78 protein-coding genes, 1 pseudogene and 1 riboswitch (1 of these 80 cut by a window edge) are annotated in these 92,509 nt (G+C 66.1%); of the genes and pseudogenes, 41 read left to right on the top strand and 38 right to left on the bottom strand.

Annotated elements, in window-relative coordinates; translation table 11 throughout:
- Nucleotides 1-287: the beginning of a phospholipase C, phosphocholine-specific gene (locus HWX03_RS25570; RefSeq protein WP_175873131.1), read on the bottom strand. The gene continues 2,113 nt to the left of window position 1, outside the view; only the first 287 of its 2,400 coding nucleotides appear in the window; it begins with the start codon at nucleotides 285-287; its stop codon lies off the left edge, out of view.
- A 591-nt stretch (nucleotides 288-878) separates the two neighbouring features.
- Here HWX03_RS25570 and HWX03_RS25575 point away from each other — a divergent pair.
- Both HWX03_RS25575 and HWX03_RS25580 read left to right on the top strand, forming a co-directional pair.
- Entirely contained in the window at nucleotides 879-1,379 is a 501-nt protein-coding gene (locus HWX03_RS25575) for a GNAT family N-acetyltransferase (RefSeq protein ID WP_175873132.1), read from the top strand.
- Nucleotides 1,380-1,646: 267 nt separating this feature from the next.
- Complete coding sequence (locus HWX03_RS25580; protein WP_175873133.1) at nucleotides 1,647-3,242, top strand: thioredoxin family protein; 1,596 nt, start codon at nucleotides 1,647-1,649, stop codon at nucleotides 3,240-3,242.
- A 38-nt stretch (nucleotides 3,243-3,280) separates the two neighbouring features.
- Here the strand turns inward: HWX03_RS25580 and HWX03_RS25585 are convergent, their stop codons facing one another.
- Nucleotides 3,281-3,532, bottom strand: coding sequence for a DUF4148 domain-containing protein (locus HWX03_RS25585; RefSeq protein ID WP_174434516.1), 252 nt, complete (start codon nucleotides 3,530-3,532; stop codon nucleotides 3,281-3,283).
- Nucleotides 3,533-3,893: 361 nt separating this feature from the next.
- Nucleotides 3,894-5,297, bottom strand: a complete 1,404-nt coding sequence (locus HWX03_RS25590) for a GntP family permease (protein ID WP_174434517.1) — start codon at nucleotides 5,295-5,297, stop codon at nucleotides 3,894-3,896.
- 316 nt (nucleotides 5,298-5,613) lie between these two features.
- On the opposite strand from HWX03_RS25590, the gene HWX03_RS25595 reads away from it, so the two are divergent.
- The 5 genes from HWX03_RS25595 to HWX03_RS25615 all read left to right on the top strand — a co-directional run bounded on the left by HWX03_RS25595 (nucleotide 5,614) and on the right by HWX03_RS25615 (nucleotide 11,365).
- A complete protein-coding gene (locus HWX03_RS25595) occupies nucleotides 5,614-7,101 on the top strand; it encodes a sigma 54-interacting transcriptional regulator (protein WP_175873134.1) in 1,488 nt (495 codons plus the stop codon).
- A 54-nt stretch (nucleotides 7,102-7,155) separates the two neighbouring features.
- The gene (locus tag HWX03_RS25600; protein ID WP_175873135.1) at nucleotides 7,156-7,683 is read left to right on the top strand and encodes a BON domain-containing protein; all 528 of its coding nucleotides are present in this window, start codon (nucleotides 7,156-7,158) and stop codon (nucleotides 7,681-7,683) included.
- A 61-nt stretch (nucleotides 7,684-7,744) separates the two neighbouring features.
- Nucleotides 7,745-8,017, top strand: a complete 273-nt coding sequence (locus HWX03_RS25605) for a hypothetical protein (protein WP_082741903.1) — start codon at nucleotides 7,745-7,747, stop codon at nucleotides 8,015-8,017.
- Nucleotides 8,018-8,120: 103 nt separating this feature from the next.
- Nucleotides 8,121-8,426 carry an H-NS histone family protein gene (locus tag HWX03_RS25610; RefSeq protein WP_175823749.1) on the top strand — a complete coding sequence of 102 codons (306 nt, stop codon included), beginning with the start codon at nucleotides 8,121-8,123 and terminating at the stop codon, nucleotides 8,424-8,426.
- Nucleotides 8,427-9,007: 581 nt separating this feature from the next.
- Nucleotides 9,008-11,365 (top strand): GNAT family N-acetyltransferase, encoded by a 2,358-nt coding sequence (locus HWX03_RS25615; protein WP_175873136.1) that lies wholly within the window; start codon nucleotides 9,008-9,010, stop codon nucleotides 11,363-11,365.
- Between the two features lie 655 nt (nucleotides 11,366-12,020).
- Here the strand turns inward: HWX03_RS25615 and HWX03_RS25620 are convergent.
- On the bottom strand, nucleotides 12,021-12,572 hold the full coding sequence (locus HWX03_RS25620; protein ID WP_006480314.1) for a hypothetical protein: 552 nt from the start codon (nucleotides 12,570-12,572) through the stop codon (nucleotides 12,021-12,023).
- A gap of 176 nt (nucleotides 12,573-12,748) precedes the next feature.
- Nucleotides 12,749-13,570 (bottom strand): IclR family transcriptional regulator, encoded by an 822-nt coding sequence (locus HWX03_RS25625; protein WP_175823751.1) that lies wholly within the window; start codon nucleotides 13,568-13,570, stop codon nucleotides 12,749-12,751.
- Nucleotides 13,571-14,238: 668 nt separating this feature from the next.
- Between HWX03_RS25625 and HWX03_RS25630 the strand changes: the two genes are divergently transcribed.
- Nucleotides 14,239-15,087, top strand: coding sequence for an ureidoglycolate lyase (locus tag HWX03_RS25630; protein WP_174434521.1), 849 nt, complete (start codon nucleotides 14,239-14,241; stop codon nucleotides 15,085-15,087).
- 189 nt (nucleotides 15,088-15,276) lie between these two features.
- Here HWX03_RS25630 and HWX03_RS25635 read toward each other — a convergent pair whose 3' ends face one another.
- Nucleotides 15,277-15,660 carry a VOC family protein gene (locus HWX03_RS25635; protein ID WP_175823753.1) on the bottom strand — a complete coding sequence of 128 codons (384 nt, stop codon included), beginning with the start codon at nucleotides 15,658-15,660 and terminating at the stop codon, nucleotides 15,277-15,279.
- Between the two features lie 278 nt (nucleotides 15,661-15,938).
- Between HWX03_RS25635 and HWX03_RS25640 the strand changes: the two genes are divergently transcribed.
- Nucleotides 15,939-16,574: an ABATE domain-containing protein gene (locus HWX03_RS25640; protein ID WP_175873137.1), complete on the top strand. Its 636-nt coding sequence runs from the start codon at nucleotides 15,939-15,941 to the stop codon at nucleotides 16,572-16,574.
- 15 nt (nucleotides 16,575-16,589) lie between these two features.
- Here HWX03_RS25640 and prpR read toward each other — a convergent pair whose 3' ends face one another.
- Nucleotides 16,590-18,572 (bottom strand): propionate catabolism operon regulatory protein PrpR, encoded by a 1,983-nt coding sequence (prpR, locus tag HWX03_RS25645; protein ID WP_175873138.1) that lies wholly within the window; start codon nucleotides 18,570-18,572, stop codon nucleotides 16,590-16,592.
- A 169-nt stretch (nucleotides 18,573-18,741) separates the two neighbouring features.
- Between prpR and prpB the strand changes: the two genes are divergently transcribed.
- The 4 genes from prpB to prpF all read left to right on the top strand — a co-directional run bounded on the left by prpB (nucleotide 18,742) and on the right by prpF (nucleotide 24,739).
- A complete protein-coding gene (prpB, locus tag HWX03_RS25650; protein WP_175873139.1) occupies nucleotides 18,742-19,635 on the top strand; it encodes a methylisocitrate lyase in 894 nt (297 codons plus the stop codon).
- Nucleotides 19,636-19,674: 39 nt separating this feature from the next.
- Complete coding sequence (gene prpC, locus HWX03_RS25655) at nucleotides 19,675-20,847, top strand: 2-methylcitrate synthase (RefSeq protein WP_174434525.1); 1,173 nt, start codon at nucleotides 19,675-19,677, stop codon at nucleotides 20,845-20,847.
- A gap of 82 nt (nucleotides 20,848-20,929) precedes the next feature.
- Nucleotides 20,930-23,524 (top strand): Fe/S-dependent 2-methylisocitrate dehydratase AcnD, encoded by a 2,595-nt coding sequence (acnD, locus tag HWX03_RS25660; RefSeq protein WP_175873140.1) that lies wholly within the window; start codon nucleotides 20,930-20,932, stop codon nucleotides 23,522-23,524.
- A gap of 24 nt (nucleotides 23,525-23,548) precedes the next feature.
- Nucleotides 23,549-24,739 (top strand): 2-methylaconitate cis-trans isomerase PrpF, encoded by a 1,191-nt coding sequence (gene prpF, locus HWX03_RS25665; protein WP_175873141.1) that lies wholly within the window; start codon nucleotides 23,549-23,551, stop codon nucleotides 24,737-24,739.
- Between the two features lie 58 nt (nucleotides 24,740-24,797).
- On the opposite strand, the gene HWX03_RS25670 is transcribed toward prpF, so the two are convergent.
- The 7 genes from HWX03_RS25670 to HWX03_RS25700 form a co-directional block, all read right to left on the bottom strand.
- A complete protein-coding gene (locus tag HWX03_RS25670; protein WP_175873142.1) occupies nucleotides 24,798-25,736 on the bottom strand; it encodes an alpha/beta hydrolase in 939 nt (312 codons plus the stop codon).
- Between the two features lie 38 nt (nucleotides 25,737-25,774).
- Nucleotides 25,775-26,929, bottom strand: coding sequence for an acyl-CoA dehydrogenase (locus HWX03_RS25675; protein ID WP_175873143.1), 1,155 nt, complete (start codon nucleotides 26,927-26,929; stop codon nucleotides 25,775-25,777).
- A gap of 41 nt (nucleotides 26,930-26,970) precedes the next feature.
- Nucleotides 26,971-28,293 carry an MFS transporter gene (locus tag HWX03_RS25680; RefSeq protein WP_175873144.1) on the bottom strand — a complete coding sequence of 441 codons (1,323 nt, stop codon included), beginning with the start codon at nucleotides 28,291-28,293 and terminating at the stop codon, nucleotides 26,971-26,973.
- 10 nt (nucleotides 28,294-28,303) lie between these two features.
- Nucleotides 28,304-29,356, bottom strand: coding sequence for a porin (locus HWX03_RS25685; RefSeq protein WP_175873145.1), 1,053 nt, complete (start codon nucleotides 29,354-29,356; stop codon nucleotides 28,304-28,306).
- Nucleotides 29,357-29,438: 82 nt separating this feature from the next.
- Entirely contained in the window at nucleotides 29,439-30,239 is an 801-nt protein-coding gene (locus HWX03_RS25690; RefSeq protein WP_175873146.1) for an enoyl-CoA hydratase-related protein, read from the bottom strand.
- On the bottom strand, nucleotides 30,236-31,456 hold the full coding sequence (locus tag HWX03_RS25695; protein ID WP_175873147.1) for a CoA transferase: 1,221 nt from the start codon (nucleotides 31,454-31,456) through the stop codon (nucleotides 30,236-30,238). The genes HWX03_RS25690 and HWX03_RS25695 overlap by 4 nt, the downstream gene beginning before the upstream one ends.
- A gap of 80 nt (nucleotides 31,457-31,536) precedes the next feature.
- Nucleotides 31,537-32,319 (bottom strand): crotonase/enoyl-CoA hydratase family protein, encoded by a 783-nt coding sequence (locus HWX03_RS25700; RefSeq protein WP_175873148.1) that lies wholly within the window; start codon nucleotides 32,317-32,319, stop codon nucleotides 31,537-31,539.
- Between the two features lie 134 nt (nucleotides 32,320-32,453).
- Between HWX03_RS25700 and HWX03_RS25705 the strand changes: the two genes are divergently transcribed.
- The 4 genes from HWX03_RS25705 to HWX03_RS25720 all read left to right on the top strand — a co-directional run bounded on the left by HWX03_RS25705 (nucleotide 32,454) and on the right by HWX03_RS25720 (nucleotide 35,061).
- Nucleotides 32,454-33,218: a helix-turn-helix domain-containing protein gene (locus HWX03_RS25705; RefSeq protein ID WP_175873149.1), complete on the top strand. Its 765-nt coding sequence runs from the start codon at nucleotides 32,454-32,456 to the stop codon at nucleotides 33,216-33,218.
- 149 nt (nucleotides 33,219-33,367) lie between these two features.
- Complete coding sequence (locus HWX03_RS25710) at nucleotides 33,368-34,420, top strand: CaiB/BaiF CoA-transferase family protein (protein ID WP_175873150.1); 1,053 nt, start codon at nucleotides 33,368-33,370, stop codon at nucleotides 34,418-34,420.
- A 121-nt stretch (nucleotides 34,421-34,541) separates the two neighbouring features.
- On the top strand, nucleotides 34,542-34,790 hold the full coding sequence (locus HWX03_RS25715; RefSeq protein WP_048023838.1) for a type II toxin-antitoxin system Phd/YefM family antitoxin: 249 nt from the start codon (nucleotides 34,542-34,544) through the stop codon (nucleotides 34,788-34,790).
- A complete protein-coding gene (locus HWX03_RS25720; RefSeq protein WP_175873151.1) occupies nucleotides 34,780-35,061 on the top strand; it encodes a type II toxin-antitoxin system RelE/ParE family toxin in 282 nt (93 codons plus the stop codon). The genes HWX03_RS25715 and HWX03_RS25720 overlap by 11 nt, the downstream gene beginning before the upstream one ends.
- Before the next feature lie 40 nt (nucleotides 35,062-35,101).
- Here the strand turns inward: HWX03_RS25720 and HWX03_RS25725 are convergent, their stop codons facing one another.
- Complete coding sequence (locus HWX03_RS25725; protein WP_174434468.1) at nucleotides 35,102-35,545, bottom strand: PaaI family thioesterase; 444 nt, start codon at nucleotides 35,543-35,545, stop codon at nucleotides 35,102-35,104.
- A gap of 281 nt (nucleotides 35,546-35,826) precedes the next feature.
- Between HWX03_RS25725 and HWX03_RS25730 the strand changes: the two genes are divergently transcribed.
- Nucleotides 35,827-37,446, top strand: a complete 1,620-nt coding sequence (locus HWX03_RS25730; RefSeq protein ID WP_175873152.1) for a methyl-accepting chemotaxis protein — start codon at nucleotides 35,827-35,829, stop codon at nucleotides 37,444-37,446.
- On the opposite strand, the gene HWX03_RS25735 is transcribed toward HWX03_RS25730, so the two are convergent.
- Nucleotides 37,419-38,540, bottom strand: coding sequence for an AGE family epimerase/isomerase (locus HWX03_RS25735; RefSeq protein WP_175873153.1), 1,122 nt, complete (start codon nucleotides 38,538-38,540; stop codon nucleotides 37,419-37,421). The two genes, HWX03_RS25730 and HWX03_RS25735, sit on opposite strands and share 28 nt — an antisense overlap.
- Before the next feature lie 115 nt (nucleotides 38,541-38,655).
- Here HWX03_RS25735 and HWX03_RS25740 point away from each other — a divergent pair, with 115 nt between their 5' ends.
- From HWX03_RS25740 to HWX03_RS25750, 3 genes are all read left to right on the top strand, one after another.
- The gene (locus HWX03_RS25740; protein WP_175873154.1) at nucleotides 38,656-39,354 is read left to right on the top strand and encodes an MgtC/SapB family protein; all 699 of its coding nucleotides are present in this window, start codon (nucleotides 38,656-38,658) and stop codon (nucleotides 39,352-39,354) included.
- A gap of 90 nt (nucleotides 39,355-39,444) precedes the next feature.
- Nucleotides 39,445-39,529: riboswitch (ZMP/ZTP riboswitch) on the top strand.
- 226 nt (nucleotides 39,530-39,755) lie between these two features.
- Nucleotides 39,756-40,952, top strand: coding sequence for an aminodeoxychorismate synthase component I (gene pabB, locus HWX03_RS25745; protein ID WP_175873155.1), 1,197 nt, complete (start codon nucleotides 39,756-39,758; stop codon nucleotides 40,950-40,952).
- Nucleotides 40,953-41,074: 122 nt separating this feature from the next.
- Nucleotides 41,075-41,353: a hypothetical protein gene (locus HWX03_RS25750; RefSeq protein WP_175823772.1), complete on the top strand. Its 279-nt coding sequence runs from the start codon at nucleotides 41,075-41,077 to the stop codon at nucleotides 41,351-41,353.
- 32 nt (nucleotides 41,354-41,385) lie between these two features.
- Here the strand turns inward: HWX03_RS25750 and HWX03_RS25755 are convergent, their stop codons facing one another.
- Nucleotides 41,386-41,736 (bottom strand): LysR family transcriptional regulator, encoded by a 351-nt coding sequence (locus HWX03_RS25755; RefSeq protein WP_175873156.1) that lies wholly within the window; start codon nucleotides 41,734-41,736, stop codon nucleotides 41,386-41,388.
- 620 nt (nucleotides 41,737-42,356) lie between these two features.
- Nucleotides 42,357-42,626 (bottom strand): hypothetical protein, encoded by a 270-nt coding sequence (locus tag HWX03_RS25760; RefSeq protein ID WP_175823774.1) that lies wholly within the window; start codon nucleotides 42,624-42,626, stop codon nucleotides 42,357-42,359.
- Between the two features lie 119 nt (nucleotides 42,627-42,745).
- Between HWX03_RS25760 and HWX03_RS25765 the strand changes: the two genes are divergently transcribed.
- The 5 genes from HWX03_RS25765 to HWX03_RS37260 all read left to right on the top strand — a co-directional run bounded on the left by HWX03_RS25765 (nucleotide 42,746) and on the right by HWX03_RS37260 (nucleotide 50,473).
- The gene (locus HWX03_RS25765) at nucleotides 42,746-43,408 is read left to right on the top strand and encodes an EamA family transporter (protein WP_175873157.1); all 663 of its coding nucleotides are present in this window, start codon (nucleotides 42,746-42,748) and stop codon (nucleotides 43,406-43,408) included.
- A 321-nt stretch (nucleotides 43,409-43,729) separates the two neighbouring features.
- Nucleotides 43,730-45,016, top strand: coding sequence for an efflux RND transporter periplasmic adaptor subunit (locus tag HWX03_RS25770; protein ID WP_175873158.1), 1,287 nt, complete (start codon nucleotides 43,730-43,732; stop codon nucleotides 45,014-45,016).
- A 15-nt stretch (nucleotides 45,017-45,031) separates the two neighbouring features.
- The gene (locus tag HWX03_RS25775) at nucleotides 45,032-48,235 is read left to right on the top strand and encodes an efflux RND transporter permease subunit (protein ID WP_175873159.1); all 3,204 of its coding nucleotides are present in this window, start codon (nucleotides 45,032-45,034) and stop codon (nucleotides 48,233-48,235) included.
- The gene (locus HWX03_RS25780; protein ID WP_175873160.1) at nucleotides 48,235-49,785 is read left to right on the top strand and encodes an efflux transporter outer membrane subunit; all 1,551 of its coding nucleotides are present in this window, start codon (nucleotides 48,235-48,237) and stop codon (nucleotides 49,783-49,785) included. Before HWX03_RS25775 ends, HWX03_RS25780 begins: the two co-directional genes overlap by 1 nt.
- A 7-nt stretch (nucleotides 49,786-49,792) precedes the next feature.
- Nucleotides 49,793-50,473: a TetR family transcriptional regulator gene (locus HWX03_RS37260; RefSeq protein WP_175823624.1), complete on the top strand. Its 681-nt coding sequence runs from the start codon at nucleotides 49,793-49,795 to the stop codon at nucleotides 50,471-50,473.
- A 29-nt stretch (nucleotides 50,474-50,502) separates the two neighbouring features.
- Here the strand turns inward: HWX03_RS37260 and HWX03_RS25790 are convergent.
- Nucleotides 50,503-50,685: pseudogene (locus HWX03_RS25790) on the bottom strand (hypothetical protein); the annotation flags it as partial.
- Nucleotides 50,686-50,705: 20 nt separating this feature from the next.
- Nucleotides 50,706-52,214 (bottom strand): PLP-dependent aminotransferase family protein, encoded by a 1,509-nt coding sequence (locus HWX03_RS25795; RefSeq protein WP_175873161.1) that lies wholly within the window; start codon nucleotides 52,212-52,214, stop codon nucleotides 50,706-50,708.
- Between the two features lie 102 nt (nucleotides 52,215-52,316).
- On the opposite strand from HWX03_RS25795, the gene HWX03_RS25800 reads away from it, so the two are divergent.
- Complete coding sequence (locus HWX03_RS25800) at nucleotides 52,317-53,741, top strand: MFS transporter (protein WP_175873162.1); 1,425 nt, start codon at nucleotides 52,317-52,319, stop codon at nucleotides 53,739-53,741.
- 30 nt (nucleotides 53,742-53,771) lie between these two features.
- On the opposite strand, the gene HWX03_RS25805 is transcribed toward HWX03_RS25800, so the two are convergent.
- The gene (locus HWX03_RS25805; RefSeq protein WP_175873163.1) at nucleotides 53,772-54,635 is read right to left on the bottom strand and encodes a LysR family transcriptional regulator; all 864 of its coding nucleotides are present in this window, start codon (nucleotides 54,633-54,635) and stop codon (nucleotides 53,772-53,774) included.
- A 618-nt stretch (nucleotides 54,636-55,253) separates the two neighbouring features.
- Between HWX03_RS25805 and HWX03_RS25810 the strand changes: the two genes are divergently transcribed.
- The 7 genes from HWX03_RS25810 (at nucleotide 55,254) to HWX03_RS25840 (ending at nucleotide 61,700) form a co-directional block, all read left to right on the top strand.
- Nucleotides 55,254-56,339, top strand: coding sequence for a 3-deoxy-7-phosphoheptulonate synthase (locus tag HWX03_RS25810; RefSeq protein WP_279612246.1), 1,086 nt, complete (start codon nucleotides 55,254-55,256; stop codon nucleotides 56,337-56,339).
- A gap of 90 nt (nucleotides 56,340-56,429) precedes the next feature.
- Nucleotides 56,430-57,593, top strand: a complete 1,164-nt coding sequence (locus tag HWX03_RS25815; RefSeq protein ID WP_175873165.1) for a bifunctional chorismate mutase/prephenate dehydratase — start codon at nucleotides 56,430-56,432, stop codon at nucleotides 57,591-57,593.
- Entirely contained in the window at nucleotides 57,590-58,363 is a 774-nt protein-coding gene (locus tag HWX03_RS25820) for a hypothetical protein (RefSeq protein ID WP_175873166.1), read from the top strand. The genes HWX03_RS25815 and HWX03_RS25820 overlap by 4 nt, the downstream gene beginning before the upstream one ends.
- A gap of 88 nt (nucleotides 58,364-58,451) precedes the next feature.
- Complete coding sequence (locus HWX03_RS25825) at nucleotides 58,452-59,645, top strand: acyl-CoA dehydrogenase family protein (RefSeq protein ID WP_175873167.1); 1,194 nt, start codon at nucleotides 58,452-58,454, stop codon at nucleotides 59,643-59,645.
- Nucleotides 59,646-59,685: 40 nt separating this feature from the next.
- Nucleotides 59,686-60,462, top strand: coding sequence for an enoyl-CoA hydratase-related protein (locus tag HWX03_RS25830; protein ID WP_175823616.1), 777 nt, complete (start codon nucleotides 59,686-59,688; stop codon nucleotides 60,460-60,462).
- 42 nt (nucleotides 60,463-60,504) lie between these two features.
- Nucleotides 60,505-60,921, top strand: a complete 417-nt coding sequence (locus tag HWX03_RS25835; protein ID WP_175873168.1) for a thioesterase family protein — start codon at nucleotides 60,505-60,507, stop codon at nucleotides 60,919-60,921.
- A 143-nt stretch (nucleotides 60,922-61,064) separates the two neighbouring features.
- Complete coding sequence (locus HWX03_RS25840; protein WP_175873169.1) at nucleotides 61,065-61,700, top strand: shikimate kinase; 636 nt, start codon at nucleotides 61,065-61,067, stop codon at nucleotides 61,698-61,700.
- Between the two features lie 206 nt (nucleotides 61,701-61,906).
- On the opposite strand, the gene HWX03_RS25845 is transcribed toward HWX03_RS25840, so the two are convergent.
- Both HWX03_RS25845 and HWX03_RS37045 read right to left on the bottom strand, forming a co-directional pair.
- The gene (locus HWX03_RS25845; protein WP_175823612.1) at nucleotides 61,907-62,050 is read right to left on the bottom strand and encodes a DUF4102 domain-containing protein; all 144 of its coding nucleotides are present in this window, start codon (nucleotides 62,048-62,050) and stop codon (nucleotides 61,907-61,909) included.
- 33 nt (nucleotides 62,051-62,083) lie between these two features.
- Entirely contained in the window at nucleotides 62,084-62,503 is a 420-nt protein-coding gene (locus HWX03_RS37045) for a hypothetical protein (protein ID WP_244132784.1), read from the bottom strand.
- Here HWX03_RS37045 and HWX03_RS25850 point away from each other — a divergent pair.
- The 3 genes from HWX03_RS25850 to HWX03_RS25860 all read left to right on the top strand — a co-directional run bounded on the left by HWX03_RS25850 (nucleotide 62,412) and on the right by HWX03_RS25860 (nucleotide 64,547).
- Nucleotides 62,412-63,569: a flagellar hook-length control protein FliK gene (locus HWX03_RS25850; RefSeq protein ID WP_244132779.1), complete on the top strand. Its 1,158-nt coding sequence runs from the start codon at nucleotides 62,412-62,414 to the stop codon at nucleotides 63,567-63,569. The genes HWX03_RS37045 and HWX03_RS25850 overlap by 92 nt on opposite strands.
- Before the next feature lie 175 nt (nucleotides 63,570-63,744).
- Nucleotides 63,745-63,900: a hypothetical protein gene (locus HWX03_RS25855; protein ID WP_006480339.1), complete on the top strand. Its 156-nt coding sequence runs from the start codon at nucleotides 63,745-63,747 to the stop codon at nucleotides 63,898-63,900.
- 167 nt (nucleotides 63,901-64,067) lie between these two features.
- Nucleotides 64,068-64,547 carry a GNAT family N-acetyltransferase gene (locus HWX03_RS25860; RefSeq protein WP_174431183.1) on the top strand — a complete coding sequence of 160 codons (480 nt, stop codon included), beginning with the start codon at nucleotides 64,068-64,070 and terminating at the stop codon, nucleotides 64,545-64,547.
- Between the two features lie 199 nt (nucleotides 64,548-64,746).
- Here the strand turns inward: HWX03_RS25860 and HWX03_RS25865 are convergent, their stop codons facing one another.
- From HWX03_RS25865 to HWX03_RS25875, 3 genes are all read right to left on the bottom strand, one after another.
- Nucleotides 64,747-67,800, bottom strand: coding sequence for a heavy metal translocating P-type ATPase (locus HWX03_RS25865; RefSeq protein WP_175873171.1), 3,054 nt, complete (start codon nucleotides 67,798-67,800; stop codon nucleotides 64,747-64,749).
- Nucleotides 67,801-67,991: 191 nt separating this feature from the next.
- The gene (locus HWX03_RS25870) at nucleotides 67,992-68,315 is read right to left on the bottom strand and encodes a toxin-antitoxin system HicB family antitoxin (RefSeq protein WP_174385618.1); all 324 of its coding nucleotides are present in this window, start codon (nucleotides 68,313-68,315) and stop codon (nucleotides 67,992-67,994) included.
- Nucleotides 68,316-68,400: 85 nt separating this feature from the next.
- The gene (locus tag HWX03_RS25875) at nucleotides 68,401-68,589 is read right to left on the bottom strand and encodes a hypothetical protein (protein ID WP_244132771.1); all 189 of its coding nucleotides are present in this window, start codon (nucleotides 68,587-68,589) and stop codon (nucleotides 68,401-68,403) included.
- Between the two features lie 299 nt (nucleotides 68,590-68,888).
- On the opposite strand from HWX03_RS25875, the gene HWX03_RS25880 reads away from it, so the two are divergent.
- Complete coding sequence (locus HWX03_RS25880) at nucleotides 68,889-70,325, top strand: DUF1254 domain-containing protein (protein ID WP_175873172.1); 1,437 nt, start codon at nucleotides 68,889-68,891, stop codon at nucleotides 70,323-70,325.
- Nucleotides 70,326-70,476: 151 nt separating this feature from the next.
- Entirely contained in the window at nucleotides 70,477-74,304 is a 3,828-nt protein-coding gene (locus tag HWX03_RS25885; RefSeq protein WP_175873173.1) for a DUF748 domain-containing protein, read from the top strand.
- A 53-nt stretch (nucleotides 74,305-74,357) separates the two neighbouring features.
- Here the strand turns inward: HWX03_RS25885 and HWX03_RS25890 are convergent, their stop codons facing one another.
- The gene (locus HWX03_RS25890; RefSeq protein ID WP_174431187.1) at nucleotides 74,358-74,579 is read right to left on the bottom strand and encodes a hypothetical protein; all 222 of its coding nucleotides are present in this window, start codon (nucleotides 74,577-74,579) and stop codon (nucleotides 74,358-74,360) included.
- A gap of 251 nt (nucleotides 74,580-74,830) precedes the next feature.
- Between HWX03_RS25890 and HWX03_RS25895 the strand changes: the two genes are divergently transcribed.
- Complete coding sequence (locus HWX03_RS25895; RefSeq protein ID WP_175873174.1) at nucleotides 74,831-76,507, top strand: alkaline phosphatase family protein; 1,677 nt, start codon at nucleotides 74,831-74,833, stop codon at nucleotides 76,505-76,507.
- Between the two features lie 261 nt (nucleotides 76,508-76,768).
- On the opposite strand, the gene HWX03_RS25900 is transcribed toward HWX03_RS25895, so the two are convergent.
- Genes HWX03_RS25900 through gspG form a run of 11 tightly spaced genes read right to left on the bottom strand, consistent with a single transcriptional unit; the run spans nucleotide 76,769 to nucleotide 86,484 of the window.
- Entirely contained in the window at nucleotides 76,769-77,263 is a 495-nt protein-coding gene (locus HWX03_RS25900; RefSeq protein ID WP_175873175.1) for a hypothetical protein, read from the bottom strand.
- Nucleotides 77,257-77,637 carry a prepilin-type N-terminal cleavage/methylation domain-containing protein gene (locus HWX03_RS25905; protein ID WP_175873176.1) on the bottom strand — a complete coding sequence of 127 codons (381 nt, stop codon included), beginning with the start codon at nucleotides 77,635-77,637 and terminating at the stop codon, nucleotides 77,257-77,259. The genes HWX03_RS25900 and HWX03_RS25905 overlap by 7 nt, the downstream gene beginning before the upstream one ends.
- A gap of 2 nt (nucleotides 77,638-77,639) precedes the next feature.
- A complete protein-coding gene (locus tag HWX03_RS25910) occupies nucleotides 77,640-78,119 on the bottom strand; it encodes a type II secretion system protein (RefSeq protein ID WP_175873177.1) in 480 nt (159 codons plus the stop codon).
- 1 nt (nucleotide 78,120) lies between these two features.
- Entirely contained in the window at nucleotides 78,121-80,484 is a 2,364-nt protein-coding gene (locus tag HWX03_RS25915; protein WP_175873178.1) for a tetratricopeptide repeat protein, read from the bottom strand.
- Between the two features lie 11 nt (nucleotides 80,485-80,495).
- Nucleotides 80,496-81,140, bottom strand: coding sequence for a hypothetical protein (locus HWX03_RS25920; protein ID WP_175873179.1), 645 nt, complete (start codon nucleotides 81,138-81,140; stop codon nucleotides 80,496-80,498).
- The gene (locus tag HWX03_RS25925; RefSeq protein WP_175873180.1) at nucleotides 81,137-81,703 is read right to left on the bottom strand and encodes a hypothetical protein; all 567 of its coding nucleotides are present in this window, start codon (nucleotides 81,701-81,703) and stop codon (nucleotides 81,137-81,139) included. Before HWX03_RS25925 ends, HWX03_RS25920 begins: the two co-directional genes overlap by 4 nt.
- The gene (locus tag HWX03_RS25930) at nucleotides 81,700-82,266 is read right to left on the bottom strand and encodes a PilN domain-containing protein (RefSeq protein ID WP_175873181.1); all 567 of its coding nucleotides are present in this window, start codon (nucleotides 82,264-82,266) and stop codon (nucleotides 81,700-81,702) included. The genes HWX03_RS25925 and HWX03_RS25930 overlap by 4 nt, the downstream gene beginning before the upstream one ends.
- Nucleotides 82,267-83,091 (bottom strand): hypothetical protein, encoded by an 825-nt coding sequence (locus tag HWX03_RS25935; RefSeq protein WP_175873182.1) that lies wholly within the window; start codon nucleotides 83,089-83,091, stop codon nucleotides 82,267-82,269.
- On the bottom strand, nucleotides 83,072-84,739 hold the full coding sequence (locus HWX03_RS25940) for a GspE/PulE family protein (RefSeq protein ID WP_175873183.1): 1,668 nt from the start codon (nucleotides 84,737-84,739) through the stop codon (nucleotides 83,072-83,074). Before HWX03_RS25940 ends, HWX03_RS25935 begins: the two co-directional genes overlap by 20 nt.
- Complete coding sequence (locus HWX03_RS25945; protein ID WP_175873184.1) at nucleotides 84,736-85,992, bottom strand: type II secretion system F family protein; 1,257 nt, start codon at nucleotides 85,990-85,992, stop codon at nucleotides 84,736-84,738. Before HWX03_RS25945 ends, HWX03_RS25940 begins: the two co-directional genes overlap by 4 nt.
- 48 nt (nucleotides 85,993-86,040) lie before the next feature.
- Entirely contained in the window at nucleotides 86,041-86,484 is a 444-nt protein-coding gene (gene gspG / locus HWX03_RS25950; protein WP_175873185.1) for a type II secretion system major pseudopilin GspG, read from the bottom strand.
- 838 nt (nucleotides 86,485-87,322) lie between these two features.
- On the opposite strand from gspG, the gene HWX03_RS25960 reads away from it, so the two are divergent.
- Nucleotides 87,323-92,509: DUF6531 domain-containing protein (locus HWX03_RS25960; RefSeq protein WP_175873187.1), on the top strand; the 5,187-nt coding region annotated here is incomplete at its 3' end.

Consider the following 92,509-nt stretch of genomic DNA (forward strand, 5'->3'; position numbering starts at 1 on the left):
GGCGTCGCCTTCGTGTACGCCTGATAGAACACGTCGCGGCCGTTCGGCGACGGCACCGCGAAGCGGTCGCCATAGCCGCGCACGCCCTTGAACGTGCCGAAGTAGCTGTCGAACGCGCGGTTCTCCATCATCAGCAGCACGACGTGCTTGACGTCCTGGATGGTCCCCGTTTCGTGGAAGGCGGGAATGGCGAGCGCGCGGCGGATGCTCGGCGGAAACGCGGACAGCGCGGCGGCGGCGAGGCCGGAGCCGGCGGTCTGCTGAAGGAATTTGCGGCGTGACGTCATGGCGTTCGGATCCTGTGAAGGTGGGCGCGTTCGTGAGTGCGTCTGGCGGTGCCCGGGCGTCGTCCCGCCCCGGGACGATTCGCGATGCGTGCGCGTTCGGGGGCATCGGCCGCGCGTCGCGGCGGTGCGCGTATCGCGCCTGACGCGCGACGCGCGACATCGAGCGGATGCTGCGGCCGTCGCCGCGATCCTGCGCGCCGCACGCTCGTGATGCGCGGGGCAGGTATCGGCACGCACCGGCCCGGCGCATGCCGGGCTGGGGCGGCGCCCAGTCTAGGGAGGCGACATGACGTCGACGTGATGAAGAAATGACATCGCGTGTCGCGCGCGTGACGTTGCGTGCGCAACGATTAGTTCAAGCGCGATGCGAGGGTGAAATCGGTAAGAAATTACCGATCGTCGCAGGCGTGACCGGTCAGAATTTTCCGGATTTTGTGGAGATGGCGCGAGCGCGTTTCGTTGCGGATGCAACCTGACGGGCGACGGCGTGACACCCGTGTTTCAAATGCGTGAAATCGGCTAAGCTCGATGCGTTGCTGCGCGCCTGCGCAGTCCGCGCCTTCGGCGCGATTTTTCGGAACCGGCCCACCCATGACCGATATCAGAGTCCGGCACAGCGAGACGCACGACGTCGACGCGATCCGGCAGATCGCCGCGCATCCCGCGGTGTACATGAATACGTTGCAGCAGCCGTTTCCGTCGCTCGAAAAATGGCAGAAGCGGCTCGACACCGTGCGCGAGCACGGCGTGAGCCTCGTCGCCGAAATCGACGGCACGGTGGTCGGCCATCTCGGCCTGCATCCCGAGCCGAATCCGCGCCGGCGCCACGCGGCGGCGCTCGGCATGATGGTCGACGCGGCCCGTCACGGGCGCGGCATCGGCGGCCGGCTGCTCGCGGCCGCGATCGATCTCGCGGAGAACTGGCTGAACATCACGCGTCTCGAGCTGACCGTGTTCACCGACAACCGCGCGGCGATCGCGCTCTACGAGAAACACGGTTTCCGCATCGAAGGCGAATCGCCGGATTACGCGTTGCGCGACGGCGTGCATGCGTCCGTGTATCACATGGCCAGGCTCAAGGCGCGGCAATGAAGGGCCGGCCGTCGTGGACGTGACGGCACACGCAGCGCTTGCTGCCGCGCGTCATGCGTCATATTCAATCGAGAATTCGTTCGTTTTCCTTCGGCTGTACCCGTCGTATCGTCAAGCGATTTGCCGGTCGCTGCGGCCGGCTTCGTTTTTCCGTATCGATGCATGCGCGACGCTGCATGTCGGCCGGCCTCATCGTCATCGCTTCACGGCCCTGGTTGCGTGCGCGGCATCGCCCTGAAACCGTCTCTTTCAACGGAACCCGCTTCGATGAAAACCGTTCTCCGCAATCTCACCGCCGCCTGCCTGTTCGCTGCCGCCGGTGCGGCGCTGGCCGCTGCCGCGCCCGCGGGCGCCCCGGTGGCGAGCGCATCGCCCGACGGTGCGCATCTGCCGCCCGGCATCGCGTGGCAACACGGCGACGTCGATGCCGCGTTCGCGCTCGCGAAGCGCGAGGGCAAGCCGCTGCTGCTGTACTGGGGCGCGGTATGGTGCCCGTCGTGCAACCAGGTGAAGTCAACGATCTTCAGCCAGCAGGCATTCAAGACGCGTTCGTCGTTCTTCGTGCCCGTGTATCTCGACGGCGATACCGAAAGCGCGCAGAAGCTCGGCGAGCGTTTCAAGGTGCACGGCTATCCGACGATGATCCTGTTCCGCCCCGACGGCACCGAAGTGACGCGGCTGCCCGGCGAAGCCGATCTCGACCGCTACATGCAGGCGCTGTCGCTCGGGATGACGGCCGCGCATCCGGTGCGGCAGACGCTTGCGACGGCGCTGAAGAACGGCGCTGCGCTGACGCCGGACGAATGGCGCCTGCTGGCCGACTATTCATGGGATACCGACGGCGCGCTGCCGGTGCCGGCCGATCGCGTCGCCGAGACGCTGCAGTCGCTCGCGCAACGCGCGCGGGCAGCCGGTGCGAAAGCCGAATCGGCGCGTTTCGCGCTGAAGTCGGCGGTGGTCGCCGCGTCGGACGACCCGACGCAGGCCGGTGCGCTCGACAAGGCCGCGCTTGCCGATTCGCTGCGCACGGTGCTGCACGATCCCGCGCTGTCGCGGGCCGATTCGGACGTGCTGGTCGCGGCGCCCGCGCGCGTGGTCGCGTATCTCGGCGGCGACGACGCGCAGCGCACGAAGTTGCGCGGCGCGTACGACACGGCGCTGGCGCGCCTGTCGACCGACGGCACGCTGTCGTCGATCGACCGGCTGATGGCGCTGCACGGCCGCGTGCTGCTCGCACGCGGCGGCGTGCGCACCGGCGCACCGCCCGTCGCATTGGCGCTGGCCGACACCGCGCGCAAGCAGATCGCCACGTCGGTGCAGAGCGCGGCGAACGCGTACGAGCGGCAGGCGCTCGTCAGCGAAGGCGCGGACATGCTGACCGACGCGGGGCTGTACGACGAATCGGATGCGTTGCTGAAGGCCGAGCTGCCGCGTTCGTCCACGCCGTACTACTTCATGTCGGGGCTGGCCGCGAACGCGAAGGCGCGCGGCGACAAGGCCGCTGCGCTCGACTGGTATCGCAAGGCGTACGACGCGGCGAGCGGGCCGGCGACGAAGCTGCGCTGGGGCGCGACTTACTTTGCGAATGCGGTTGAACTGGCGCCGAACGATTCGGCGCGCATCGAAGGGATTGCCGCCAGTGTGCTCGCGCAGGCCGACAAGACCCGGGACGCGTTCTACGGCGCGAACCTGCGCGCGCTGACCAAGGTCGTCACGCAACTGAACCGCTGGCGCGGCAGCGGCGCGCACGATGCGTCGGTCAGGTCGGTCGTGAAGCAGTTCGACGGCGTGTGCGGGAAGCTGCCGGCGGGCGATCCGCAGGCGGCGGCGTGCGCGAAGCTGATCCAGCCCGTGAAGGCGTAACGACGCGGGGAGGGATCGTCGAGCGGGCCGACGATGGATTACCGGCCCGACTCCGACGACGCGCCGCGCTCGCTGCCGTATCCGGCGTCGTGCTGGCGGGCGATCTTCGCTTCGGCGGATACGATGCTGGCCGGATAGAACCAGTCGCTCGACTGGAAGCCGGCCTGCTTGAGCGCCTTGACTTCGGCGTGGACCTGCGCGCGCGTGAGCGGCTGGTTCGACTGGGCCTGCGCGGCGAACGGGGCCGAGACGGCCAGGGCGATGGCAACGGCTTGGATCAGGCGCTTCATGATCGGGACCTCCACGATTCCGGTGAATCGCGGCGCTTCGTTCGTCGAAGCGCCGTGCGACGTTGAAACCAGTGTAGGCCGGGGCGGGCGCGCGAAAAATGCGATCGCGCCCAACGCAGTGTTTTGCTGCGGGTAACAATGGGTTGGATCAAATCCACACCGCCGCGCTTGCACGCACGTGGGCCTGCCCGGGCCGCGTGGGCCCGCCCGGACCATTACGCGGCCTCCGCCCCTTGATTCGGCGGGCAGGGAAATGAAATCGGACCGGATGCGCATTCCGGAATCCGTTCCGGTGCGCATGCGGTCCGATCTTGAAAGACGGGAAGGCGGCTTGTACGAAACGCCGCCCTGATGCCAAGGCTTACACGAGCCCCGTCGCGTAGTACACGGCGATCACGAAGAACACTGCGAGCGTCTTGATGATGGTGACCGCGAAGATGTCGCGATACGACTCGCGGTGCGTGAGGCCCGTGACCGCGAGCAGCGTGATGACCGCGCCGTTGTGCGGCAGCGTATCCATGCCGCCGCTCGCCATCGCGACGACCCGGTGCAATACGTCCATCGGGATGTTGGCGGCCTGCGCGCCCTTGATGAACACGTCCGACATCGCGGCGAGCGCGATGCTCATGCCGCCCGACGCCGAGCCCGTGATGCCGGCGAGCGAGCTGACCGACACGGCTGCGTTGACGAGCGGGTTCGGGATGCTCTTCAGCGCATCGCCGACGACGAGAAAGCCGGGCAGTGCTGCGATCACGCCACCGAAGCCGTATTCCGACGCGGTGTTCATCGCGGCGAGCAGCGCGCCGCCGACGGCGGCTTTCGAGCCGGCCGCGAAGCGGTCGCTGACGCGCTTGAACGCGGTCAGCACGACCAGCACGATGCCGAGCAGCAGCGCGGCCTCGACCGACCAGATCGCGACGACGGTCTTGATCGACGTCGTCACCGGCGTGTGCACGCCCGGCAGCACGTCCGGCGCGACCGTGTACGACGCGGCGCCGTACCACTGCGGGACCAGCTTCGTGAACGCGAAGTTCGACACGCCGACGAGGACCAGCGGCAGGATCGCCAGCGCCGGGTGCGGCAGCGACGTCGCCTCGACGCGCTCCGGCTCGTTGACGAGCGACGTGCCGTAGCCTTCGCCCTTCGCCATTGCCGAGCGGCGGCGCCATTCCAGATACGTGAGGCCAACGACGACGATGAACAGCGAGCCGATCGTGCCGAGCACGGGCGCGGCCCAGGCGGTCGTCTTGAAGAACGTGGTCGGGATGATGTTCTGGATCTGCGGCGTGCCGGGCAGCGAATCCATCGTGAACGAGAACGCGCCGAGCGCGATCGCGCCGGGCATCAGCCGTTTCGGGATGTTGCTCTGGCGATAGAGTTCGGCCGCGAACGGATAGACCGCGAACACCACGACGAACAGCGACACGCCGCCATAGGTGAGCAGCGCGCACACCGCGACGATCACCGCATTCGCGCGCGAGCGGCCGATGTAGCGGATCGCCGCATGGACGATCGACTCGGAGAAACCGGACAGTTCGATCACCTTGCCGAACACGGCGCCAAGCATGAAGACCGGGAAATACAGTTTGACGAAGCCGACCATCTTCTCCATGAAGATGCCGGAGAAGACCGGTGCGACGGCGGCGGGTTCGGTCAGGAGCACCGCGCCCAGCGCGGCGATGGGCGCGAACAGGATCACGCTGTAGCCGCGATACGCGGCGTACATCAGGAACGCCAGCGCGGCGAGGACGATCACGAAAGACAAGGGAGTCTCCTAATGGCTTTGGTTGTTGTTCGATCGCGCGGCGCGCCGCGGACCAGCTCAGGTTCGTGCAGGTTTCGTGCCATCGGCCGGATTGCGCCGCCGGACATGGGTCCGCCGGCGGCCGGCGGGCCTGCGCCGGGGTAGGTCTGACGATTCTACATAAAACGTCTCCATCCGGAGACGTTTTGGCCATCCGGCCAACCCTCGAAATCGTGCAGGGCTTTCCCGGACAACGCATTGCGGCGCGTCTCCAGAGTGAGATAATCCGTCTCGTTCCGGAGACATCCGGCCGACGATACACGGAGACGACGACACGATGATGAACGACTGGGCCCGCCTGCCCGTCAACTACGGCGACGTGCTGCGGCGCGCCGCCGAGTCGCTGTTCCGGACCTTCGAGGATTCGAGTGCGGGCACGGTGGTCGTCGATCGCGACGCGCGCGTCGTGTGGATGAACGAGCGTTACGCGGCACGCTTCGGTTTCGCCGATCCGCAGCAGGCCGTCGGCCTCGATTGCGAGGCCGTGATCCCGAACAGCCTGATGCGCGAGGTCGTGTCGACCGGGCAGCCGATCCTGCTCGACATCATGGAGACGGGCCGCGAGCCGCTCGTCGTCACGCGCCTGCCGTTGAAGAACGAGGCCGGCGAGACGGTCGGCGCGATCGGCTTCGCGCTGTTCGACCAGCTGAAGACGCTCACGCCGATTTTTTCCCGCTACGCGCAGCTTCAGCAGCAACTGATCGCGACGCAGCGCTCGCTCGCGCAGGCGCGCCGCGCGAAATACACGTTCGCGAGCTTCGTCGGCACGAGTGCCGCGAGCCTCGAGACCAAGCGCCAGGCGCGCCGCGCGGCGCAGGTCGATTCGCCGGTGCTGCTGCTCGGCGAGACGGGCACCGGCAAGGAGCTGCTCGCCCATGCGATTCACGCGGCGTCGGCGCGTGCGCTTCAGCCGCTCGTGACCGTCAACGTCGCCGCGATTCCCGACACGCTGCTCGAAACCGAATTCTTCGGCGCGGCGCCCGGCGCGTACACCGGTGCCGATCGCAAGGGGCGCGTCGGCAAATTCGAGCTGGCCGATCGCGGCACGCTGTTTCTCGACGAGATCGGCGACATGCCGCTGCCGTTGCAGGGCAAGCTGCTGCGTGTGCTGCAGGACAAGGAGTTCGAGCCGGTCGGCTCGAACCGGATCGTGCGCGCAGACGTGCGCATCATCGCCGCCACGTCGGCCGACCTGCCGGCGCTCGTGGCGGCCGGGCGGTTTCGCGCGGATCTCTATTACCGGCTGAACGTGCTGACGATCCATGCGCCGCCGCTGCGCGAGCGCGCATCCGACATCGCGGCGCTCGTCTACGCGACGCTCGAGGAGCTGGCGGCGCAGCACGGGCGCGCCGCGCACTGCGAGCTGACCGACGATGCGCTGCGGATGCTGTGCGCGTATCCGTGGCCCGGCAACGTGCGCGAGTTGCGCAATACGCTCGAACGCGCGCTGATGCTGTCGGACCGTTCGGTGATCGATGCGCGCGCGCTCGCGCCGTTTCTCGGGCCGGTGCGCATCTCGCCGGACGGTGCGGCGCCGGCGCAGCGGGTTGCCGCGGTGCCGGCCGAGCAGCGCGCGGGCGATGCGTTGACGGCATCCGGTGCGCCGGCCGCCTCGTATGCCGATGCACTGGCGGCGTGGGAGCGCCAGTTCCTGACCGATGCGCTGGCGGCCTGTGACGGGAAGGTCGTTGAAGCGGCCGCGCGTATCGGCATCGGCCGCGCGACGCTGTACAAGAAACTGGCGGCGCTCGGTATCGACCGGTAGGCCGATCGGCGATGCCGATGCGGCTCGATGTAACGCATCGAACAGGAGATCACGATGAAGCGGATCGGCATCGCAGGATGGCTGACCCTGTTGCTGGCGAACGCCGCACTCGCGCAGGCCGGCGACGCCGCTGCGCCCGAGGCGCGGCGCAACTGGTACAACGATCCGTTCGTCGCGCTGTCGCAGGATGTTGCCGAATGCCCGTTGCCGCTCGGCCCGTGGATGACGCGCGCCGAGATGACGGACGATGCGCACTACCGCGCCGAACGCGGCACGACCTGCTGGCTCGCCCATCGCTGCACGAAGCCGAACTCGTATATGTATGACGCGTCGATCGCCGATGCGGCGAAGGCGCACTTCGCCGGCTCCGATCACCTGCGCGGCACGAGCCTGTGGATCACCGTGCAGCGACGGTTCATCTACGTCGAAGGATGCGCGGATACGACGTTCGATCGCCAGGCGCTGCAACGCGAATTCGAGGCGCTTCCGGACGTCGAGCAGGTATTCGTTCGCATCACCGACGATCCGCGCAAGCGCTTGCCGTACAAGGCGCGCGGGCAACCCGACCGCACGCCGGACTGACGGCCGAAGGGCTACCCATGGCATACTCGCGACATTCAAAAAAAGGTTGACGGGAAGAATAATGAAACACATGCTTGCGTCGGTCTGTCGGTGGCCTCGGGCGGCCGTGATGTTGGCTCTGGTTGCAGGGCTCGGCGGGTGCGGTGGCAGTGCTCCGCTGTTCACTTCGGACGGGCGCCCGACCACTCAGGTGCAATGCACCGGCAGCGACTGGAGCAATTGCACGGACAATGCCCGGGCCATGTGCAACGGAGATTTCGACGTGATCCAGCAATCGACGGATGACGCCGTGCGAAATCTTCTCTTCGCATGCAAGAAGAAGAGCGGTTATTGATCCCGACATGACCGGCTGACGAGACCACGATCGGGCGAAGCGCTTTTCTGTTTGCTTTGAGTCACTTGTTTTTCACGAATAACACTCACGGAGTCCCATCCATATGGCGACCTACAGGCAACTGAACGCGCAGCTCGAACGGCTTCAGCAAAAGATCGACAAGGAACGTGAAAAGGCGATTGCCGACGCGATTGCGCATATCCGCGCGAAAATCGACGAATACGACATTACGCCGGAAGAGCTCGGTTTTCGCCCGGCAGGATCGGCTGCCGCCGCTACCGCCGCGAAGCCCAGGCGAACCTTGCCGCCGAAGTACCTGAACCCGAAGACGGGCGAAACCTGGAGTGGCCGCGGGCGGGCGCCGGCATGGCTCGGCAAGAATCGCGGACGTTTCCTGATCAAGGACTGACTCCCGAAAATCCTCACCTTTCGTGTGTCGACTGACGGTGCGAACGGCCACGCGGCCTTCGCACCGTTTTGTTTTGGCGCAGTCGTCATGCGATTTTCCGTGACGAATTGGAGTGCAATGCTCCGCAATTAACGGATCCCGTTTTGCGAATTCGCCGCGATTCGCCTGCATATTGCGGGGAATTCCCGTAAACAACCGCGTAATGGTGCAATGCACGCGCATTGGCGTTCGCGCTTTTCGCGGTGCATGCCTGACGCAGATTTTCATCACCTTTCGCGTGTTTGCGCGGTGTGTCGTGCGATTCCCGAAGAGACTCACCATGGCTCCTGTAAATCCTCACCTTTGAGAAAGCGGCTGCAGCGTCGTGCCGCGTTGCGTGCTTCGTGCCAGCCGCGCAGCGATGTCGTGCCGCGTGTGTTGCAGGCCCATGGTGCAAGCATTGACGTCCGTCGAATAGTCGGCCGTTCGGCATATAGGCAGTCGCAGGCGCTTCGCCTATGCTTGGGGTTCGCGTCGATCGGTGCACGGCCTGCGTGGCCGCATGCCGATCGTGTCGTCTTTCGTCACCGCAGGGAGCCGATGTGACCGTTCGCCATCTCGATGCGTTGTTCCAGCCCAAGTCTGTTGCGGTCGTCGGCGCGTCATCGCGCGCGGGCAGTATCGGCGCGATGGTGTGGTCGCGTGTGCTCGACGGCGCGTTTCAGGGGCCCGTGTGGCCCGTCAATCCGAAATATCGCGAGCTGGACGGGCATGCGGTCGTCTCCGATGTCGACCGGCTGCCCACGCCGCCGTCGGTTGCCGTGATCTGCACGCCGCCCGCGACCTGGGCCGGCATCGTGCGCAAGCTCGGTGAGCTCGGCACGCGCGTCGCGGTGATCGTCGGCGAGGCGCGCACCGATGCCGATCGCGCCGCGGTCGATCGCACGCTGAAGGCGGCGAAGCCGTTCGTGCTCCGTATCGTCGGGCCCGGCAGCCTCGGCGTGTTGTCGCCCGCGCGGCATGCGCATTTCGGCGCGCCTGCCTATACGGCGCGATCGGGCGGCGTCGCGTGGGTGTCGCAATCGAATGCGCTGACGAACGCGGTGCTTGGCTGGGCCGATGCGCGGGGCCTCGGTTTTTCGCATGTCGTCGCGCTCGGCAGCGAATCCGATGTCGATGCGGGCGACGTCCTCGACTATCTGGCAAGCGATCCCGGCACGCGCGCGATCCTGCTCGAGCTCGATACCGTGCGCGCGGCGCGCAAGTTCATGTCGGCGGCGCGCGCGGCCGCACGTAACAAGCCGGTGCTTGCGTTGCGCACCGGCCGTGCCGATCCCGGCGACGCGCTCTACACGGCGGCGTTCCAGCGCGCGGGCATGGTGCGCGTCGATGCGCTCGACGATCTGCTCGACGAAATCGAGACGCTCGGCGTCGGCCGTGTCACCGCGCGGGGGGCGGCGACACTCGTGACGAGCGACGCGGGCGTCGCGAAACTCGCGGTCGATGCGGTCGCGGAGGTGCGCGTCGCGCTGGCCGACTGGTCGCCGGCGGCAACGTCGGCCGTATCGGCCGCTTTGCCGCATCTGGCTGCGCCCGGTAATCCGCTGACGCTGGGCGACGATGCGCGCCCCGAGCACTTCGCCGCGGCGATCAAGGCGCTTGCCCCGTTTCCGCAGACGGGCACGCTGTTCGTCGTTCATTCCACGTCGCACAGCGCGCCGGCCGAGTCGGTCGCGCGCACGCTGATCGATTCGCGGCAGTACGCGCATCGCGGCATCCTCGCGTGTTTCTTCGGCGCGGTCGACGCGGCGACGCGCGATGCGCTGCACGCGAACGGCATTCCCGTGCACACGACGCCGCAGCGGCTCGCACGCGCGTATGCGCGGCTCGTCGACTACAACCTCGGGCGCCAGTTGCTGATGCAGACGCCGGAGGGCTCGCCGCCGCAGCCGGCCGAGTGCGTGGCGTCCGCCCAGGCGGACGCGCGCCGCATGGTCGAAGCCGGCCAGCATGAACTGGCCGGCGAAGCCGCGCTGCGCTGGCTGTCCCATTTCGGTCTGCAGGGCGAGCAGCCGAATGAGCCTGCCGGCAAGAAGGTCGTCGATATCACGATCGACATGTACGACGATTCGAACTTCGGTCCGGTGTTTCGTTATGCCGTGCCGCCGGCGGACGGCGTATCGGCGCCGTTCGTCGTCTACGGCCTGCCGCCGCTGAACACGGTGCTCGCCCGCGCGGTGATGGAGCGCTCGCCGTATGCGCGCAGCGCGCCCGTCGAGCCGACGCTCGACGCGCTGACGGCACTGTCGCAGGTCGTCTGCGACGTGCGCGAAGTCGTTGCAATGTCGGTCACGCTGCGTGTGCTGTCCGACCGCGCATCGGTGGTCGCGCCGCGCATCACGCTGGCTTCGGGGCGCAGCCGGCTCGCGATCATGCCGTATCCGCGGCACCTCGAGCAGACGCTCGAGTGGCGTGGCGAGACGGTGACGATCCGCCCGATCCGTCCGGAAGACGAGGCCGCACACAATGAACTGCTCGGTGCGATGACGCCGGAAGATCTGCGGATGCGTTTCTTCGGCGCGGTGCGCAGCTTCGATCATTCGCAGGTGGCGCGCATGACGCAGATCGACTACGACCGTGAGATGGCTTTCATCGTGTCGTTCACCGACGTGTCGGGGCGCGACCACACGCTCGCGGTCGCGCGTGCAGTCGCCGATCCCGACAACGAGACGGCGGAGTTCGCGATCGCGGTACGGCCCGATCAAAAGGGCAAGGGGCTCGGCCGGCTGATGATGACCCGCATCATCGACTACGCACGCTCGCGCGGCACTGCCTGGATGGTCGGCGAGGCGCTGCGCGAGAATTCGGCGATGATCTCGCTCGCGAAATCGTGCGGTTTTGCGGTGTCGACGACGGAGGAGCCCGGCGTCGTGGGTTTCAGGATGAAGTTGCAGCCGTAGGCGTCAGTCCGTGGTTCGACGCTTGAGGGCAGCGCATGGCATCGATGCGTCCCGACGTTTCGCCACGTCGCAAGCTAAATAAGGAATGCAAAGCGTTTGAACCGGCCTCCGGCGTGAAGCGCGCTCGTCAATGTGTCGGACCTGTCGTTCGAAGCGATACCGCGCGCACGCATGGTGTCCGGCGATGCTCGCAGCGTGCTGCGATATTCGTCCGCCGCAGCCGTTTCAACCGATGTGCCTGCACACATTCGCTACCGTATTCCGGCCTCGCAAATTCAAAGCCGTCACCAAGGTGAGACTTTTCGGGAGCGGCCAGTGAGCTTTTCCGGGACAGCGTGGTGAGCCGATACGGGAGCGTTCGGTGAGCCTTCCCGGGAACGGCCGGTGAGCACCTGCGGAAGAGGCCGGTGAGCCTTTCCGGGAGGCCTCGGTGAGCACTTGCGGGAGCGATCGGTGAGGACGTTCGGGAGGCGTCAGTGAGCGTCTCCGGGAGCCTTGGGTGAGACTTTTCGGGGGGCCGTGGTGAGCGCTTGCGGGATGCTGAGGTGAGCTTTTTCGGGAGCATGAGAATGCACGGCTCCCGTGGGCGCGCCGCCGGCCAACGCCGGCGTGACGCGCGGGTGCGGGCACGCAGGAACCGTGCCCGCGATTACATTCAGGCAGCGAGTTTCGACGCCGCGTCGTTCACCTGGTCGCGCGAAATCGCCAGTTCCTCGAGGTGCGGATCGGCATAGACCGCGCCGGTTTCGCGCTCGAGGCGGGCGATCGTGAGCGCACAGCGCGCGGTGTCTTTCGGCATCGCGATGAAGCGCTTGACCGACTCGCCGGACGTGAACGCGTCGAACAGTGCGCCGCGCACGTCGTCCGGAAGCGTCTTGGTCCATTGGTACGGCTTGCCGTTGAACGTGATCGACGGCGGCAGCGTGCGTTCCTTCTTGGTCGCCGTGATGAGCCCGTAGGTGCGGGCCGCGTCGCCGATCTGCTCGGGCGAGAAGAGTTCGTCAGGCGTGATGTCGAACTGCTCGATGTAGTTCTCGATCGCCTGCATGGCGGCGGCACGATCGTCGCGCTTTTTCTGCGCGCGCGCGACGATATCGCGCAGCTCGTCCGCTTCCTCGGGCGTGATCGTGAAGCTTGCCTGCTTCTGCTGAAGTTCGGAGAAACGCTGGAATTCTTGATCGTTCAGAAGTTTGGCCATGACATCCATCGGACACGACGGCCGCGACAACCGGCCGCCGTAGTTTTTGAGAGGGCCGCTATTCTAGCGTAGCGCCGCGGGTGCCCGATGCGACATCGCGCATCGGGCACCGCACGGGCGTCGCGCGCAACCGGAGCCGGCGCCGCTGCGCCGTGCCCGGCGTGCTTTGCCGGGGAGCCCGCGCGTCAGCAGGCCTCGCTGCGGCACATCGACAGATGGGCGGCGGTGTCGCGCAGTGCGCCGACGACCACGTCGACGGACGGCGCCATGTGCGCATCGATTCGCCGCATGAACGGGCACGTCAGCACCGCGATCGCATGGCCGGCCGGCCCGAGGATCGGCACGGTCAGGTCGGTCACGCCGTACGCTTGCCGGCTGTCCTGGCGCAGATAGCCGGACTGCCGGATCGACTGGCACGCATTCGCGAGCTCCTGCTCGTTGAGCGGCGCTTCGCCCTTGACCTTGCGGTGCTCGGCCAGCATGTGCGCGCGTTGCTCGGGGCCCTGGAACGCCAGCATCATGCGCCCCGACGCCGTATCGGCGAGGCCGACGCGCGAGCCGAGCCGGACCGACACGCCCCACGGGCCGGGCCCGTCCACCTGCGCGATCACGAGCAGGTTGCCGCGATCGTAGACGGACAGGTGGCACGACTGCTCGGCGGCATCGGCGAAGCGCTGCATCGGCGGCAGCGCCTCGGCGATCAGCCGGTTCATCGGCGGATGCCGGTGCGCAAGCGCGAACAGCTTGAGGCTGAGCGTGTAGCGGTCGCCGCCGGTCGAGCGCATCACGTAGCGGCGCGCGACGAGGCGTTCGAGCATCCGGTAGATTTCGCTCGCGTTACGGCCGAGTTCCTTCGTGATTTCGGTGCGGGTGAGTCCTTCCTTCTGCTCGGCCAGGAGTTCGAGAATGTCGAGGCCCTTGTCGAGCGCGGGTGCGCGATATCGGTCGATAGCGGCCATCGATTCCCGTGCGTCGCAGCCGGGAAGCGGGTCGTTGGTTGTCTGCATTGTCGGTGTGAGGTTGGGGGATTACCGTCGATCGGTTGGCGACGCACGCTGGCCGGTTCTGCACGCGTATAGGGCAGCCCCGCGTATGGCAATGAAAGCTATCCGTACGAGCTTAGCAATACAATAAACATACAGTGTGCAATGCAGCGTCTTTTTACCGATCGTTACTGAACAAGAACGGATGGGCAAACGTTTTCGATGACAGGGGCACCCCGAATAGCCAGTATTCATGCACCGATGGCAGGCGCCGTTGCGAATGACGGCGGATCGATGGACGTTAGTGCAGCGCGTGCTGCGCCGCAGTGTCGGCAGGCGCACCAATAGTCGGTATCCGTCGCGCGTCATTTCACGGCGCGCGGCCGATGGTACAAAGGCTTGCGGGCCAGCGACGGCGCGGCCGCGCGTGCAGCCGGCCGGCATGGGCCGGCACGCGTCGCGGATGCCGGGCCGTCGTCGCCGATGCGCAGACCGGCGGCCGCCCGTTCGATGTGCGCCGTACCGTCGTACGGCGCCGCGATCGCTGCGCCCGCGCGACCCTCGCGCGTCGACGGCATGCCGCATGCGGCGCCGACGCGTGCATTCGACGATCGACAACCAGTCCGGCGCGCGGCCGCGAAAGGCCGCGTCGGCCGGTATCCTGTCCCATTCGACAACAGAGGTTAAGCACGATGAAACTGCTTCGCTATGGCCCGTCCGGCCAGGAAAAGCCCGGCATCCTCGACGCGGCCGGCCGGATTCGCGACTTGTCCGCGCATGTGCCGGATCTTGCCGGCGATGTGCTGTCCGACGCGGGTCTCGCGCGGCTGCGCGCGATCGATCCGGCCGCGCTGCCGCTCGTGTCCGGCGAGCCGCGCATCGGCGCGTGCGTCGGGCACGTCGGCAAGTTCATCGGCATCGGCCTGAACTATGCCGACCACGCAGCCGAAGCCGGCATGGCGGTGCCGAAGGAGCCGGTCGTGTTCGGCAAGTGGACGAGTTCGATCTGCGGCCCGAACGACGGCATCGACATCCCGAAGGGGTCGGTCAAGACCGACTGGGAAGTGGAACTGGGTGTCGTGATCGGTGCGAAGTGCAAGGACGTCGACGAAGCGCGCGCGCTCGATTACGTCGCGGGTTACTGCGTCGTCAACGACGTGTCCGAGCGCGAATGGCAGATCGAGCGCGGCGGCCAGTGGGACAAGGGCAAGGGCTTCGACACGTTCGGCCCGCTCGGCCCGTGGCTCGTCACGCGCGACGAAGTGCCCGATCCGCAGCGTCTCGACCTGTGGCTCGAAATCGACGGCCACCGTTATCAGAACGGCAACACGCGCACGATGGTGTTCACGGTCGCGCAACTGATCGCGTATCTGTCGACCTGCATGACGCTGCAGCCGGGTGACGTGATCACGACCGGTACGCCGCCGGGTGTCGGCATGGGCATCAAGCCGTCGCCGGTGTTCCTGAAGGCCGGCCAGACGGTGCGCCTCGGGATCGAAGGGCTCGGCGAGCAGTTGCAGCGCACGCGCAACGCGCAATAAGCGCGTGAGCGGCGCGGGCCGGCTGGAGGATGCAGCCGCCCGCACGCTGGCCATGCTGCCCGACATGCCGGCATGGCCGCCGCCGGCGACCGGCGCACACCGAACCACGATGCAGCCAGAACCAGGGGCCCGATTCCGCACGATGCGGAATCGGGCCCTTGTCGCTTGTCCGCGTCCGGACGAAGCGGATCACACGACGTTGTCGAGTTCGCAATGCGCTTCGAGCCGATACCCGTCGGGGTCGACGACGAACGCCGCGTAGTAGCCCGGGCCGTAGTGCTCGCGCTTGCCGGGCCCGCCGTTGTCCTTGCCGCCGTGCTCGAGCGCGGCACGGTAGAACGCGTCGACCTCGACCGGTGACGCGGCCTTGAACGACAGGTGCATCCCCGATTCGGGATCGGCAGCGACAGGGCGAGCCGCGTGCTGCAACCACAGCTCGGGCTCGGTCGTGCCGTACCCGACGGCGTTGTCGTCGCTATACAGACGCTTGTAGCCGAGTGCGCCCAGCGCGCTGTCGTAGAAGGTGCGGCTGCGGTCGATGTGGGCAACGCCGAACGAAAGGTGATCGATCATCTGTGGCTCCTTGAACCGAGAGGGGACGTCAGTGCGGCAAACCTGCTTATAGACACCACGCCAACCGCTTGTAGCGAAGCGCGCCGAGCGTGGTGTCGTCGTACAGGCGGCCGGCGGCGGTGTGGATAACGCTGAACGAAAAGCGATCGATCATCTGTGTCTCCTTGGATTGAAGGGGGGCGTCAGGGCAGTAAACCTGTTTTTAACCACCATGCCGGTTATGTTAGAAATCGCTCGGGCGCTTGTCAACCGGCATAGTGGTTAGATACGATCGCGTCATGAGCAAAACGCAACCTTCCGTCACGACGGACTGCCTGATCCCGGCACCGCCCGAAACGCTGAGCCTCGATTTCGCGAATACGCTGTACTGGCGCGGCAGCGACCCGCCGACGGAAACCTTCGGCACGCTGGACGACCTGCTGGCGTGGTGCCGCGAGCAGGCGGGCGTGCCGGCCGGCCTGGCCGACGCATGTCGCGTGCATGACAAGGAGAAAGAGAAACAGCAGGGCGACGAGCCGGCGATGCTGGCGCGCGCACTCGCGTTGCGCGAAGCGCTATACCGGCTGTTTCACGCACAGGCGGAGCAGCGCGAGCCGCAGCCCGACGATCTCGCGCTGCTCGGTGGCTTCCTGGCGGAAGCGTCGCCGCGCGTTGCGCTGGCGCGCGTCGACGGCCGCTATGCGTGGCGGATCGACGCGTCAGGTGCGACGCTCGCGGGGCTGTTGAGCCCGGTGCTGTGGTCGGCGATCGACCTGCTCGGCGGCGCGCGGCTCGCGAAGGTCAAGCGCTGTGCGAACGACGCATGCCAGTGGCTGTTCATCGACGACAGCAAGAACGGCAGCCGACGCTGGTGCTCGATGTCGTCGTGCGGCAATCGCGCGAAGGCGTATCGCCACTATCACAAGGCCGAATGACGCGGCGGCCCGAACCTATTTCGCCGACAACTTGCGCCACAGCGTCGTCTTGCTGATGCCGAGCATCGCGCAGGCGCGATCGCGGTCGCCGCCGCACGCGTCGAGCACCGCGCGGATCTCGTCGGCTTCCGCGCGACGGCGGCGCGCATGGAGCGTTTGCGCGTCATCGGCGTCGGCCGCGTCGGGCGGCGCCGCGAACAGCTCGGGCGCGATCACTTGCAACGCGCCGGGGGCGAGCGCCGCGCACGCGGCGCCCGGATCGCTTTCGTCGACTTCCTCGGCCAGTTCCACCGCGATCCGCTCGACCACGTTCTGCAGTTCGCGCACGTTGCCGGGCCAGCGGTAGCGCGCGAGCGTCGCTTGCGTCGCGTCGAGCACGCGCAGCGCGTCGTCGGTGTCGCGCACGCGTTCGGCGAGACGCGGCTCGCGCCGCGCGGCCTGCACGAGCAGCGTCGCCGCGAGCGCGGGAATGTCGGCCGCGCGCTCGCGCAGCGGCGGCAGGCCGATGTTCAGGATGTTGAGCCGGTAATAGAGATCCGCGCGGAACGTGCCGGCCTCGACGGCCGCGAGCAGCGGCCGGTGCGTCGCGGCGATCACGCGCACGTCGATGCGGATCGGCTCGGTCGAGCCGAGGCGGATCACCTCGCGCTCCTGCAGCACGCGCAGCAGCCGGCTCTGCAGCGAAGGCGGCATCTCGCCGATCTCGTCGAGAAACAGCGTGCCGCGGTGCGCGGCCTCGAACAGCCCGGTCTTGCCGCCGCGCCGCGCGCCGGTGAACGCGCCTTCTTCATAGCCGAACAGTTCGCTCTCGAGCAGCGCTTCCGGAAACGCGCCGCAATTGACCGCGACGAACGGATAGCTGCGCCGCGCGGACAGCGCATGCAGGCTCTGCGCGATCATTTCCTTGCCGGTGCCGCTTTCGCCGAGCACCAGCACGGTGGCGTCGGATTTCGCGTAGCGGCGCACGAGGTCGCGCACGCGCGTCATCGGCGCCGATGCGCCGACCACGTCGTCGAGTGCGTAGCGTGCGGCGAACTGCTGGGTGGTCGGTTGCGAACGCAACGCACGATCGAGCCGTTCGACCGCGCGCGATTCCTGGAACGTCAGCACGCTGCCCGACGTGACGCCGCGATCGACCAGCGGCCCGCGATGCACGACATAGCGCACGCCGCGCACGGTCGCGAGCGCATCGCCGTCCTCGCCGCGCAGCGTGCGTAGCTCGGGCCGCAGGTCGACGAGCGCGCGGCCGACGGCCGCCGCGGGTTCGACCCCGAGCGCCGACGCGAGCCGCTCGTTGATCGCCTCGACGCGGCCGCGCGCGTCGAGCGCGACCACGCCGTCGCGCAGATGTTGCAGCAGCGTGTCGAGCCGCTGGCGGCGGAATGCCTCGGCGTGCGTCGCATACGCGACTTCGAGCGCCGTCTCGACGGCCTTGCGCACCGACGCATGCGAATACAGGAACACCGCGCCCATGCCGGCGCTGGCCGCGAGATCGGTGACGAGGCCCGGGCCGACGATCGTCTCGATGCCGCGATCGCGCAGGTCGTGCACGCAGGCTTCCGCTTCCTGCGCGGACTGATATGACGCAAACTGCACGTCGAGGCCGTACGCGGCGACGAAGCGGCGCACTTCGGGCGGCGTTTCGCCGGCGCTGACGAGCGCGATCCGCGCTGCGTCGCGCCGCGCGCGCGCGAGCGCCTGCATCACGTCGAAACCGGTCGGCGACACGACCACCACCGGCACCTGCGCCCGCGTTTTCAGGAAGCCGCCATTCGAGCCGGCCGCGACGATCACGTCGGGCCGCGCGGTGCCGGCCTCGGCGATCGCGCTCAGCGCATCCTCGTAGGCACGCGTGACGATCCGCACGTCGGCGCGTTCGTCGAATTCGCCGGCGATCTCGCGAAACAGCTCGCGCAGGCGGCTGATGCCCATCGCCCAGATGCGCGGGCGCACGGTGCGGTCGGCCGGGCCGACGGGCTTGGTCGAGGAGAGGTCCATGACGGCCGATTATGCGCGTGCGATTTCATTTTTGAAACATGTAGTGCCGAATTGAAATCGACGGGCGCTGCAACGCCGACGGCGGTTGCTTAATAATCAGTGGGTTAGCGACGTTTCGCGCGCTGGCCCGGTCCTTGCTGTTATTGAGCATTCCATCAGGAGGCCGTTCATGAGCAATACGCATCTTCAGAGCGCCGGCGCGAAGTTCCGCGCGGCAGTTGCGGCCGAGCAGCCGCTGCAGGTGGTCGGCGCGATCACCGCGTACGCGGCCAAGATGGCGCAGGCCGTCGGCTTCAAGGCCGTGTACCTGTCGGGCGGCGGCGTCGCCGCGAACTCGCTCGGCATCCCCGACCTCGGCATCAGCACGATGGAAGACGTGCTGATCGACGCGACCCGGATCACCAACGCGACCGACCTGCCGCTGCTGGTCGACATCGACACGGGCTGGGGCGGCGCGTTCAACATCGCGCGCACGGTCCGTTCGTTCATCAACGCCGGCGTCGCGGCCGTGCACCTCGAGGACCAGGTCGGCCAGAAGCGCTGCGGCCACCGTCCGGGCAAGGAAGTCGTGCCGATCGACGAAATGGTCGATCGCGTGAAGGCCGCGGTCGATGCGCGTACCGACGACCAGTTCGTGATCATGGCGCGCACCGATGCGGCCGCCGCCGAAGGGATCGATTCGGCGATCGAGCGCGCGATCGCGTACGTGGAAGCCGGCGCAGACATGATCTTCCCGGAAGCGATGAAGACGCTCGACGACTACCGCCGCTTCAAGGCCGCCGTGAAGGTGCCGATCCTCGCGAACCTGACCGAATTCGGCTCGACGCCGCTGTTTACGGTCGACGAGCTGCGCGAGGCGAACGTCGACATCGCGCTGTACTGCTGCGGCGCGTATCGCGCGATGAACAAGGCCGCGCTGAACTTCTACGAGACGCTGCGCCGCGACGGCACGCAGAAGGCGGCCGTGCCGACGATGCAGACGCGCGCCGAGCTGTACGACTTCCTCGGCTATCACGAATACGAGCGCAAGCTCGACGAACTGTTCGCGCAGGGCAAGAAGTAACGCGGCCCGCACCCCCGATACCCATTGGAGAAGGAAAACATGAGCGAGACGAAAGACGCAGCAGCACCGGCCGCCGCAGGCGCATTCAAGCCGAAGAAGTCGGTGGCGCTGTCGGGCGTGACGGCCGGCAACACGGCGCTGTGCACGGTCGGCAAGACCGGCAACGACCTGCATTACCGCGGTTACGACATTCTCGACGTCGCCGAATCGTGCGAGTTCGAGGAGATCGCGCACCTGCTCGTGCACGAAAGGCTGCCGACCATGACCGAGCTGGCCGCGTACAAGACCAAGCTGCGCGCGATGCGCGGCCTGCCGAGCGCGCTGAAGGCGGCGCTCGAACAGATCCCGGCGTCGGCCCACCCGATGGACGTGATGCGCACCGGCGTGTCGGTGCTCGGCACCGTGCTGCCGGAGAAGGACGACCACAACCTGCCGGGCGCGCGCGACATCGCCGACCGCCTGATGGCGTCGCTCGGCTCGATGCTGCTGTACTGGTATCACTTCTCGCACAACGGCAAGCGCATCGAGACGGAAACCGACGACGACTCGATCGGCGGCCACTTCCTGCACCTGCTGCACGGCAAGACGCCGTCGAAGTCGTGGGTGGAGGCGATGCACACGTCGCTGATCCTGTACGCGGAGCACGAATTCAACGCATCGACGTTCACGGGCCGCGTGATCGCGGGCACGGGTTCGGACATCTACTCGGCGATCACCGGCGCGATCGGCGCGCTGCGCGGGCCGAAGCACGGCGGCGCGAACGAAGTCGCGTATGAAATCCAGAGCCGCTACAGCTCGCCGGACGACGCCGAAGCCGACATCCGCCGCCGCGTCGAGAACAAGGAAGTCGTGATCGGCTTCGGCCATCCGGTCTACACGATCTCCGATCCGCGCAACAAGGTGATCAAGGGCGTCGCGCACAAGCTGTCGAAGGAAGCGGGCGACACGAAGCTGTACAACATCGCCGAGCGCCTCGAATCGGTGATGTGGGACGCGAAGAAGATGTTCCCGAACCTCGACTGGTTCAGCGCGGTGTCGTATCACATGATGGGCGTGCCGACCGCGATGTTCACGCCGCTGTTCGTGATCTCGCGCACGTCGGGCTGGAGCGCGCACATCATCGAGCAACGCATCGACAACAAGATCATCCGCCCGAGCGCGAACTACACGGGCCCGGAAGACCTGCAGTTCGTGCCGATCGAGAAGCGTTGATCGCCCGCCGCGCGCACCGGCCCCCGTGATGCGGGCGGCCGGCGCGCGCGGCACGTCATACCCCGAATTCCCGCCCCACATCATGAATACCGCCAACCGCAAACCCCTGCCCGGCACGTCGCTGGACTATTTCGACGCGCGCGCCGCGGTCGACGCGATCGCGCCCGGCGCGTACGACACGCTGCCGTACACGTCGCGCGTGCTCGCCGAAAACCTCGTGCGCCGCTGCGATCCGGCGATTCTCGCCGAGTCGCTGAAGCAGATCATCGAGCGCAAGCGCGAACGCGATTTCCCGTGGTTCCCGGCGCGCGTGGTGTGCCACGACATCCTCGGGCAGACGGCGCTCGTCGATCTCGCCGGCCTGCGCGACGCGATCGCGGACGGCGGCGGCGACCCGGCGAAGGTGAACCCGGTCGTGCCGGTGCAGCTGATCGTCGACCACTCGCTCGCCGTCGAATGCGGCGGCTTCGACCCGGACGCGTTCGCGAAGAACCGCGCGATCGAGGATCGTCGCAACGAGGATCGCTTCCACTTCATCGAGTGGACGAAGAAGGCGTTCGAGAACGTCGACGTGATCCCGCCGGGCAACGGCATCATGCACCAGATCAATCTCGAGAAGATGTCGCCGGTGATCCAGGCACAGGACGGCGTCGCGTACCCGGACACCTGTGTCGGCACCGACAGCCACACGCCGCACGTCGACGCGCTCGGCGTGATCGCGATCGGCGTCGGCGGGCTCGAAGCCGAGAACGTGATGCTCGGCCGCGCGTCGTGGATGCGCCTGCCCGACATCGTCGGCGTCGAGCTGACCGGCAAGCGCCAGCCCGGCATCACCGCGACCGACGTCGTGCTCGCGCTGACCGAGTTCCTGCGCAAGGAAAAGGTGGTCGGCGCGTACCTGGAGTTCCGCGGCGAAGGCGCGGCGAGCCTCACGCTGGGCGATCGCGCGACGATCTCGAACATGGCGCCCGAATACGGCGCGACGGCCGCGATGTTCTTCATCGACGGCCAGACGATCGACTACCTGCGCCTCACCGGCCGCAGCGACGAGCAGGTGAAGCTGGTCGAGACCTACGCGAAGGCGGCCGGCCTGTGGGCCGATACGCTGAACGATGCGCAGTACGAGCGCACGCTGACGTTCGACCTGTCGAGCGTCGTGCGCAACATGGCCGGCCCGTCGAATCCGCACAAGCGGCTGCCGACGTCCGATCTCGCCGCGCGCGGGATCGCCGGCCAGTGGGAAGAGAAGCCGGGCGAAATGCCCGACGGCGCGGTGATCATCGCCGCGATCACGAGCTGCACGAACACCAGCAACCCGCGCAACGTGATCGCTGCCGCCTTGCTCGCGCGCAACGCGAATGCGAAGGGCCTCACGCGCAAGCCGTGGGTGAAGAGCTCGCTCGCGCCGGGCTCGAAGGCGGTCGAGCTGTATCTGGAAGAAGCGAACCTGTTGCCCGAACTCGAGAAGCTCGGCTTCGGCATCGTCGCGTTCGCGTGCACGACCTGCAACGGGATGTCGGGCGCGCTCGACCCGAAGATCCAGCAGGAGATCGTCGATCGCGACCTGTACGCGACGGCCGTGCTGTCCGGCAACCGCAACTTCGACGGCCGCATTCACCCGTATGCGAAGCAGGCGTTCCTGGCGTCGCCGCCGCTCGTGGTCGCGTATGCGATCGCCGGCACGATCCGCTTCGACATCGAGAAGGACGTGCTCGGCCATGACGCGGACGGCCAGCCCGTCACGCTGAAGGACATCTGGCCGACCGACGAGGAGATCGACGCGATCGTCGCGTCGAGCGTGAAGCCCGAGCAGTTCCGCAAGGTCTACGAGCCGATGTTCGCGCGTAGCGCCGACGCCGGCGAACGCGCGGCGCCGCTGTACGACTGGCGCGCGCAGAGCACGTACATCCGCCGTCCGCCGTACTGGGAGGGGGCGCTGGCCGGCGAACGCACGTTGACGGGCATGCGCCCGCTCGCGGTGCTCGGCGACAACATCACGACCGACCACCTGTCGCCGTCGAACGCGATCCTGCTGGATAGCGCGGCCGGCGAGTACCTCGCGAAGATGGGCCTGCCGGAAGAAGACTTCAACTCGTACGCGACGCACCGGGGCGACCACCTGACCGCGCAGCGCGCGACCTTCGCGAATCCGACGCTGATCAACGAGATGGCGGTCGTCGACGGCGCGGTGAAGAAGGGCTCGCTCGCGCGCGTCGAGCCGGAAGGCAAGGTCATGCGGATGTGGGAAGCGATCGAGACGTACATGAATCGCAAGCAGCCGCTGATCGTCGTGGCCGGCGCCGACTACGGCCAGGGCTCGTCGCGCGACTGGGCCGCGAAGGGCGTGCGGCTCGCGGGCGTCGAGGCGATCGCCGCCGAAGGCTTCGAGCGGATCCACCGCACGAACCTGATCGGGATGGGTGTGCTGCCGCTCGAGTTCAAGCCGGGCACCAACCGGACGACGCTCGGCATCGATGGCACCGAGACCTTCGACGTGATCGGCGAGCGCACGCCGCGCGCCGACCTGACGCTCGTGATTCACCGCCGGAACGGCGAGCGTGTCGAGGTGCCGATGACGTGCCGGCTCGATACGGCCGAGGAAGTGTCGATCTACGAAGCGGGCGGCGTGCTGCAGCGTTTCGCGCAGGACTTCCTCGAATCGTCGCAGGCAGCCTGACCGGCGCACATTGGGAACACAGACATGGCTCACATTCCTCAAATCAGGATTCCCGCGACCTACCTTCGCGGCGGCACCAGCAAGGGCGTGTTCTTCCGGCTGCAGGATCTGCCGGATGCCGCGCAGGCACCGGGCGCCGCGCGCGACGCGCTGCTGCTGCGCGTGATCGGCAGCCCCGATCCGTACGGCAAGCAGATCGACGGGATGGGCGGCGCGACGTCGTCCACCAGCAAGACGGTGATCGTGTCGAAGAGCACGCGGCCGGGCCACGACGTCGACTACCTGTTCGGTCAGGTCGCGATCGACCGCGCGTTCGTCGACTGGACCGGCAACTGCGGCAACCTGTCGGCGGCGGTCGGCCCGTTCGCGATCAGCGGCGGGCTGGTCGATCCGGCGCGCGTGCCGCGCGACGGCGTCGCGACCGTGCGGATCTGGCAGGCCAACATCGGCAAGACGATCATTGCCCATGTGCCGATCGTGAACGGCGCGGTGCAGGAGACGGGCGACTTCGAGCTGGACGGCGTCACGTTCCCGGCCGCCGAAGTGCAGCTCGAATTCATGGACCCGGCCGCCGACGAGGAAGGCGCGGGCGGCTCGATGTTCCCGACCGGCAACCTCGTCGACGATCTGGCCGTGCCGGGCATCGGCACGCTGAAGGCGACGATGATCAACGCGGGGATTCCGACGATCTTCGTCGAGGCCGAAGCGATCGGCTATACGGGCACCGAGCTGCAGGATGCGATCAACGGTGATGCGAAGGCGCTCGAGAAGTTCGAGACGATTCGCGCGCACGGCGCGCTGCGGATGGGCCTGATCGACACGCTCGACGAAATCGCGACGCGGCAGCACACGCCGAAGATCGCGTTCGTCGCGAAGCCGGCCGACTACGTCGCGTCGAGCGGCAAGCGCGTGAACGCGGGCGACGTCGACCTGCTGGTGCGCGCGATGTCGATGGGCAAGCTGCATCACGCGATGATGGGCACGGCGGCAGTCGCGATCGGCACGGCCGCGGCGATTCCCGGCACGCTCGTCAACCTTGCAGCGGGCGGCGGCGAACGCCACGCGGTGCGCTTCGGGCATCCGTCGGGCACGCTGCGCGTCGGCGCGAAAGCGCAGCGCGAGAACGGCGAATGGACCGTCACGAAGGCGATCATGAGCCGCAGCGCGCGCGTGCTGATGGAAGGCTGGGTGCGGGTGCCGGGCGACGCGTTCTGATCGTTGCCGTCGGTATCGGCGCGGATGCGGGCGGCTTCGGCCGCCCGCGTCGTTTTCGTCAGCCGTGCAGGAAGCGGCGCAGCGCGTCGTGGCTCAGGCGGCGCGCCGCTTCCGAGACGCGCGCGCCGGGCACGATGTCGAACCCGTGTACGCCGCCGGGCAGCACGTGCAGCTCGGTCGGCACGCCCGCGCGGAGCAGGCGCTGCGCATAGTCGAGATTTTCGTCGAGAAACAGGTCGAGCGAGCCGACCGACAGGAACGTCGGCGGCAGGCCGTCGAGCCGCGCGGCGCGCGCGGCCGCCGCGTACGGCGACACGCCGTCGATGCCCGGCGCATGACCGAGCAGCGAGGTCCAGCCGAACCGGTTGTTGGCCGCATGCCAGATGAATTCGCCGGCATGCGGATGCGGCGTGCGCGTGCAGGTGCGGTCGTCGAGCATCGGATAGATCAGGTGCTGGAACGCGAGCGGGAATTCGCCGCGGTCGCGGGCCAGCAGCGCCAGCGCGGCGGCGAGCCCGCCGCCCGCGCTTTCGCCCGCCACGCCGATCCGCGTGGTGTCGATGCCGAGCGTATCGGCGTGATGGAACACCCAGCCGAGCGCCGCGTAGCAGTCCTCGATCGCGCCGGGAAACACGGTTTCCGGCGCAAGGCGGTAGTCGACCGAGATCAGCGCGCAGCCGAGCTGCGTCACGAGCGACCGGTGCACCGCTTCGAGATCCTTCGCCGCACCGCGCACGTAGCCGCCGCCGTGCATGTGGACGATCGCCGGGAGCGGGCGCGCGTGGCCGTCGGGCCAATAAACGAGGACCGGGACGTCCGGTGTGCCGGCGGGGCCGGGCACCGTGCGGCGTTCGAGCGTGCTGCCGGCCGGGTCGGGCGGTGGCAGCGGCAGCACGCGCTGGCGCGACTGCGCGAGGTTGTCGGCGTCGAGCGTGACGGTCGGCCAGGTCTCGAGCAGCGGGCGGATTTCGGGATCGACGAGATGCAGGGTGTTCAATGCAGGGCTCCATCGTGGAAGTGGGCGGCGCGCCGCGGTCAGAGCACGCTACGCGCGACGACCCAGCGGTGCACCTCGGTCGGGCCTTCGAAGATGCGCATCAGCCGCGCCTCGCTGGCCATCTGCTGCAACGGCATTTCCTTCGTCATGCCCATCGCGCCGAGCGTCTGCATCGCATGATCGATGACGGTCGACGCCATTTCGGTTGCGAACACCTTGACCATCGAGATCTGCGTGCGTGCATCCTGCCCGGCATCCACGCGCGTAGCCGCTTCGTAGGTCATCAGGCGGCACGCATGGATCTGCGTGAGCGCGTCGGCGACCCACCACTGGACCGCCTGGCGCTCCGCGAGCGGCACGCCGAAGGTCGTGCGCTGTTTCGCATGGTCGCACAGCAGCGCGACCGCGCGCTCGGCGCGGCCGATGCACCATGCGGCCATCTCCAGCCGCCGGTTCGCGAGCCGGGCCTGCATCGGCGCGAAGCCGGCGCCTTCCCGGCCCAGCAGTTGCGCGGCGGGAATGCGGCAGTCTTCCAGCACGATTTCGTAGGTCGACAGCCCGCCGATCATCGGAATCCGGCGTTCGATGACGAAGCCCGGCGTGTCGCGGTCGACGATGAACGCCGACATGCCGCCGCGCTTGCCCTTGCTTCGATCGGTCAGCGCCATCACGATCGTCCAGTCGGCTTCGGCCGCGTGACTGATCCAGATCTTCCGGCCGTTCAGCACCCAGCCGTCGGCGTCGCGCACGGCGGTCGTCGACAGCGCGCCCGGATCGGAGCCGGCGCCGGGCTCGGAAATCGCCATCGCCGCACGCGTGGCGCCACGTGCGTACGGTTCGAGATAGCGCGCGCGTTGCGCATCGTCGGCCGCGTCGCACAGCATCCGCAGGTTCGGCGAGTCGGGCGGCAGGATGTACGGGGTGACGGTCGTGCCGATCGCCTCGTTCACGCCGACCATCGCGACGGCCGGCAGATCCGAGCCGCCCGCGTCGAGCGGCGCGTCGAGTCCCCACAGGCCGAGCTGCCGGGAGCGTTCGTCGAGTCGCGCACGTTCGTCGGCGAGCAGCCCGAAGCGCTGGCCGTCGGCCTCGCGCGCCATCACCGCCGCTTCGAGCGGAATCAGTTCGTCCTTCACGAAACGTGCGACGAGGTCCCGGATCATCCGGTGTTCGAGTTCGAGTTCGAAATTCATGAGGGTGGGTCAGGACAGGAGAGGAAGAAGAAGTCGTGCCGTCAGCCGGCGTTCGTGTGCGCCGCCGCGCGGGCGCGCAGCGTGCCGAGCAACGCGAGCGCGCCGGCCGCCAGCAGCGCGGCATTGAAATAGAGCCCGCCGCGCATCGACCCGGTGGCCGTGTTGAGCACGCCCATCAGGAACGGGCTCGCGAACCCGCCGATCGCGCCGGTCATCGTGATCGCCGCGATCGCGACCGCCATCGAGCGCTTCGGCAGCGCGAGCCCCGGCAGCACCCAGAACGCGGGCAGCGCCGCGGCGTGCGTGGCGACCGCGATGCACAGCGCGATCATCAGGTGCGACGTGCCGGCGCTGCTCGCGAGTCCGGCGATGGCCGCCGCGCACGCGAGCATCGCGACTGCGCCATGCTTGCGCCATTCGCGCCGGCGCTCGGTGCGCCAGCCCATCGCGAGCATGCCGACGATGCCGCACAGGTACGGCAGCGCGGACAGCAGCCCGATCTGCATCGCGCCATGCAGGCCGCCGCGATGCAGGATCACGGGCATCCAGAACACGAGCGCGTAGCCGGCGGCCGCGATCGCGAAATTGGCCGCGCACAGCAGCCAGAAATCGCGATGTGCGAGCAACGGTCGCGCCGGGTTCGCGTCCGGCGTACCGGCTTCGGCCTGCGCGTGCGCGGCGTGCAGCGCGGCCTTGTCGGCGTCCGACAGCCAGCGTGCGTCGTCCGGCCGGTCGTCGAGAAAGCGCAGCGCGACGAGGCCGAGCGCGCTGCTCGGCAGCCCTTCCACGACGAACAGCCATTGCCAGCCGCTCAGGCCGGCCACGCCGTCGAAGTACGTCAGGATCGCGCCCGACACGGGGCCGGCGATCAGCCCCGCGAGGTACAGCGCGGTCATGAACAGCGCGAACGCCTTGGCGCGCTGCCGCGGCGGATACCACGCGCCGAGATAGAACAGGATCCCGGGGAAGAAACCGGCCTCGAACACGCCCAGCAGGAAGCGGCACGCGTAGAACTGCGCGGGCGTCGTGACGAACATCGTCGCGGCCGAGCCGAGACCCCACAGCACCATGATCCGGGCGATCGTCCGGCGCGCGCCGATCCGCGCGAGCCACGCGTTGCTCGGAATCTCGAACGCCATGTAGCCGATGAAGAAGATGCCCGCACCGAGCCCGTAGACGGCGTCGGAAAAGTGCAGTTCGGCGGCCATCTGCGCGTGCGCGAAGCCGATGTTGATCCGGTCGATGAACGACAGCGTGTAGCAGAGGATCAGGAACGGCAGCAGCCGGCGCGAGATCCGGCGGTAGAGCGCCTGCGTCGCGCCATCGTCGACGGCGGCCGGGCGGGTCGAAAGGGTCGGGGTCATGGGCACTCCGTCAGAAGCGGTGAGCAATGCCGAGCGCGAACACCTGCTCGGTGCCGCCCGGATGCGGTTGCAGGCCGACGACGACGGTGTTGCGGGCGTCGCCGCCGTTCTTCATGTAGAGATAGCGTGCGTAGAGCGACGTCCGCTTCGACAGCGGATGGTCGTAGCCGACGCCGAGCGCGGTCGCGTCGTTCGCCGAGCCCTTCACGTCGCGGCGCACGACCGACACGAGCACGCGATCGAGAGCACCGACGTTGATCGACGCGCCGACGCTCGCGGTCGAGAACGCGGGCAGGCGCGCCGCCGTGCCGACGCCATACAGGAACGCGGCGTACAGCTTGACGCGCGCGAACGCGTAGTTGGCTGCGAACACGTAGTGGCGGGTCGTCGACGGGGAGACGACGGGCGCCAGGTTGCCGGCCGACGTGTCGCCCTGGAAGCCGGCGCCGACGTAGAGCCCGCCGATCCGGTACTGCAGCCCGGCGCCGTAGTTGCGTCCGGCCTGCGTCGATAGCGCATTCGGCGTCGGAAAGCCGTACGTGGCCATCACGCGCAGGCCGTTCCAGTCGGGGCTCAGATACGACGCCGCCTGGTTGAAGCGCGGAATCGGCGGGGTCGTGTTGCTCGTGATCGTGTCCGTCGACGTCGCGAGCAGCGCGAGCGGCGACATCCGTTCGTTGAGCCCGAACGGATCGCCGTCGTACACGACGTAGAACGCGGGCGTGTATTGCCGGCCGAGCCGCAGGTCGCCGTAGCGCGTGTTCTGCAGCGACACGTACGCCTGCCGGTAGAACAGCGTGCCGCCCTGGAACGATCCGTCGGCCGGCGAGAAGCCGCTTTCCAGCACGAATTTCGTCGACGTGCCGCCGCCGAGATCCTCGACGCCCGTCAGTCCGAAGCGGCTCGTCGACGAGCCGCCGCCGCTTTGCCGCATGCTCGACAGGCTGCCGATGCGATCGAATTCGACGTAGCTGTCGACGATCCCGTACAGCGTGACCGACGACGCGTGCGCCGACGTGGCGCACAGCACGCACGCGCCGACCAGGAATGCTTTCCGTTGCATGAAGGTGTCTCCGTCCATGTTTTCTTGGCGCGCCCGCGTTCTGGGAGCGGTGCGCGCGGGGTGTCGCGGTGCTGCGCCGGGCTCAGCGTCCCTTGAACACCGGCTTGCGCTTCTCGAGAAACGCGCGGGCGCCCTCGATCCGGTCCTCGCTCGCGTAGACGTCGGGGCCGACGTCCAGCCGCAGCGCGGCGGCCACCGGCAGCCCCTGGCTGCGCGTCGCGGTTTCCTTGATGCGGCGGATCGTGAGCGGCGCGTTCGCGGCGATCGTCAGCGCCAGTTCGCGCACGGTGTCGTCGAGCGCGGCGCCGGGCACGACGCGGTTCAGCAGGCCGGCGCGCTGCGCTTCGTCCGCGTCGAAGCGGCGGCCCGTGAACAGCAGCTCCATCGCGATCGCACGCGGCAACATGCGCGGCAGCAGCACGCTCGCGAAGTTTGCGCCCATGCCGACCCGCGCTTCGGGCAGCGCGAAGGTCGCGTGATCGGCGGCGATTCGCAGATCGCACGCGAGGGCGATTTCGCAGCCGCCGCCGATGGCGTAGCCGTTGATGGCCGCGATGGTCGGCTTGCGCAGCTCCAGGATCAGTTCGTGCACGTTGCGCGCGAGCCCGCGCATCGGCTGCATCCCGCGTATCTCGGGGTCGCCGAGATCGACGCCCGCGCTGAACGCGCGTTCGCCCGCGCCGCGGATCACGATGACGCGAATCGACGGGTTGTCGTCGAGCGTGACGAGTTCGTCGCACAGGCGGCGGATCGCTTCGGCGGACAGCGCATTGGCGACGCGCGGGCGATGGATCGTCAGCCACGCGATGCCGTCGGCGTCGTTGCGCAGGATCGACGGGGCATCGTCGTCCGTCGGCGAAGAAAACGAGCGCGGGGCGGTCATGACGCGCTCCCGGCGGCGTCCGCCCGCGTGTCGTGCAGCACGCCCGCCTGCCGTAACGCGTCGCGGCGGGCCGCATCGATCCCGAACGCGTCGAGCACGGCGTCGGTGTCGGCGGCGAACGGCTGGGGCGGCCGGCGTATCGATCCCGGCGTGCGGGACAGCTTGGCGGGGATGCCCGCGCCGGTGTACGTATCGGTATCGATGAACATCGCGTTGCGCGCCGCCTGTGGATGGCCGAACGCATCGGCCACGGTGTTCACCGGCCCCGTCGCGACGCCGGCGTGCAGCAGCCGCTCGACGACGTCGTCGGCATGCAGTTCGGCGGTCAACTGGCCGAGCAGCGTGTCGAGCGCATCGCGATGCGCGACGCGCTGCGCATTGGTCGCGAAGCGCGGATCGCGCGCCAGCTCGGGCACGCCGAGCGCCTCGACGAGCCGCGCGAACGTGCGGTTGTTGCCGGCGCCGGTCGCGACCGGCTTGTCCTTGCACGGGTAGACGCCGTACGGCGCGATCGCGCCGTACACGTTGCCGGTCGCGACGGGCACGTTGCCGGTCGCCATCCAGCTCGTGCTGACCGGATGCAGCATCGACAGCGCGGTGCTGAACAGGTCGATGTCGACGTGTTGCCCGAGGCCGGAGCGCGTCCGCTCGACCAGCGCGATGAGGATGGTGGAGACGGCGCTCAGGCCGGCCGCGTAATCGACGACCGGAAACGGCACCTTGAGCGGCATGCCGCCGGGCTCGCCGTTGATCGACATGAAACCGGCAAGGCCCTGCGCGACGGCGTCGTAGCCCGGAAACCGCGCGAGCGGGCCGTCGGTGCCGTATCCGGAGATCGAACAGTGGACGAGGCGCGGGAAGCGCTCGCGCAGGCTGTCTTCGTAGCCGAGGCCCCAGCGTTCGAGCGTGCCCTGCTTGAAGTTGTCGATCAGCACGTCGGCCGTTTCGAGCACGCGGAACAGCACGTCGCGTCCGTCGGGATGCGACAGGTCGAGCGCGAGATTGCGCTTGTTGCGGTTGAGCCCCCAGTAATAGCTGGAGAGGCCATTCGGCATCGCGGGCCCCCAGTCGCGCGTTTCGTCGCCTTGCGGCGGTTCGATCTTGATGACGTCCGCGCCGTGGTCGGCGAGCGTCTGCGCGCAGAACGGCCCCGCATAGACGCGGCTCAGGTCCACCACGCGCACGCCTGCGAGTGCGCCTTCGTTGCTGCTGGTCATGACGATGTCTCCTTCGATGTGGATTCGACGGGCCGTCGGGCCGGCATGCGCCGGCTGCGCGGCCGCGATGCGTCGCGGGCTCAGCCGCGCGCGGCGAACAGCGCGTTCACCGCCGCGCGATGTTCGGGGCTGGCGTGTGCGAACGCCTGGTACGACGCCGACAGGTCGAGCAGCGTGTCGAGGCTCGCGTGGCGGCCTTCGCGCAGCAGCCGCTTGGTCAGGCGCAGCGCGGTGCCCGAGTGGCGGGCGATGCGGCCGGCCAGTTCGTGCGCCTGCGCGAGGAGGTCGCCATCGGGCACGACGCGCGACACGAGTCCGCAGCGCAGCGCGGCCTGCGCGTCCAGCGCATCGCCGGTGAACGACATTTCCGCGGCGACGGCGGCGCCGACGATCCGCGGCAGGAACCACGCGCCGCCGTCGCCCGGCACGAGGCCGAGCGTGATGAAGCTTTCCGCGAAGCGTGCGCGGTCGGCGGCGATGCGGATGTCGCACATGCACGCGAGATCGGTGCCGGCGCCGATGGCCGGGCCGTTGACCGCCGCGATGGCCGGCACTTCGAGGTGCTGGAACGCGTGCGCGAGCCGCTGGATGCCGCGGCGATAGCTGGTCCGGATCGCGGCCGGGTCGTGCGGGCCCGATTCCATGAACGCGCGCATCGCCTTCACGTTGCCGCCCGACGAGAACGTCGTGCCGGCGCCGGTCAGGATCAGCACGCGGATCGATTCGTCGCGGTTCGCTTCGTCGCAGCATTCGGTCAGTGCGTCGATCGCATCGGTGTCCGAAATGGCGTTGCGGGTGTCGGGACGGTTCATCGTGACGGTCAGGATCGCGCCCTGCCGTTCACGGATCAAAAAGGCTGCCATGGGGTCTCCGTATGTTCTGTGCCGCGGGGCTTCACGCTGCGGGCCGAAGCCTAGTATCGTCACGACGGTCGGCGGCGGGAAATTCCGTTCCACATACGTGGAAGGCCCGTGCCGGTCGCTGCGGAGAAGGCGGGATGAGCGGAAACGTGGTCAAGAGCGCGGCGCGCGTGTTCGAGGTGCTGGAACTCTTCAGCACCTTGCAGCGGCCGCTGAGCGTGCGCGAGATCGCCACGCGCTGCGGGTATCCGGGGTCGAGCGCGGCAGCGCTGCTGACCAGCATGAAGGCGCTCGGCTACCTCGCGTACGACGACGCAACGCATGCGTATGCGCCCACCGCGCGGCTCGTCAATCTCGGCGAAGCACTGGTCGATTCGGCGGCCGGCAGCCGGCGGCACTGGCATGCCGTCGCGAAGCGGCTGGCGGGGCGCACGCACGAGGCGGTCGTGATCGCGGTGCAGAGCGACCTGTACGTGCAGTACATCGATGCGGTCGAAGGCTCGCACTCGATTCCGGTGCAGTTCTATGCGCCGATCGGCACGCGTCGCGAGATCTGCATGTCGGGTCTCGGCTGGGCGCTGCTGAGCATCCAGCCGGACAGCACGATCCGCCGGCTCGTGTCGCGCAGCATCCGCCGGATCGGGAAGTCGGGCAGAACGATCGACGAGGACGTCGTGCTCGACAAGGTCGAACAGACCCGCCGGCTCGGCTATTCCTATTCGGCGCATACCGTCACGCAGGGCGCCGCGATGATCTCGATGGTGATCGCGGACGGCTGGAACGGGCTGCCGCTGGCGATGGGCGTGGCCGGGCCCGTCGAGCGGATCGATCCGCATCGGGACGCGATCGTGCGCGCGATGCGGGCGGCGCTGGCCGAGCGCGCGGGCGACGTGGGCCGTTAGCGCATGTTCCCCCTTGTGCGGAGAAATTCATTCCGGGGGCCGGCGCAAGCCCGTTATTAGCGTGAACAGGCCCTGACCGCGCGAAGGCATTCGCATAGAATCGGGACGTTTCGCCGCTCCTGTCCCGACTGTATCTCAGCGAGGTCGCCATGCCATTGAACGCGCCGCTTGCCGGCATCCACATCGTCGAATTCGAAGGTCTCGGCCCCGGCCCGCTCGCGGGCTGGATGCTCGCCGGCATGGGCGCGCGCATCACGCTGATCGCACGTCCGTCCGGCCGCACCAGCGCGCCGGATGCGCTGCGGGCCCGCGACGGCGACCTGCTGCGCGAAGGCAAGACGATCGTCGAACTCGACCTGAAGGCGCCGGCCGGACGTGACGCCGCGCTCGATCTGATCACGCAGGCCGACGCGTTGATCGAGGGCTTGCGGCCCGGCGTGATGGAGCGGCTCGGCCTCGGGCCCGACGCTTGCGCGCGCCGCAATCCAAAACTCGTCTACGGGCGCATGACGGGCTGGGGCCAGCACGGCCCGCTCGCGGCCGCGGCCGGGCACGACCTGAACTACGTCGCGCTGACCGGGCTGCTGTCGTTGTCCGCGCCGCGCGACGGCCGGCCAGGCGTGCCGCCGACCGTCGTCGGCGATGCGGGCGGCGCGCTCGGGCTCGCGTTCGGGATCGTCTGCGCGTTGCTCGACGTGCGCGGCGGCGGGCCGGGGCGCGTGGTCGACGGCGCGATCGTCGACATCGTGTCGATGCTCGGGTCGCTCGCGCTGTGGGCCCGCGCGAACGGGCAACTCGACGGCGCGCAGCCGAGCCTGTTCCACGACGCGCCGTTCTACGACGTGTATCGCTGCGCGGACGGCGAATGCGTGACGATCGGCGCGCTCGAGCCGCCGTTCTACGCGCTGCTGGTCGAACGGCTCGGGCTGACCGACGTCGATCCCGCGTCGCAGTACGACCGCGCGTGCTGGCCCGCGCTGAAGGCGCGTTTCGCGGAGGTGTTCGCGCAGCGGCCGTCCGCGCACTGGCGCGCGCTGCTCGAAGGCACCGACGCGTGTTTCGCGCCGCTGCTGAGCGTGGCCGACGCGGCCGTGCATCCACACAACGCGGCGCGCGGGATCTATCGGACGGATGAGAACGGGAACGTGCGGGCGCGGGTGGCGCCGCGGTTTTTGCCGTTGGCGGGGGATGAAGCCGATTAGGGCTGTCTTTCAGGAGGTTGCTTCCGTTCGTCGACGGCCGAGTACACCAGAACACCAATTTCGGTACTAAATTTGATGTCAAATAGAGTACAATCGATGCTCGATTGAAGAAGGAGCAGACATGCCCCACACCATTCTGGCGAGCGTGACGGCGAGCGTCTCGGAGCTGAAGCGGAATCCGATGGGAACCGTTGCCGCAGGCGAAGGTTTTCCGGTCGCGATCCTGAATCACAACGAACCCGCGTTCTACTGCATTCCCGCGAAGACGTGGGAGGCGATGGTCGAACGTTTGGAAGACATCGAAGACAATGCGTTGGCCGATTCGCGCGCCAAGGAGAAGGTCGTCAAGGTCAAGCTGAATGACCTTTGAACTCGCCTTTCTCGAACCTGCATTGAAGGAGTGGAAGAAGCTCGATCGCACCGTGCGCGATCAATTCAAGGCCAAGCTCGCCGAGCGGCTCGAGCATCCTCGTATCCCGTCAGCCAAATTGCATGGCCACCCGGATCGCTACAAGATCAAGTTGCGTGGTGCCGGCTATCGCCTCGTCTACGAAGTGCGCGACGCGGAAGTCATCGTGCTGGTGATCGCGGTGGGCCGCCGCGAGCGTGATGCGGTTTATCTGGCTGCGATGAAACGCTAGCGCGACATGCGTCGCGGCATCGATGTCTGGACCCGGCAACTCACGCCGTTTCCTCCCGCGCATCCGGCACCTTGCCGTCGCCGACGCGGTTGATCGTGCCTTGTGCGATCGCGACGAGCCGCTCGTGGTCGCCGTCGATGACGAACACGTGGCACTGGCAGGTCGCCTGGTGCCGGCCCGCATAGACGAGCTTCGCGCGGGCGACGAGCGTGCCGTTCACGGCCGGCCGCAGGTAGTTGATCTTGTATTCGGCGGTGATCACGCGCGGGCCGAGCACGAGCGCGCCGGCGAACGTCAGCGCGTTGTCCGCGAGATAGCTGATGACGCCGCCGTGCACGAACCCGTGCTGCTGCCGCAGTTCCTCGCGCACGGGCAGGCACAGCGACACTTCGTTGTCGCCGATATGCATCAGCTCCGTGCCCAGCAGCATGCTGAACGGCTGCGCGCGCAATGCGCCGCGCGCATGGTCCGTGATGTCGGTCATCGAACTTCCTTCGAAATGAGTGCCCGCTTGCGCTGAACTCTAGGAAGGGGGCTCCGGATAAGCAAGGAAATTCGTCCGCGTTTCGTGCAAATCCCGGCGCGATGCGACGCGATTATTGCGTCGAATACCCAAGATCTCCGCGTTTGCGGGCGATTCGACGCGAATGCGCGAGCGAAGCGCGCGATGGATCTGCGTGGCCGGCCATTCCGCCTAAAGTCCGACGAAGAAATGCCGCTAATGCCGGGGCATCGCCTCATCGTCCGCTCTCCAGGAATTCCCCCATGTTCGGAAAAATCAAGCTCGCGTCGGGTCTGCTCGGCGTGTTGACCGTGTTCTGTCTCTTCCTGTTTGCGATCGAAGCGCTCGGCTTCTGGACGCTCGCGTCGACGCGCAGCGGCGTCGACGATCTGTCGAACGTCGCGATCGCGCAGGTCGACGCGGCCAGCCGGGCGACCGAGCAACTGCTCGACGCGCGCATCAACCTGTCGCGTGCCGGCACGCGGATGGTGCGCGGCGGCCCGAAGCCCGAAGACATCATCCGCCATGCGGGCGCGTCGCTCGCGGAAGCGGACAAGGCGTTCGCCGTGCTGACGGCCGCGCAGCCGGTCGACGACACCAACCGCGCGCGCGTCGCGGCGCTCACCGAGCGCTATCGCGCGCTGCGCGGCGCGCTGGGCGAGCTCGTGCAGTTCCTCGACGCCGACAACATCCAGGCGTTCCTCGACCAGCCGACCCAGGGCTTCCAGGATGCGTACATCGCCGAGCTGCATCGCTTCACCGACTATGGCGGCACCTCGAGCCGCGCGGCGCTCGACACCATCGACGGCGGCATGCTGTGGTTCAAGTCGGTCGGCATCGTGCTGCTGGTGGCGATGCTCGCGGCGAGCGCCGCGATCTACGCGGCCGCGCGGCGCGCGGTCGTCGCGCCGCTGGAGCAGGCCGGCCGCCATTTCGAGCGGATCGCGCAGGGCCGTCTCGACGAAGCGGTGCAGGCGGGCGGCGTGTTCGAGATCGACCGGATGCTGCGCAGCCTCGCCGCGATGCAGACGAGCATCGCGGGCACCGTGCGTACGGTGCGCCACGCGTCCGATGCGATCCACCTCGGCGCGGGCGAGATCGCGGGCGGCAACGCCGACCTGTCGGCGCGCACGGGCACGCAGGCGGCGTCGCTCGAGGAAACCGCCGCGAGCATGGAGGAATTGACCGCGACCGTCCGGCAGAACACCGACAGCGCCCGCGCGGCGAGTGCGCTGGCCGACGCGGCGCTCGAAGCGACGAGCCACGGCGGCGGCGTGGTCGACAGCGTGATCGACCGGATGCGCGGCATCGCGCAGAGCTCGGGGCGGATCGCGGAAATCATCTCGGTGATCGACGGCATCGCGTTCCAGACCAACATCCTCGCGCTGAACGCGGCAGTCGAGGCCGCGCGGGCCGGCGAACAGGGGCGCGGCTTCGCGGTGGTCGCGGGCGAAGTGCGCTCGCTCGCGCAGCGCAGCGCGCAATCGGCGAAGGAGATCAAGGCGCTGATCGAGGATTCGGTCGCGCAGATCAACGGCGGCGCGGAACTCGTCGAGCGCGCCGGCGACGCGATGCGCACGGTGTCGGCGTCGATCACGCGGGTCGTGCAGACGATGTCGGAGATCACGGCGGCGTCGGTCGAGCAGAGCGTCGGGATCGAGCAGGTGAACCAGGCCGTCACGCAGATGGATCAGCTCACGCAGCAGAACGCGGCGCTGGTCGAGGAAGTCGCGGCGGCCGCCGCGTCGCTGAACGACCAGACCGCGCACCTGATGCAGGCGGTGTCGGTGTTCGAACTGGGCGACGGACGCGCCGCATCCAGCGGGCGCGCGGCGCCGTCGTTCGCCGCGACGGGTTACGAACCGGCCGGCAGCGCCGCGTAGGCGGTCGCGAGGTGGTAGGGCGTCGTCGACGGCATGTCGGCGCGCGACACCTGCCCGTCGGCCGTCTTGCACTCGAACCAGCCGCGCGGATGCAGGAAGCGCGCGGCGAACCGCTCGATCTGGCGTGCGAGCGGTGCGGAGGCCGGCGTGCCGCCGTGCGTCGCGAGCGCGCGCAGGTATTCGGTCTGCGCCCAGATCCGCTGCGTGCCGTCGATGCATGCGCCTTGCGCGTCGAGCGCCGCGCACACGCCGCCCGTCTGCGGATCGACGCCGTATTGCTCGGCGAACGCGAACGCGCGCGACAGCGCGGCGGGAAGCCCGGTCTGCGCGAGCCGCGCGCCGGCCGCATCGACCAGATAGAACCACTCGAACTGATGGCCGGGCTCGAAACGGTTGTCGGCCGAGCCGAGCGGCAGCTCGGCCACGCAGCCGGTCGCCGCATCGACGAAGGTGCGCTCGACGGCCTGCGCGGTGCGCGCGAGCGCATCGTCGAACGCCGGGTCGCCGAACGCATCGGCGGCCGCGAGCCAGGCTTCGGTCAGGTGCATCAGCGGATTCTGCAGCGCCCCGCTGCCGGATGACGAGAAATCGGCGTGGCGCGCGGCATCGAGCAACGCGTCGCCGTGGCGCGGCGCGAAGCGGTCCTGGATCAGCGCGGCGGTTTCTTCTGCCACCGTGCGCGCGGCGGCGTCGCCCGACGCCGCATGCCATGCGGCGCACGCGAACACGATGAACGCGTGCGTATAGAGATCCTTGGTCGTATCGAGCGGCGCGCCCTGCGCGTCGACGCTGTAGATCCAGCCGCCGTGGCGCGGGTCGCGAAAGTGCCGGCACAGCGCCTCGAACAGCGTGGCCGCATGCGCGGTGTCGCCGGCCTGCGCGAACACGAACAGTTGCCTGGCGCACGCCATTGCGCGATAACGGGTCGCGGGCAGCGGCGCGTGGGTGGCCGGATCGACGGCCTCGAACGGCAGTTGCAATGCTGGGTCGAACCCTGAACCCCGCCAGATCGGCAAGACGACGTGCACGAAATGGTGGCGCAACTGGGCGGCCTGGGCGGAAGCGGAGTCGGAAACGGAGTCGGAAACGGACATGGCGGGGTTGAGCGCTTGGATCGAAACGTGTCGGCGCGGCCCGGAGAATCGGCGCGGCCGGGGCCAAGGATAAAACATTCCGCGCGGCCGACACCAAAAAAAGGAGAGAAATCGGATGCTCAGCAACCTGGAACTCGTGATGCGGCTCGTTCTCGCGGCGGCGCTCGGCAGCGTCATCGGCTTCGAGCGCGAGCGTCTGTCGTGGGCTGCGGGCCTGCGCACGCACATGCTGGTGTGCGTCGGCTCGACGCTGATCATGATCGTGTCGGCGTTCGGCTTCGCCGACGTGCTCGGCACCAGCGACCACGTCGTGCTCGATCCGTCGCGGATCGCCGCGCAGGTCGTGTCGGGCATCGGCTTCCTCGGCGCGGGCTCGATACTGCTGCGCGGCGAGATCGTGCGCGGGCTGACGACGGCCGCGAGCCTGTGGTCGGTCGCCGCGATCGGCCTCGCGGTGGGCGGCGGGCTCTATGTCGCGTCGATTTCGGCGACGATCATCATCCTGATCATCCTGGCCGGCATCAAGCCGCTGGAGCGGCGCTATTTCACGGTGCGCCAGCGGCGCCAGCTTGCGTTGACGGTGGCGAGCGGCACGCTGACGTTCGATTCGCTGCACGCGGCGCTCGGCCCCGACAGTGCGCGCGTGAAGCAGTTCATCGTGCAGCGCGCCGACGACACGGGCGAGCAGGACGAAGTGCGCATCGCGCTCGCGCGGGTGTCGGAACTCGAATACAAGGCGATCTGCGACAAGCTGCGCGCGCTGCCGGGCGTCACGCGTTTCGACGGCGGGAACGGGCTGGGGGGCGACGAATAGCGTGAATCGGGGGCGGGGCGTGCGGCTCAATCCGTCCATTGAATGCGGCCCCGCGCGAGTGACTGGATCCGGTACGGATATGAGAGAATCATCCCGTCGCGTGACTGGCGCCACGAGATAGAAAACTATCGGGAAGCGTGACATAGACCGTTTGCCGCGCGCCTGGGCCGTTTCCAATTTAGATCTTGACGCCCAGGAATATGCCGACTCCCCTCGCCGCCCCTTGCCCTTCCGAAACGTTGGCCGACGATTTGCCCAACTTCCCGGTGGATTGGCCGGCATTGGATATCCAGTGCCGCCACCAGAATTTCCGTCATGCCCCAATCTGAGTTGGTCAGATTGATTATCTTGACCCGAACGCACCTTCCAGAGGCCGACGCACCTGTCGCGGGAGACGTCCAATGACCATCTGCCGATTTGAAAACGCAATCCAAAAGAAGGCGCTTGCCCTGCATGGATTGATCAGAAAAATTGAAGTCAAGGCGGCTGACGAACTGCCGTCGGCAATGGCCGATATCGAGCATGCACGGAAAGAAGGGTATTGGATTGCCCTCAAGCTGAGCTACTCCCTGGGCGAATGGCTCGAGCCGGCACTCATGGAAAAACACGCCCCCTCGAAGAATAGCGGCGCCCCTCGCATGACTGCACTCGTCTTTGAGCGTGCCGTGCATGAAGCTGCATGGGAACCCCCACTTCACCCGCGATCCGGCCGCATTGTCAGCGCTTCGCCGAGAATCAGCTTCAACGAATACAGGAAAAAAGTATCAGCTATCAAGCGCTTGCTTGAAAATGGTGACGTTTACCAGATAAATCTTACCTTTCCAATAGACGTCGAAATCGAAGGGAGTCCTGAATCCATATACCGGGAAATAATAAATCTTCACCCGGTATCGCATGCGGCCTATATCGATGACGGCGAATCGCTAGTGCTGTCTTTCTCGCCTGAGCTGTTTTTATCGCGCTCAGGAAGCATCCTGACCAGCCGGCCGATGAAAGGCACGGCTCCTCGGCATCGGCATCCGGAAGAGGATCTGATTTCCGCTCGCGCGCTACAGGCCAGCATAAAAGACCGAGCCGAAAACGCGATGATCGTCGATCTGTTGCGTAGCGATATGGGAAGAATCGCCCGCATCGGCTCCGTCAAGGTCGAGAAGTTGTTCGATCTCGAACGCTATCCGTCGATATGGACCCTGACCTCTACGATCACGGCGGATATCGGATCGGCTTCCTTCTTCGAGATACTGCGAGCCCTTTTTCCATGCGGCTCCGTGGTCGGCGCGCCGAAGATTGCAGCAATGCGCCACATCCGGCAACTCGAGATGGAAGACCGAGGTCTCTATTGCGGCAGTATCGGCTGGATGGCTCCCAATGGGGATTTCTCGCTAAACGTTGCGATTCGGACACTCGCGCTGGGGAAAAACGGTTCCGGCGTATATGGAGTCGGTGGCGGCGTGGTACTCGACTCCAAAGCGGATCTCGAATGGAACGAATGCCAATGGAAATCGAGGGTATTAGGCAACGTGAGCAGCGAAGGGTGGCGTGAAGCCAATCATTGCACTCTCGCAAAACACCAGGAACTGGAGTCATCGATGAATTGATGTGAGGTGCGGGGCGCCCCGAGGACCGCTGCCCGAGTCGCCCCAAAACCCGTTGGACGAACCTCTCTCGTCCCGGATCGCTCACCCGCCTGGCGGACACCGCGTTCGCATGCCTGTGCGAGATGCTGCAGAATCTCGCGAAAAATTTCGCGATCGGGATGTCGTCACTGTCCGGCGCAACGATCATGCATAGCGCGCCAGGAATGCCGGCTTCGTCGAGCCCACGCAGGGCCATCGAGCGAATGCGGCAGGTGGCCGACAACGATGCCCGGCGCAGCGGCGTGCCCGGCGTGTACTTCCATTCCTGGCTGCTCGTTGGTGATCACATGACCGCCGCTGCGCCTTTCGACACGCCGGACAATCGCTGCATCGAGATCGCGATTGTCAAGTTCGTCGGGTAGCCGTCGAGAACCACTCGCTTGTGCTTCGGTCGTCAATGCCGGGTCATACGTGTGAACATCGACAATGGCGCCGGCAATTTCGAGTCGACGAGATGATGCGTGACGCCCGCGAAAATCGGGCGGACAAGCCGGCCTGCGTAACGCACGGTCGTGCGGCTCGATGAATTCTCTCGCTGCATCGATGAAGGCGAGCCCTCTTTCGACAGCCTGACGCTTCTCGGGTTGCGACCAAGCAACCGGAATCCCAGCCGTTCCTCCAGCCGCTTCACTTTGACGCTGACCACGCCTTGCGTCATATGCAGATAATCCGCCGCTTTCGTAAGGATTCCAAATTCCATAACCAATAGAAAGGTGCGAACGGTATCTACGTCAAGCGAGATCATCGTCGATCATCCGAATTTGTTGTGGTTGAAATAGCATTCTTGATATTTCAAAAAATTTTATAGAACCTCATAATTCCATCAATCGCCAACAGACGAGACCTATTTGGCGGATACGTATTCGTAGAACCATCAATTGCTCACGCACATCATTCAGCTCTTTCTCGATGACCTCCGGATGCGGCAAATATCTTGTGACACGTTATTCATGGCGTATGTGCGCGGATACGCAGGTCCGCTCGATACTGCGAGCGACGCATCGAGATTTTCATAGGCCCCGCTGTTTATACGATTCGAGCGAGAATTCAACCGAGTCAAACGTGTCCCGTTTGCGCGAGGATGGCTTTCGGACGTGCGTGTGGTAGTGGGCAAGCGTCTACCTGAAATATTTGCGGGGCCAGGATGAGAGGTTTCCAAAGAAAATCCTCACTATCCATCAGATATGTAGTGGGCGCCAACCTGTCAACAATTACGGCTAGGTGTCCAACCAGATAGACGGGCCGCGCCTGAATCAAATATTCGCCCAGCCCGGCCTCTAAATATCAGCTCGCACTGTAACGCGTGATGGCATGCAGTCATCAGTCACGCGCGATTATTTCGATGGGAAACATAAAGCCGGCCGCTCACGACTGATTTTTTAAAACTATTCGTGAACTTCGTTGAATGAAATCTTTGATGGAAGCAATCTCGTGAAAACTACGGCGTTCCTGAAAGGCGAGCTTCCGGCGACGCCCAAGGACGAACGCTTCGTCACCGACTTGAGAGCCGTTGTCCGACGGATCCTGCTCGATCACCCCGCGTCCATAGCGCGCACACGCCGACAGGCAATCAACGCGCCGGCTGGTCAAGTATTTCAACCAGCAGTTGCCTGACATCGCGGGGCTGCCGTGCATTCGGTCGACATCTCGTCCTGAAAACGGTCTGGCGCAACCACAACCCGCTCAAATACGCGATGGGCAACCAGTCGTCATGCCGGCCAGCTCATTCGCAACCGTTCAATCGAGCCACAAGGATGATTGAAATGCCATATTTAATTTCCGGCGCCCCTCCATTTTTATTGGCGATTCTATGGCTCGCATTACACGTCGCCTGCTTCTCGGCAAATGCGGTCGCCGTAAAGGCAACCAGTCTCACACTGACGATTTGCCAGATCATTTTTTTCCGCTCGCTGGCAACATTGGCCTGCTCGGCCATAACGCGGTCGGCGCGAGTGCAAATTGCCACTTCGATAAAATCGGATGTCTTGCAGCTCCTGATTATTAGGGCGATTGCGGGTTTCCTTGGAATATACGGCGTCTTCTATACGATCTCGGTGCTGCCGGTGCCAATCGCCATGACGCTTACGGGAATTACACCCGTATTCGTCATATTCCTGGAAGCCGTTGTAACGAACGAGAGAGTGCGCAAGGAAATCCTGCTCTATGCGCTCTTCGCAATCGCATCCATTTACATCACGACCAGCGCAAATGGCGTAAGTAAATTTGACGGTCTCGATGTCGGGGATATAGCGATCGGACTCGCGGCCGGCGCACTCGTCGCCATCTCCTTTGTCTCGGTGCGACTTACCGTCCGAAAGGTCGGCACCAATGCGGTCGTTTTCTGGTTTGGGCTGGGGAAATTCGTCGGTTCGCTTCTTCTGGGCGGGACGGCCATATTCGCTACCCACTTTAACTAGACATTCCGATTTTACGTGTTGTTCCATAATCAATCTCATGCGCCGATATCGAAACGCGTCGACTCCGACGAATGCGCGTAATTCAGGCAACTGAACCAACGCTGAATGTTGCATCAGGATTGCTGAAGATATAAGTGAAGGTATCTGAATTGCCCGATTCCGCGAAAGAATTGGCGGGTCGCGTGAGCAATGCGTTCCGGAAAGGATGTGCCAGGGGGAAATTCGCATGCAGGGTTCCGGATGGAACCGGCAGGCACTGGTGTTGTTGAAGAAAAGCCAGAACCGATTGGTTGTTATTCATTGATTGTGAGAGGTCGCTCCATGCGCGTCGAACGGGTTCCATACCGCTTAATCACTGTCGCGACGGCCGCCGTTTTCCTGGCCGCGTGCGGAAAAAAGGAATCGGCACCGCCGCCGCAAACGCCGGAAGTCGGCGTCGTCACCGTCCAGCCGCAAGCCGTGCCGGTCTTCACCGACCTGCCGGGCCGCACCAGTGCATTCCTCGTCGCGCAAGTGCGCGCACGGGTCGACGGCATCGTGCTGCGTCGTGAATTCACCGAAGGCACCGACGTCAAGGCCGGTCAGCGCCTCTACAAGATCGATCCGGCGCCGTACATCGCGGCCCTGAACAGCGCGAAGGCGACGCTCGCGAAGGCGCAGGCGAACCTCGTCACGCAGAACGCGCTGGTCGCGCGCTACAAGGTGCTGGTCGCCGCGAACGCGGTCAGCAAGCAGGAGTACGACAACGCGGTCGCCACGCAAGGCCAGGCCGCGGCGGACGTCGCGTCCGGCAAGGCGGCGGTCGACACCGCGCAGATCAACCTCGGCTATACGGATGTCGTGTCGCCGATCAGCGGCCGCGTCGGCATCTCGCAGGTGACGCCGGGCGCATACGTGCAGGCGAGCCAGGCGACGCTGATGTCGACGGTGCAGCAGCTCGACCCGGTGTACGTCGACCTCACGCAGTCGAGCCTCGAAGGGCTGAAGCTGCGTCAGCACGTGCAGAGCGGCCGTCTGAAGACGAGCGGCCCGGGTGCGGCGAAGGTGTCGCTGATCCTGGAAGACGGCAAGACCTACTCGGAGCCGGGCAAGCTGCAGTTCTCGGACGTGACGGTTGACCAGACCACCGGCTCGGTGACGATCCGCGCGGTCTTCCCGAACCCGGGCCGCGTGCTGCTGCCGGGGATGTTCGTGCGCGCACGGATCGAGGAAGGCGTGAACGAGAACGCGTTCCTGGTGCCGCAGATCGGCGTCACGCACGACCAGAAGGGGCAGGCGATCGCGATGGTGGTGAACGCCGGCAACAAGGTCGAGCCGCGTCCGCTGAAGACCACCGGCATGCAAGGCCAGAACTGGGTCGTCGAAGGCGGTCTGCAGGCGGGCGATCACGTGATCGTGCAAGGCGTCGACAAGGTGCGCCCGGGCGCGACCGTGAAGACCGTTGCGGCCCAGCTTGCGCAGGCGCAGGGCACCGCCGCAGGGGCTGCAGCGGCGGCCGCCACGCCGTCGTCGGGTTCGTCGCCTGCCGCGGCGTCGCCGGCCGCCTCGCCGGCTGCAGCGTCGGGCGCCGCACCGGCGAGCGCTGCCGCCGCATCGAGCGCTCACTAACAGGGAGCCTGCTTCATGGCCAAGTTTTTTATCGATCGCCCGATCTTTGCATGGGTGATCGCCATCGTGCTGATGCTGGCCGGCGTCGCGTCGATCTTCACGCTGCCGATCGCGCAGTATCCGACGATCGCGCCGCCGGCCGTGCAGATCACCGCGAACTACCCGGGCGCTTCCGCGAAGACGGTGGAAGACACGGTGACGCAGGTGATCGAGCAGCAGATGAGCGGTCTCGACCACTTCCTGTACATGTCGTCGACGAGCGACGACTCGGGCAACGCGACCATCACGATCACGTTCGCGCCGGGCACGAACCCGGACATCGCGCAGGTCCAGGTGCAGAACAAGCTGTCGCTCGCGACGCCGAACCTGCCGCAGGTCGTGCAGCAGCTCGGCATGTCGGTGACGAAGTCGAGCAGCAGCTTCCTGCTGTGGATTGCGTTCAACTCCGACGACGGCAGCATATCGAAGGACGACTTGACGAACTACGTCGCGTCGCACGTCCTCGATCCGATCAGCCGCATCAACGGCGTCGGCCAGACACTGCTGCTCGGTTCGCAATATGCGATGCGCGTGTGGCTCGATGCGACGAAGCTGACGAACTACGGCCTCACGCCATCCGACGTGACGGCCGCGATCACGCAGCAGAACGTGCAGGTCGCGGGCGGCCAGATCGGCGGCACGCCGGCGAAGCCCGGCACCGTGCTGCAGGCGACCATCACCGAGGCGACGCTGCTGCGCACCCCCGAGCAGTTCGGCAACATCCTGCTGAAGGTCAACCAGGACGGCTCGCAGGTGCGCGTCAAGGACGTCGCCAGGGTGTCCCTGGGGACGGAAAACTACAACTTCGACACGAAGTACATGGGGCAACCCACGGCCGGGCTCGGCATCCAGCTCGCGACCGGCGCCAACGCGCTGGCGACCGTGAGCGCGATCCAGGCGAAGGTGGCTGAGCTGTCGCGATACTTCCCGCACGGGCTGGTCGTCCACTATCCGTTCGATACGACGCCGTTCGTGCGCCTGTCGATCGAGGAAGTGGTCAAGACGCTGCTCGAAGGCATCGTGCTGGTGTTCCTCGTGATGTACCTGTTCCTGCAGAACCTGCGGGCGACGATCATCCCGACGATCGCGGTGCCGGTCGTGTTGCTCGGCACGTTCGCGATCATGGCGGCGGTCGGCTTTTCGATCAACACGCTGTCGATGTTCGGCCTCGTGCTCGCGATCGGCCTGTTGGTCGACGACGCGATCGTGGTGGTGGAGAACGTCGAGCGGGTGATGGTCGAGGAGGGCTTGTCGCCGAAGGAGGCGACCCGCAAGGCGATGGGCCAGATCACCGGCGCGCTCGTCGGCGTGGCGCTCGTGCTGTCGGCGGTGTTCGTGCCGGTCGCGTTCTCCGGCGGGTCGGTCGGCGCGATCTATCGTCAGTTCTCGCTGACGATCGTGTCGGCGATGGTGCTGTCGGTGCTCGTCGCGCTGATCCTGACGCCGGCGCTGTGCGCGACGATCCTCAAGCCGATCGCGAAGGGCCACCACGAAGAGAAGAAGGGCTTCTTCGGCTGGTTCAACCGGACCTTCGACAAGAGCCGCGATCAGTACCACGTCGGCGTGCAACACGTGATCAAGCGCTCGGGTCGCTGGCTCGTCATCTACCTGGCCGTGCTCGTCGCGGTCGGCCTGTTGTTCGCGCGCCTGCCGAAGTCGTTCCTGCCGGACGAAGACCAGGGCTACATGTTCGTGATCGTGCAGACGCCGTCCGGCTCGACACAGGAAACGACCGGCAAGACGCTCGACAACATCAACACGTACCTGACTACCGCCGAGAAGGACGTGGTCGACTCGGTGTTCACGATCAACGGCTTCAGCTTCGCGGGGCGCGGCCAGAACTCGGGTCTCGTGTTCGTGAAGCTGAAGGGCTTCTCGGCGCGCCAGCGTTCGGATCAGAAGGTACAGGCGCTGCTGCGAAGGACCGCCGCGCATTACGCGAAGTACAAGGATGCGATGGTGATTCCGTTCAACCCGCCGTCGATTCGGGAACTCGGCAACGCGTCCGGCTTCGACTTCGAGCTGACGGACAACGCCGGTCTCGGCCACGACGCGCTGATTGCCGCGCGCAACCAGCTGGTCGAGATGGCGTCGAAGGATCCCCTGCTCGCGCTGGTGCGCCCGAACGGCCTGAACGATACGCCGCAGTACAAGGTGGACATCGACCGCGAAAAGGCGGATGCGCTCGGCGTGACGCCGGATGCGATCGACCAGACGTTCTCGATCGCGTGGGCGTCGAAGTACGTGAACAACTTCCTCGACACCGACAGCCGGATCAAGAAGGTGTACGTGCAGGCCGACGCGCCGTTCCGGACGACGCCGGACGACCTGAACGTCTGGTACGTGCGCAACGGGTCGGGCGGGATGGTGCCGTTCAGTGCGTTCGCGACCGGCCACTGGACCTACGGTTCGCCGAAGCTGGAGCGCTACAACGGCGTGTCGTCGTTCGAGATTCTGGGGCAGGCGTCGCCGGGCAAGTCGACCGGCCAGGCGATGGCCGCGATGGAATCGCTCGCGAAGAAGCTGCCGGAAGGCGTCGGCTATTCGTGGACGGGGCTGTCGTTCCAGGAAATCCAGTCGGGCTCGCAGGCGCCGATCCTGTACGCGATCTCGATCCTCGTCGTGTTTTTGTGTCTCGCGGCGCTGTATGAAAGCTGGTCGATCCCGTTCTCGGTGATCATGGTCGTGCCGCTCGGCGTGATTGGCGCACTGCTCGCGACGACGCTGCGCGGCCTCGAGAACGACGTGTTTTTCCAGGTCGGCCTGCTGACGACCGTGGGCTTGTCCGCGAAGAACGCGATCCTGATCGTCGAGTTCGCACGCGAACTTCAGGTGACGGAGAAGATGGGGCCGATCGAGGCCGCGCTGGAAGCGGCGCGCCTGCGGCTGAGGCCGATCATGATGACGTCGCTCGCATTCATTCTCGGCGTGCTGCCGCTCGCGATCAGCAACGGCGCGGGCTCGGCGAGCCAGCACGCGATCGGCACCGGCGTGATCGGCGGGATGATCACCGCGACGTTCCTCGCCATTTTCATGATCCCGATGTTCTTCGTGAAGGTACGCCAGATCTTCAGCGGCGAGCAGGAAGATGCCGATCTCGCACTGCGTCTCGCGCAGGCGCATTCGCGTCACGAAGATCGACCGCACAACGACGAAGACGCCGGCAACAACGGACAGTGATGATGCAAAAACACGCTTTGACTGCAAGCGCGATCGCACTCGCCGCCGCGCTCTTCGCCACGGGCTGCACGATGGCGCCGCATTACAAGCGGCCGGATGCGCCCGTCGCACAGGCGTTTCCGTCCGGCGGCGTGTACGCGACGCAGCCGGCGGCGAAGGCCGGCGCGCGCAGCGCGAACGGCCAGGCGGCGGCCGGCATCGGCTGGCGCGAGTTCTTCGTCGATCCTCGCCTGCAACGGCTGATCGAGATCGCGCTGAAGAACAACCGCGACCTGCGCGTGTCGGTGCTGAACATCGAGGCGGCGCGTGCGCAGTACCAGATCACGCGCGCGGGGCTGTTCCCGACGCTCGACGGTACGGGCACGGGCAATATCCAGCGCTATCCGCAAGGTGTCTCGCCGACCAATCAGGCCTACATATCGCGCACTTACAACGTCGGACTGTCGGCGTCGTGGGAGCTCGACCTGTTCGGCCGGATCCAGAGCCTGAAGGACCAGGCGCTCGCGCAATACCTCGCGACCGCGCAGGCCCGCAAGGCGTCGGAGATCTCGCTGGTGTCGCAGGTGGCCGATCAATACCTGACGCTGCTGTCGACCGATGACCTGCTGCAGGTCACGGAGAACACGCTGAAATCCGCGCAGGCGTCGTACGACCTGACCAAGCTGCAGTTCGACAACGGCGCGGGCTCCGAGCTCGACCTGCGCCAGGCGCAGACGATCGTCGAGACGGCGCTCGCGAACCAGCAGGCGCAGGCGCGCGCCCGCGCGCAGGCGGTGAACGCGCTGGTGCTGCTGATCGGCGAGCCGCTGCCGGACGATCTGCCGGCGGGCCTGCCGCTCGACGCGCAGAACCTGCTGACGGACGTGCCGGCCGGGTTGCCGTCGGACCTGCTGACGCGTCGTCCGGACATCATGGAAGCGGAGCAGAACCTGCTCGCGGCCAACGCGAACATCGGCGCGGCGCGCGCGGCGTTCTTCCCGCGCATCTCGTTGACGAGTGCGTTCGGCACCGCGAGCCCGACGCTGGGCGGCCTGTTCAAGGCCGGCACGGCGGCGTGGTCGTTCGCGCCGAGCATCGCGCTGCCGATCTTCGAAGGCGGGCAGAACATCGCGAACCTCGATCTCGCGAACGTGCAGAAGCGCATCGAGATCGCGAACTACGAGAAGGCGATCCAGTCGGCATTCCGCGAAGTGTCGGACGGTCTTGCCGCACGCGGCACGTATGATCAGCAGATCGCGGCGCTCGAGCGCAACGAGCACGCGCAGCAGCGTCGCTTCGATCTGTCGGACCTGCGTTACAAGAACGGTGTCGACAGCTACCTGTCGGTGCTGACCGCGCAGACCGACCTGTACGCGGCGCAGCAGTCGCTGACCAACGCACGGCTGGCACGGTGGACCAACCTCGTCGACCTGTACCGCTCGCTGGGCGGCGGCTGGATCCAGCGGGCCGGCGAGACGCCGCGCCCGGCCGACCAGCCGGTCGACGACGGCAAGGCGGCCGTACCGTTCGCATCGGTCGCGGCAGCGCGGGCGAACCGACCGCGGGCATGACGAAAAAATGGCTCGCAAGACCAAGGAAGCGGCGCTGTTGACCCGGGAAGCCATTCTCGACGCGAGCGAGCGCCTTTTCGATGCATGCGGCTATGGCGCCGCGTCGCTCGAGGACATTGCCGAGGCGGCCGGTGTCACGCGCGGCGCGGTGTATTGGCACTTCAAGGACAAGGGCGATTTGCTACTGGCGCTCTTTGTCCGTGTGCGGGAGTCGTTTCGCGACCAGTTACTGGCACTGGTGCGGCGCGGCAGCCGGCGCGGGAGCATCAAGGCGTTCTGCCGCCTGCTATTGTCGGGCGGCGCGCGCCGCGCGGAAGCGAAAGCGATCTGCCGGCCCGGCGGCAAGCTGCTGCCGTACGACGAGATTTTCCTCGCCGAGCCGTTGACGGCGCACCTCGCGATCGACCTGTTTCAGGAGATGCACGAGACGCTCGTCGCGATCCTGAACAAACCCGGCGACGCCGGCGAAAACGGCGCGAAAGCGTCGGCGGGCGAAACCGAAATCGACGCCTATTTTCTTCAGGCGCTGCTGGTGGGGCACGCGCGTCTATGCGCATTTCACGCGGCGCCCCGCAAGATGGGCGACGCCACCGCGCGGATCGTCGGGCGCGGCATCGAGGCGGTCTCCGCGCGCCACGGTACGCGCGCTCGCGCCGCGAACCGGGTCGGCGCGACTCCGATAGCCTGACCCCAGGCGGCGTGCACGGCCACCGTGCGACGTGCGTTCCACAACGCGTCGAGGCCCGCCGCGCCGCCCGCCGCCATCCGGCCGATCGAGCGCGCGAGCGTGTTCATCGGCACCGCGACGTCGTTCAGTTCGATCGTACGCATCGTCGCGGCGAGCGACACCGGCGCGAGGCCGAGCTGCCGCGCGTCGCCGGGCATCAGGATGTCCGCGCCGTCTGCCCGGCGTCGCGCCGTCAGGCCACGATGGCGCGACGCAGCCGCAGCACGGCGTCCCGCATGTTGCCCGGCAGCGTCGCGCCAAAACCGATCACGAGCCCGGCCTCGCCGCCGCCGCGGTAATGCGGCGACAGCGGCGGCGTCTGCAGCCCGAGCGCCGCAGCGGCTTCCCATACCGCGAGATCCGCGTCCGGTGCAGCTGCGCCACGCAGCTTCGCGACGAGATGCAGGCCGGCATCGGGCGCGTCTCCCCAATCGAGTACGTCCGCGCAGTGGCATTCGAGCGCGGCCAGCAGCGCATCCCGACGCTCTGCATAAAGCATCCGCATGCGGCGCAGATGCGTCGCGAAATGCCCTTCGCCGATGAATTCCGCGAGCGTGACCTGCAACGGCGTCGGCGATTGCCGGTCAACCAGCGCGCGGGCGTGCGCAAACGCCCCGGCGAGCCCCGGCGGCGCGATCAGGAAGCCGATCCTCAATCCGGGCGCCAGGACCTTCGCGAACGTGCCGACGTAGATCACGCGATTCGCGGCCGATTGCCGGCCGAGCGCGCGCAGCGGATGCAGCGGCCGCCCGGCGTAGCGGTAGTCGCCGTCGCAATCGTCCTCGATGATCCAGGCGTCCGCACGCTCGGCCCAGTCCAGCAGCGCGAGCCGGCGCCGCAGGCTCATCGTCACGCCGAGCGGGTACTGATGCGACGGTGTAACCACCGCGAGGCGCGCGTCCGCGGCCAGCCGTGCACCGGCCTCGACGTCGAGGCCCTCCGCGTCGACCGGCACCGGTACGACACGTGCGCCCGCGCTTTCGACCGCGCTGTGTCCCGCGACGAATCCCGGGTTCTCGATCCATACCGTATCGCCCGCGTCGATCAGCAGGCGCGCGGCCAGCTCGATCGCGTGCTGCGAGCCGGACGTGATCACGACGTCGTCGGCATCGCACGCCAGGCCGCGCGTCACGCCCAGATGTTCGGCGATCGCCTCGCGCAGCGGGCGGTATCCGGCCGGATCGGCGTAGCCGAGCTGGTCGGCGGTCGGCCGGCTGCGCCAGAAACGGGCGGACAGGCGAGTCCACGTGTCGTACGGAAACGCATCGAACGCGGGCGTGCCGGGCGCGAGCAGGCCCGGCCCGCGCGGCACCGGCGTAACCGGCAGCCCTGCCAGGCGGCGGCCGCGCCCGGACAGCGCCGGGTACGCTTCGCCGCGCGCTGCGGTAACGGACAGCGGCGCCGCGGCGGCGGGCGGCGCCAGATCCTCCGGCAACACGTCCGGCACGTAGATGCCGGAGCCGCGCTGCCCGCGCGCATAGCCCTCCGCGACGAGCCTGTCGTACGCCAGCACGACGGTCTGCCTCGACACGCCCAGTTCGGCCGCGAACGATCGCGTCGATGGCAGGCGCGCGCCGGGACGCAGGTGGCCGCGCAGCACCGCCTCGCGCAGGTGCCGGGCGATCTGCTCCTGAAACGGCAGCGCCGCGGCGGGATCGACGGCGAAAGCGCCCCAGACGGGCGGTGTGGCGCGTTTGCTCATGGCCTGAAAGTGGATTGATTCGGTTTCCGAAAGTGGGCTTAGATAATAGTGCCACCTGTTGCTATCGTGCAAACCATGTCATTCCCTTTACCGACTACGCGCATGACTATCGAAGCGTCTTCCCTGCGCCGCGGCCTCGCGCTCGCGTCGCTCTATACGGGCGTATTCCTGCCGCCGCTGGATTACTTCATCGTCAATCTGGCGCTGCCTGCGATTCACGTCGGCCTGAACGCCAGCGACGCGCAGATCCAGCTCACGGTCTCCGCATACGCGCTCGCCTATGCCGTCGTCCTGATCACCGGCGGGCGCCTCGGCGATCTGTACGGACGCCGGCGGATCTTCATGATCGGCATGGCCGCCTTCGTCGTTGCATCGGCGCTGTGCGGCATGGCGATGAGCGGCGAGGTGCTGGTCGCGAGCCGCGTCGTGCAGGGCATCAGCGCGGCGCTGATCACGCCGCAGGTCCTCGCGTCGATCCGCACCGTCTTTCCTGTGCAGATGCAGGCGCGCCTGATGGGCCTCTACGGGTTCGTGTTCGGGCTCGCGTCGGTGGCAGGGCAAGTCGGCGGCGGCGCGCTGATCGACCTGCATCCCTGGGGACTCGACTGGCGCGTGGTATTTCTCGTGAACGTGCCGATCGGCATGCTCGCGCTGGCGGGAACCTGGCGGTATCTGCCCGAGAGCCGCGCGGCGCGCGGCGCGCGCATCGACGTCCCGGGCATGGTCGCGCTGACGATTGCGCTGATGCTGCTGATCTATCCGCTGACCGTCGGCCGCGAGCTGCACTGGCCCGCATGGACGTTCTGGAGTCTCGGCCTGTGCATGCCGGCGTTCGTCGCGTTCATCCGGATCGAACGCCGGATTGCGCGGCAGGGGCGCGATCCGCTCGTCGATGTGGCGGTGTTGAGCCAGCCGGTCGTGGCAATCGGCTTGCTGCTCGCGTTCCTCTTCTACAGCATCGCCGCGTTCTTTCTCACCTATGGCATCTACCTGCAGGAGGGGCTCGGCTGGACCCCGCTGCAATCGGGCCTCGGCCTCGCTCCCTACGGTGCTGGCTATCTGCTCGGGCCGCTCGCGACGCCGTGGCTTGCCCGCCGCATCGGCGAGGGCCTGATGCCGCTCGGGTTCGGTTGCCTCGCCGGCGGCTTCGGGCTCTGCGCATCGCAACTGGGCCATGGCGCACCGGAACTGCCGTTTTATATCGGTCTCCTGATTGCCGGGACCGGGCAAGGGCTGGCGCTGCCGTCGCTGCAGCGGATCGTGCTTGCGGACGTCGACGCGCGCCATGCCGGCATGACTGCCGGTGCGATCGTCGCGATGCTCTATATCGGCGCCGCGTTCGCGGCCGCCTGCATCGGCGGTGCGTTCTTCGGCGCGCTCGGCGAGGGCGGCGGCGCAGCAGCGCACGCGCACGCGATGCGCATCGGCCTCGAATGGATGCTCGTGCCGCTCGTCGCGGGGTTCCTGGTCAGCATCTGGATGGTGCAGCGTCGCGATCGGACGACGCGTGCCGTGCGCGGCATCTGACCCGGCGCGCGAGGTCGCGGCGCGGGGCGCTCACGCCGTGACCGCGACGCGATCCTTGCCGCGATACGAAGCGGCGATGACGCGCAGCGCCTGTTTGGCGCGCTCGTCCAGCGAGCCGCTGTGCAACATGACATCGGAACCCGGCAGCGGCGGCAATCCGAACCGGGTGCCGACCTCGACGGATCCGGCCGGCGCGGCGGGCCGGGCCAGCGCCGCGACGGCCAGGCCCGCGGATACGGCGGCCGCGACCGTATTCACGCCCCCACCCACGAAGACCTCCAGCCACGGAATGCCCGCGTCGTCGAGCGCCCGCGAAGTCATCGCACGCACCCTGCACGTGGCGGGCAACGAAGCAACACGGAGCGGTGTTCCCGGCTCGTAATGCAAGCTCGGCGCGGCGTACCAGCCGATCTGTTCGTTGGCGATCACGCAGCCGTCGTCGCGTCCGTCGACGTGCCGGACGATCGCGGCGTCGAGATTGCGGCCATCGAGTTCGGCGAGCAGCCGGCGGGAATTGTCGACGCGCACTTCGATCGTCAGCCCGGGATCGAACACATGAAGCATCGACAGCAAGGCCGTCAATTCCGTGCCGACGAGATTGTGGCTCACGCCGAGCATCAGACGCGCGGGAGGTAGCGCCGGCCCACGCAGCGCGCGGTCATGCGCGGCGACGAATTCGCGCGCGGACTCGACGAATGCATTCCCTTCCCGCGACAGTCTCACGCTGCGCGGCGTGCGATCGAGCAACCGGTATCCCAGGCGCCCCTCGAGGCGTTTCAATTTCACGCTGACCACGCCCTGTGTCGTATCGAGAAAATCTGCCGCTTTTGTAAAGCTTTCCAATTCGGCAACCAGCAGAAATACGCGAACAGCATCGACGTCGAGTGTAGCCATGGCCAATCATCCAGATTTGTTGTGATTGAAATAATTATTTCGATATTCAACACATACTCAGGGAACTCCATAATTCTGTCAACTCGCCACGAGTGATAGCGATTCAGAACGAATATTATTGAGAGGACCCCATGAATAACGCCATCTGCACCGCCAACCGACCGGTTTTATCGCAATCCGGCCTCTTTCGCACCGGGTAAGCCGCCGGCGCAGGTTTGCGCCGGGCGTGCCATGCGCGCGCCGACAGCTATGACGAAGCCGGTCCGGCGATATGGCGCAGACCGATCTGCCTTCCTGGATCCAGCAATCGGGATCGCGTGATTCACGCTGCTCCGGCAATTTGCCGGGACGGCGGGGTGCGCTTTTTGATTGCACTCGTTTTTGACGAATTGCATTCAAAAAGCTTTCGAATTGCGCTTGCCACTCCATCGAATATTCATGGAGATGGATTGGTGCGGCCAGAATGTCGCCCAATTACGCATCGGATGGATTTAATCGGCCAATAAGCCCGCCGGAGGGCATTGCCGCATTTTTGAGAATGTGACGTAACGCAATCTGCCTACGTCGGTTCGATAGCCTATTCATCAATTTGCAATACCAATGATTAGCGAGGAAGCCATGAACGAGCAACGCGATCCCCCCGTGTTCGTCTCCTCTCCTGCACGCCTGCGGTGCGAACTGCCGGCCGATCGCGACGAGGTGCGCTTCGTCGCCGAATCGCGGGATGCGATCCGGCGCATTCTGGACGGAGACGACGACCGGCTTCTCGTGATCGTCGGCCCCTGCTCGGTGCACGAGCGCACCGCTGCGTTGGATTATGCGGCGCGCCTGTCCGAGGTTCGGCGCACGCTGCATCGCGACCTGGAAATCGTGATGCGCGTCTATTTCGAGAAGCCGAGAACCTGTCTCGGCTGGAAAGGCCTGGTCAACGATCCGCATCTGGACGAATCGCACGACATCGATGCCGGGCTGCGGATCGCGCGCCAGTTGATGCTGGACGTCACGTCGCTGCGTTTGCCGGTTGCCACCGAGTTCCTCGACGTCCTGAGCCAGCACTATCTCGCGGACCTCGTATCGTGGGGCGCGATCGGCGCCCGCACGACCGAATCGCAGATCCACCGTGAAATGGCGTCCGGGCTAGGCTGCCCGATCGGATTCAAGAACGGCACCGACGGCGGCCTGAAGGTTGCGATCGACGCGATCCGCTCGGCACGCAGCCGCCATCGCTTTCTCGGCGTCGATGGCGATGGCCGGTTCGTCAGGCAGTCGACGGGCGGAAATGGCCACGGCCATCTGGTGCTGCGCGGCGGCAAAGTGCCCAACTACGACGCGCAGAGCGTGGGCGCCGCCTGCGAACTGCTTGCGACGCACGGGCTTGCGCCCCGCGTCGTCATAGACGCGAGCCACGGCAACAGCGGCAAGCAGCACGAGAACCAGTTGCCCGTGTGCGCATCGATTGCCGCGCGCGTCGCGGCCGGCGATGCCTGTGTCGCCGGCGTGATGATCGAGTCGAACCTCATCGCCGGCAACCAGTCGCTCGGCGCTGGCGCTGGGCTCGTCTACGGCCAGAGTGTCACCGATGCCTGCATCGGCTGGAACGACACGGTCACGGCGCTCGAGCGGCTCGCCGCCGCGATCCGCGCGCGCCGGCGCCCGCCCGCCGCCACCCGGGCCGACCTGGCGCCGCTCTCTTCGACTGCATGACCGATGGCCACCGCCCGTCGCATCGCTCGGCCGCCAGGCCGAGTACGTGCCCCCGGTGCGGCGAAACCCGACACACTCTCTTTTTGCTCCATGGACAACCTCACGCAGGCGCCGCACGCGCTCCATGAACGCGAGGTCGACCGGCACCACCGGTCGATCAGCGCGATCGATCAGGAATTGCTCCGGTTGCTCAATTGCCGCGGCGAACATGCGCAGCAGATCGGCCTGTCGAAGCTGCGCGCGGGGCTCGCGATCCTGCAGCCGTCGCGAGAGCAACGGATTCTCGACGAACTCAAGCAGCTCAACCCGGGGCCGCTGCGGCCTGCGCAGGTCGAACGGATCTGGGGGGAGATCTTCTCCGTATCGAGGAGCCTGCAGCAGGCCGCACCGATTGCCTTCCTCGGGCCTAGCTGTACGTATAGCGAAGATGCGTTGATCCGGTTTTTCGGCGACGCGGCCTTGCGCATCGGTTGCGCGACGCTCGATGACGTATTCGACGCGGTCGCGTCGGGTGCGGCGCCCAGCGCAGTTGTGCCGTTCGAGAATTCCGCACACGGCTGCATCGCGGACACGCTCGATCTGCTCGCCCGCACCGGCCTGCCCGCCAGCGGGGAAGTCGTCCTGCCGATCGTGCATTGTCTCCTGTCGCATGCGCGGGATCTGAGCGCGGTCGACTGCGTGCTCGGGCATGCGCAGGCGCTTGCGCAATGCAGGCACTGGCTCGATCGCCACTTGCCCGGCGTCGAGCGACGCGCTGTCTCGAGCAACGCCGCGGCGGTGAAGGCGGCTAGCGAAAGCGCCACCCACGCAGCGCTCGCCGGCGAGCGCGCCGGGCAACTATACGGCGTTGCGGTGCTGCGTCGCGCCATTCAGGACCAGCCGTCGAATCGCACACGATTCCTGATCGTCGGCGACGCGCCGCGCGTCGCGGCGAGCAACGGCAAAACGCTGATACGGGCCGAGATCGAGCATCACGCCGGCAGTCTCGCCTGCTTGCTTGCTCCCCTGCAAACCCACGGCGTCTCGATCGAATTCCTCGAAACACGCCCGCTCGGCAACGGCGTATGGACGTATTGCTTCTATCTCGAGCTTGCGGGCTTTCCGCACGAGGCGCCGGTCGCGGCAGCGCTGACGGAGATGATGCAACGGGCGTCGGCGTTTGCGGTGCTCGGCTCGTATGCGCGCTCGACCGCGTGCGCGGCGCCCGCCGCACCGCTCCCGACCGACCCTGCGGGCAAGGAGCGCGCGCAATGAACCGGCCCGCTGACCATGCAACGCACCGCATCAAGCGGATCTTTGCATCGCTGGACGATCGCCTGATCGTGCTGCTTCGCTGCACGCCGCACGCGCTCGCGCGTCGCGACACGATGAAATGCCTGAACACGCTACGCTCCGCGTACGAGGACGATCTGGAAATCGTGCCGTTTCTCGCGGCGAGTTGCCAGCACACGTTGCCGGAGGCCGTCGAACGAACGCTCGGCCGCCGGGTGCGCCGCACCGGCTTCTCGCTGGCCGTCGAGCACGCCGCCCTGCGCGGGCCCGGCTTGCCGTCCGCGTGGTGGCTGTGGGACGGCCGCGCGCCGCTGCGAATCCCGTCCGATGCGCCGCTCGTCGCGACGCTCTGTCCGGCCGTGCCCCTGCCGGAACTCGGCTGGGCACTGCCGCTCGCCGAGGGCGAGTGCCTGACGGAACGCCTGGCCGTGCTCGACGACGGTGCGCTGCCGGCCGGCGGCCGGCGCGTGCTGCTCGACCTGCGCGCACCCGGCGCAAGCGGCCTGCGCATGCTCCGGCATACCCGGCTGGCGGCCGAATCGATCGGCTTGCATCGTGGCCTGCTGGGCGGCGCGGTGCTCGATCTGCGCGAACTGGTCGACCTGCGCATGCCGCCCGCGCCGCCATCACGCGACGCGTGCGTCGATCTCGACACCACCAAGGCGCTGCTCGACGAACTGGCGAACGTCGTTACGCATTGCCGCATCGCAACCTACACACGCGCAAGCCGATCGCTATGGCGGCGCCTGTAGTCCCCGGAAGCGGACAGGCGGACACCGACGATCCCGCTGCCGCTCCCTTTCACCTCTCGATTCACGTCTCTATCAAGGATTCGACAACATGACGACGACCAAGGCAAGGGTGAAATTCGATCCGCTCGATCCGCTGCTGCTCACCCACGAACTGTCGGACGACGAAAACACGTATCGTGAACGGGTGCGCGCGTTCGCGACTGGTGTCCTTATGCCGCGCGTGCGCAGCGCGTTCCGGCACGAGCACGAGGACCGCGCGATCTTCCGCGAAATGGGCGCGTGTGGCCTGTTTGGCTGCATGGTGCCCGAGCAGTACGGCGGCGAAGCGCGCAGTGCCGTCTGCTACGGCATTGCCTCGCACGAAATCGAACGCGTGGATTCGGGCTACCGGTCGCTGCTGACGATCCAGGCATCGCTCGTCATCTTCCCGATCCTGCATTTCGGTTCCGACGCCCAGCGGGAACGGTATCTGCCGAAACTCGTGTCCGGCGAATGGGTGGGCTGCTTCGGGATGACCGAGGCGAACCTCGGTTCCGATCCCGGTGCGATGCAGACGCGCGCGATCAAGGTGCCGGGTGGCTATCGCCTGAGCGGCGAGAAGAACTGGATCACGAACGCGCCGATCGCGGATGTGCTGATCGTCTGGGCGAAGGCGGAGGACGGCAGCGTGCTCGGCTTTATCGTCGAACGAAATGCCGTCGGGCTGTCGACGCCCGTCATCGAAGGCAAGATGGCCCTGCGCGCGTCGACGACAGGGAAAATCGTGCTCGACGACGTGATGATCCCCGATGCGCAGGTGCTGCCCGGCGTGAAGCGTTTGTCCGATCTCTTCAGTTGCCTGAATTCCGCACGCTACGGGATCTCATGGGGCGCGCTCGGCGCCGCGGCTGCCTGCTACGAAACCGCGCGCGATTACACGCTCGCCCGCAGCCAGTTCGGCAGGCCGCTCGCCGCCAACCAACTGATCCAGAAGAAGTTCGCCGACATGCTGACCGAAATCTCGCTCGGGATGCTCGGCTGCCTTCGCTTCGGCCGAATGACCGACGACGGCATCGCGAGCGTCGAACTGACGTCGATCCTGAAGCGCAACTCGTGCGGCAAGGCGCTGGACATTGCCCGCGTCGCGCGCGACATGCTCGGCGGCAACGGCATCTCGGACGAGTACTGCGTGATCCGTCACTTGCTCAATCTCGAAGTCGTGAATACGTACGAGGGCACGCATGACATCCACGCGCTTGTGCTGGGCAAGGCGATCACCGGCCTGAGCGCATTCGCGAACTGAGCGCCTCGATCCATCCCGACTGGAGATCAACATGCACCCCATGCAGGAACTGCTCGTCGTCGCGGAACGGATCGGTCGGGTTGCCCATCTGCAACTCAACCGGCCGACGAAGGCGAACGTGCTCAACGCGGAACTGATGGCGGCCCTGTCTGCCCACCTGGCGCACCTCGATGGCGATGATGAAATCAGCGTGATCGTCATCTCGGGGCATCCGAAGTTCTTCGCCGCCGGCGCGGACGTCGCCGCGATGGTCGAACTCGACGCCGCGGATGTGGTTCGCGAACGCTTTCTCACCGGCGCGTGGGAATGCGTCGGGCGCGTGCGCAAACCGGTCATCGCCGCGGTGACAGGCTATGCGACGGGAGGCGGGTGCGAGCTCGTCCAGGCCTGCGACGCCATCATCGCGGGCGAGTCGGCCCGCTTCGGACAGCCGGAACTGGCGCTCGGCACGATTCCCGGGCTCGGCGGCACGCAACGCCTGCCGCGCTGGATCGGCAGAATGCGTGCGCTGGATTGGTGCCTGCGCGCCCGCGTCGTCACGGCACGGGAAGCGCACGACGCCGGCCTCGTCACGCAGGTGGTCGCCGACGAGAACGTCGTCCCGCACGCGATCGCGTACGCCCAGGAGGTGGCGGCCTACTCGCTTCCGGCACTGATCCTGTTAAAGGAAGCGATCAACCGCACGGCCGAGATGCCCTTGTCGGCCGGCCTCGATTTCGAAAAACGCCTGTTCTACTCGACCTTCGCGTTCGAGGACAGGCGAGAAGGCATGGCCGCGTTTCTCGCGAAGCGAGCGCCCGTGTTCCGGCATGCGTGACGCACGCGCCATTTCACTTTCATGAGGAGCAGGTCGAGCATCATGACGAAACGCCATTTCACTCAGCAGATCGTCGTCCGCTATTCGGACATCGATTACATGGGGCACGTCAGCAATGCGGTCTATTACCAGTACCTGCAGGACGCGTACGTGAAGTTCATGTACGGGTTGCTCGACGCACCGTTCAGCGAACGCATCTCGCAGATCACTGTAAAGACGGTATGCGAGTACGTCGATCAGGTGCGGCTCGGCGAGGTGCTGAATCTGCGCGCAAGCGTCGTCCGGTTCGGTACGCGGAGTTTCGACATCGAGTATCTGCTGGCGCGCCGGGACAACGATGAACATCTGGTCGCACGCGGCCTGTCGACCCACGTCACGTTCGATTACGAAAACAACGTATCGATCCCGCTGCCGGACGACCTGAAGGCGGGCGTGCTCGCCTATCAGGGCAGCCTGTAATCGCAGCCGTCGATTCGGCCGACCTGTCTGTCGGTACGCCAGTGTGCGCCCTCCAGACGATCGGCTGTCGTGCCACGCCGGCTCGATCCCGGTCGCTGACGCAGCGTTTCGGGATCGGGCCGCATTACCGACAAGGCCTGAACATGGCTCACGCTCCCCGGCCGGACGACGGCCTGGCCGCCGAGAACACGGCGGCGCCGAACCACCCTGGTGCGCCCGGGACGGACCGCGAAAGCGGCCGCCGGTTCTGTCTCGTCGGCCTGATGGGTACCGGCAAGACGACGGTGGGACGGCATCTGGCCGAGCGCCTGTCGATCAGCTTCGTCGATGCCGACGCCCTGCTCGAAGCGCGGCTGGGCTACCCGATCCGGGAATGCTTCGCGCGCGACGGTGAACGGGCCTTCCGCGCCCGGGAGTCGGACGTGATCGACGAAATCGCCGGCTGGCCCGATGTCGTGCTGTCGACAGGCGGCGGTGCCGTGCTTTGCGAACGCACCCGTTCGACGCTGAAGCGCCGCTTCACGGTCGTGCACCTGACGGCCACCGTCGACGAAATCCACGCCAGAACGCGGCACGACCGATCGCGCCCGCTTCTGCAGACCGACGATCCGGTCGCTACGCTGCAAAGTCTGCTGCAGCAACGGCACGCGCTCTACGAGGCCTGTGCCGATCTCACGGTTGACACGACCGGCCGCTCCGTCGCGGCAATCGTGGCGCATCTGGCCCGCGTGCTGATGCCGGCCGACGTACGCGCTGCGTTCCCCAGCCCATCACGCTGAAGCGCCGCGCGGTCGGCGTTCTATCGGGAGGCGCTGGATTGCCACTCAGACATGCGCGACACGACCGATCCATCGTTCCCGACTCATGAAGCGCAGGGTGGCAAGCGATCCTGATTGCGCTCGTCAATTGGATCTTGGCCGTTGTCGATGAGCTCGCGTGCTTCAGAAAGGGAGATGTCGGGGCAGGTGCCCAACCCGGCGTCACGTCACTTGCCGGTCACGGGACGGGTGATGCGTAGGGTCCACTTGCTGCCCGACATCGTTGGGGTAAGCAGCAGTCCGGTCACTTTGCCGTCGAAGACGGGTTTGTCGATGGGTTTGAGCGCTTTGGCTTGTTTGTCGGTTAGCATCGGTTTTTGGCCCATCACATAGCCCGTCGAGGATCACCGCACAGGGCTGGATGGTGTCAGAGTAAAATGGCCGGATTGACGATGCAAGCTCTTGATTTGCTGAAAGATAATCGGATTCCGATGGATGTTATTGGACAATAATTTGCCAGAAATGACCGAATCCGTTTCCACGCCTCGCTCCCGCTCCCGCTCCCGTTCCACCCGTTCGTCGACCCGTTCCCGCCAGCGCTCGGCCGCTGCCGCAGGCAGCACGTCCGCAAGGGCGACGGCACGATCCGGCAGCGCACCGGCCGGCGACGCGCCGCGCGACGAACGGACGCTCGACCTGTTCGGCGATCCGGTGCTGGAGCCGGGCGAGCGCATGCCGGTGGCGGCGCGCGATGAAGCGAGCGTGGAAGCCGATGCGGCGGCCGGTGCCGACGACGGGCGACAGGCCACGCTGGACGGGTTCATCCCGCCTGCGGATGTGGCTGCGGCAACGCACGCGAAAGCTGAAGGTACGGCGGCGCCGGATGTGGCGGCCGAGGCCGTTTCGACGCCTGAAGGCGATAGGGCCGCGAAGGTCGACGGTGCATTCGCAGAGGGTCTTGCTACGAAGGCAGCCGATTTGCCTGAGGGCGATAGCGGCGTCACGCAGATCAATGTGCCCGCGGTCGACGGCGCCGCGAACGCGGAGACGAAGCGGCAAGTCGCCGATGGCGCCACCGTGCAGACGGCCGAATCGCAAGCAGCAGACGCCGAAGTTGTGAAGCCTGCGGTCGAGGCGGCAGTCGTCAAATCCCGCGAAGGGAAACCTTCGGGCGACGCCGTGAAGGAGCGCCGCTCGTCGTCGGGCGGCAAGCGCCGGGCGGCTGCCGGAGCCAACGAAGCGGCGGCGACGCAAACCATACCGGTTGCGACGAGTGTCGACTCGAAGCCGGAGGCGGTTGAATCGAACCCGCCGCTGGCCGCCGTCGCGCCGGTCGAGCCACAGACGCCGGCACGGCCAGCACAGCCGCTCGAACCGGCGATCGCCCCGCATTCCGCGAAGCCCCGCGACGCGGCCCAGCAGCCCGACGCTTCGCCGTCGCCGGTTGTACAGCCGGTGGCATCCGCCGCGTCGTTCGTGACCAAGCCGTCGTCGGAGCGTACGCAACCGGCCGCAGCCTTCGATCCGGACACGCACCTGCGCCCGCTGACCGACCGGCTCGCCGCGCTGCAGTCCGACGTGGACGGCCTGGCGCGCGCGGCCGATCGCGAGATGCGCCGCGTCAACCGCCTGCTGCTCGCGCTGGCCGTCGTCGTGCTGGCCGGGCTCGTCGCGCTGGTGCTGCAAACGCGGCAGATCGCGCACCTGAAGCAGGACGTGGCCGCCAAGCAGCAACGGATCGATCGCCTTGCAGCCGACCTGTCGACGCAGCAGGCCACGCTGATGACGCTCGAGGAGCATCACGAAGCGCTCCTGTCGCAAGTCGACCGGCTTCAGCGCAACGCGAACCGCGAGGCGGCCGTCGCGAAGCGGGCTCGTCGCACGCGCTAATCGTTTCGACCCTATCCTGGAAGCCTGACGGAGCAAGGATCGCCGTTTCGCGCGGGCGATCGGCGGTCGCGCGCGTGCGGCAAACCGATGCAGCTCACTGGCGGAGTTCAGGGAAAACCCTTAGAATGGAGGCCGTCTAAGGGAAAACCCTAGATCTATCTGTCAGGAGTCTCACATGAGCTTCATCTTCGCCCTGCTGCAAAAAATCGACGACCTGTTCGTGTCCCCGCACCTGCCGCTCGACGCCGACTACTCGTACGCCGCACGTCACGCGGAAGCCGAGCGTGTGCGCCGTGCCAACCTCGTGCCGATCGTCCTGTACCGTCGCTGATTCGCTGATTCGCTGATTCGCTGATTCGCTGATTCGCTGATTCGCTGATTCGCTGATTCGGCGCGGCGTCCGCCGCACCTGCCTGCCCGTTTTCCACCGCCGCATCGCGCGCCGGTGCGACTGTCCCGCTACACTGGAAGTCCGATTCCGTTCACGGCGACCGGGCCATGCTGCAGATGCGGCCGATGACGGCCGGCGAATTCCACGCGTACCGCACGCGAGCCATCGACGGCTACGCGCGCGATCTCGTTTCCTCCGGGCAAAATGCTGTCGAAGACGCGGCCGAGCGTGCGCGCGCCTGTTTCGACACGCTGCTGCCGGACGGCCTGCTGACCGCTGGCCAGACCCTCGTCACGCTCATCGACGGCGCCAGCGGCGACACGGTGGGCGACCTCTGGTACGCGATCGTCCCCGAAGGGCCGAACCGCACACTGTTCATCTACGACCTCGACATCGTCCCGTCCCGGCGTCGCCAGGGCTGGGCCACGCGCGCGCTCGATGCGCTCGACGCCGAGGCGCGCCGGTACGGCGTCACCGAGATCGGGTTGTCGGTGTTCAATCACAACGCGGCGGCGCGTGCGCTGTATCGCGCGTGCGGCTTCGCGCCGATCACCACGACGTTGATCAAACCGGTCGTGTCGGGCTGAATCCGCCGGCCCGCGATGCGTCGTGACGTGCTGCCGGTTCGGCACGCCGCGTAGCCGGCCAACATCGGCACGCTTCCCGATCCTTCCGGTTGGTCGAGCGTCGAGCGTCGAACGCCGAACGCCGAACGCCGAACGCCGAACGCCGAACGTCGAACGCCGAACGGCCCGTTCGGCCATCCGGCATTCACCGCCTGCCGCATCAACGCGCGCGGCCTTTCCATCTCCGCAGCAGCAACGCGTTGGTCACGACGCTGACGCTGGAAAACGCCATCGCCGCGCCCGCGATCACCGGGTTCAGCAAGCCGAGCGCCGCGAGCGGCACGCCGACCAGGTTGTACACGAACGCCCAGAACAGGTTCTGCTGGATCTTGCGGTACGTGCGTTTGGAGATGTCGATCGCATCGGCGACGAGCGCCGGGTCGCCGCGCATCAGCGTGATGCCGGCCGTGTGCATCGCGACGTCGGTGCCGGTCGCCATCGCGATGCCGACGTCCGCCGCGGCGAGCGCGGGCGCATCGTTGATCCCGTCGCCGACCATCGCGACGATCCCGCCGTGCGTGCGCTTCAGCTCGGCGACGACGCGCGCCTTGTCGTCGGGCAGCACCTGCGCGTGCACTTCGCCGATGCCGAGCGCCGCCGCGACGGCCGCCGCGCTGCCGCGGTTGTCGCCCGTCACGAGTGCGCTCGCGACGCCGCGCGCCGACAACGCCGCGATCGCGTCGCGGGCGCCCGGCTTCACGGTGTCGCCGAATGCGATCAGCGCGAGCACCGCGCGCGGCGCATCGGCACGCATCAGCCACGAGATCGTGTTGCCGGCGCGCTCGAGTTCCGCCGCGCGGGCGTCGAGCGTCGGCGGTACCGCGATGCCGAGTTCGTCGCGCCAGCGCGTGCTGCCGAGTGCGAGCCGCTGTCCGCCGACGTGCGCTTCCACGCCGCGCCCGGCCACCGCGCGTGCATCGGTCGCGACGACCGGTTCAGCGGCGCCGCCCTGTGCGGCCACGTCCGCGTCATGCGCGGCGACCACCGCACGGGCGAGCGGATGATCGCTCTGGCGCTGCACGGCCGCGGCGAGCGCGAGCGCTTCGTCGCGCGGTACGCCGACGGCGTCGAACGCCGTCACGGACGGTTTGCCTTCGGTCAGCGTGCCGGTCTTGTCGAACGCGATCACGGTCGTGCGCTGCGCGAGTTCGAGCGCCTGCGCGTCCTTGATCAGCACGCCGTGCCGGGCCGCGACGCCGGTGCCGGCCATGATCGCGGCGGGCGTCGCGAGACCGAGCGCGCACGGGCACGCAATCACGAGCACCGCGACCGCGTTGAGGATCGCGGTTTCCATCCCGGCGCCGGCGATCAGCCAGCCGACCAGCGTCAGCACGGCGATGCCGAGGATCGCCGGCACGAACACCTCGCTGACGCGATCGACGAGCCGCTGGATCGGCGCCTTCTCGGCCTGCGCGGATTCGACGAGGCGGATGATGCGCGCGAGCGTCGTTTCCGCGCCGATCGCGGTGGTTTCGACGACGAGCGCGCCTTCGCCGTTGATCGAGCCGGCCGTGACGGCGTCGCCGCCGTCCTTCGGCACGGGCAGGCTTTCGCCGGTGATCAGCGATTCGTCGATGTGCGAGCGGCCCGACACGATCCGCCCGTCGACGGGCACGCGTTCGCCCGGCCGAATGCCGACGTGCGTGCCGACGCGCACCTGCGACAGCGGCACGTCGCGTTCGACGCCGTGCTCGACGACGCGCGCACGGTCGGGGCGCAGCGCGTTCAGCGCGCGGATCGCCTCGGTGGTCTGGCGCTTCGCGCGCGATTCGAGCCACTTGCCGAAGCGCACGAGCGTGACGATGACGGCCGACGCTTCGAAATACAGATGGCCGGGATGCGCGGGATCGCGCAGCAGCATCCACAGGCTCAGCCCGTACGCGGCCGACGTGCCGAGCGCGACGAGCAGGTCCATGTTGCCGGTGCGCGCCTTCACCGCATGCCAGGCCGCGCGGTAGAAGCGCGCGCCGAAGCCGAACTGCACGATCGACGCGAGCACGAGCTGGAGCCAGCCGGGCAGCATCAGGTCGATGCCGAACGGCGCGGCGAGCATCGGCGCGACGAGCGGCGCGCTCAGCACGGCGGCTGCGATCACGAGGTTGCGTTCGCGGATCGCTTCGCGGCGCTTGCGTGCGTCGGGGTCCTGCGCGGGGCTGGCCGGTTGTAGGTCGGCGCCGGCGGTTGCATCGGCGGGTGAGGCGGCGGGAAGCGACGCGCGGTAGCCGGCTGTGGTGACCGCCGCGATCAGCGTGGCGGTATCGAGTGCACCGGCGCCGTGCACCGACGCGCGTTCGGTCGCGAGATTGACCGTCGCGCGCGCGACGCCCGGCACGGCGGCCAGCGCTTTTTCGACGCGGCCGGCGCAGGACGCGCAGGTCATGCCGCCGATATCGAGTTCGAGGTCGGCGGCAGCGGGGGTGACGACAGGCGTGGCGACGGCAGCCGGCGTCGCGCCGTAGCCGGCCTGTTTCACCGCTTCGGCAAGCTGCGCGGCGGATACGTCGTTCGACGCGTCGACCGTTGCACGCTCGGTCGCGAGGTTGACCGATGCGCGCGTGACGCCCGGCACCTTGGCGAGCGCCTTTTCGACGCGCGACACGCAGGACGCGCAGGTCATCCCGTCGATATCGAGTTCGATGCTTGCGGGTGCGGCGGGCAAGGCAGTGGCAGCGGCCGGGACGACGGTGTCCAATGCCGTCGGCGTTGCGCCATAGCCGGCCTGCTTCACGGCATCCGCCAATTGCGCGGCGGAAACGCTTGCCAACGCATCGATCGTCGCGCGCTCGGTCGCGAGATTGACCGACGCGCGCGTGACGCCCGGTACCTTCGAGAGCGCCTTCTCGACGCGCGACACGCAGGACGCGCAGGTCATGCCGTCGATATCGAGTTCGATCGTCGCGGCGGCGGCCGGCGCAGTCGGTGTTGCCGCGCGTGGCGCGTGCGCCGCATGCGCGGCCGCGACGGCTTCGACCGCCGCTTCGCGCACCGCTGCGCGGTAGCCGGCCTCACTGACGGCGTCGACGAGCCGACCGGGCTCGACCGTGTCCTGCGCGGTGACGGTCGCCGCATGTGCATCGAGATCGACCGCCGCGTCGACGACGCCCGGCACGGCGGCCAGCGCGCGCTGCACGCGGCCGGTGCAGCCGCCGCAATGCATGCCGTCGACGCTCAGTTCGATCGTTTGCAGCGCCGCGGAGGCAAGTGGTTCAGTCATGTCGGATTCCCCAAAAGCGCGGTTCGTGCCGCGAATGGTTCCAGTATCAACATTCCCATGATGGTAAGGTCAAGCATCGGCGACGATGCGACGCATGTCGATGCGCACAGGTTGTCACAACACGGAAAAAGCGATCGCCCGGCTTCCAGACGGACAGCCGGGCGATCGTGCCGGGGTGTGCGCGTACGTGCTCAGGCGCAGAGCTTGGCGCTCGCGAGGCGATTGAGGCTGACGCCCTGCTCGGCGGCCTGGATGACCAGCGCACGGTGCGCCTGCGGCGGGATGCGGACCTTGAATTCGCCGCTGTAGGTTCGGTCGGCGATCGGTTCGGGCACCGTCTCGCCATTCGCCGTCAGCTCGCGCACGACGTCGGCGACGAGCCGGCGAATGCCGACCAGTGCGCCCTCGGGTGTTGCATCGAGCCACGAAAGAGACGGGAACTCCGCGCAGAGGCCGACGTGCTCCCCGTCCTCCGGGGACCACGTTACGCGGTACGTAAAGTGGTCTTGGGTCATGATTTCTGTTCCTTCAGTCGGTCGATCGCTGCGAGAACCTGCTGCACCTGATAAGCCTTTGCTTTCCCGCGATCATTCTGGATATTCACTCGAGGATCGCCTTGCCACGGTGTCTTGTAGCGGCATGGCTGGAACCGGATTGGCGGGCCGCGCCGAAGTGTGCCTCGCAGACCTTGAACAGATCGTTGAAGCGCACATTCGCGGGCTCGCGCCTCATTTGGTCGAGGATCTTCCATTCGCTTGCCATGGCCAATGGTGTCAATAGTGACACCATCTGTCAATCCTCGCCAGCAATCCTCCGTCTGACCATCCTTCCGGTGCGATGGCGCTGTTTCAGATTTTTGCCGAATCCCGTGAAATATTTCAGATTTTTTGATGGTTCGGCTAGCGTTTTACCCGTTATTCGGCATATTGGGGGATGCCCTTAGGCGCTATGATACCGGCCTGACATCAGCGCCCACCGTTACGAAACGTAGCGAAACGGTCATCCGGGCACGCTGGGGTGCCTTGTTTTCGCCGTTCACGAGACGAACAGGGCGTTGACTGAAAAGAACGATATTCGGCCAGTAATCGATGATTGAAAACCAGCGAGAATCAGTTTCTCTGCGACGCGCGTGCGCGTCGCTGGCCATTGCGGCGTTGCTTGCAGGATGCGCGTCGCAACCGGACGCGATCCAGCGGAAAACCGGCTGGATGCGGGCGGAAGTCGCCGACTCCTATATCTATGCGTATCCGCTCGTGCTGATGGACGTCGCGAAGGAAGCGTCGACGGGCGGCGACGGCGCGCAACCGGGGCAGGCCCCGCTCAACACGCTGCGCCACGCGCAGGCGCTGCCGCCCGTCGGCGCGGTCAATCCGCCGCTGCCGGGCGTCGACACGCTCGACTCGACCGGCTGGCTCGACGTCGCCGCCGAACCCGTGATCGTCACGCTGCCCGACACGCGCGGCCGCTACTGGGACGCGCGCGCGCTCGACATGTGGACGAACGTGCTGTGGTCGTCGTCGAGCGTCGCGGCACGCGGCGCCCGCGGTGCCAGCCGATCGCAAACGATTGCCTTCGCCGCGAAGGCCTGGCAGGGCACGCTGCCGAAGGGCGTGCTGCGCGTCGACGTGCCGTCCGCCAATGCGTGGCTCGACGTGCGGCTGCAGACGAGCGGCGGGCGCGACCTGACCAACGTGAAGAAGCTGCAGCGTGCGATCCGCGTGGTGCCGCTGTCGGTCTACACGGGCGCCGAGCGCGGCGCGTCGGTCGCGGTCCATGCGGGCAGCGCGCCGTCCGAAGCGGTGGGCGGCGGCACGCCGGCCGAGCAGGTGGCCGCGCTCGACCCGAAGGCGTTCTTCACGCGCTTCGCGCAGGCGCTGCAGGACAATCCGCCGCCGGCCGACGACGCGCACGCGCAGGAATCGCTCGGCGACATCGGCGTGACGGCCAGCTACCCGGTGCTGTGGACGGGCGACCGTCTCACGGCCGCGACGGCCGGCGTTGCCGAAGCGCGCGCGCGGCTCGCGACGCCGCCGTCGAACCTGCTGAACGCGAACGGCTGGACCTGGATCGGCGACACGGCCGGCAAGTACGGCCAGGACTACGCGCTGCGCGCGTACGCGGCCTACACGCAGTTCGGCACCGCGACGCGCGACGACGAGACGCTCGCGATCACCCGCGTCGACAGCGACGGACATCCGCTGAACGGCGCGAACCGCTACGTGCTGCATTTCGCGCCGGGCGCGCTGCCGCCGGTGCGCGCGTTCTGGACGCTCACGCCGTACACGACCAACGGCGCGCTGCCCGACGTCGGGTCGGCGCGCCGCTCGCTCGGCGATCGCGACCGGCTGCGCCGCAACCGCGACGGCTCGATCGACGTCGTCGTGTCGGCGTCGCCGGGCGGCACGCATGCGGCCAACTGGCTGCCGGCGCCGCGTACCGATTTCGCGCTCGCATTGCGCCTGTATGCGCCGAAGCCGCAGGCGAGCGACGGGTCGTGGATGCCGCCCGTCGTCGTCCGGAAATGAACGGTTGACCGCCGCCGTTGTCCGACCGGCGGGCGCGGCGGCGGCGCCCGACCTCCGTACCGTCACCTCCTGAGCCTATACTTTCGGGATAGCGTGCGCGGCCGCCCGGTTCTCCGGTGCGGCCCGGCATCCATTCCCGAGGCATTCAAGCATGGCAAGCGCAGACAAAGAAACCGTACCCTCGACCCTCCATGCCCTCGGTGGCGTTGCACGCTCGCGCCGGACCCGGCGTATCGGCATCGGCGTGCTGATCTTCCTCGTTTTGTTCGGACTGCTCGGCTTCTTCGCGGCGCCGCCGCTGATCCGCCATGTCGCCGAACAGCAGTTGAGCAAGCAGCTCGACCGGCCGGCCACGATCCAGCGCATCGCATTGAACCCGTACACGCTGAACCTCGAAGCCGAGGACATCCATCTCGGCGAGCGCGGCGGCCAGGGCGACTTCATCGACATCGGCAAGCTCGTCGTGAGGCCGTCGTGGTCGTCGCTGTTCCGCGGCGCGCCGATCGTCAACGAAATCCGGCTCGATTCGCCGCGCTTCCACATCGTCCGCTACGACGCGCAGCGTTTCAACTTCACCGACCTGATCGAGAAGTTCTCGTCGCCGTCGCCGAAGCCCGAGAGCAAGCCGACACAGTTCTCGGTGTCGAACATCCAGGTCAACGACGGCCGGATCGACTTCGACGATCGCCTGCTGAACGAAAAGCACGTCGTCGACAACTGGACGCTCGGCATCCCGTACATCGCGACGCTGGCCTCGAAGACCGACATCTTCGTCGAGCCGAAGCTGCGCGCGCGCTTCGACGGCAGCCCGATCTCGATCGACGGCAAGACCAAGCCGTTCGCGCAGTCGCGCGAATCGGAGATCGCGCTGAAGTTTGACCGTCTCGACGTGCCGAAGCTGATCTCGTACGTGCCGGCGAAGCTGCCGGTGGCCGTGACGAGCGGCCTGCTGAGCAGCAACCTCACGGTCAATTTCGTGATGAGCGGCGAGACGCCCGCGCTGCGCGTGTCGGGCACCGTCGACCTGAACGACGCGAAGGTGACCGACCGCGCGTCGGCACCGCTGTTCGCCGCCCGCGGCGTGCACGTCGCGGCGGCCGGCCTGGAACCGCTGCGCAACGCGATGCACTTCGACGAGATCCGGATCGACCAGCCGGTGGTCGACCTGTCGCGCGACAAGCAGGGTGTGCTGAACGTCGAGAAGCTCGTCGCGCAGCCGGCCGCCGCGCCGAAGGCCGAAGCCGGCAAGCCGGCCGCGTCGGGCGCCGCCGCTTCCGGAGCCACCGTCGCCGCGGCCAGCGCGGCCAGCGCCGCCAGCGGCGCGAAGGCCGAAGCCAGCGCCGCCGCGAAGGCAGCGCCGCCGCTCGACCTGACGATCCGTCATTTCGCGATCGACGGCGGCACGATCAACGTCGACGACCGCGTGCCGGCGACGCCGACCGCGATGTCGCTGACGAAGCTCGCCGCGACGCTCGACGGCTTCTCGCTGCAGGGCAAGACGCCCGCGAAATACACGCTGTCGACGTCGCTGTCGCGCGGCGGCGACATGAACGCCGAAGGCGCGTTCAATCTCGCCGCGAAGCAGGCCGACACGAAGCTGACGGTCGCCGCGCTCGCGCTGCCGGCGCTGCAGCCGTACCTCGGCGAGGCGACGCGTGCGCGCGTGCTCGACGGCACGCTCGGCGCGACCGTCAACGCGAAGACCGACTGGGGCAAGACGCCGCTCGCCGCGGAAGTCGCCGACAGCACGATCAGCCTGAAGTCGCTGAAGATCGCCGCGCCGGACAACAAGGCGGCCGCGATCGTGCTGCCCGACGCGAGCGCGAAGATCGCGAAGGTCGACGTCGCCGCGCGCACCGCGGAGATCGCGAGCGTCGACGCGAGCGGGCTCGCGCTCGACGTGAAGCGCCTGAAGGACGGCAAGATCGACCTCGCGGCGCTGGCCGAACCCGCGCAGGCGGCGGTGCCTCAGCGCACGGTCGCGCGCAAGGCCCAGGCCGCCGCGCCGTCGTGGCACTACCGGATCGACGCGCTGAACGTGAAGGAGGCGTCCGCGAACTTCACCGACCTGTCGACGCCGCGCCCGGTGAAGCTGGCGATCAAGCCGCTCGACCTGTCGGTGCAGAAGATCAGCGACGACCTGACGAAGCCGCTGCCCGTGCAACTGAAGGCGACGCTGAACCGCAAGGGCTCGCTGAACGTGGCGGGCGACGTGACCGCGCAGCCGCTGAAGCTCGGCCTGAAGATCAACGGCAACCGCCTCGATGCGGCCGCGTTCGAGCCGTACTTCGGCAGCGCGCTGAACGCGACGATCGCCAGCGCGCTGCTCAACGCGCAAGGCAACCTGACGTTCGCGCAGGTGAAGGACACGCCGCGCGCGACCTATCGCGGCGACGTCGCGCTGGTCGACGTGCGGATGCTCGACAAGGCGACCTCCGACCCGTTCGCCGGCTGGCGCTCGCTCGCGCTGTCGAACCTGAAGGCGAACTATGACGAGAAGGGCACCGACGTCGACGCCGCGCGCGTGACGTTCTCGAACTTCTACGGCCGCGTGCTGCTCGACGCGCAGGGGCGGCTGAACCTGAAGGACGTGGTCGCGAAGGAGTCGGGCCCCGCGCAGTCGCTCACGCGCGACGCGAGCAAGGGCGAGCCGGTGCCGCTGTCGCCGGGCGTGACGCCGCCGGCCACCGCGCAGGCTGCGTCGGCCGCGGCCGCGCAGCAGGCGTCCGTGCCGACCGCCGCGTCGGCGACGGTGGTCGTGAAGGCCGCGCCGCAGCCGCAGAACCCGGTGCGGATGCACTTCGGCGAACTGCTGCTGCAGAACGGCCGCGTCACGTACACGGACAACTTCATCAAGCCGAACTACACGGCGAACCTCGTCGCGATCAAGGGCACGGTCGGCGCGTTCGGCACGGATTCGACGACGTCCGCGCCGGTCGACGTCGCCGCGAATCTCGCGGGCAACGGGCCGATCTCGATCAAGGGCTCGGTGAACCCGCTGATCGACAAGCCGGCGCTCGACCTCACGGCGACCGCGCACGACATCGAGCTGACCAACCTGACGCCGTATTCGGCGAAGTACGCCGGCTACCCGATCACGAAGGGCAAGCTCAACGTCGATCTGCACTACCAGCTCGCGAACGACCAGCTGTCGGCGAACAACCACATCTTCATCGATCAACTGACGTTCGGCGATCACGTCGAGAACGACACGGCGACGAAGCTGCCGGTGAAGCTCGCGATCTCGCTGCTGAAGAACACGCGCGGCCAGATCGACGTGAACCTGCCGGTGTCGGGCTCGCTGTCGAATCCGGAGTTCAGCGTCGGCGGCCTGATCTGGCACGCGGTGCTGAACCTGATCGCGAAGGCCGTCACGTCGCCGTTCACGCTGCTCGCGAACGCATTCGGCGGGGGCGGCGGCGAGGATCTCGGCTACGTCGAGTTCGCGCCGGGTTCATACCAGTTGACCGACGCGCAGCAGAAGAAGCTCGACACCGTCGTGAAGATGCTGACCGAGAAGCCGTCGATCCGCCTCGACCTGATCGGCCGCGTCGATCCGGCGCAGGACACGCCGGGGCTGCGCGACGCGTACGTCGAGCGGCTGGTGCGCCAGCAGAAGCTGAAGGACGTGGTCGGCCAGGGCGAGAGCGTCGATCCGATGTCGGTGAAGGTCGACAAGGCCGAATACTCGAAGTACCTGACGCGCGCGTACAAGGCCGCCGACTTCAAGAAGCCGCGCAACCTCGTCGGCCTGCAGAAGACGCTGCCCGATGCGGACATGAAGCAGGCGCTCGCCGATCACGCGCCGGCCGACGACAATGCGCTGCGCGCGCTCGCGCAGCAGCGCGCGCAGGCCGTGCGCCAGTATCTCGACGGCAAGATCGATTCGAGCCGCATGTTCGTCGTCGCGCCGAAGCTCGACGCGAAGGGCATCTCGGACAAGGGCGCGACGACCCGCGTCGACTTCGGGCTGCAGTAAGCGTCAGCGCCATCCGCCGCCGCGCCCGCACCCGCCGGGCGCGGCGGCTTTTTTCAGCGCCCGGCGACCGCCGGTTCGCGCTTCTCCAGCTCCTTTCTCGCGGCCAGCGGGAGACGCGCGTCGTCCCACTGCGTCAGCCATTCGACTTCCTTCGCGGTAAACACTTGTCCGTAGTTGCGCAACGCGTACTGCAGCGCGTCGACGACGTGATGGCGAATGATTTCGGGGGTACGTGCATCGTCCAGCACGAACCGGAGAGCTTCCAGGGTCGACATAGTCGTGCTCCGGGTCAGGGAAAACCCTTTATGCCACGCCAATAGTCGCAGGCCAACCCGAAAAAAAATCCGGCCGCACGGGCCGGCGCACGCGATGGCCGCGTATTGCGACCGCTTCGTGTCACTTGCGTTTGGTTACGTTTGATAGAGAACAGAAAGCCTTGCTTCATCCGACCGCCCCACGATCCGGCGATATTTTGCGCGCCTGATGGCAGGTCACGCGGTTCAACATCAATCGATGAGGTGGGGTGATGATTTCCAGGTTCGTCAAGCAACGGAAAATGGCGGTGATGGTGGCGGGTGCACTGGCGCTCGCCAGCGCGGGCGCGTACGCGGCGCAGCAGGACGGCAACAGCCAGGGCGAAAACGGTGCCAACGCGCGCCGCGTCGTGAAGCACGTGCTGCTGCTGAGCATCGATGGCCTGCACGAACAGGATCTCGCGCGCTGCATCGGCGCGAATACGTGCCCGAACATCGCGGTGCTCGCGAAGAGCGGCGTGACGTACGCGAATGCGTACACGCCGGGGCTGTCGGATTCGTTCCCGGGCCTCGCCGCACTGGTGACGGGCGGCTCGCCGAAGACGGTCGGCCTGTTCTACGACGTGTCGTACGACCGCAACCTGTACGCGCCGAGCGACGCGACGTGCTCGGGCAAGCAGGGCTGGAACGTCGTGTTCGACGAGACGACCGGCATCGACGCGCAGAACGGCGGCGCGCTCGTGCACCTCGACGGCGGCGGCGCGTTCAATCCGCAGGCGATCCCGCATGCGAAGGTGAACGGCCAGTGCGTGCCGGTCTACCCGCACAACTACATCAAGACCAACACGGTGTTCGAGGCCGTGAAGGCCGGCGTGCCGAATGCGCACACCGCGTGGGCCGACAAGCACGCGTGGGGCTACGACTGGCTGAACGGCCCGTCGGGCACCGGCGTCGACGACCTGATGCGCACCGAGATCAATTCGATCGACCCGGCGACGAACACGGCCTACACCGACGTCTATTCGCACACCGCGCGCTTCGACAACCTGCACGTGCAGGCGCTGATCAACCAGATCGAAGGCCGCGATTCGACCGGCACGAAGAACGCGCCGGTGCCGACGCTGTTCGGCGCGAACTTCCAGACGCTGAGCGTCGCGCAGAAGGCGCCGGTCGCGAAGGGCGGCGGCTATCTCGACGCCGACTTCACGCCGAACGGGCAGGTCGCGAACGCGATCACGTATGTCGACAACGCGATCGGCCATGTCGTCGCGGCGCTGAAGCAGGCGAACCTGTATTCGTCGACGGCCGTGATCGTCACGGCGAAGCACGGGCAGTCGCCGAGCGATCACACGAAGCTCGTGAAGAACGGCGACACGCTGACGAAGCTGCTCGAAGCGAACAACTTCATCGACCCGAACGGCAACTTCGGCCAGAACAACACGACGACGGGCAACCTGAACGACGGTTCGGGCCTGGTCGGCACGGGCTTCGTGCAGACCGACGACGTCGGGCTGATCTGGCTGCGCGACCGCAACCAGCGCACGGCCGTCGTGCAGACGCTGAAGGCGAACCTCGGCTGCAACGCGCCGGGGATCTGCGCGGACGGCCCGCAGGCGTACGTGCTGTACGGCGCGGCGCTCGCCGACCGCTTCGGCGATCCGGCCAACGGCCGCACGCCGGACATCGTCGTCCAGCCGAACCCGGGCGTGATCTACACGTCGAGCACGAAGAAGGACGAGGAGCACGGCGGCAACGCGCCGGACGACAGCCACCTCGGCCTGCTCGTGTCGTACCCGGGCGTTCATCGTGCACGCACGGTGAACGATCTCGTCGGCACGAAGCAGGTCGCGCCGACGATCCTCGGGCTGCTCGGCGCGGATCCGCGCCTGCTGCAGGCGGTCGTGGCCGAGAATACGCGCGTGCTGCCGGGGCTGGGTATCGGTCGCTGACGTTGCATGCCGGATGCCGCCGTCGGGCGGCGTCCGGCGAGGGGCGCGCGCCGTCTCGTGCGGCGGTGCGCGTCGTTTTCCGGACGGTGTCGTGCTGCCTTGGAGACGGTATCGGAAAGATTGCTCGGCGCGCCAGAATGTATTCCTGAGGGGCAGGCAACAATCGAGTTCAAGAAGCGTACCGTCAATGTTGACGCTGCGCTCAAATCAAGGAGAGATGCGTCGGAAGTGACGTCGACACGCGCTCGTTTGGCAGAATTTTTACTTGGTCAGCGATCCTGTCTTCTTTGGTACATAGCCGAATTCCCATTGGCGGTAGGCCGATGCAGTAGCGAACGACGCCTGGTCGTCGCGGAAGCCCACCAACTTAAGCGGTTTTCTCAACGACGTGCTGCGAACACCCATGATGCCGCCTTCGGGGCCGGAAATGGGCTCGAACGCTTGCCCCGTGATCGGATCGGAATAAAGCTGGCGCAAGTATCGACGCACGACCGGATAGCGCGGGTCGTGCAGCAGATCGTCGAGTGTGCCGGGATAGGGCTGCGTACCCGCTGGCGTGCTGTCCGAGTATTGCCGGATGGCGTCACGATAGAGATTGCCGACGTATAACAACTCGTCTTCGCGCGCGCGCTGATTTGACTTCGCCACATTGTCCAGCAGCTTGCCTAGTCCGAGCGTGATGAACAGCACCATCAGCAGTGCCCAGAAATAGGCGACGCCGTGTTGATGGCGTGGGCGTGGGAGGCGACCTACCATGTGCTGTATGCGCTGCCGTCGAGCGCGGTGCCGGCGGCGCCGCTTCTCACGTCGACGATGTGCTTGTCGTTTTCATCGGTGCCCCCCACCGGTACCCAACTGTCTGGGCGATTGGTTACGGGGTCCAGTGGCAAAGCGCGCAGATAGTGTCGCTCGGTCAGCTCGCTTAATTTCTCCGGATAGTTGCCGGTGTCGCTGTAGAACTCATCCAGCGCCCGGCGCATCACGGACAGGTTTTCTTTTAGCGCGGCTTCTTTTGCCCGGTCGGTCTGGTGGATGTAGCGCGGTGCAACGATCGACAGCAACGTCGCGATGATGGCCAGCACGGCCAACAATTCGATCAGTGTGAAACCGCTTATGGGTTTTCTGCGCATTGTCACCACTCCCGGTACGGGATGCCGTTGGTACCACTTCTGTTGCTTAGCGAAAACACGTCGTACACGTCGGTGCCTGGCTGCGGATTGTCGGCATCGCTGGCGTAACAGCGCTTTCCCCAACTTTCTGCGGCGGTAACGGCAGGTGAGGGATTCATCGGGTCACGCGGAAGGCGCCGCAGGAAATAGATCCTGCGTCCCTTTGGATCACGCTGATCGACTGCACCGTTGACCAGTTCATCAAGCGACACCGGATAGCCAGTCGAATCCACCGAACGCGCGATTCGCCCCTCATCGCCGGCCAGCTTGTAGGCATCGATCGCAGAGCGGATTTCCCGCAGCGCCGTCTTGAGTTCGCGCTCCTTCTCGCGCTGCTGCTGCATCTTGAAGAACGGTGTCGCGACGGACGCAATGATCGCAACCAGCGCGACCGTCACAATCATCTCGATCAACGTGAAACCGGATTCGCGGGATCGCGTCATCTCAGTCCGATACCGTCAGTTGCTTGGGCAGCGCGACTGAGCTAGCCAGTTGCGCGTCATTCTTCAGCACCGTCAGATTTTGCAGCGACAGGTTGACCGGGGCCTTTGACACTTGCCGTGCCTGGAAGGTCAGCATGCCGAGCGAGCCGTCGGTGGTGGTCTTGCCGACCGTAACGTGAACCAGGTTGTCCTCTTGCTTTGCATCGAGCGCTACGCCATCGCGCGGCTCGACCTTCAGTAGTCGGATGCCCGGCTGATCCAGTACGAGGTCGACTTGTGCTTTGTCGAAAACGGGTCCTGCGATGAGCAAGTTGATCGTAAAGGGCGTGTTGGTTGCGGTTTGCGACGGCGCCGCCAGATCGAAGCGGACGCCGTCCGATTGCCCGGCCTGACGCGCACCTTCCGATTGCTTCCAGCCGAGCGCCAATGCGGCAGGCGATGCTGCGATAGCCTCACCCGCTCCCGACGCCGACGGAGGGCGCGCGGAATCGATAGCAGGATCGATCGTCTCGGGCGCAGGCAGGTTGTTCGAATCGCTGTATCGAGCCGCTGGCGTCAATCGCAGCGGCCGAGCCGACACCTGTTCGGCCGTGCCGCTCGGGAAGGCTTGCGCATACGCGTTCGGCATCGCGAGCGAGCGGGTGATGTGCGGCGTGATGAGCAGCACGATTTCCGAGCGCGTGGTTGTGTCGCTGTTGTTCGAGAACAGCCGCCCTAACATGGGGATCTTTCCGAGCCCTGGAATGTGCGTACCCGATTCGTGCGTGTTGTTCTGGATCAGGCCGGCCAGCACCTGGGTTTCCCCTTCGTGCAGTCTCAACACCGTATTCGCGTTGCGTGTGCCGATCTGGTAAGCCAGCAGGCCGGTGGCCGACGAACGAACCTCCTTGACGATATTGCTGACCTCGAGCGCGACCTTGATCGTCACGTCGTTGTCGACGTGGATCTCCGGTTCGACATCGAGCTTCAGGCCCACATCCAGATAGTTGACCGACTCGGTGATGGCATTGGACGTCTGGTTGACGGTCGACGTGATGACCGGCACCTTGTCGCCGATCATCACGCTGGCCTTTTCGCGATTGATGACGCGAATGCGCGGATTGGCGAGCGTCTGTGTGCTGCCGCTGGTCTGTCTCAGGTTCAGTACCGCAAGCGGATCCGGAAACGTCAACGGAAAACTGTCCCGGTTCAGGTGTTTCAGGTCGCCAATGGTCATGCCGCCGGGCACGCCCGCAGGCCCGACCATCCGGGCGCTGACGCTGTCCGGAAACTGAATGCCGAGATTGAGCAAATCGTTGGTGTTGATTTCCAGCACCTCGACGTCGAGAATGACTTCCGGACTGGCGATGTCATACAGGTTCAGCAGGCGGGCGATGGTCTCCTGCACGGTTTCGGTGTCGCGTACCACGAGCATCTTCAAACGGCTGTCCACGTACATCGACTTCGGCGCGACGATCGTGCGCAGCATCTCCTGAACCTTCTGCGGGTCGGCGCTGTTCAGGTAGTAGGAACGGACGACCAGATCGTCGTAGCGTTTCCTTTTGTCGTCGGTCGACGGATAGATCAGCATCGTGGTGTCGTTCAACACCTTCTTGTCGAGCTGGGAGGTTTGCAGAATCAGGTTCAGTGCGTCGATCACCGACGTGTCACGCGCATAGATCGTCGTGCGCAGCTCGGGGCTGACGTCCTTGTCCAGCACGAAGCCGATGCCGGACGTCTGAGTCAGGATCGACAGCACCGAACGGATGTCGACATCTTTCAGCTCGAGCGTGACCGGCTTCTGCAGCGATTGATTGAGCGCGGGCAGTACCATCGCGGCGCGCACGGATTGCCCGTCGATTTGCTGAAGGATCGAACTGGCTTGCCGATGCCCCGGGTTTTCCGACAGGATCGTGTTCAGCAATTGCCGGGCGGTCGCCGCGTCGCCCTTGCCGAGCGCTGCGCGCGCTTCGTCCAGTTCGACGCGTTCTCGCTGTTCGCGCGCAATCAGAGTAATGCCACGCAGAGCCTCGGCATGCTGCGGATCGTAACGCAGCACTTGCTGATATGCCGCGAGTGCTTCGTCGGTGCGGCCGTTTGCACGCGCGGTCGCGGCCTTTTGCATCAGCAGCCTCACCTGAGCATCGCGTTCGGCAATGAATTTCATCCGATAGCGCTCCGGATTATCCTTCGACGCCTGCTGCATCTGTTCCAGGCCCTGGCCGACCTGACCGTCCTTGAGCAGCCTGTTACCCTGGCGCCAGTCGGTATAGCCTGTGCAACCACCGAGGCAGACGAGCAGCATGACGACGCCACAAAGCCATGACGATGATCGGATCGAGATGTGGACGGCGGTCGCTCGATACTTGAAATGCGCCTGAATCATGCTGGTACTTGTCAATTGACGGGTTGAATGTGGACGTCTGCCGGACTGCTTGCCAGAAACCCCTGGCCGACCTGGCTCGCGCCGCCGCCAGGCTGCGCGCTGCCGGTGCCACCTCCCATCGCGATCACGCGGGTTTCGCCGGAATGAAGATGCTTGAGCGTGACGTTCGTCGATGAAATCGACTGGATTGTCCAACTGTCATCCAGCACGTCGCCGGCTTTCAACACGACCGGATCGCTGCCGCCGGACGCGAAAAAGACCTGCGTTTTCCCGTCCCGGATCATGCGGCCGAGATACACGATGTCCGGTGCCGACGGCTGGGACGCGACCGAACCCGATGGCAATGGCGGCGGATTGTCCGAACGGGCAAGCGTGCCGGCAGGCGGCAACGGTGGCAGTCCGATTGGTCCGGATGATCCGGACTGCGACATCGGCGCTTGAGTTGCGATGGGTTCGGGCAATTGCGGGCGCAGCCAGGGTGCGTCGGATTGCGCTGTCTGCTCGGGCGTTGGCGTTCGCGCGGCGATTGCGCCACTGTCCGGCCGTTCCGTCAACATCGGGAGTTCGATGGAATCCGGTCGAAGCAGGGTGACGGCCGCGGTGACCAGTGCGCTGGCCAACACGAGCTGAACAGGCTTCGATACGGTCAGTTTCACGGGGCCGCTTTCAACTGGTAGTACAGGTGAATCTCCAGCATTTGATCAACGTTCAGCGATCCATCCGTACTTTTCGTATAGGCGAGGCGCGCGATCGAGAGATTCGGAAACGTGTTGAGCATCACCTGCAGGAACCGGCGCTGTTGAAGGTCTTGCCCCTTGATGTCCATGCGCATCACGAGTCGCTTGATCGGCAATGCCTTCAATGGGTCATACCGGTAGTCGACACGCGCTACGACGACACCGCTCTTGTCCGCAAGCGTGTTCAATTCGCGCAGCTCGTCCGGGTACGCGTCGAACTCCGGTAACGTGGCTGCAAATTCCTTTGCCGCATTTGGCGGTTGGGTCTTTGCCGCGGTCGATTGCTCTTGTGCGGGTTCCGGTATCGATGCCAGTTGCATTGCCATCTGCCGCGTTTCCCTGAGCAACGGATAATCGATCGCGATGATCAACGATGCCCAAAGGGCGAGCAGCCCGGCGACGACAAGATGCGCTGCCCGGAGTTGATCCAGTGCCCATGCACAGCGCCATGACAGTACCTGCCACGCATGCCGATGCTTCATGGCCGCTTCCATTCCGCGAGCAGAGAAAAAGACAGCGTGTGCTGTGACGTGTCCGACAGCCCGGGCAGGCTTGGCAGAGGCGGGACAGAATCCCGGGAGACGGACGGGTTCGGATCGCTGTTTCGAGTTTGGCTGACCAGTTGGACGGAAGACCAGGCTGGATCCTGGTTCAACGTATCGATCAGGTCGAATACGCGTTGCGTCTGATTGGCGGTGCCGCCGATACGGACGCGGCGGATCGCGCCGGCATTGGGTTCGAGCGTGAGCAGGTCGACGCCCGGTGGTGTGGCCGCGGTCAGGCTGTCCAGCATGGTCATCCACGGGTAACGCATTTCGGTAAAGACGGGATCGAGCGCAGCGGGAATGGGTAGTGCAGGTTGTTGCTGGACGGCAGTGCGGCGCGACAGGCGGTCGGCACGTTCGACGACGGCGTTTCGCTGCGTGAGGAGCGTGTCGCGCCACCAGAGTGCATGGGTGCAGCCCGTGAATGCGATGATGCCCGCGGCAAGCCATCGCCGGTTCCAGCGCGCCCGGCCCGCGTAGTTCCAGTTCAGACGCCCCATTTACGCCACTCCGCAAAGCGCGTACGCCAGCCGCGGATCGCCGTCCGGCGCGAGGCTGTCGATCTGGGGCGCGTTACTGCCCGGCGTGCCAGGATGAAGCGGCGGAAATACGCAGGTTGCACTGTCTGCCGCTGCCGACGATCGATCCGAAAAGGGTTGAACCGCGAACGTCACGATGTGTCCGTGGTCGTAGCCGACGCGCAACAACCGGGGCCCCTCGACGAGTGCGAGTACGCCGGTGCCTTTCTTCCAGCGAGGATAAAAGCGATCCCATACGACGCTTACGGCAGGGACGATTCGCCGGGCCCGGCAGCCCCGGCGCCGGGCAAAGGCAGTCAGCTCGTGGACGACGTCGTTGGCAATCAGCGCGGTCATGCGCGGTTGTCCGAAGGCAAGCGGGGCGAAGCGGAGCTGAAAGTCCGTGAACGGAATCCCGACGGGAAAATGCTGCGAAAAGAGCGCAGCGGTCAACGATCGACAGAACGCTTCATTCGCCAGGCGGCTATCCCAAGGCAACAGTAGATAGCGCACGTGTTCGATCCCGACGATCCAGTCGATTCGCCCGCGTGCCGAATGTGCATCCAGCCAAGTGCCCAGCGCCGCCAGTAACGCTGATAGATTGGGCGCCCCGGGGCCCGGATTCACGATCGCCTTGTTTTGTACCGACGGATTGAGGAGGCCCGCTACGTGGCATACCGCCAGCGCATCGTGCCCGAGATAGACGCACAATCGCTCCGGACGCGATGCCTTGATCGCCCAACTGGCAATCCGGGTAGCTTTTCGGGCGATCCATCGTGCCGTGGGCTTAATCGGCAAACGTGACACGATTGATTTCTTCCAAGGTGGTTTGTCCTTGCTTCACGGCCTCGATGGCTTGCTCGCGCATCGCGCGCATGCCGCGCTGGCGCGCCATCTCCTTGAGTCGGCTGGTCGCGGTTTGTTGCAGGATGGCCTCGCGAAGATCGTCGTCCAGCACGAGCACCTCGGCCAGCGCGCGGCGGCCGCGATAGCCGCTGCCGCGGCAATTCGCGCAACCGGTCCCCTTCATCAACCGGCCGCTGGCTAGTTGCTCGTGCATGACGCGCGAATCGTGCAGCGATGTGTCGTCTGGTACGAACGATGTCGCGCAGTGTGTGCAGACCAGTCGGACCAGACGCTGTGCCACAATGCCGTTCAAGGCCGTCACGAAGCTGTACGGATCGATCTGCATGTGCCGGAATCGGCTCAGCACGTCGAACACGTTGTTCGCGTGGACGGTCGTGTAGACGAGGTGTCCGGTCAGTGCGGCCTGAATTGCGATTTCCGCCGTTTCACGGTCGCGAATCTCGCCGACCAGAATCCGGTCAGGGTCGTGCCGCAGAATCGAGCGCAGTCCGCGCGCGAACGTCAGCCCCTTCTTTTCGTTGACCGGAATCTGCAGGATGTCGTCGAGCTGATACTCGACGGGATCCTCGATCGTGATGATTTTGTCGTCGCCACGCTTGATCTCGGACAGCGTGGCATAAAGCGTGGTCGTCTTGCCGGAACCGGTGGGGCCGGTGACGAGCAACATGCCGTACGGATGATTGGCCAGGCGGCGCATCACATCCCGCGTCGGCGCGTCGATGCCTAGCAAGTCGAGGTTCAACTGCGCGATATCCGCCGTCAGCGCCTGACGGTCGAGAATGCGCAGCACCGCGTCTTCCCCGAACAGGCCGGGCATGATCGACACGCGAAAGTCGACTTCGCGCGACTGAATCGACACGGAAAACCGGCCGTCCTGCGGAATGCGCTTTTCACCGATGTCCAGTTCGGCCATGACCTTCAGGCGTGAGACGACCTGCTCGGCCATGTCGGGGTCGGTCAGCACGCGAGCGGTCGAGATGACGCCATCGATCCGATACCGGATCGAAAGTCCGCGCAGCGAGTTCTCGAAATGAATGTCGGACACGCGGTTGCGGTGCGCGTCGTACAGCGTTGAATTCACCAGACGCACAACCTGGCTTTCGTCGCTGGCGATCGACGCAAGCGAGATTTCTTCCGCGGTGTTTGCGCCGTCGGTCGACCGGTCCAGCCGGATCAATTGCGAGAGCGTGTCTTGATCGCTGCCGAAGCGTGCCAGCAATGCTTTCAGTTCGAGAGGATGCGCGAACGCCAGATCGAAATAACCCGGCAGCCGGCAGCTTGCCAGCGAGACCAAAGCGGTGTTCCAGGGATCGTCGCTGACCAGGGTTCGCTGGTTATCGTGGTCGCGCAGTACCGCGCAATTCCGCTGAAGACATTCTGCATAGCTGAAGCCGGAAAAGTCCGGCGACATCGCTTCCATCTGTGCGAACCGCAGCAGGGTCGTGCCGCTCTCGTCGGCAACCAACGTCAACACATCATCGACCGACAACCCGCCGACCTTTTCGAGTGCGCAAAGCAAGGATTCGCCATCCGAGCCGGCCAGCGACCGAGCCTGGGCGAGCAGCGTGGCGGTTGACGCGCGGGTCATTGCAGGTTCCCCGCCAGATCGAACACCGGGAGATAAAGTAGCACGACGATCGTGCCGATTCCCAACCCCATCACAAGCATCAGGATTGGCTCGACCAGTCGTGCGAAACGCTCGACCCATTGCGTGATTTCCCGTTCGTGGAACATCGCGGCTTGTTCGAGCATGCCGGCGATCTGGCCATTGCGCTCACCGGCACGCAGCAGGCGCGACGCAACTGTCGTCATCAAGTTTTCCTGTTCCAGGCTCTCGCTCATCTTTTTGCCCTGCGCGATGGCGATCATCGAGCGTTCAAGTCCGTCCTGAAGCGGTAGCGGCAGCAGCTCACGGGTCATGTCGAGCGACGGCAGCAAAGCGACGCCGCCCTGCAGCAGCATGCCTAGCGAACGATAGAAGCGGGCGAGTTGCATGAGTTTCAACGTCTCGCCGATCCAGCCAATCCGACCGAACCACGCCAGGCACTGTTGCTGCACGGACGGGCGGACGAGCAGGGTGACGGCCGCAATGAGGATGCAGAGCAGGCAGCCGAGTGACGCGAACGTATGGTCGCTGACAAATAGCCCGACATTCAGCAGCCAAGCGGACAGCACCGGCAGGTCTGTTTGCGTCATGCCCTCATAGACGTGCGCAAAGCGCGGTGCGAGAAACCAGACCAGGAAGAAGGCGACAACGGTGCCTGTCACCATCAGCAGCGCCGGGTAGAGCGATGCGGAAATCAGTTTTTGCCGAACGACGCTGACTTGCGCGTGATATTGCAGGTAGCGCTCCAGCGCCTGCGTCATGCCGCCGGTTTGTTCGCTGGCGGCGATCATTGCGATGAAGAGCGGGGAGAAGCAACCGGGATGCGCGGCCAGGGCCATTGAAAAAGATTTGCCCTCCTGCATCAGACGCACGAGGTCGGGAAGCACGTAATGGCCTTGTTCCTCCGCGGCTGCTGCGTGACTGCGGCGCCGGTGTTCATCCAGCGTCTCCAGCGCGTCGGTCAGCGACAGTCCCGCGCGAAGCAGCGCAAGCAATTCGTGGACGAACAACGGCAGGTCGAAGCGCTTGCTGCGAAGGAGGTCACGCAGGGATGGGCGTGATCGCGCAAGCCTCGTTTGAGCGCGCCCGGCGATACTCACGTCGACAATCTGCACGCCGGCTTGTCCGGCGCAGCGCGCGGCTTCCTGTTGCGCGTCGTGTCGATCGGTTGCAAGCAGGTCGAACTGCTGCAAATCGCCACGTGCATTCAAACCCAGCAGGACGAACTTCGGCATGGTGCGAGGCGATCCGTCGAAACAGATTTTCTGGAAAACACGATGAGCTCAGTTGCGAATCTGAGTCGTGGATGATGTATTTCGATCTGCACCGTCCGACACGATCTCGTAATCGGCGTTGTGAGTCGCAGGGGCGGCATAGCGATACGGCTTGCCCCATGGATCGAGCGGGACGGCCTTTTTCAGATAGGGACCGCTCCAGCCGGGCGTGCCGTCGGCTGGCGGTGTCATCAGCAACGCAAGTCCTTCCTGAGTGGTCGGGTAACGGCCAATGTCGAGCCGGAGTTGATCCACTGCCTTGCTCAATACATGAATCTGGGCTTTGGCTGTAGTTTCCTTGGATTTGTCGACGTTGGCGAAGAGTCTCGGACCGACAATGCCGGCGAGCAGCCCAATGATGACCAATACGACCAGAAGCTCGAGCAACGTGAAGCCGGCCTGGCGTCCGAACCGTATGTCGCTGTATTTCTGCAAACGTCGAATGCTTGACATGATGCTGATATGGGTCTCGAATTTTTTGATAAGAGCTTCAATTTTTCGCGAAGCTGATCATGTCAATGTCGTTTTGCTAATCGGATCGCGCTCAAGACATTCACCAGATGGACTTCGGAAATAATTTAGGTCTTCTATCAGGATGCAGGCGATGCTCGCACGAGTCGGATATACGAGCAATCGGTCTTGTACGAAAATTAAGGAAGATGTAATTCATGCATTGAAAGACTTGTAATCATTCGATAACATCCGCGCATCGTTGAAGTTGACGTGTATTGGCATAAGCAGGTTGATCAGTTAACCGAAATAATAAAGAGGGATTGTTGCCATGCGGAGATTTTTCGGGACATTGAGGAGTCGAGCAGTCAATCGGTCCATCCGCCTTCGGGGCGGAAGTGCCTATGCGACGCGTTGCTGCTTGCGCTTCGCGCTGAGCGCTGCAGCCGGTGCGGCACTACTCGCGTTGTCACCATCGGCCTGTGCGGCCAGTACTGACGACTACACGTATGACACGTTGGGGCGGGTGACGAAAATCACCTATAGCGATGGTGTCAAAACAACCACAGTCACTTATAGCTACGACGCGACGGGCAATCGGACGAGCGTCGTCAGCACCACTCCGTAACGTTCGTTATCGGTTTCTATCGCGTACGGAAGCACCTCGTAGCGAGATGTGTGTCGGTCTATCCCGATTTTTTGATCGAGTCGGCGCACCTCCATTGAGCGGGAATTCCGTTTCAACTGACGCTCCTTTTTGCATGTCGAGAGGCGTGGGGGAACGTGCGCGCCAAATTTTTAATGTCGCATAAAAACTCAACTACATCCGAGAGGCCATTCGATGGTTGACGATGCATTCCGAGACAAGCGGGCAGTCGAAAGAGGCGGTACCGGCTGCACCCATCGATCCATGTGCTCGAAAGCGCTGGCTGCACTGGCGGGCGTGTTCGCCTTTTATGTTGGAGCTGCCGAGGCTGGGAACGTCCAGTTTTCCAGTACGGCTCCCGCCGTTGCGGAGGTTGCGCCTGCGGCCGACGCGACATCCACTCGGCAGGCGCCCATTCGGCGCGGTCGTGAGGCGATCCCACCGGGCACGGCGCGGCGGATGGCGGCAGGCGAGGAGTTCGCGCCGCAGCCGAATACGCTCCGGGCCATGTTGCCACCGGTGACCGCGGAAACGGCCATGACGCACGACGCGAAAGTCGCGGATGCGTTGCCGGCGAGTCTGAATGCGCGTGGCTCGATCGGAACGTTGCCGACATTGAATCTGAAGCGCTCCCGATCCGTTGCGCAAGAAGAGGTGAACCTGCAGAACTTCGCGAAGCCGACCGAGCCGGCGGCTCGCAGCGTCGGCGCGCGCGGCGTCGGACTGACCGGCGACGACAACATCGTTTCCAATATTGCCCCGGCGGGCCCGGCGTCGCTGGAGGAACTCGCGCGTGCGCTTCGTTTTCATCCGGATCTGATCTACCAATACGTCCGCAACAACATCGAACTCGACCCGGTTCGCGGCGTCCACAAGGGTGCGCTGGGCGCGGTGCTCGACAATTACGGCAGCCCTGCCGATCAGGCGCTGTTGATGACGTCGCTGTTGCGCCTTTCGGGCTACGACACGCGGATCGTGCGTGGCGTGATCAAGCTCAGCGCGAAGCAGTTTGCGGATTGGTACGGCGTGCCGACCCACAACGTGTGTGCGGTGCTGAACCTGATGGGCCAGACCCAGATCCCGATCTACGACGTCAATGCGACGCAGGCAGGCGGCTGCCCGGGGCTGAACGCGTCGATGACCGGAATCTCGATCGAGCATTTCTGGGTCAAGGCCAATATCGGCGGGACGTGGTACACGTTCGATCCGAGCTACAAGCCGCACGTCGTCAAGGCGGGCATCGACCTGAATGCGGCGGCGGGCTACAACGCGGCGACGTTCCTGCAGAACGCGAGGTCCGGCGCGACGGTGACGCCCGATCTGGTGCGAGGCTTGAGGCGAATTGCCGTCCACAACGATCTCGGCCGCGCATCGTTCAATCTCGCGCAATGGATCAGCAAGAACAAGCCGACTGCAACCCTGAGCGACATCGTCGGCGGCAAGTCGATCGTCCCGTTCTATGCGGGGGCATTGCGACAGACTCAGAACGCGTTGCTCGATACGCGCTGGGCGCCGCAGGAATGGGACGACATTCCGGTCGGCTACAAGCCGACCGTGCGTGTGCTGTACCAGGGTATCGATCAGACCTTCACCGCCGATGCCATCTACGGCAAGCGCCTGACGATCACCTACAACGCATCGAATCAGCCGGTGCTCCGGCTAGATGGCCAGACGATGGGCGCGCCGGGGACGGCGGTCGCGCCGGGCGCGGACAGCGTGGTGACCTTTGTCGTGTGGCACAACGCCTATCCGAACAATCAATCGGACCACGCGTTCGAGCAGCACATCAAGGGCGGTGGCAAGTACCTGATCGTGAACGGCTGGGGCCCGACAGGTCGCGGTTTGTCGCAGCACTATCTCAAGAATCTGGAAGAGCTTCGCGCGGCCGGGCAAGCGGACGACAGCGAACCCGTGCTCGGCGCAAGCCTCGGCGTGATGGGCGCGCAATGGGTGTCGCAGACGACTCGCAGCGCATCGATCACGGATCGTCTCGCGAACGCTTATACCGTGCAGCAGCATCAGGTCGGCATCGCGGGCTATACCGATGGTCCGTACGTCGATCTGCCGAGCAACATGAGTTCGCCCGTTCAAATGGACGGCAACACGGCACTCGAACGGGCCGTGTTCGACAGCAACGGGATGCACTTGTCGATCCTCGAATCGACGGCGGTCAATCAAACGTCGGGGGTTTCGGCGGTATCGACGGTGAAACTGCTCGATCTGGCGATGATGCAAGGGCAGACGATCTACAACGCCAGAGGCAGCAACTATGCGAACGTGGTTCAGCCAGCCTTGAGGAACTGCGAGCCGCATTTCGGGAATTTTCAGTATTACGTAGGAAAGGGATTTCAACTGCTGATTCCGGGCAACTGTCAGCTGGTCGAGAATCGCTGGAACGGCGTGGGCTACTTCGTGCGCGGGATGGGGAACGCCCGACTGCTCGGATCGACCATCAGCGGTGGATATTCGGGCGGGTACTTCACGTCTCCCGTTCCCGCGCCGACCTACAACGCCAAGACGGTGAGCACCGCGAAGTCGCCTGTCAATCTGACGGGCTATTTCGGGCTGCAAGCCGTCGCAGGCGATCCGGTCGACATGGTGCACGGGAACTTCCTGTTCGAGCATCAGGACGTGAAGACCGGCCACGGCGATTCGCCCGACAGCCTGAATTTTCAGCGCTTCTACAGTAGCGGCATGAAGAACCAGGCAGGCGTGCTCGGTAAAGGCTGGACGCACAACTACGATCTCAATGTCCGCACCGCGTCCGATGGATTCCTTGGCATGGGCGACCGTCTGGCGCTCGATGCGGTAGGCACGATTGTCGAACATAAGGTTTCGCTGGATTTGCTGAACGAGCCCGACGTTTCGCCGGACCGGTTTCTGACCGCGGTAATCGCACAGCGCTGGTTTGGCGACCAGCTCGTCGACAATACGAAGATCGTCAAGCTCGGCTTGAACAGCGATGTATTCGTCAGGCTGCCGGGTATCAGTTACCGCACATCCGGGGATTACAGTTCGCCTCCCGGCAAACCGGTGTCCCTTCTCGAAGACAGTATCAGCAAGACGGCGAGCTACACCATCAATCGAGCGGGCACGGACGGCCCCGCACGCTTTACGTTCGATTTGCAGACGGGCAAGGCTTCACGCTACGTCGAGCAGAGCGGAAAGGCGATCGATTTCACGTGGGCCGGCGATCTGTTGACGCGGGTTGAAAACAGCTTGGGTCGCAGCCTCACGCTGGCTTATTCGAACGGCCTTCTGCAGAGCGTTTCCAGTCCGCAAAAAACCGTACGATATGCGTATGACGGCAATGCCAACCTGGTCAGTGTGACTGATCCGGACGGGTTTGCGACACGCTTCGAGTACGACAAGCCCGGCCGGATGACGAAGTTCTACGAGCCGAGTTTCCCGAACATACCCGTCGTGACGAACGTCTACGACACGTTGGGTCGTGTGCGGATGCAGACGAGTGCCGCAGGCAACGTGTTCAACTATTACTTTGCCGGTTCGCGGACGGAAGAGGTGGGACCGGGCGGCACGGCACGCACGAACTACTTCGACGGCGAGGGCAATCTGCTGCAGTCCGGCGACCCGATGGGCAACTGGACGCTCAAGGACTATGACGGCCAGAACCGTCTCGTGCGCGAAACACGCCCTGAAGGCAATCGCACCGAGATCGTCTACTACGATCTGACGTGTGGCAACGCTATGTTTCTGTGCTCTCACCAGCCGGCGACCATCACGCAATATCCGCGCCCCGGATCTGGCGATCCGGCCTTGACGCAGAAGTTTACCTATCAGGGTACCCGGTTGGCATCCGTTACGGATGCGCGCGGCAACGTGACGGCGTTTTCCTATAACTACGCCTGGCTGCTCGACCGGATCACGAAGCCCGCCGTAGGCGGTGTTTCGCCTGTCACGACCTTCACTTACGAGCGGGTGTCGCCGCCGGGCAAAGATGCGTTCTATCGACCGACGCGTGTGATCGAGAGGATCGACGCCGATCGGATGACGTCGACGACAACCCGTTACGCGGCGGACCATACACCGGCCGTCGTGACGCAGGACGACACCGGTCAGCGCGTCAAGACCACGACGACCTTCGATGGCGAAGGGCGTCTCGTCTCGAGTCAGCGCGATGGAGCGCCGAACATCACCTATACGTATGACAAGCGCGACAACGTCACGCGGACGAATGCGAGCCTGGTGAGCGCGGACGAAGTGATCGCCTACGACGCGAACAATCGCGAGATTCGACGCGGTGTGGCCGTCGCCGGTGGCGCGATGGTGAGCTGCAAGCGCTATAACGCGATGGGTGACGTGGTGCGCGTGTGGGGGCCGGCGAAGACGGCGAACGTATCGACTTGCCCGGCGGAAACCGCGCCGACGCCGGTGACGGACACCGCGTACGACGATCATCATCGTCCGAGCCGCGTGACGCGATATCTGCCGCCGGCAGAAGGCGGCAATCGGGTGACGGAGACGATTTACCGGGCCGACGACAGCGTCAAGAGCATACGCAAGGCAGTGGGCACGGGGCTCCAGCAGGATTATGTGAGCTATGTCTACAACCCGAACGGCACGGTTGCGTTGACGACCGATGCAAAGGGCAATACGACCGTCAACCTGTACGACGGACATGACCGCCTGTTCCGCACGCACTATCCGCTGGATGGGTCGCCTGGCTTGGGGGATGCGAACAATTACGAGCAGTATGCGTGGGACGCGAGCGGGAACCTGATCGCGCTTCGCAAGCGTAATGGCCAAGTGGTGGTGCAGAGCTTCGATGCGTTGAATCGCCTGGTTTCGCGTACGTTCCCAGGCGGTGTGGGCAACGTGCAGTACAGCTACGATTTGCGCGGCTTGAAGACGGCGTCGCAGTTCGGTGACGGCAGCCATACGATCATCAACAGCTACGACGGCCTGGGTCAACTGACGCAGACGAGTACCGGCGGCAGGACGCTGCGCTATCGGTATGACGCGGCGGGCAACGTGATCGATGTTGCGTGGCCGGATGGCTTCCACGTATCGACGCAGTACGACGGCTTCGGTCGACCGTCGCAGTTGTTGGAAAACGGCACGGCGAGCCTGGCGAAATACAGCTATGACGCGCTCAACCGTCGCGCGACGGTGGAGCTGGGTAACGGGACGCGTACGGAGTTTGCGTACGACAATCAAGGGTGGTTGTCGGCCCAGGATCACCGGTTCACGAGCAGCGCGGAGGACTGGATCGCGCGGTTCACGCGCAACCAGTTGGGCGACATCACGCGCTCGAGCGTGACGAATAACCGATACGGTTGGAAGCCGGCGACGGGGAGCCTGACGTATACGGCCAACGGGTTGAATCAATACCGTACGGCGGCCGGGCGGGCGGTGACGTAT

Source organism: Burkholderia sp. BCC0397, assembly GCF_902832865.1.
GTDB lineage: Bacteria > Pseudomonadota > Gammaproteobacteria > Burkholderiales > Burkholderiaceae > Burkholderia.

Bases quoted from the DNA above. Each gene is read 5' to 3' on its own strand.
- HWX03_RS25725 (WP_174434468.1), bottom strand. From the start codon at position 35,545: ATGACCGACATCACGGACCATGCGCGCGGCGCATTGCGCGCGCAGCCG.
- HWX03_RS25720 (WP_175873151.1), top strand. From the start codon at position 34,780: ATGACCTTTGAACTCGCCTTTCTCGAACCTGCATTGAAGGAGTGGAAG.
- HWX03_RS25870 (WP_174385618.1), bottom strand. From the start codon at position 68,315: ATGACCCAAGACCACTTTACGTACCGCGTAACGTGGTCCCCGGAGGAC.
- HWX03_RS25755 (WP_175873156.1), bottom strand. From the start codon at position 41,736: ATGATCTCGCTTGACGTAGATACCGTTCGCACCTTTCTATTGGTTATG.
- HWX03_RS25675 (WP_175873143.1), bottom strand. From the start codon at position 26,929: ATGAATTTCGAACTCGAACTCGAACACCGGATGATCCGGGACCTCGTC.
- HWX03_RS25620 (WP_006480314.1), bottom strand. From the start codon at position 12,572: ATGGATGTCATGGCCAAACTTCTGAACGATCAAGAATTCCAGCGTTTC.
- HWX03_RS25750 (WP_175823772.1), top strand. From the start codon at position 41,075: ATGCTGCAGAATCTCGCGAAAAATTTCGCGATCGGGATGTCGTCACTG.
- HWX03_RS25855 (WP_006480339.1), top strand. From the start codon at position 63,745: ATGAGCTTCATCTTCGCCCTGCTGCAAAAAATCGACGACCTGTTCGTG.
- HWX03_RS25635 (WP_175823753.1), bottom strand. From the start codon at position 15,660: ATGATCGATCACCTTTCGTTCGGCGTTGCCCACATCGACCGCAGCCGC.
- HWX03_RS25840 (WP_175873169.1), top strand. From the start codon at position 61,065: ATGGCTCACGCTCCCCGGCCGGACGACGGCCTGGCCGCCGAGAACACG.
- HWX03_RS25730 (WP_175873152.1), top strand. From the start codon at position 35,827: ATGTTCGGAAAAATCAAGCTCGCGTCGGGTCTGCTCGGCGTGTTGACC.
- HWX03_RS25910 (WP_175873177.1), bottom strand. From the start codon at position 78,119: ATGACGCGATCCCGCGAATCCGGTTTCACGTTGATCGAGATGATTGTG.
- HWX03_RS25850 (WP_244132779.1), top strand. From the start codon at position 62,412: ATGCCGGTGGCGGCGCGCGATGAAGCGAGCGTGGAAGCCGATGCGGCG.
- HWX03_RS25610 (WP_175823749.1), top strand. From the start codon at position 8,121: ATGGCGACCTACAGGCAACTGAACGCGCAGCTCGAACGGCTTCAGCAA.
- HWX03_RS25805 (WP_175873163.1), bottom strand. From the start codon at position 54,635: ATGGCTACACTCGACGTCGATGCTGTTCGCGTATTTCTGCTGGTTGCC.
- HWX03_RS25905 (WP_175873176.1), bottom strand. From the start codon at position 77,637: ATGCGCAGAAAACCCATAAGCGGTTTCACACTGATCGAATTGTTGGCC.
- HWX03_RS25915 (WP_175873178.1), bottom strand. From the start codon at position 80,484: ATGATTCAGGCGCATTTCAAGTATCGAGCGACCGCCGTCCACATCTCG.
- HWX03_RS25625 (WP_175823751.1), bottom strand. From the start codon at position 13,570: ATGCAGACAACCAACGACCCGCTTCCCGGCTGCGACGCACGGGAATCG.
- prpB (WP_175873139.1), top strand. From the start codon at position 18,742: ATGAGCAATACGCATCTTCAGAGCGCCGGCGCGAAGTTCCGCGCGGCA.
- HWX03_RS25865 (WP_175873171.1), bottom strand. From the start codon at position 67,800: ATGACTGAACCACTTGCCTCCGCGGCGCTGCAAACGATCGAACTGAGC.
- prpR (WP_175873138.1), bottom strand. From the start codon at position 18,572: ATGGACCTCTCCTCGACCAAGCCCGTCGGCCCGGCCGACCGCACCGTG.
- HWX03_RS25895 (WP_175873174.1), top strand. From the start codon at position 74,831: ATGATTTCCAGGTTCGTCAAGCAACGGAAAATGGCGGTGATGGTGGCG.
- HWX03_RS25875 (WP_244132771.1), bottom strand. From the start codon at position 68,589: ATGGTGTCACTATTGACACCATTGGCCATGGCAAGCGAATGGAAGATC.
- HWX03_RS25580 (WP_175873133.1), top strand. From the start codon at position 1,647: ATGAAAACCGTTCTCCGCAATCTCACCGCCGCCTGCCTGTTCGCTGCC.
- HWX03_RS25815 (WP_175873165.1), top strand. From the start codon at position 56,430: ATGGACAACCTCACGCAGGCGCCGCACGCGCTCCATGAACGCGAGGTC.
- HWX03_RS25735 (WP_175873153.1), bottom strand. From the start codon at position 38,540: ATGTCCGTTTCCGACTCCGTTTCCGACTCCGCTTCCGCCCAGGCCGCC.
- HWX03_RS25820 (WP_175873166.1), top strand. From the start codon at position 57,590: ATGAACCGGCCCGCTGACCATGCAACGCACCGCATCAAGCGGATCTTT.
- HWX03_RS25685 (WP_175873145.1), bottom strand. From the start codon at position 29,356: ATGCAACGGAAAGCATTCCTGGTCGGCGCGTGCGTGCTGTGCGCCACG.
- pabB (WP_175873155.1), top strand. From the start codon at position 39,756: ATGACCATCTGCCGATTTGAAAACGCAATCCAAAAGAAGGCGCTTGCC.
- HWX03_RS25930 (WP_175873181.1), bottom strand. From the start codon at position 82,266: ATGGGGCGTCTGAACTGGAACTACGCGGGCCGGGCGCGCTGGAACCGG.
- acnD (WP_175873140.1), top strand. From the start codon at position 20,930: ATGAATACCGCCAACCGCAAACCCCTGCCCGGCACGTCGCTGGACTAT.
- HWX03_RS25715 (WP_048023838.1), top strand. From the start codon at position 34,542: ATGCCCCACACCATTCTGGCGAGCGTGACGGCGAGCGTCTCGGAGCTG.
- prpC (WP_174434525.1), top strand. From the start codon at position 19,675: ATGAGCGAGACGAAAGACGCAGCAGCACCGGCCGCCGCAGGCGCATTC.
- HWX03_RS25835 (WP_175873168.1), top strand. From the start codon at position 60,505: ATGACGAAACGCCATTTCACTCAGCAGATCGTCGTCCGCTATTCGGAC.
- HWX03_RS25945 (WP_175873184.1), bottom strand. From the start codon at position 85,992: ATGCCGAAGTTCGTCCTGCTGGGTTTGAATGCACGTGGCGATTTGCAG.
- HWX03_RS25680 (WP_175873144.1), bottom strand. From the start codon at position 28,293: ATGACCCCGACCCTTTCGACCCGCCCGGCCGCCGTCGACGATGGCGCG.
- HWX03_RS25575 (WP_175873132.1), top strand. From the start codon at position 879: ATGACCGATATCAGAGTCCGGCACAGCGAGACGCACGACGTCGACGCG.
- HWX03_RS25595 (WP_175873134.1), top strand. From the start codon at position 5,614: ATGATGAACGACTGGGCCCGCCTGCCCGTCAACTACGGCGACGTGCTG.
- HWX03_RS25700 (WP_175873148.1), bottom strand. From the start codon at position 32,319: ATGGCAGCCTTTTTGATCCGTGAACGGCAGGGCGCGATCCTGACCGTC.
- HWX03_RS37045 (WP_244132784.1), bottom strand. From the start codon at position 62,503: ATGAACCCGTCCAGCGTGGCCTGTCGCCCGTCGTCGGCACCGGCCGCC.
- HWX03_RS25775 (WP_175873159.1), top strand. From the start codon at position 45,032: ATGGCCAAGTTTTTTATCGATCGCCCGATCTTTGCATGGGTGATCGCC.
- HWX03_RS25585 (WP_174434516.1), bottom strand. From the start codon at position 3,532: ATGAAGCGCCTGATCCAAGCCGTTGCCATCGCCCTGGCCGTCTCGGCC.
- HWX03_RS25710 (WP_175873150.1), top strand. From the start codon at position 33,368: ATGCCATTGAACGCGCCGCTTGCCGGCATCCACATCGTCGAATTCGAA.
- HWX03_RS25800 (WP_175873162.1), top strand. From the start codon at position 52,317: ATGACTATCGAAGCGTCTTCCCTGCGCCGCGGCCTCGCGCTCGCGTCG.
- HWX03_RS25825 (WP_175873167.1), top strand. From the start codon at position 58,452: ATGACGACGACCAAGGCAAGGGTGAAATTCGATCCGCTCGATCCGCTG.
- HWX03_RS25830 (WP_175823616.1), top strand. From the start codon at position 59,686: ATGCAGGAACTGCTCGTCGTCGCGGAACGGATCGGTCGGGTTGCCCAT.
- HWX03_RS25890 (WP_174431187.1), bottom strand. From the start codon at position 74,579: ATGTCGACCCTGGAAGCTCTCCGGTTCGTGCTGGACGATGCACGTACC.
- HWX03_RS25705 (WP_175873149.1), top strand. From the start codon at position 32,454: ATGAGCGGAAACGTGGTCAAGAGCGCGGCGCGCGTGTTCGAGGTGCTG.
- prpF (WP_175873141.1), top strand. From the start codon at position 23,549: ATGGCTCACATTCCTCAAATCAGGATTCCCGCGACCTACCTTCGCGGC.
- HWX03_RS25630 (WP_174434521.1), top strand. From the start codon at position 14,239: ATGAAACTGCTTCGCTATGGCCCGTCCGGCCAGGAAAAGCCCGGCATC.
- HWX03_RS25885 (WP_175873173.1), top strand. From the start codon at position 70,477: ATGGCAAGCGCAGACAAAGAAACCGTACCCTCGACCCTCCATGCCCTC.
- HWX03_RS25780 (WP_175873160.1), top strand. From the start codon at position 48,235: ATGATGCAAAAACACGCTTTGACTGCAAGCGCGATCGCACTCGCCGCC.
- HWX03_RS25900 (WP_175873175.1), bottom strand. From the start codon at position 77,263: ATGGTAGGTCGCCTCCCACGCCCACGCCATCAACACGGCGTCGCCTAT.
- HWX03_RS25760 (WP_175823774.1), bottom strand. From the start codon at position 42,626: ATGCACGGCAGCCCCGCGATGTCAGGCAACTGCTGGTTGAAATACTTG.
- HWX03_RS25880 (WP_175873172.1), top strand. From the start codon at position 68,889: ATGATTGAAAACCAGCGAGAATCAGTTTCTCTGCGACGCGCGTGCGCG.
- HWX03_RS25770 (WP_175873158.1), top strand. From the start codon at position 43,730: ATGCGCGTCGAACGGGTTCCATACCGCTTAATCACTGTCGCGACGGCC.
- HWX03_RS25940 (WP_175873183.1), bottom strand. From the start codon at position 84,739: ATGACCCGCGCGTCAACCGCCACGCTGCTCGCCCAGGCTCGGTCGCTG.
- HWX03_RS25860 (WP_174431183.1), top strand. From the start codon at position 64,068: ATGCTGCAGATGCGGCCGATGACGGCCGGCGAATTCCACGCGTACCGC.
- HWX03_RS25600 (WP_175873135.1), top strand. From the start codon at position 7,156: ATGAAGCGGATCGGCATCGCAGGATGGCTGACCCTGTTGCTGGCGAAC.
- HWX03_RS25845 (WP_175823612.1), bottom strand. From the start codon at position 62,050: ATGCTAACCGACAAACAAGCCAAAGCGCTCAAACCCATCGACAAACCC.
- HWX03_RS25740 (WP_175873154.1), top strand. From the start codon at position 38,656: ATGCTCAGCAACCTGGAACTCGTGATGCGGCTCGTTCTCGCGGCGGCG.
- HWX03_RS37260 (WP_175823624.1), top strand. From the start codon at position 49,793: ATGGCTCGCAAGACCAAGGAAGCGGCGCTGTTGACCCGGGAAGCCATT.
- HWX03_RS25695 (WP_175873147.1), bottom strand. From the start codon at position 31,456: ATGACCAGCAGCAACGAAGGCGCACTCGCAGGCGTGCGCGTGGTGGAC.
- HWX03_RS25605 (WP_082741903.1), top strand. From the start codon at position 7,745: ATGAAACACATGCTTGCGTCGGTCTGTCGGTGGCCTCGGGCGGCCGTG.
- HWX03_RS25765 (WP_175873157.1), top strand. From the start codon at position 42,746: ATGATTGAAATGCCATATTTAATTTCCGGCGCCCCTCCATTTTTATTG.
- HWX03_RS25810 (WP_279612246.1), top strand. From the start codon at position 55,254: ATGAACGAGCAACGCGATCCCCCCGTGTTCGTCTCCTCTCCTGCACGC.
- HWX03_RS25795 (WP_175873161.1), bottom strand. From the start codon at position 52,214: ATGAGCAAACGCGCCACACCGCCCGTCTGGGGCGCTTTCGCCGTCGAT.
- HWX03_RS25640 (WP_175873137.1), top strand. From the start codon at position 15,939: ATGAGCAAAACGCAACCTTCCGTCACGACGGACTGCCTGATCCCGGCA.
- HWX03_RS25690 (WP_175873146.1), bottom strand. From the start codon at position 30,239: ATGACCGCCCCGCGCTCGTTTTCTTCGCCGACGGACGACGATGCCCCG.
- gspG (WP_175873185.1), bottom strand. From the start codon at position 86,484: ATGTCAAGCATTCGACGTTTGCAGAAATACAGCGACATACGGTTCGGA.
- HWX03_RS25925 (WP_175873180.1), bottom strand. From the start codon at position 81,703: ATGAAGCATCGGCATGCGTGGCAGGTACTGTCATGGCGCTGTGCATGG.